General features: G+C 71.0%; 97 protein-coding genes, 1 tRNA gene and 4 pseudogenes (2 of these 102 running past the window's edge). 43 read left to right on the top strand and 59 right to left on the bottom strand.

Going from position 1 to position 114,318, the window contains the following annotated elements:
- From AB0I22_RS06865 to AB0I22_RS06850, 4 genes are all read right to left on the bottom strand, one after another.
- Window positions 1-735, bottom strand: the 5' portion of a protein-coding gene (locus AB0I22_RS06865) for a haloacid dehalogenase-like hydrolase (RefSeq protein ID WP_363129586.1). 552 nt of this gene lie to the left of the window's left edge; only the first 735 of its 1,287 coding nucleotides appear in the window; its start codon is at window positions 733-735; its stop codon lies off the left edge, out of view.
- 79 nt (window positions 736-814) lie between these two features.
- Window positions 815-1,600 (bottom strand): 3-oxoacyl-ACP reductase, encoded by a 786-nt coding sequence (locus AB0I22_RS06860; RefSeq protein ID WP_363129585.1) that lies wholly within the window; start codon window positions 1,598-1,600, stop codon window positions 815-817.
- Window positions 1,601-1,672: 72 nt separating this feature from the next.
- A complete protein-coding gene (locus AB0I22_RS06855) occupies window positions 1,673-3,034 on the bottom strand; it encodes an aldehyde dehydrogenase family protein (protein ID WP_363129584.1) in 1,362 nt (453 codons plus the stop codon).
- A 14-nt stretch (window positions 3,035-3,048) separates the two neighbouring features.
- The gene (locus tag AB0I22_RS06850; protein WP_363129583.1) at window positions 3,049-4,437 is read right to left on the bottom strand and encodes a glutamine synthetase family protein; all 1,389 of its coding nucleotides are present in this window, start codon (window positions 4,435-4,437) and stop codon (window positions 3,049-3,051) included.
- 72 nt (window positions 4,438-4,509) lie between these two features.
- Between AB0I22_RS06850 and AB0I22_RS06845 the strand changes: the two genes are divergently transcribed.
- The 4 genes from AB0I22_RS06845 to AB0I22_RS06830 all read left to right on the top strand — a co-directional run bounded on the left by AB0I22_RS06845 (window position 4,510) and on the right by AB0I22_RS06830 (window position 8,916).
- A complete protein-coding gene (locus AB0I22_RS06845) occupies window positions 4,510-5,229 on the top strand; it encodes an FCD domain-containing protein (protein WP_363129582.1) in 720 nt (239 codons plus the stop codon).
- Between the two features lie 159 nt (window positions 5,230-5,388).
- On the top strand, window positions 5,389-6,891 hold the full coding sequence (eat, locus tag AB0I22_RS06840; RefSeq protein WP_363129581.1) for an ethanolamine permease: 1,503 nt from the start codon (window positions 5,389-5,391) through the stop codon (window positions 6,889-6,891).
- Window positions 6,892-6,915: 24 nt separating this feature from the next.
- Window positions 6,916-7,629 carry a gamma-glutamyl-gamma-aminobutyrate hydrolase family protein gene (locus tag AB0I22_RS06835; RefSeq protein WP_363129580.1) on the top strand — a complete coding sequence of 238 codons (714 nt, stop codon included), beginning with the start codon at window positions 6,916-6,918 and terminating at the stop codon, window positions 7,627-7,629.
- Between the two features lie 243 nt (window positions 7,630-7,872).
- Window positions 7,873-8,916, top strand: a complete 1,044-nt coding sequence (locus tag AB0I22_RS06830) for a methyltransferase (protein ID WP_363129579.1) — start codon at window positions 7,873-7,875, stop codon at window positions 8,914-8,916.
- Here AB0I22_RS06830 and AB0I22_RS06825 read toward each other — a convergent pair.
- Both AB0I22_RS06825 and AB0I22_RS06820 read right to left on the bottom strand, forming a co-directional pair.
- The gene (locus AB0I22_RS06825) at window positions 8,906-9,457 is read right to left on the bottom strand and encodes a hypothetical protein (protein WP_363129784.1); all 552 of its coding nucleotides are present in this window, start codon (window positions 9,455-9,457) and stop codon (window positions 8,906-8,908) included. The two genes, AB0I22_RS06830 and AB0I22_RS06825, sit on opposite strands and share 11 nt — an antisense overlap.
- Window positions 9,458-9,540: 83 nt before the next feature.
- Window positions 9,541-10,440, bottom strand: coding sequence for a LysR family transcriptional regulator (locus AB0I22_RS06820; protein ID WP_363129783.1), 900 nt, complete (start codon window positions 10,438-10,440; stop codon window positions 9,541-9,543).
- Between the two features lie 196 nt (window positions 10,441-10,636).
- Between AB0I22_RS06820 and AB0I22_RS06815 the strand changes: the two genes are divergently transcribed.
- The gene (locus AB0I22_RS06815) at window positions 10,637-11,752 is read left to right on the top strand and encodes a TDT family transporter (protein WP_363129578.1); all 1,116 of its coding nucleotides are present in this window, start codon (window positions 10,637-10,639) and stop codon (window positions 11,750-11,752) included.
- Here AB0I22_RS06815 and AB0I22_RS06810 read toward each other — a convergent pair.
- The 3 genes and pseudogenes from AB0I22_RS06810 to AB0I22_RS06800 form a co-directional block, all read right to left on the bottom strand.
- Window positions 11,721-11,879, bottom strand: a pseudogene (locus AB0I22_RS06810) (helical backbone metal receptor); the annotation flags it as partial. The gene AB0I22_RS06815 and the pseudogene AB0I22_RS06810 overlap by 32 nt on opposite strands.
- A gap of 169 nt (window positions 11,880-12,048) precedes the next feature.
- Window positions 12,049-12,558 carry a GNAT family N-acetyltransferase gene (locus AB0I22_RS06805; RefSeq protein WP_363129577.1) on the bottom strand — a complete coding sequence of 170 codons (510 nt, stop codon included), beginning with the start codon at window positions 12,556-12,558 and terminating at the stop codon, window positions 12,049-12,051.
- Window positions 12,549-13,721 (bottom strand): XRE family transcriptional regulator, encoded by a 1,173-nt coding sequence (locus tag AB0I22_RS06800; RefSeq protein WP_363129576.1) that lies wholly within the window; start codon window positions 13,719-13,721, stop codon window positions 12,549-12,551. The genes AB0I22_RS06805 and AB0I22_RS06800 overlap by 10 nt, the downstream gene beginning before the upstream one ends.
- Before the next feature lie 259 nt (window positions 13,722-13,980).
- On the opposite strand from AB0I22_RS06800, the gene AB0I22_RS06795 reads away from it, so the two are divergent.
- The 3 genes from AB0I22_RS06795 (at window position 13,981) to AB0I22_RS06785 (ending at window position 16,311) form a co-directional block, all read left to right on the top strand.
- A complete protein-coding gene (locus AB0I22_RS06795; RefSeq protein WP_363129575.1) occupies window positions 13,981-14,490 on the top strand; it encodes a DUF6415 family natural product biosynthesis protein in 510 nt (169 codons plus the stop codon).
- A 686-nt stretch (window positions 14,491-15,176) separates the two neighbouring features.
- Window positions 15,177-15,344, top strand: coding sequence for a hypothetical protein (locus AB0I22_RS06790; protein WP_363129574.1), 168 nt, complete (start codon window positions 15,177-15,179; stop codon window positions 15,342-15,344).
- A gap of 94 nt (window positions 15,345-15,438) precedes the next feature.
- Window positions 15,439-16,311, top strand: coding sequence for an HEXXH motif-containing putative peptide modification protein (locus AB0I22_RS06785; RefSeq protein WP_363129782.1), 873 nt, complete (start codon window positions 15,439-15,441; stop codon window positions 16,309-16,311).
- A gap of 10 nt (window positions 16,312-16,321) precedes the next feature.
- Here the strand turns inward: AB0I22_RS06785 and AB0I22_RS06780 are convergent, their stop codons facing one another.
- From AB0I22_RS06780 to AB0I22_RS06755, 6 genes and pseudogenes are all read right to left on the bottom strand, one after another.
- Window positions 16,322-16,990, bottom strand: coding sequence for a pentapeptide repeat-containing protein (locus tag AB0I22_RS06780; RefSeq protein WP_363129573.1), 669 nt, complete (start codon window positions 16,988-16,990; stop codon window positions 16,322-16,324).
- A gap of 595 nt (window positions 16,991-17,585) precedes the next feature.
- Window positions 17,586-18,239: pseudogene (locus AB0I22_RS06775) on the bottom strand (helical backbone metal receptor); the annotation flags it as partial.
- Window positions 18,240-18,331: 92 nt separating this feature from the next.
- Window positions 18,332-18,718, bottom strand: a complete 387-nt coding sequence (locus AB0I22_RS06770; RefSeq protein ID WP_363129572.1) for an IclR family transcriptional regulator C-terminal domain-containing protein — start codon at window positions 18,716-18,718, stop codon at window positions 18,332-18,334.
- Window positions 18,719-18,909: 191 nt separating this feature from the next.
- Window positions 18,910-19,026, bottom strand: a pseudogene (locus AB0I22_RS06765) (IclR family transcriptional regulator); the annotation flags it as partial.
- Window positions 19,027-19,885: 859 nt separating this feature from the next.
- Window positions 19,886-22,513, bottom strand: coding sequence for an ABC transporter permease/substrate binding protein (locus AB0I22_RS06760; RefSeq protein WP_363129571.1), 2,628 nt, complete (start codon window positions 22,511-22,513; stop codon window positions 19,886-19,888).
- A complete protein-coding gene (locus AB0I22_RS06755) occupies window positions 22,506-23,636 on the bottom strand; it encodes a glycine betaine/L-proline ABC transporter ATP-binding protein (protein WP_363129570.1) in 1,131 nt (376 codons plus the stop codon). The genes AB0I22_RS06760 and AB0I22_RS06755 overlap by 8 nt, the downstream gene beginning before the upstream one ends.
- Before the next feature lie 230 nt (window positions 23,637-23,866).
- On the opposite strand from AB0I22_RS06755, the gene AB0I22_RS06750 reads away from it, so the two are divergent.
- Both AB0I22_RS06750 and AB0I22_RS06745 read left to right on the top strand, forming a co-directional pair.
- Window positions 23,867-24,772, top strand: a complete 906-nt coding sequence (locus tag AB0I22_RS06750; RefSeq protein ID WP_363129781.1) for a 5'-3' exonuclease — start codon at window positions 23,867-23,869, stop codon at window positions 24,770-24,772.
- 51 nt (window positions 24,773-24,823) lie between these two features.
- Window positions 24,824-25,675: a siderophore-interacting protein gene (locus tag AB0I22_RS06745; protein ID WP_363129569.1), complete on the top strand. Its 852-nt coding sequence runs from the start codon at window positions 24,824-24,826 to the stop codon at window positions 25,673-25,675.
- A 156-nt stretch (window positions 25,676-25,831) separates the two neighbouring features.
- On the opposite strand, the gene AB0I22_RS06740 is transcribed toward AB0I22_RS06745, so the two are convergent.
- From AB0I22_RS06740 to AB0I22_RS06690, 11 genes are all read right to left on the bottom strand, one after another.
- On the bottom strand, window positions 25,832-28,660 hold the full coding sequence (locus AB0I22_RS06740; RefSeq protein WP_363129568.1) for a DEAD/DEAH box helicase: 2,829 nt from the start codon (window positions 28,658-28,660) through the stop codon (window positions 25,832-25,834).
- A gap of 241 nt (window positions 28,661-28,901) precedes the next feature.
- Window positions 28,902-29,882, bottom strand: coding sequence for a twin-arginine translocase subunit TatC (gene tatC / locus AB0I22_RS06735; protein ID WP_363129567.1), 981 nt, complete (start codon window positions 29,880-29,882; stop codon window positions 28,902-28,904).
- A gap of 65 nt (window positions 29,883-29,947) precedes the next feature.
- The gene (tatA, locus tag AB0I22_RS06730; RefSeq protein WP_363129566.1) at window positions 29,948-30,235 is read right to left on the bottom strand and encodes a Sec-independent protein translocase subunit TatA; all 288 of its coding nucleotides are present in this window, start codon (window positions 30,233-30,235) and stop codon (window positions 29,948-29,950) included.
- 213 nt (window positions 30,236-30,448) lie between these two features.
- Window positions 30,449-30,655, bottom strand: a complete 207-nt coding sequence (locus AB0I22_RS06725; RefSeq protein ID WP_363129565.1) for a hypothetical protein — start codon at window positions 30,653-30,655, stop codon at window positions 30,449-30,451.
- A 48-nt stretch (window positions 30,656-30,703) separates the two neighbouring features.
- Window positions 30,704-30,943 carry a hypothetical protein gene (locus tag AB0I22_RS06720; protein WP_363129564.1) on the bottom strand — a complete coding sequence of 80 codons (240 nt, stop codon included), beginning with the start codon at window positions 30,941-30,943 and terminating at the stop codon, window positions 30,704-30,706.
- 35 nt (window positions 30,944-30,978) lie between these two features.
- Window positions 30,979-31,926 (bottom strand): WYL domain-containing protein, encoded by a 948-nt coding sequence (locus AB0I22_RS06715; RefSeq protein ID WP_363129563.1) that lies wholly within the window; start codon window positions 31,924-31,926, stop codon window positions 30,979-30,981.
- Window positions 31,927-31,943: 17 nt separating this feature from the next.
- Window positions 31,944-32,966: a WYL domain-containing protein gene (locus AB0I22_RS06710; protein WP_363129562.1), complete on the bottom strand. Its 1,023-nt coding sequence runs from the start codon at window positions 32,964-32,966 to the stop codon at window positions 31,944-31,946.
- A gap of 114 nt (window positions 32,967-33,080) precedes the next feature.
- Complete coding sequence (locus AB0I22_RS06705) at window positions 33,081-33,455, bottom strand: FKBP-type peptidyl-prolyl cis-trans isomerase (protein ID WP_363129561.1); 375 nt, start codon at window positions 33,453-33,455, stop codon at window positions 33,081-33,083.
- A gap of 121 nt (window positions 33,456-33,576) precedes the next feature.
- The gene (locus tag AB0I22_RS06700; protein ID WP_363129560.1) at window positions 33,577-34,608 is read right to left on the bottom strand and encodes an FKBP-type peptidyl-prolyl cis-trans isomerase; all 1,032 of its coding nucleotides are present in this window, start codon (window positions 34,606-34,608) and stop codon (window positions 33,577-33,579) included.
- 149 nt (window positions 34,609-34,757) lie between these two features.
- Window positions 34,758-36,119, bottom strand: a complete 1,362-nt coding sequence (gene pafA / locus AB0I22_RS06695; protein WP_363129559.1) for a Pup--protein ligase — start codon at window positions 36,117-36,119, stop codon at window positions 34,758-34,760.
- Window positions 36,120-36,128: 9 nt separating this feature from the next.
- Window positions 36,129-37,388, bottom strand: a complete 1,260-nt coding sequence (locus AB0I22_RS06690; protein WP_363129780.1) for an MFS transporter — start codon at window positions 37,386-37,388, stop codon at window positions 36,129-36,131.
- A 240-nt stretch (window positions 37,389-37,628) separates the two neighbouring features.
- Between AB0I22_RS06690 and AB0I22_RS06685 the strand changes: the two genes are divergently transcribed.
- The gene (locus AB0I22_RS06685; protein ID WP_363129779.1) at window positions 37,629-38,612 is read left to right on the top strand and encodes a LacI family DNA-binding transcriptional regulator; all 984 of its coding nucleotides are present in this window, start codon (window positions 37,629-37,631) and stop codon (window positions 38,610-38,612) included.
- Window positions 38,613-38,724: 112 nt separating this feature from the next.
- Here the strand turns inward: AB0I22_RS06685 and prcA are convergent, their stop codons facing one another.
- From prcA to arc, 6 genes are all read right to left on the bottom strand, one after another.
- A complete protein-coding gene (prcA, locus tag AB0I22_RS06680; protein WP_363129558.1) occupies window positions 38,725-39,480 on the bottom strand; it encodes a proteasome subunit alpha in 756 nt (251 codons plus the stop codon).
- Window positions 39,481-39,558: 78 nt separating this feature from the next.
- Window positions 39,559-40,404: a proteasome subunit beta gene (gene prcB / locus AB0I22_RS06675; RefSeq protein ID WP_363129557.1), complete on the bottom strand. Its 846-nt coding sequence runs from the start codon at window positions 40,402-40,404 to the stop codon at window positions 39,559-39,561.
- Window positions 40,356-40,949 carry an endonuclease VII domain-containing protein gene (locus tag AB0I22_RS06670; protein ID WP_363129556.1) on the bottom strand — a complete coding sequence of 198 codons (594 nt, stop codon included), beginning with the start codon at window positions 40,947-40,949 and terminating at the stop codon, window positions 40,356-40,358. The genes prcB and AB0I22_RS06670 overlap by 49 nt, the downstream gene beginning before the upstream one ends.
- A 39-nt stretch (window positions 40,950-40,988) precedes the next feature.
- A complete protein-coding gene (locus tag AB0I22_RS06665) occupies window positions 40,989-41,207 on the bottom strand; it encodes a ubiquitin-like protein Pup (RefSeq protein WP_030879180.1) in 219 nt (72 codons plus the stop codon).
- Window positions 41,208-41,350: 143 nt separating this feature from the next.
- Complete coding sequence (gene dop / locus AB0I22_RS06660) at window positions 41,351-42,862, bottom strand: depupylase/deamidase Dop (protein ID WP_363129555.1); 1,512 nt, start codon at window positions 42,860-42,862, stop codon at window positions 41,351-41,353.
- A 368-nt stretch (window positions 42,863-43,230) separates the two neighbouring features.
- On the bottom strand, window positions 43,231-44,997 hold the full coding sequence (gene arc / locus AB0I22_RS06655) for a proteasome ATPase (protein WP_363129554.1): 1,767 nt from the start codon (window positions 44,995-44,997) through the stop codon (window positions 43,231-43,233).
- Window positions 44,998-45,251: 254 nt separating this feature from the next.
- Here arc and AB0I22_RS06650 point away from each other — a divergent pair, with 254 nt between their 5' ends.
- Window positions 45,252-45,557, top strand: coding sequence for a ferredoxin (locus AB0I22_RS06650; RefSeq protein WP_363129553.1), 306 nt, complete (start codon window positions 45,252-45,254; stop codon window positions 45,555-45,557).
- 62 nt (window positions 45,558-45,619) lie between these two features.
- Here the strand turns inward: AB0I22_RS06650 and AB0I22_RS06645 are convergent, their stop codons facing one another.
- The 3 genes from AB0I22_RS06645 to AB0I22_RS06635 form a co-directional block, all read right to left on the bottom strand.
- A complete protein-coding gene (locus AB0I22_RS06645; protein ID WP_363129552.1) occupies window positions 45,620-46,216 on the bottom strand; it encodes a hypothetical protein in 597 nt (198 codons plus the stop codon).
- 186 nt (window positions 46,217-46,402) lie between these two features.
- Complete coding sequence (locus AB0I22_RS06640) at window positions 46,403-47,308, bottom strand: tRNA (adenine-N1)-methyltransferase (RefSeq protein WP_363129551.1); 906 nt, start codon at window positions 47,306-47,308, stop codon at window positions 46,403-46,405.
- A 44-nt stretch (window positions 47,309-47,352) separates the two neighbouring features.
- A complete protein-coding gene (locus AB0I22_RS06635; protein ID WP_363129550.1) occupies window positions 47,353-48,612 on the bottom strand; it encodes a site-2 protease family protein in 1,260 nt (419 codons plus the stop codon).
- Between the two features lie 125 nt (window positions 48,613-48,737).
- Here AB0I22_RS06635 and AB0I22_RS06630 point away from each other — a divergent pair, with 125 nt between their 5' ends.
- Window positions 48,738-49,667, top strand: a complete 930-nt coding sequence (locus tag AB0I22_RS06630; RefSeq protein ID WP_363129549.1) for a RecB family exonuclease — start codon at window positions 48,738-48,740, stop codon at window positions 49,665-49,667.
- Window positions 49,668-49,684: 17 nt separating this feature from the next.
- Window positions 49,685-50,356 carry a response regulator transcription factor gene (locus AB0I22_RS06625; protein ID WP_030879167.1) on the top strand — a complete coding sequence of 224 codons (672 nt, stop codon included), beginning with the start codon at window positions 49,685-49,687 and terminating at the stop codon, window positions 50,354-50,356.
- Window positions 50,357-50,471: 115 nt separating this feature from the next.
- Here the strand turns inward: AB0I22_RS06625 and AB0I22_RS06620 are convergent, their stop codons facing one another.
- The 3 genes from AB0I22_RS06620 to metH all read right to left on the bottom strand — a co-directional run bounded on the left by AB0I22_RS06620 (window position 50,472) and on the right by metH (window position 56,932).
- Window positions 50,472-52,073, bottom strand: a complete 1,602-nt coding sequence (locus AB0I22_RS06620; protein WP_363129548.1) for an ABC transporter substrate-binding protein — start codon at window positions 52,071-52,073, stop codon at window positions 50,472-50,474.
- 419 nt (window positions 52,074-52,492) lie between these two features.
- Window positions 52,493-53,194, bottom strand: coding sequence for an HAD family phosphatase (locus tag AB0I22_RS06615; RefSeq protein ID WP_363129547.1), 702 nt, complete (start codon window positions 53,192-53,194; stop codon window positions 52,493-52,495).
- 210 nt (window positions 53,195-53,404) lie between these two features.
- A complete protein-coding gene (metH, locus tag AB0I22_RS06610) occupies window positions 53,405-56,932 on the bottom strand; it encodes a methionine synthase (protein WP_363129546.1) in 3,528 nt (1,175 codons plus the stop codon).
- 250 nt (window positions 56,933-57,182) lie between these two features.
- Here metH and AB0I22_RS06605 point away from each other — a divergent pair, with 250 nt between their 5' ends.
- From AB0I22_RS06605 to AB0I22_RS06575, 7 genes are all read left to right on the top strand, one after another.
- Window positions 57,183-57,947, top strand: a complete 765-nt coding sequence (locus AB0I22_RS06605) for an IclR family transcriptional regulator (protein WP_363129545.1) — start codon at window positions 57,183-57,185, stop codon at window positions 57,945-57,947.
- A gap of 269 nt (window positions 57,948-58,216) precedes the next feature.
- On the top strand, window positions 58,217-59,002 hold the full coding sequence (locus AB0I22_RS06600) for an MIP/aquaporin family protein (RefSeq protein WP_363129544.1): 786 nt from the start codon (window positions 58,217-58,219) through the stop codon (window positions 59,000-59,002).
- Window positions 59,003-59,040: 38 nt separating this feature from the next.
- A complete protein-coding gene (glpK, locus tag AB0I22_RS06595; RefSeq protein ID WP_363129543.1) occupies window positions 59,041-60,567 on the top strand; it encodes a glycerol kinase GlpK in 1,527 nt (508 codons plus the stop codon).
- A gap of 5 nt (window positions 60,568-60,572) precedes the next feature.
- A complete protein-coding gene (locus AB0I22_RS06590) occupies window positions 60,573-62,183 on the top strand; it encodes a glycerol-3-phosphate dehydrogenase/oxidase (protein ID WP_363129542.1) in 1,611 nt (536 codons plus the stop codon).
- A 120-nt stretch (window positions 62,184-62,303) separates the two neighbouring features.
- Entirely contained in the window at window positions 62,304-63,704 is a 1,401-nt protein-coding gene (locus AB0I22_RS06585) for a pyridoxal-phosphate dependent enzyme (protein ID WP_363129541.1), read from the top strand.
- A 283-nt stretch (window positions 63,705-63,987) separates the two neighbouring features.
- Window positions 63,988-64,659 (top strand): FadR/GntR family transcriptional regulator, encoded by a 672-nt coding sequence (locus AB0I22_RS06580; protein ID WP_363129540.1) that lies wholly within the window; start codon window positions 63,988-63,990, stop codon window positions 64,657-64,659.
- Window positions 64,660-64,914: 255 nt separating this feature from the next.
- Window positions 64,915-66,129, top strand: a complete 1,215-nt coding sequence (locus AB0I22_RS06575) for a PAC2 family protein (protein ID WP_363129539.1) — start codon at window positions 64,915-64,917, stop codon at window positions 66,127-66,129.
- A gap of 112 nt (window positions 66,130-66,241) precedes the next feature.
- Here the strand turns inward: AB0I22_RS06575 and mshC are convergent, their stop codons facing one another.
- The 4 genes from mshC to AB0I22_RS06555 form a co-directional block, all read right to left on the bottom strand.
- Window positions 66,242-67,471: a cysteine--1-D-myo-inosityl 2-amino-2-deoxy-alpha-D-glucopyranoside ligase gene (gene mshC / locus AB0I22_RS06570; RefSeq protein WP_363129538.1), complete on the bottom strand. Its 1,230-nt coding sequence runs from the start codon at window positions 67,469-67,471 to the stop codon at window positions 66,242-66,244.
- Between the two features lie 96 nt (window positions 67,472-67,567).
- Entirely contained in the window at window positions 67,568-68,605 is a 1,038-nt protein-coding gene (locus tag AB0I22_RS06565) for an SCO1664 family protein (RefSeq protein ID WP_363129537.1), read from the bottom strand.
- Entirely contained in the window at window positions 68,569-69,159 is a 591-nt protein-coding gene (locus AB0I22_RS06560) for a DUF3090 domain-containing protein (protein ID WP_363129536.1), read from the bottom strand. The genes AB0I22_RS06565 and AB0I22_RS06560 overlap by 37 nt, the downstream gene beginning before the upstream one ends.
- 193 nt (window positions 69,160-69,352) lie before the next feature.
- The gene (locus tag AB0I22_RS06555) at window positions 69,353-70,054 is read right to left on the bottom strand and encodes a histidine phosphatase family protein (protein WP_363129535.1); all 702 of its coding nucleotides are present in this window, start codon (window positions 70,052-70,054) and stop codon (window positions 69,353-69,355) included.
- Between the two features lie 62 nt (window positions 70,055-70,116).
- Between AB0I22_RS06555 and AB0I22_RS06550 the strand changes: the two genes are divergently transcribed.
- Window positions 70,117-71,109 (top strand): magnesium and cobalt transport protein CorA, encoded by a 993-nt coding sequence (locus AB0I22_RS06550; RefSeq protein ID WP_363129534.1) that lies wholly within the window; start codon window positions 70,117-70,119, stop codon window positions 71,107-71,109.
- A 113-nt stretch (window positions 71,110-71,222) separates the two neighbouring features.
- Here AB0I22_RS06550 and AB0I22_RS06545 read toward each other — a convergent pair whose 3' ends face one another.
- A complete protein-coding gene (locus AB0I22_RS06545) occupies window positions 71,223-72,011 on the bottom strand; it encodes a ferritin-like domain-containing protein (protein WP_363129533.1) in 789 nt (262 codons plus the stop codon).
- Window positions 72,012-72,231: 220 nt separating this feature from the next.
- Window positions 72,232-73,281, bottom strand: coding sequence for an LLM class F420-dependent oxidoreductase (locus AB0I22_RS06540; protein ID WP_363129532.1), 1,050 nt, complete (start codon window positions 73,279-73,281; stop codon window positions 72,232-72,234).
- Window positions 73,282-73,408: 127 nt separating this feature from the next.
- On the opposite strand from AB0I22_RS06540, the gene AB0I22_RS06535 reads away from it, so the two are divergent.
- On the top strand, window positions 73,409-74,392 hold the full coding sequence (locus AB0I22_RS06535; RefSeq protein WP_363129531.1) for an aldo/keto reductase: 984 nt from the start codon (window positions 73,409-73,411) through the stop codon (window positions 74,390-74,392).
- Window positions 74,393-74,682: 290 nt separating this feature from the next.
- Entirely contained in the window at window positions 74,683-77,166 is a 2,484-nt protein-coding gene (locus AB0I22_RS06530) for a helix-hairpin-helix domain-containing protein (protein ID WP_363129778.1), read from the top strand.
- A 118-nt stretch (window positions 77,167-77,284) separates the two neighbouring features.
- Here the strand turns inward: AB0I22_RS06530 and AB0I22_RS06525 are convergent, their stop codons facing one another.
- Window positions 77,285-77,980: a hypothetical protein gene (locus tag AB0I22_RS06525; protein WP_363129530.1), complete on the bottom strand. Its 696-nt coding sequence runs from the start codon at window positions 77,978-77,980 to the stop codon at window positions 77,285-77,287.
- Window positions 77,981-78,191: 211 nt separating this feature from the next.
- Here AB0I22_RS06525 and AB0I22_RS06520 point away from each other — a divergent pair, with 211 nt between their 5' ends.
- Entirely contained in the window at window positions 78,192-78,380 is a 189-nt protein-coding gene (locus AB0I22_RS06520) for a DUF5703 family protein (protein WP_363129529.1), read from the top strand.
- Window positions 78,381-78,455: 75 nt separating this feature from the next.
- On the opposite strand, the gene AB0I22_RS06515 is transcribed toward AB0I22_RS06520, so the two are convergent.
- From AB0I22_RS06515 to AB0I22_RS06505, 3 genes are all read right to left on the bottom strand, one after another.
- Window positions 78,456-79,283, bottom strand: coding sequence for a chaplin (locus AB0I22_RS06515; RefSeq protein WP_363129528.1), 828 nt, complete (start codon window positions 79,281-79,283; stop codon window positions 78,456-78,458).
- A gap of 144 nt (window positions 79,284-79,427) precedes the next feature.
- Entirely contained in the window at window positions 79,428-79,661 is a 234-nt protein-coding gene (gene chpH, locus AB0I22_RS06510; RefSeq protein ID WP_363129527.1) for a chaplin ChpH, read from the bottom strand.
- Window positions 79,662-79,835: 174 nt separating this feature from the next.
- The gene (locus AB0I22_RS06505; protein ID WP_363129526.1) at window positions 79,836-81,161 is read right to left on the bottom strand and encodes a M20/M25/M40 family metallo-hydrolase; all 1,326 of its coding nucleotides are present in this window, start codon (window positions 81,159-81,161) and stop codon (window positions 79,836-79,838) included.
- A gap of 244 nt (window positions 81,162-81,405) precedes the next feature.
- Here AB0I22_RS06505 and AB0I22_RS06500 point away from each other — a divergent pair.
- A tRNA-Leu gene (locus tag AB0I22_RS06500) sits at window positions 81,406-81,493 on the top strand.
- 70 nt (window positions 81,494-81,563) lie between these two features.
- On the opposite strand, the gene AB0I22_RS06495 is transcribed toward AB0I22_RS06500, so the two are convergent.
- A complete protein-coding gene (locus tag AB0I22_RS06495) occupies window positions 81,564-82,379 on the bottom strand; it encodes a nucleotidyltransferase domain-containing protein (protein ID WP_363129525.1) in 816 nt (271 codons plus the stop codon).
- Between the two features lie 301 nt (window positions 82,380-82,680).
- On the opposite strand from AB0I22_RS06495, the gene AB0I22_RS06490 reads away from it, so the two are divergent.
- The 3 genes from AB0I22_RS06490 (at window position 82,681) to AB0I22_RS06480 (ending at window position 87,648) form a co-directional block, all read left to right on the top strand.
- Window positions 82,681-84,447: a hypothetical protein gene (locus tag AB0I22_RS06490; RefSeq protein WP_363129524.1), complete on the top strand. Its 1,767-nt coding sequence runs from the start codon at window positions 82,681-82,683 to the stop codon at window positions 84,445-84,447.
- Window positions 84,448-84,820: 373 nt separating this feature from the next.
- Window positions 84,821-86,305, top strand: coding sequence for an alpha-L-fucosidase (locus AB0I22_RS06485; RefSeq protein ID WP_363129523.1), 1,485 nt, complete (start codon window positions 84,821-84,823; stop codon window positions 86,303-86,305).
- A complete protein-coding gene (locus AB0I22_RS06480) occupies window positions 86,302-87,648 on the top strand; it encodes an SGNH/GDSL hydrolase family protein (RefSeq protein WP_363129522.1) in 1,347 nt (448 codons plus the stop codon). Before AB0I22_RS06485 ends, AB0I22_RS06480 begins: the two co-directional genes overlap by 4 nt.
- Window positions 87,649-87,818: 170 nt before the next feature.
- Here the strand turns inward: AB0I22_RS06480 and AB0I22_RS06475 are convergent, their stop codons facing one another.
- Complete coding sequence (locus tag AB0I22_RS06475) at window positions 87,819-89,438, bottom strand: ABC-F family ATP-binding cassette domain-containing protein (protein ID WP_363129521.1); 1,620 nt, start codon at window positions 89,436-89,438, stop codon at window positions 87,819-87,821.
- Between the two features lie 306 nt (window positions 89,439-89,744).
- Here AB0I22_RS06475 and AB0I22_RS06470 point away from each other — a divergent pair, with 306 nt between their 5' ends.
- The 3 genes and pseudogenes from AB0I22_RS06470 to AB0I22_RS06460 all read left to right on the top strand — a co-directional run bounded on the left by AB0I22_RS06470 (window position 89,745) and on the right by AB0I22_RS06460 (window position 91,575).
- Window positions 89,745-90,149: a (2Fe-2S) ferredoxin domain-containing protein gene (locus AB0I22_RS06470; protein ID WP_363129520.1), complete on the top strand. Its 405-nt coding sequence runs from the start codon at window positions 89,745-89,747 to the stop codon at window positions 90,147-90,149.
- A 196-nt stretch (window positions 90,150-90,345) separates the two neighbouring features.
- Window positions 90,346-90,759 (top strand): annotated as a pseudogene (locus AB0I22_RS06465) (ASCH domain-containing protein); the annotation flags it as partial.
- Entirely contained in the window at window positions 90,748-91,575 is an 828-nt protein-coding gene (locus AB0I22_RS06460) for an alpha/beta fold hydrolase (RefSeq protein ID WP_363129777.1), read from the top strand. The pseudogene AB0I22_RS06465 and the gene AB0I22_RS06460, both read left to right, overlap by 12 nt.
- Window positions 91,576-91,675: 100 nt before the next feature.
- Here AB0I22_RS06460 and AB0I22_RS06455 read toward each other — a convergent pair whose 3' ends face one another.
- The 4 genes from AB0I22_RS06455 to AB0I22_RS06440 all read right to left on the bottom strand — a co-directional run bounded on the left by AB0I22_RS06455 (window position 91,676) and on the right by AB0I22_RS06440 (window position 98,578).
- Window positions 91,676-93,703, bottom strand: coding sequence for a primary-amine oxidase (locus AB0I22_RS06455; RefSeq protein ID WP_363129519.1), 2,028 nt, complete (start codon window positions 93,701-93,703; stop codon window positions 91,676-91,678).
- An 85-nt stretch (window positions 93,704-93,788) separates the two neighbouring features.
- Window positions 93,789-95,330, bottom strand: a complete 1,542-nt coding sequence (locus AB0I22_RS06450; RefSeq protein ID WP_363129518.1) for an APC family permease — start codon at window positions 95,328-95,330, stop codon at window positions 93,789-93,791.
- A gap of 109 nt (window positions 95,331-95,439) precedes the next feature.
- Window positions 95,440-96,384, bottom strand: a complete 945-nt coding sequence (locus tag AB0I22_RS06445; RefSeq protein ID WP_363129517.1) for a hypothetical protein — start codon at window positions 96,382-96,384, stop codon at window positions 95,440-95,442.
- 538 nt (window positions 96,385-96,922) lie between these two features.
- The gene (locus tag AB0I22_RS06440; RefSeq protein ID WP_363129516.1) at window positions 96,923-98,578 is read right to left on the bottom strand and encodes an FAD-binding dehydrogenase; all 1,656 of its coding nucleotides are present in this window, start codon (window positions 98,576-98,578) and stop codon (window positions 96,923-96,925) included.
- Between the two features lie 311 nt (window positions 98,579-98,889).
- Between AB0I22_RS06440 and AB0I22_RS06435 the strand changes: the two genes are divergently transcribed.
- The 4 genes from AB0I22_RS06435 to AB0I22_RS06420 all read left to right on the top strand — a co-directional run bounded on the left by AB0I22_RS06435 (window position 98,890) and on the right by AB0I22_RS06420 (window position 101,259).
- Window positions 98,890-99,783: a DMT family transporter gene (locus AB0I22_RS06435; protein ID WP_363129515.1), complete on the top strand. Its 894-nt coding sequence runs from the start codon at window positions 98,890-98,892 to the stop codon at window positions 99,781-99,783.
- Window positions 99,784-99,940: 157 nt separating this feature from the next.
- The gene (locus AB0I22_RS06430; protein WP_363129514.1) at window positions 99,941-100,483 is read left to right on the top strand and encodes an NUDIX domain-containing protein; all 543 of its coding nucleotides are present in this window, start codon (window positions 99,941-99,943) and stop codon (window positions 100,481-100,483) included.
- 9 nt (window positions 100,484-100,492) lie between these two features.
- Window positions 100,493-100,918 (top strand): DUF202 domain-containing protein, encoded by a 426-nt coding sequence (locus AB0I22_RS06425; protein WP_363129513.1) that lies wholly within the window; start codon window positions 100,493-100,495, stop codon window positions 100,916-100,918.
- On the top strand, window positions 100,918-101,259 hold the full coding sequence (locus AB0I22_RS06420) for a DUF202 domain-containing protein (protein WP_363129512.1): 342 nt from the start codon (window positions 100,918-100,920) through the stop codon (window positions 101,257-101,259). Before AB0I22_RS06425 ends, AB0I22_RS06420 begins: the two co-directional genes overlap by 1 nt.
- A gap of 358 nt (window positions 101,260-101,617) precedes the next feature.
- Here the strand turns inward: AB0I22_RS06420 and AB0I22_RS06415 are convergent, their stop codons facing one another.
- Window positions 101,618-102,940 (bottom strand): glucarate dehydratase family protein, encoded by a 1,323-nt coding sequence (locus AB0I22_RS06415; protein ID WP_363129511.1) that lies wholly within the window; start codon window positions 102,938-102,940, stop codon window positions 101,618-101,620.
- A gap of 160 nt (window positions 102,941-103,100) precedes the next feature.
- Here AB0I22_RS06415 and AB0I22_RS06410 point away from each other — a divergent pair, with 160 nt between their 5' ends.
- Both AB0I22_RS06410 and AB0I22_RS06405 read left to right on the top strand, forming a co-directional pair.
- Window positions 103,101-104,123, top strand: a complete 1,023-nt coding sequence (locus tag AB0I22_RS06410) for a phosphotransferase family protein (protein WP_363129510.1) — start codon at window positions 103,101-103,103, stop codon at window positions 104,121-104,123.
- Between the two features lie 7 nt (window positions 104,124-104,130).
- Window positions 104,131-105,345, top strand: coding sequence for an acyl-CoA dehydrogenase family protein (locus AB0I22_RS06405; protein ID WP_363129509.1), 1,215 nt, complete (start codon window positions 104,131-104,133; stop codon window positions 105,343-105,345).
- A 64-nt stretch (window positions 105,346-105,409) separates the two neighbouring features.
- Here the strand turns inward: AB0I22_RS06405 and AB0I22_RS06400 are convergent, their stop codons facing one another.
- The 3 genes from AB0I22_RS06400 to AB0I22_RS06390 all read right to left on the bottom strand — a co-directional run bounded on the left by AB0I22_RS06400 (window position 105,410) and on the right by AB0I22_RS06390 (window position 108,581).
- A complete protein-coding gene (locus AB0I22_RS06400) occupies window positions 105,410-106,009 on the bottom strand; it encodes a TetR/AcrR family transcriptional regulator (protein ID WP_363129508.1) in 600 nt (199 codons plus the stop codon).
- Between the two features lie 84 nt (window positions 106,010-106,093).
- Window positions 106,094-107,743 carry an AMP-binding protein gene (locus AB0I22_RS06395; protein WP_363129507.1) on the bottom strand — a complete coding sequence of 550 codons (1,650 nt, stop codon included), beginning with the start codon at window positions 107,741-107,743 and terminating at the stop codon, window positions 106,094-106,096.
- 25 nt (window positions 107,744-107,768) lie between these two features.
- Entirely contained in the window at window positions 107,769-108,581 is an 813-nt protein-coding gene (locus AB0I22_RS06390; RefSeq protein ID WP_363129506.1) for an SDR family oxidoreductase, read from the bottom strand.
- A 126-nt stretch (window positions 108,582-108,707) separates the two neighbouring features.
- Between AB0I22_RS06390 and AB0I22_RS06385 the strand changes: the two genes are divergently transcribed.
- Both AB0I22_RS06385 and AB0I22_RS06380 read left to right on the top strand, forming a co-directional pair.
- A complete protein-coding gene (locus AB0I22_RS06385) occupies window positions 108,708-110,003 on the top strand; it encodes a DUF1343 domain-containing protein (RefSeq protein ID WP_363129505.1) in 1,296 nt (431 codons plus the stop codon).
- Between the two features lie 87 nt (window positions 110,004-110,090).
- Entirely contained in the window at window positions 110,091-111,629 is a 1,539-nt protein-coding gene (locus tag AB0I22_RS06380; protein WP_363129504.1) for an erythromycin esterase family protein, read from the top strand.
- A gap of 127 nt (window positions 111,630-111,756) precedes the next feature.
- On the opposite strand, the gene AB0I22_RS06375 is transcribed toward AB0I22_RS06380, so the two are convergent.
- A complete protein-coding gene (locus AB0I22_RS06375; RefSeq protein WP_363129503.1) occupies window positions 111,757-112,398 on the bottom strand; it encodes a TetR/AcrR family transcriptional regulator in 642 nt (213 codons plus the stop codon).
- Window positions 112,399-112,503: 105 nt separating this feature from the next.
- Here AB0I22_RS06375 and AB0I22_RS06370 point away from each other — a divergent pair, with 105 nt between their 5' ends.
- The 3 genes from AB0I22_RS06370 to AB0I22_RS06360 all read left to right on the top strand — a co-directional run.
- Entirely contained in the window at window positions 112,504-113,727 is a 1,224-nt protein-coding gene (locus AB0I22_RS06370) for a cytochrome P450 (protein ID WP_363129502.1), read from the top strand.
- 20 nt (window positions 113,728-113,747) lie between these two features.
- Window positions 113,748-113,942, top strand: coding sequence for a ferredoxin (locus tag AB0I22_RS06365; protein WP_363129501.1), 195 nt, complete (start codon window positions 113,748-113,750; stop codon window positions 113,940-113,942).
- A 276-nt stretch (window positions 113,943-114,218) separates the two neighbouring features.
- Window positions 114,219-114,318: the start of an MFS transporter gene (locus AB0I22_RS06360; RefSeq protein ID WP_363129776.1), read on the top strand. The gene runs 1,154 nt beyond the window's last position; the window shows 100 of its 1,254 coding nt (coding positions 1-100); it begins with the start codon at window positions 114,219-114,221; the stop codon falls past the right edge of the window.

The following is a 114,318-nucleotide window of genomic DNA, read 5'->3' as shown; positions in this document are numbered from 1 at the left end:
GAAGCCGGCCGCCTTGAGCGTGCGGATGAGGTCCTTCTGCTGGTCGTAGTAGCGGACGTACCCGGCGATCTTGTGGGTGCCGACGGTCTGCGTGGAGCCGATCGGGGCGGCCAGCGCCTCGGTACGGGCCTGCTTCGCGTACGAGGTCAGCGCGGCGGGGCGCTGCCCGGCGAACAGCTGCGGGACCCAGGCGTACGAGGGCACCGTGCGGCGGTGGTTCCAGTCGCCGGCGAAGGCGGCCTTGCCGCTCATCGTGCGGGACTCGGCGCGGATCTCCATGATCTCGTCCGCGCAGGCGGTGTTCCGCGAGGTGTGCAGCGGCTTCCCGACCGGTACGGACGTGCCGCAGGCTCTGGTGAGATCGCGGGCGGCGCCCGGCGTCATCCACTTGCTGGTGGCCCGCCAGCTCGCCGGCCGCAGGATCTTGTCGTGCTTGAGCGCCCAGGCCAGCGTGGCGTCGGTGACGTCGTTCTTGACGACGGTGTTGTCCCAGTCGAACGCGGCGACCGGCCGCGGCCCGCCGTGGCCGGAACACCGGCCGCGCTCGTCGATCATCCGCTGGAGCTTGTGCCGGTTGTCGCCGAACCACGTGAGGTTCTTGTCCAGCTGCGGGCAGTTCGTGTGCGCCGAACGCGCGGCGGCAGCGTTCTCGGGGGTAGCGGCGGTGGCGGGCACCGCGGCGGCGAGGGCCGAGGCGGCGGCGAGCGAGGCGACGAGAGCGTGCTTGGTGCGCATGCGTCCTCCAAGACGTGGGGGGCCAGGACTGACACCGAAAACCGGCCGAACAGCCGGTTTTCGGTGTTGATCATGGACCTTACATGGGCGTTACATAAGCGCCCGCGATTCCGCCGTCGACGAGGAATTCGGCCGCGTTGACGAAGGAGGAGTCGTCGCTCGCGAGGAAGGCGACGGCGGCCGCGATCTCCTCGGGCTCCGCGAAACGGCCCACCGGGACGTGGACGAGGCGGCGCGCGGCGCGCTCGGGGTCCTTGGCGAACAGTTCCTTCAGCAGCGGCGTGTTGACCGGGCCGGGGCACAGCGCGTTGACCCGGATGCCCTCGCGGGCGAACTGCACGCCGAGCTCGCGGGACATGGACAGCACGCCGCCCTTGGAGGCCGTATAGCTGATCTGCGAGGTGGCGGCGCCCATCACGGCCACGAAGGAGGCCGTGTTGATGATGGAGCCCCTGCCCTGCTCGCGCATATAGGGGAGGGCAGCCTTGCAGCAGAGGTAGACGGAGGTGAGGTTGACCTCCTGGACGCGCTTCCAGGCGTCGAGGCCGGTGGTGAGGATGGAGTCGTCGTCGGGCGGCGAGATGCCCGCGTTGTTGAAGGCGACGTCGACCGAGCCGTACGTGTCGTGGGCGGTCCTGAAGACCGCCTCCACCTGCTCGGGGTCGGTGACGTCGACCTTGACGAAGAGTCCGCCGACCTCCTCGGCCGCCGCCTTGCCGGTGTTCTCGTCGATGTCGGCGACGACGACGTTCGCGCCCTCGGAGGCGAGGCGGCGCGCGGTGGCCAGCCCGATGCCGCTGCCGGCTCCGGTGATGACGGCGGTACGGCCCACCAGGCGGCGGCACACGGGGGTCTGGTCGCTCACTTGCTTTCCTCCATCGTGGTCGGGCGTCACTGCTCGGGCGCCGCTCAGGCACCGGTGTTCAGGCACCGGTGTTCAGGCGTCGGTGTTCAGGAAGACGTTCTTGGTCTCGGTGAAGGCGGCGAGGGCGTCCGGGCCCAGCTCCCGGCCGAGCCCGGACTGCTTGTAGCCGCCGAACGGGGTCGAGTAGCGCACGCTGCTGTGCGAGTTGACGGACAGGTTCCCCGCCTCGACGGCGCGCGAGACGCGCAGCGCGCGGCCCAGGTCGCGGGTCCAGATCGAGCCGGAGAGGCCGTAGTCGGTGGCGTTGGCGATGCGGACGGCGTCGGCCTCGTCCTCGAAGGGGAGGACGACGGCGACGGGCCCGAAGATCTCCTCGGTCGCCGTCCGGTCGCCGGGCGCGGCCTCCAGGACGGTCGCCGGGTACCAGAACCCCTTGCCGTCGGGGGCCTCGCCGCGGATGGCGGCGGGGGCGGACTCGGGTACGTACGCCCGTACGCGCTCCCGGTGCGCGGCGGAGATCAGCGGGCCCATCCGGGTGGCGGGGTCGGCCGGGTCGCCGACGGTGAAGGCGCGGACGGCGGGCTCCAGCAGCTCCATGAAGCGGTCATAGGCGTCGCGCTGGACGAGGATGCGGCTGCGGGCGCAGCAGTCCTGGCCGGTGTTGTCGAGGAAGGAGCCGGGGGCGGCAGCGGCGGCCTGTTCGAGGTCGGCGTCGGCGAAGACGATGTTGGGGCTCTTGCCGCCGAGTTCGAGGGTCACCCGCTTCACCCGTGCGGCGCACTCGGCCATGATCTGCTTGCCGACGGCGGTGGAGCCGGTGAAGACGACCTTGGCGACGCCGGGGTGGCGGACGAGGGCCGCGCCCGCGACGGATCCGGCCCCGGGCAGGACCTGGAAGAGCCCTTCGGGGAGCCCGGCCTCCAGGGCGAGTTCGGCCAGCCGGAGCGCGGTGAGCGGGGTGGTCTCGGCGGGTTTGAGGAGGACGGCGTTGCCCGCGGCGAGCGCGGGGGCGGTGGCCCAGGCGGCGATCGGCATGGGGAAGTTCCACGGGGCGATGACGGCGATGACGCCGAGCGGCTCGTGGAAGGTGACGTTCAGCCCGCCGTCGACGGGGATCTGGGCGCCGATCAGCCGCTCGGCGCCGCCGGCCGCGTAGTCGAGGAGGTCGCGGACGTTGCCGGCCTCCCAGCGGGCGTTGCCGATGGGGTGGCCGGCCTCCTGGACCTCCAGGCGGGTCAGCTCCTCGATGTGCGCGTCGACGGTCGCGGCGAAGCGGCGCAGCTGCCGGGCGCGGTCGCCGGGGGCGAGGGCCGCCCAGGCGCGCTGCGTGCGGTCGGCCCGTACGACGGCGGCTTCGACGTCCTCGGCGGTGGAGGCGAGGACGGTGGCGATGACCTCTTCGGTGGCGGGGTTGAGTACCTGGTGCTCGTGCACGTCGTTCCGTTTCCTCACATGCGCTCGAAGGAGCGGAATCGCTCCCAGTCCGTCACGGCGGTGTCGTAGGCGTCCTGTTCCACGCGCGCCGCGTGGAGGTAGTGCTCGACCACCTCGTCGCCGAAGGCGGCGCGGGCGAGGGGGCTGGCGGACCACAGGTCGGCGGCCTCGCGCAGGGTCACCGGGACGTGTGCGGCGTCGCCCGCGTAGGCGTTGCCGGTGCACGCCTCGGGGAGCTCCAGCTCCGCCTCTATGCCGTGCAGTCCGGCGGCGACCATGCCGGCGACGGCGAGGTAGGGGTTGACGTCGCCGCCGGGCAGCCGGTTCTCGAAGCGGTGGGCGTGGCCGCGGCCGACGACGCGCAGCGCGCAGGAGCGGTTGTCGGGGCCCCAGGCGACGGCGGTCGGGGCGAAGGAGCCGGGGCGGAACCGCTTGTAGGAGTTGATGTTGGGCGCGTACAGCAGGGTGAAGTCGCGCAGGGCGGCGAGCTGTCCGGCGAGGAAGTGCTCCATGGTCCGCGACATGCCGTACGGGCCGTCGTCGCCGGCCATGACGGGCCGCCCGGCCTCGTCGCGGAGCGAGAGGTGGATGTGGCAGGAGTTGCCCTCGCGCTCGTCGTACTTGGCCATGAAGGTGAGCGCCCTGCCCTCTTGGGCTGCGATCTCCTTGGCGCCGGTCTTGTAGACGGAGTGCTGGTCGCAGGTGACGAGGGCCTCGTCGTAGCGGAAGGCGATCTCGTGCTGGCCGAGGTTGCACTCGCCCTTGGCGGACTCGACGGTCATGCCGGCCGCGCCCATCTCGTTGCGGATGCGGCGCAGCAGGGGCTCGACGCGGCCGGTGCCGAGGACGGAGTAGTCGACGTTGTACTGGTTGGCGGGGTGCATGCCGCGGTAGCCGCGGGTCCAGGCGTCCTCGTACGTGTCGTTGAAGACCATGAACTCCAGCTCGGTGCCCGCGTACGCGCTCCAGCCGCTGCCCGTGCGCTCCAGACCCGCCTGGCGGAGGCGGTCGAGCTGGTGGCGGAGGATCTGCCGGGGCGAGGCGGCGACGGGTGAGCCGTCGTGCCAGACGAGGTCGGCGGTGATCAGGGCGGTGGCCGGGTTCCAGGGGGTGCGGCGCAGCGTGGAGACGTCGGGGCGCATCGCGAAGTCGCCGTAGCCGCGGTCCCAGGAGGACATGGCGTAGCCGTCGACGGTGTTCATGTCGGTGTCGACGGCGAGGAGGTAGTTGCAGCCCTCGGTGCCGTGCTCCAGCGCGTCGTCGAGGAAGAAGCGGGCCGCGAACCGCTTGCCCTGGAGCCGTCCTTGCATATCGGTGAAGGCGAGGACGACAGTGTCGATCTCCCCGGCGTCGACGAGCCCGCGCAGCTCGTCGACCGGGAGCGGGGGCGTGCGGTCTGCCACGGGATGGCCTCCTGTCTGCGCAACCGGAGTCATAAGGTAGGCCGGTAGACCATTGGTTGGGAAGGGGGCTCGATGAACGGCGCGGAGGATCGTCTCGCGGCGGTGCTGCGGCCGGTGCGGGCGGGCAGCGGCTTCGAGGAGGCGCTGGAGCAGATACTCCAGGTCGTCCGGCTGGGCCTGGTGCCGCACGGCGAGCGACTGCCTGCCGAACGCGAGCTGGCGGAGCGGCTGCACATCAGCCGGGTGACGCTGCGCGAGGTGCTGAAGGTGCTTCAGGACCAGGGGCTGGTGGAGAGCCGGCGCGGCCGGTACGGCGGCACGTTCGTACGGGCCCGTGCCGAGTCCACCGGCGCGGAGGAGCTGCGGCGGCGGCTGGTGGCGGTGGACGTGGAGGACACGCTGCGCTTCCGGGAGGTGCTGGAGGTGGGCGCGGCCGGGCTGTGCGCGTCCCACGGGCTGGCGCCGGAGCAGGCGGCGCGGCTGCGGGCGGCGCTGGACGCGACGCACGACGCGCCGCTGGCGGACTACCGGCGGCTCGACACGATGCTGCATCTGACGCTGGCGGACGTCTCGGGGTCGGCGACGCTGGCCGCGCAGTACGCGGCGGTGCGGGCGACGGTCAACGACCTGCTGGACTGCATCCCGCTGCTGGTACGGAACTTGGAGCACTCGCAGCGGCAGCACGCCGCGCTGGTGGAGGCGGTGCTGGACGGGGACGCGGACGGCGCGCGCGAGGTGATGCGGGAGCACTGCTGCGGGACGGCGGCGCTGCTGCGGGGGTTTCTCAGCTGAGGGAGCCCGGGTACGTCCCGGAGGATCGCGGGGCCGCTCCCCGGCGGATCGCCCGGCGGATTGCCCGGCGGATTGCCCGGCGCAAGAGGGTTGCTTTCCGGCCGCCACCGCGACAAAGGTATGGGCTCAAACCTTAACCCTCGCAGGCAGGAGCGGTTCATGCCCGATCGGCCCGATCGCACGGAGTCCCCCACCGCACCGCCTGCCGCCCGCTCCCACGGCTCCCCCGCCTCTCCTGCCTCCCCTGCCTCCCCCGACGGCGCGTACTTGGAGAAGCGCGCGCTGCGCCGCGGCAGCGCCGGACCGCTGCTGCTGACCGGCCTCGGCGTGGCCTACGTCGTCTCCGGCGACTACTCGGGCTGGAACTTCGGCCTGGCGCACGGCGGCTTCGGCGGCCTCGCGGTCGCCGCCGTGCTGATGGGCCTGATGTACACCTGCATGGTCTTCTCGCTCGCCGAACTGGCCTCCGTACTGCCCACCGCGGGCGGCGGCTACGGCTTCGCCCGCCGCGCCCTGGGCCCCTGGGGCGGCTTCCTGACCGGCACCGCGATCCTCATCGAGTACGTGCTGGCGCCCGCCGCCATCTCCATCTTCATCGGCGACTACGTGGAGTCCCTGCACCTGTTCGGCCTCACCTCCGGCTGGCCCGTCTACCTCGCCTGCTTCGCCGTCTTCATCGGCATCCACCTGTGGGGCGTCGGCGAGGCGCTGCGCTTCAGCTTCGTCGTCACCGGCATCGCCGTCGCCGCCCTCCTCGTCTTCGCCGTCGGCGCGTTCACCGACTTCGACGCGGGCCGCCTGACCGACATCCCGGTGCACACGGACGCCCTGGGCGCGGGCTCCTGGCTGCCGTTCGGGATTCTGGGCATCTGGTCGGCGTTCCCGTTCGGCATGTGGTTCTTCCTCGGCGTCGAGGGCGTGCCGCTGGCCGCCGAGGAGACGCGGGACCCGGCGCGTACGCTGCCGAAGGCGATGGCCACCTCGATCTGCGTCCTGCTGCTCCTCGCGCTGCTCACCTTCCTCGCCTCGACGGGCGCGGGCGGCGCGAACGCCATGAAGGACGCGGGCAATCCGCTGGTCGCGGCCCTCCAGCCGGACGGCCACGCCACCACCCTGAGCCGCATCGTCAACTACGCGGGACTGGCCGGCCTGGTGGCCTCCTTCTTCTCCCTCATCTACGCCGGCTCGCGCCAGCTCTTCGCGCTCTCACGGGCCGGCTACCTCCCCCGCTTCCTCTCCCTCACCAGCCGCCGCAAGGCCCCCTACCTGGGACTGCTGGTGCCCGGCGTGCTCGGCTTCGCGCTGGCCGCGGCGACCGGGGACGGCGCGCGGATGCTCAACGTCGCGGTGTTCGGGGCCACCATCTCGTACGCGCTGATGTCGCTCTCCCACATCGTGCTGCGCCGCCGCGAGCCGGGGCTGACGCGCCCGTACCGCACGCCCGGCGGCATTCTCACCTCCTCCGCCGCCTTCGTGCTGGCCTGCTCCGCGCTGGCCGCGACGTTCCTGGTGGACAAGGACGCGGCGTTCATCGCGCTGGGGGTGTACGCGGTGGCCCTGTGCTACTTCGCCTTCTACTCCCGGCACCGGCTGGTGGCCTCGGCCCCGGAGGAGGAGTTCGCGGCGCTGGCGGAGGCCGAGGCGGAGCTGGACCGCACGTAATCGCTTGAAGCAGCTTGAGAGCAGATGGAGGACATCGTGACCGGCCCCCTGATCGGCGTCAGCACCTACCTGGAGGACCCCGTGCGCTGGGGCGTGTGGCAGCTCCCGGCGGCGGTACTGCCCGTCGGATACCACCGGCTCGTACAGCGCGCGGGCGGGCTCGCCGCACTGCTGCCCCCGGACGCTCCGGCGGCGGCGGACGCGGTGGTGGCGCGCCTGGACGGCCTGGTGATCTCGGGCGGGCCGGACGTGGACCCGGAGCGCTACGGAGCCGAACGCCGCCCCGAGACCGGGCCGCCCGCGCCGGAACGCGACGCCTGGGAACTCGCCCTCATCGCGGCCGCCCTGGACCGGGGCACACCGCTGCTGGGCATCTGCCGGGGGCTCCAGCTGCTCAATGTGGCGCTGGGCGGCACGCTCGTACAGCATCTGCTCGACGTGGTCGGGCACGGCGGCCACAGCGGGCCGCCCGGAGTCTTCGCCCGGCACGCGGTGAAGCCGGTGCCCGGCACGATGCTCGCGGCGGCCCTGCCGGAGGAGGTGTCGGTGCCGACCTTCCACCACCAGGCGGCGGACCGGCTGGGGGCGGGGCTCGTACCGAGCGCGTACGCGCAGGACGGCACGGTGGAGGCGGTGGAGCTGCCGGGGGCGCGGGGCTTCGCGCTGGCCGTGCAGTGGCATCCGGAGGCGGGGGACGACGTCCGGGTGATGTCGGCGCTGGTGGGGGCGGCCGGGTGAGATCCGTGCCGGTGGCGGCGGCAGGGTGAGATCCGTGCCGGTGGCGGCGGCAGGGTGATGCCGACGCTGGCGGCAGGGGCCCGGATGACGTCCGCGCCGGCGGCGGCGACCGGATAAGTGCCCGCGCTGGTGGCGGCGGCCGAGGGCTGATCCACTGGGGGCATGGAGGCCGTCATATTCCGGCCACCGCCCCCGGGGCCCGATCTCCGGCCCCGGCCCCCGGCCCAGCGCGAGGAGGACGCCATGGAGGAGGACGCCGTGACGGACCCGGGCACCCCCGCCCCGCCCCACCGGCTGATGGACATCGTGTCCGGACTCTGGGCGGCGAAGGCGCTCGCCGTCGCCACCCGGATGGACCTGTTCTCCGACCTGTCCGCCGCCCCCGGCCTCCCGGTCGCCGAGGTGGCCGCCCGGCACGGCATCGCGGAACGCCCCGCGGAACTGCTGCTCACGGCCTGCGCCGGGCTGGGCCTGCTGGTGCGCGAGGACGAGGGCTACGCCAACACACCGGAGGCCGAGACCTATCTGGTGCGGGGCCGCCCGGAGTACTTCGGCGACGCCGTGCTCTCCTTCGACCACCGCTACGCGGGCTGGATGCGGCTGGACGAGGCCGTGGCCGGAAACGTCCCCACCAACTTCGACCCGCGGGCCAAGGAGTCGATGTTCGACGCCCAGGACGCGCTGCTGAAGAAGACCTACTGGTCCTCGATGTACGCCCTGTCGGCCCCGAGCGCCCGAGCCCTCGCCGAGGTCCTGGGCCTCGGCGGGGTACGGCGGCTGCTGGACGTCGGGGGCGGTGCCGCCGCGTACGACATCGAACTCTGCCGCCGCTACCCGGACCTGCGCGCCACCGTCCTCGACCTGCCCTTCGTCTGCGAGCTGACGCGCGAACGGGTCGAAGAGGCCGGCCTCGGCGACCGGATCTCCCTGACACCGGGCGACTTCCTCCGCGACGCCGCCCTGCCCACCGGCCACGACGCGGTCCTGCTGTCCCAGATCATGCACAACTGGGACGAGCCCACCAACCGCGCCATCCTCCACAAGTGCCACGCCGCACTGCCGCCCGGCGGCCTGATCGTCATCAGCGAACTGCTCGTCGACGACACCAAGGACGGCCCCCTGCTCCCGGCCCTCATGAGCCTCCACATGCTCGTGAGCACCTGGGGCCAGAACTACACCCCGAGCGAGTACGAGCGCTGGCTGACCGAAACCGGCTTCACGAACGTACGCACCGTCCGCTTCTCGGCGCCGGGGGCGGACGGTGCGGTGGTGGGGGTCAAGGGGTAGCGGCCCTGCCCAGCGACAGGGCGAAGTCGGCGAGAGCCCCGAAGTCGTCCTCGCACAGCCCGATCCGCGGATTGACGTGGTACAGCAGGCCGGGCGCGTGATGATGGCCGGTCACGTACGCCTGGTCCAGATCACTCTGTTCGTCGTCGACCCAGGCGAAGGGACGGCCTCGGGCGTAGTCCACGAGGGGCGCCGTCTTCCAGTGCACTCCGTCGGGGCGCTCTTGGAACAGGGCAGGGCCGAAGTCGACGAAGGGGAGTTCGGGCAGCCCCAAGGCCGGGGCGATCCACCGGTTGGCATCCGCCATCCATGAGGTGGCCCAGCACAGCTCGTAGTCGAGCCGGAGCAGGGCCGGTCCGTGTTCCGGGTCGAGCCGGACTCGCAGGGGCCGCCAGCGGAGCGAGAGTTCTCGGTGTTCCTCTGGAATCACACTGTCCCGGGGCACTCTGAGCGTGGTGTACCCGTTGGGGCACCACTCCGGCTCGGCCGCGTAGGGGCTGAGCGGCCCGTCCACGTCGAGGAACAGCAGCGGCCGACTCATGGTCTCCCCCGTCATGCTCGATCTTCAGGTTGTGCCGGTGGAAGAGTAACCGCGGCGATCGTGACCGCAAGGGGCCTCACCCCTCACCCGCTCCCCCGCGTCAGCCCCAGCAACTCGCGGGCCGGGCCCGCCGGGCGTTGGCCGGTGGGCCAGACGGCGCGGAGGTCGCGGCCGAGGCGGACTGTGTCGACAGGGATCTTGACGAGGCGGTGGGCGGCGAGTTCCTCGCCGACGGCGAGTTCGCTGAGGACCGAGGGGCCGGCGCCGCTGACGACGGCGGCCTTGGCGGCGGTGGTGGAGGCCAGTTCGAGGAGGGGGGCGGTCAGGCCGCCGTGGTCGGCGAGGGCCGCGTCGAGGACCTGGCGGGTGCCGGAGCCGCGCTCGCGGAGGATCAGGGGGGTGGCGGCGAGTTCGGCCGGGTCGAGTGGGGTGCGTCGGCGGGCCCAGGGGTGGGCGGGGGCGACGACCACGACGAGGTGGTCGTGGCCGATGATGGCGCCGTCGAGGCCGGGGGGCACCCGCAGTCCCTCGACGAAGCCGATGTCGGCCGCGCCGCCGAGGATGCGTTCGGCTACGGCCGCGGAGTTCCCGGCGAAGAGGGAGACGGCGGTGTCCGGGCGGTTGCCGCGCAGCGCGATGAGCCAGCCGGGCAGCAGGTACTCGGCGATGGTCATGCTGGCCGCCACCCGCAGCCGCGAGTCGCGCCGCCCGCGCAGGGCCTGCGCGCCCACGTCGAACGCCTCGGCGGCCTCCACGATGCGCCGTGCCCAGTCCGTGACGAGCGCCCCGGACGGGGTGAGGGTGGAGCCGCGCGGCGAGCGCTCCACGAGGGAGACGCCGAGCATCCGCTCCATGGAGCGGATGCGGCTGCTGGCGGCGGGCTGGGTGATGCCGAGTTCGCGGGCCGCGCGGCCGAGGCTGCCGAGGCGGGCGACCGCGAGGAGCAGTTGCAGCGCGGCGAGGTCGGGCACCCGGTGCGCCAGGCGGCCGGTGTGCGGGGGCGCATCGGCCGCGCCCTGATCCGCGCTCTGAGCGGTGCCCGGAGCCGCGCCCCGCCGCCCCTCCCGGCCCGACTCGGTGTCCGCCTGCTCGCCCTGCCCGTCGCCCATAAAGCCAGCTTATGCCCTCATAGAGACAAGGTCCCTGGTGAGCGGCGGAGGAGCGGAGCATCTTGGTGCCATGACCACCATCGCGCAGCCGCGCTCCCGCCCCCTTTCAGAGAACCGCCCCCGCGGGTCCGTCCGCATGCTCGGACCCAATTGGTACGCGGCCGTCATGGGGACGGCGATCGTCGCGAACGCGGGCGCCGCCCTGCCGGTCCACTTCTGGGGGCTGCGCGCGGCGTACCAGGTCGTCTGGGCGCTGGGCGCGCTGCTGCTGGTCGTGCTGTTCGTGGGGCGCGGCGCGCACTGGGCCCGCCACGCCGACCAGGCGCGCAAGCACCTCCTCGACCCGGCGGTCGCGCCGTTCTACGGCTGTCTGTCGATGGCGATGCTCGCCGTCGGCGCGGGCAGCCTTTCGGTCGGCTCGGACGTCATCGGCGTATCGGCGGGCGTCGCCGTCGACACGGTGCTGTGGATCGCGGGCACCGCCGTCGGGGTCGTCGCCGCGTCCGCCATCCCGTATCTGATGGTGACCCGGCACAAGGTCGACGCGGGCACGGCCTCGCCGGTGTGGATTCTGCCGGTGGTCGCCCCCATGGTGTCCGCGGCCTGCGGCCCGGCCCTGATCGCCCATCTGCCGTCGGGCCAGTGGCGGGAGACGCTGCTGCTGGGCTGCTACGCGATGTTCGGGCTGTCCCTGCTCGCCACCTTCATCATGCTGCCGGTCATCTTCGCCCGCCTCGTGCACCAGGGGCCGCTGCCGTTGGCCCTGACCCCGACGATGTTCCTGGTGCTCGGTCCGCTGGGCCAGTCGACGACGGCGGTCAACAACCTCGCCGACGCGGCGCACGGCGCGATCGACGGCACGTACGCGCACGCCATGATGCCCTTCGCGGTCCTGTACGGCGTGCCGGTGATGGGCTTCGCACTGCTGTGGCTGGCGATCGCCACGGCGACGGTGATCCGCGCCTTCCGGAACGGCATGAAGTTCTCGATGACCTGGTGGGGCTTCACCTTCCCCATCGGCACCTGCGTGACGGGCGCGGCCGGGCTCGCCAAGCACACCGGGCTGCACTTCTACACCTGGCTCGCGGTGGCGCTGTTCATCGTGCTGGTCGTGGCATGGCTGGTCGCCGGGGTGCGGACGCTGCGCGGAGTGCTCAGCGGCGCGCTGCTCGCAGTGCCGCGCTGAGCACGGCGGGCGCCTCGGCCAGCGAGGGCCCGTACCAGGTGAGATGACGACCGCTGACGAGGGCGACGGGCAGAGCCGCGGGGAAGGCTTCGGGCCCGTCGTCCGCCGCGAAGCCGTACGGCTCGTCATGTGAGTCAGCTTCACAAAGGAAGAGCTAAAGCGCGCAAAGGTGCAGGTCAGAGCACCCACCAACAGGACAGGGACACCTTCGGTCATCCCTCAGCACGAATCACACACTCCAACTTGCGTGGACGAATTAACCCCCGACATCGGATGTCGGGGGCAGCGGGGGGCAACTACAGGTCCTTGACCATCACTGCGTACAGGGGCGCGTCTTCAAAGGGCCTCGTTTCCGCGATCTTGCGGTATCCCCAGCCCTCATACAGGGACCCAACCTTGGGGTGAGCCGAGTCCACGAACAGCGTGGCCGCATAAGCTTCCTGGTCCTCAACCAGCGCATCATGGATCTGAGCTGAAGCCCCGGTCTTGCGCCACTTGGGTACGACCATGAGTTCGGACAAGGCAAACACCTGAGTATCCGCCGTCAACCAAGACGGAGCTTCCACACCACGCCACCACCCTCCGGGGCTGAAAAGTGCGCCGTACGCATACCCAACCGGTTCGCCGTCTTCGAAGCCGACGACACAGGCCCACGTGTCTTTGCTGGACCAGGCGTCCACAAACTCAGCAAACCGGCCTCGCGAGTGGAACTCATCAGAGTCACCGGCGTACGCCTCGTCATGGATATCCAGAAGCATGGTCCGGACGTCCCGCGCATCCTTGCTCCCGTAGCGAGTCAGCTCCACTGCCGAGACCTCTCAATCCACCCCACGACTTCGGGGACCCTCGATCCTGACGACACCAAAGTACCCCGTAGCCTCGTCAACATGTCCGTGGTCCGCTTCGACCCTGACCCGGCGGGGAGCAGGTCATATGCATGCAGGCCCGTAGCACAAGCAAGCTCCAACTCCCCTTGGCTTGCCTGAGCCAGCGCCAGATGTGCCGAATACAAAGCCCTGTTACGAAGCATGTCGGGCCGGATGCCTGAGAGCGTGCGGTGGAAGAATGCTTCTGCTCGATCATAAGACCCCAGCGCAGCCCAGATACTTGCGGTCAGCCCATCCACCTCGCTTTCGTCATAGAAACTCAGCCATGCTGAACGGCGCTTGCCTTCCGCTCGCGTGAACGCCTTCTCTGCTGCTGACAACGCTCGCAGTGAATCGCTCCTCTGCGCCATCCTGGCCAGCGCCCGAGCTGTGCGCATGTGCGCCAGAGACGCGTAAAGGGGGTCCCTACGGGCAACGAAAGACGTCTTCATGACCTCCGCCGCTGCCGCCCCTTCAGTAAAATCCTCACGCTGGCAGGCCGTCATGGCGAGATGGTTCCACACGTGGAATTGCGTCTCACTGTCCCCTGAGAGGCCAGCGAGTGTCACCGCGCGGTCCAGGTGAGTGCGCGCCCGCTTAGGGGATTTGGCGTCGATGGCGGCGAAAGCCGCTGAACTTGACGCGTTCGAGGCAAGACAGTGGAGTCGCTTGCGGATACGAGTGGAGGTTGCCCCCATGGATAGGGCAGATTGGACACGAAGCGAGAGTTCAGCAGCCCGGTTCTCTACCGTGCGCATGCCTCCTATATGCCAGTCCTGCTCAAGGATTCGCTCATACTCCGCCTGAAAGCGGTCAGCGTCGCTCATGCCGAGCTTGGCCCCATTCGCCCCTAGAACAGCTATTGCCGTACCGCCGGTAGCGGAGAGAAATTTCCTCCGGGGGATGAATCCCAACTCCTCGGCCGACGCCCCAAGGACCGCTTCAGCGCAAACTCTGATTCGTTCCTGCGGCCAACCCGTTTCGCCGCGGAGCCAGCGCCGAATGTCGCGGTCGGTGAGGCACCCGAGCGAACCGGTCAACACTTCGATCTCCGCGTTGATCAAGCGAGCCAACTCAGCTTGAGAGTGGCCCAGTTCAGCCATACGGGCCGCCAACCTGGTGTTCCCAGTCACACCCCGACAGTAGCGCCGCGCGATCGATCGGCGACAGCCCGAAGGTAAAAATCACCGGGGTCATGCGCCGACGATCCCCTCAGTTCCACCTGTCGCCCAGGTCTCGATGGTCGTTGAGTTGGTGACACCGAACGCACCAACCGGTGAGGGGGCCGCGGACTACTTTCCGCACCGGACCATGAGGTTCCCGGAGCCCGCAGCACCAACCCACCGTACGTAGGAGGGCCGTATGACACAGGACCCGCGCACGATCACAAGATCCCCCGATGTGGATCTCACAGAGATCAAGACGGTCGTCAACCGCGCTCTAGCTGAGCGGCCGGCGCCTCTCGCTTATGAGGTTTTGTTCGAATTGCACCAGGAACTCGTAAGACACATCAGGGTCTTGACCCCTCTGGCCCAGAAGCGCGTAGATGGCCAGTGGCGCGGGTCGGTGGAGTGGTACAACGACCAGACTCGGATGAATAGGATCGCGCACGAACTAGGCGAAGGACTCGGCAACGGCCTGATGTCGGCAGCCAGTCACGTACAGGCCCTCGGATACACCCTCCAGTTCCTCGTCCAGAAGAGCGAAACAGCGGCCCGTGCTACCCAAACCGCGATGGGCAGCACGGTCGTTCCTTGCAGTCACACAAACGGGTGGACCAGAACCGAAGAAGGCGAGCAGCACTGTTCGTCGTGCCGGACGAAGAGGGTCACGGCGTACGACGCGCTACGGGGACCGGCTCCGGAAGAGTGACTACGAGTCGCGCTGTCCCTCACCCCGCTCGCCTGAGTGCTCGTGAATCCAACGGGGCTACAGAGAGGACGCGCAGTGCCCAGCTCCCCTTATTCTCCGGGGTCCGAGGCCGTATTCAAACTTGTCGCAGATGCACTTGCGTGTGCCGAATACAGCGCTAGGTGTGTCTCCGGTGACGAGATCGAATGCGGCGCGGAGTCCGGACCGAATACCTCCCCGGCCACCCTCGCGGAATGGATCGCGCGGTATGCCGAGAAGTCCGGCCACCGCCGTTTCCTCCGCAATCAGGGTGTGTACGTGCTTTGGCCCCCGCCGGCGGGCCACTTGACGATCTTCGGTGACGAGGTCGTGAGACGCGAGGCGCCTGCCGCAGGAGGCGCGGCATGAAGACCAGCGATCGTATCGGCTTCCCCGCCTTCGTAATTCTCACCGTGTCCGCTATCGCGATCGTCATCACGCTCGCAGCCTCGGGCCGACTCTAATCTCCCCCTCGCCATCGGTGGACCCAAGAGGACCTGGTGGCGGGGTGGGCGGGCACCTTCCACCACAAGTGTGATGACGGTGGGTGGAAGGCGCCCGATATACCCCCGCGCCCCAGCGCGTGTGGGGCGACATGCAACACAGAGAAAGGAGCACAGCCAGGACGGGTATGCACGTGAAACGAACGTGACACCGAAGGAGCATTAATGGCCGATTCGCAGAAAGCTCCGGCGGTCACCGATCACATCCTCGGTGAGGTGCTGGACAACGTGAAGCGTGACCCGGTCGAGATCTCGGCCGGCATCGCGGCCCGCGTCCGGGCCGCCTCCGCGGACGGTGCGGAGGTCGTAATGATGGGCGGCTGGACCGACTAGTAGTCGCCCCTCCCCGCGAGTCCAAAACGCTCGGAGCGGTCGTGGGCCGCTCCGAGCGTTCCGCTTCCATCAAAGAGAGGGAACTGTCGTGCACATGCTTTCCGTAGGGCATCTCTACGAGACAACCGCGCGTCTCGCCTATGCCGTCAACGGCGCCTACCCCTCAAGCTCGTTCCGGGTACGACCCGCATACGTGAGGGCGATCAACACACTCAGGCCACCGGAACTACCGGCCGAGCTGGGCGGCATCAAGGTCGGCTACGAAGACAGCCCTTGGGTCGCGCACTGCAAGACGAACGGCATCTTCGCTCACATCGTGGGTCCGGCCACCGCATCGGACGGCCCGACCCGCGAGGAGTGGGACCGACAGATCATCGATGCCTTGGACCTGATCAGGAAAATTCACCCTGGCCTACGTCAGATGGTGGACCTGGTGGTCACCGACATCATCGCGGTCAACTCCGGGGCAGACGGCGGCGGCAGCGCCAACACGATGCCGGGCATCGTCCTGATGAGTCCGGGCGCCGGATGGGGGGTTCTGGACTACGCAATGTGCATCGTCCACGAGGCCCTGCACAGCTCCCTCTTCATCATGGACACGGTGTATGGCATGTTCACCCTGCCTCCGGCGGAGCTGGAGAAGGACGAGCACTGCGCGCTGTCGGCGGTGAAGATTGGGCAGAAGAGGCCGCTTCACGCCGCCTTCCATGCCGCGGCCGTCGCGGTCCCGCTCATGTACATGGAGTACCGCGAGGGCGGTGGCGAGCTGGTTACCCAGTACACGACCTCTCTCCGCGACGCCTGCAAGGACATGCAGACGTCGCGCGGCCTCTTCACCTCGTACGGCCGGCTCCTCCTGGACGAGATGAGTCGGTGGGCCGAAGCCGACCCCATCGACTTCTCTCAGGTAGCCCGCGCCATCACCAGCCGTGAGTTCGCGGGCTATCAACCGGAGGTCGCGGCCTGACGAAGCCGGACTACTCGAAAGCAATGCCCGCTTCACGTGCCAGGCTCAGGGCCAGCTCCATCGCCCCTGGGCCTGCCACTGTTGTCCCCTTGAGATACGCGCCTCCTCCAACGTCGAGGAGTGTGCAGTTCTCCACCCGCATGGAGCCGACCTTCACGTTTCCGAACTGGGCGCCGGTAAGATCGCACCCCACAAACCGAACGTTGTGCATCTCGGTGAACTGGAAGTCGGTGCCCATGAGCCGACAGTCCTCGAAGACCGTCGAGTAGATCTTCATGTGCCGGAACATTCCGGGACTGGCTACACAGCCAGAGAAGGTCACATCTCGGAACATCCCCGACTTCCACGATGAACCGGTAAGCCTGCTGCCGCTAACGGTGCAGCGGATCAGGGACACGTCGCCGGCAGTGACCTGAGAGAAGTCACAGGTCTCGAACCGGCAGTCGCTGAACTGGCTTTGGCGCAGGGAGGAGCCGGTGAAGCGCACGTTCGCGAATCGGCATCCCTCAGCCTCTGCCGCCTCGACATCCAGCCCCACGAGGGCCTGCCCATCGAAGGAGAGGCCCTTGAGGATCGCATCGTCCTCCACCTCGTCTCCCGCCGCCGTCCGCAGAGACGGGGAGACGCGAGGTGCCTCCGGGGACTTGATTCTTCCACCGTGGCGGGCGATTGAAGCCATGCTCGATCCTATCCCGCTGCTGCCTCTGCACAGGGGCGAATGAGGCTCCCGCAGGGATCGAACACCCTTTTCGGCGCGGGCTGCTGGCAACGCAGAAAACCCCCCTCTCTCTGGAGAGGGGGCCTTCGTTTTTGGTGGGTAAATCGCCCTTGTGCTGCTCGACCCACTTCTTCAGGGCTTCGACGGACAGATTCTTCTCGAACGCCTCCGTGATCCACCCCTTGATCCGCCCTTGCGGGCCCACATTGATGGAGTGCTTGAGGGCCCAGGCTCGAACCTCGGCGGCTGACGCCCCGGACACGGCGGAGCGCCTTGGCTTCGCGGCGATACGCTTCGGCTTCGCGGTGGCCGCGGGCGGAAAGTAGTCGGGGACGACCTGAATCCCATGTTCTTCCAGCGCCTCCAGGAGCTTGTCATGGGCAGTCTTCGCCGCCTTGTGCTCCTTGCGGATCTGGCCGATCACCTTCGGATCGGTTACCTCTCCCCGGTACTCATCCTCGCCCACCGTGAGCCGGACTACCTGCACGGCCTCTAATTCATCGTCCGACATGCTCACCCCCAAGTAGTGACCTGACGGCCTGTCATGGCTTAGCTACGGGTCGTCCGGGAGCACCACTAGGTCGAGGGCGGCGGCGCGGAGTTCCTCGATCGGTACGCGCGGGTAGCGCTCGGCGTAGGTCGCGTAGGCGTTGTCGACGCCGAGCCAGGCCAGCAGGTCGCCCGCGAAGGTGTCGCGGCCGAGCACCATCCAGGGCCGCCGCCAGACGGGCACCGCCGCCCGCAGCCGGACGGGCGTACGCACCGGCTCCCGCCCGGTGGCCCCGGGGCGGTCCGAGTCCGGACAGGCGGCCTCGCCGAGGCCCAAGTCCCGCCAGGCGGCCTCGGCGCGGTCCAGCCACCGCGGCCGGGTCAGCCCGCAGCCGTCTGCCAAGACCCGCTCCAGCTCGCTGAACGCCTGCTCCAGCGTGCGTACTTCGGTGACCATGACGCGCAGCCCCGCGGCGCGCAGCGCGGCCAGGTCCGGCTCCCGATTCTCCTCCTCGTTGGCGATGACGAGATCGGGGGCGAGCCGGGCGATCCGGTCGGTGTCGGGGTTCTTGGTGCCGCCGATCCGCGTCACGTCGAGATCGGCGGGGTGGCCGCACCAGTCGGTGGCCCCGACGAGGAGGCCCGGCGCGGTGACGGCCACGGCTTCGGTGAGCGAGGGGACGAGGGACACCACGCGCCGTACGGCAGTGCGACTGGCCATCGCCCCACGGTACGGCCCCGAGCCGTACGGGTCCCCGCGGTAAGACTTCCCCCGCCGTACGAGCCCCGCCCTACAAGGCTCCCGCCGTACGGTCAACGAGTGCGCAACACCGTGCTGATGCTCTGGCCGGCCTGGGCCAGGGGCTCCGCGAGGCGCGCCAGCCGGCCCGCCGAACCGGTCACGGCGCAGACGGACGCCACGACGGTCTCGTCCGCGCCGAACAGCGGGACCGCCGTGCAGAACACGCCCGGCATGATCTCCTCGTGGTCGAAGGCGATGCCCTTGTCCCTGATGGCGGCGGCGGTACGGGCCCAGGAACTCGGCAGCGCTCCCAGCGGCAGGTCGGGCCGGGCGCCGGCCACGAGCACCTTGCCCGCGGCCGTCGCCCACGGGTACATCGCGCCGGTCCGCTGCGGCGCCACCTCGTCGGCCTGGCCCCCGACCCCGGCGACGACCATGGTGCGGCCCTCGCGCAGCACGCACAGGCCCACCGTCGCGCCCGTGGTGTCGGCGAAGTGCCGTACGGGCGGGCCGCGCCGAGCAGGGCGGGGTGCGGCTGCCAGCGTCTGCCCAGGCGGAACATGCGCGAGCCCATGCGGTAGCGGTCGCGGACCCGTTCGACGGCCCCGAGCTCGACGAGCTGCGACAGCAGCCGGTGGGCGGTGGCCTTCGGCAGGCCGCTGTCGGCCGCCAGCCGGGTCAGTCCGGCCTCCCCCGCCCGTTCGACCGCTTCCAGCAGGGAGAACGCGCCTTCCAGAACTCCGCGTCCCCCGACGGTTGTCCTCACGGCCGGCCGCTCCAGTTCGGGGAGGCGGCCGGTGTTGCTGAACGACAAGGTTCTCTCCCCCCGTGCGCGCCCGCCGGCTCGCGGCGGTGGCGCCCGTCACTACCACTCAATTGGCCTCCGGCGGCCGCCGCCAGCCGGAAACCGGCCAATGGCCCGCACGCCGGACCCTCCCGTTCAGGAAGTCGGTCCATCGGTTCCCGATGTCCGTCCGGCGGACGCGGCCCTCGGCGGGCGCGGCGCCGGCCCCGCCCGTCGGCGTGCGGTCACGCTCGTACGAACCGGTCGGGTCCGCCAGCAGTGAAACGGCCCGGAGCTCCTGGATTTCGGTCGCGAAATCGGTGACCGCGGTGGTCGTTCCGCGCTTCCTTCACCGCTTCGTAACCTTCTCCAACTGGGTCGATATTCCGCGAGGCGCTCGCCGCGCACAAGGCCGATTCCGCTGAGCGGACCCTTTACCGACGGAGGGGAATCATTCCGCCGCCGCCTGTCAAGCCACCTTCGCGCATTCATAGTTGAACGTTTACCGGACTCGATCCGCCGCACAGCGCCGCGACGCGACCCACCCTGATCGGCGCAGGCAGCACGCCCGCCCGCCGGACCCGCGCATAGCGCGAAGGACGCCCCTCTCGCCGAGCCGACCCATCCCGAGAAAGCTCCCCCTCCACCGGACCGGCGCGCCCCAGGAAGGCCCCCACCGCCAGGCCGGCGCGTCGCGCGAGGGAATGGAGAGGCATTCGAGAGGAAATCCCGCACCGGCCCGAAAACGCCGCGGCGAAGAGACGAAGAGCCCCGCCCCGGTACGAGACCGGGGCGGGGCTCTTGCGCGCGCCGCTTCGCGGAAGAGCGAGCGGCAATACCGTTACGAGCCGACGGGCGCCAGCTTGTCGACGGTACCGGGGTGGTCGTCCATCCACTTGCGGGCGGACGCCTTCTCGTTGCCCTTGCCGCCCTTTTGGATCTGGTCCTCCAGGGACGCGAGGTCCTTGTCCTCCATGTGGAAGTTCTTCAGCCAGCCGTTGAGCTCCGGGAAGTCCTTGCCGAAGGCCTTCTTGCCGACGACGTGGATCTTCTCGCCCTTGCCCCAGGCGCCCTTCGGGTCCTTGAGCTTCTTCAGGTCGTACTTGTTGTACGCCCAGTGCGGGGACCACAGCGGGACGACGATCGGCTTCTTCTGCGCGATCGAGCGGTCCAGGTCGGCGAGCATCGTGGCCGTCGAGGACGAGACGAGCTTGTAGTCGCTGTCGAGCCCGTAGGCCGGCATGACCTTGTCCTTGAGGATGCCCATCTCACCGGCGCTGGACTCGATGCCGGTGATCTTGCCGCCGAACTCGCTCGCCTTGTCCTTGAGGTCGTCGAGCGTGTTGACGTCCTTCATGTAGGACGGCACGGTCAGCTCCAGCGACGTCGGCCCGTACCAGGCGCCGATGTCCGAGAGTCTGTCTCCGTACTTGTCCATGTACTGCTTGTGCGTGGTCGGCAGCCAGGAGTCGAACTGGACGTCCATCTGCCCCTGCGCCAGGGACGTGTAGAGCGGGCCGGGGTCGAGCTGCTTGACCTTCGGCTTGTAGCCGCGGTCCTCCAGGATGTTCTCCCAGAGGTACGTGGAGGCGATGGCCTCGTCCCACGGGAAGTAGCCCATGTTGACGGCCTTGCCGGCTTCCTTGCCCTTGGCCGTCTGGCCCTTGCCCTTGGGCAGCGGCGCGAGGGTGTCCGCGACCTTCGGGTTCTTCTTGAGCCAGGTACGGACGCCGTCCTGCTCCTTGCCCTTGCCCGCCGACTGGATGGTGTTCTCCAGGCTGGACAGCTGCTTCTCGTCCATCTTGAAGTTCTTCAGCCAGCCCGCGACCGTCGGGTCCTTGGACTCGAAGCCCTTCGCGGCGACGGTGTGCAGCTCGTCGCCCTTGCCCCAGGCGCCCTTCGGGTCCTTGAGCTTCTTCAGGTCGTACTTGCTGTACGCCCAGTGCGGCGACCACAGCGGGACGACGATCGGCTTCTTCGCCGAGATCGAGCGGTCCAGGTCGGCGAGCATCGTCGCGGTCGACGAGGAGACGATCTTGTACTCGCCGTCGAGCCCGTACGCCGGGAAGATCTTGTCCTTGAGCAGGCCCATCTCACCCGCGCTGGACTCGATGCCGGTGATCTTGCCGCCGAACTCGCCGGCCTTGCCCTTGAGGTCATCAAGCGTGTTGATGTCCTTCATGTACGCCGGGACGGTCAGCTCCAGCGACGTCGGCCCGTACCAGGCGCCGAGGTCCGTCATCTGGGAGCCGTACTTGGCCCAGTACGCCTTGTGCGTCGTCGGCAGCCAGGCGTCGGTCTGGAAGTCGATGTCGCCCTTGGCGATGCCGGAGTACAGCGGGCCGGGGTCGAGCTGCTTCACGTTCGGCTTGTAGCCGCGCTGCTCCAGCAGCTCCTTCCACAGGAACGTGGAGGCGATGCCCTCGTCCCACGGGATGTAGCCCATGTTGATCTGCTTGCCGTGGCCCACGTCGGAGGCCGCGGAGGCGCTCGACTTGTCGTCGTTCTGGGCGAGGTTCATGCCGCCCGCTATGAGCGCGAGGACCACGACGCCGACGGTGGCGACCGCCGTGCCGGGCCGGTAGTGCAGGAACTTCGCGCCGCGCATGGCGGCCGCGGCCTTGGCCAGGGCGCGCCGGCCGAGCGGGGAGACCCGCTGGTTGAGCGCGCCGGTCATCCGGTCCAGGTACATGGCGAGGATGACGACGGCCAGGCCGCTCTCCACACCGCCGCCGATGTTGACCTGGGTGACCGCGGCGTAGACCTGCTCGCCGAGGCCGCCCGCGCCGGCCATGCCCGCGATGACGACCATGGACAGCGCCAGCATGATGACCTGGTTGATGCCGGCCATGATGGTGGGCAGGGCCAGCGGCAGCTGGACCCGGATGAGCGTGTCGCGGGGGGTCGTGCCGAACGCCTCGGCGGCCTCCACCAGCTCGCCGTCGACCTGCCGGATGCCGAGTTCGGTCATCCGGACGCCGGGCGGCATCGAGAAGATGATCGTCGCGATCAGACCCGGCATGGGGCCGATCGAGAAGAACATCACGCCGGGGATCAGGTAGACGAAGGCGGGCATCGTCTGCATGAGGTCCAGTACGGGCCGCAGCACACCGCTGACGGTGCGGTTGCGGGCCGACCAGATGCCCAGCGGCACCGCGATCACGATCGTGATGACGGACGCGACGAGCACCAGCGAGAGCGTCGCCATCGCGTCGTCCCACAACTGGAGCGAGTCGATCAGCGCGAAGCCCACGAACGCGAGGACCGCGGGCAACAGGCCGCGCAGCCAGAACGCGATGACCGCGAAGATCCCCGCCATCAGCAGCGGCTCAGGCGCGCCCAGCACCTTGTCGACGCCGTCGTACATCCCCGTCAGCACCTTGCTGACGAAGTCGAACAGCCACTCCATGTGGGTCTGGAGCCACTTGACCGCGTCCTCGACCCAGTCTCCGAAGTTGAATCTAGGCACCGGCGATCACCTTCGCCTTGGCCTCGCCGCTCGGCGGTTCCTGGGCCGGAGCGGTGTGCGGCTGCTCGCCGAGGACCGACAGCAGCCGTTCGCGGGTCACGACGCCCGCGAGCGCGCCGTCGGCGCCCGTGACGGCGACCGCGTCGCCGCTGCTGGAGCAGGGCGTGAACAGCTCGGCTATCGGGGTCTCGGTGGTCACCGTGGCGGGCGCGGCGTCGAGAACGTCCTGATCCGTACGGACCGTGCTGCCGTCTCCGGCGCGGGCGCCCTTGGCGGTGCTCGGCTCGGCCATGATTGAACCGGCGGTGAGCACCCGGGACCGGTCGACGTCCTGGATGAAGGAGGCGACGTAGTCGTTGGCGGGGCGCACCAGGATGTCCTCGGCGGTGCCGTTCTGGACGATCCGGCCGTCGCGCATGACGGCTATTCGGTCGCCCAGGCGCATGGCCTCGTTGAGGTCGTGGGTGATGAAGATGATCGTCTTCTTGAGCCGGGCCTGGAGCTCCAGCAGCTGGTCCTGCATGTCGCGGCGGATCAGCGGGTCGAGCGCGCTGAACGACTCGTCCATCAGGAGCAGGTCGGCGTCGGTGGCGAGCGCGCGGGCCAGGCCCACGCGCTGCTGCATGCCGCCGGACAGCTCGTCGGGCCAGGACTTCTCCCAGCCCTTGAGGCCCGCCAGCTCCAGGGCCTCGACGGCACGGCGGTCCCGCTCCTCGCGCGGGACGCCCTGCACCTCAAGACCGTAGGCCGCGTTCTCCATCACACTGCGGTGCGGGAAGAGCGCGAAGTGCTGGAAGACCATGCTGATCTTCTGCGAGCGCACCTTGCGCAGCTCGCGCGGGGTCAGTTCGGTCAGGTCCTGGCCGTCGAAAAGGACGCGTCCGCTGGTCGGCTCCGAAAGCCCGTTCAGCATGCGCAGCAGCGTGGACTTACCGGACCCGGACAGACCCATGACAACGAAGATGTGGCCGGCCTCGACAGAGAACGAGGCATCGATCACGGCCGCGGTGGTGCCGTCGGAACGCAGCTCTTCGCGGCTGGTGCCGCCTTCGAGCCGTTTCACGGCGGCTTCGGGTCGTCTGCCGAACACTTTGTACAAGTGCTCGGCTTGCAGCCTGGACACATACACCTCTCGAGTTGAACTCAAAACGACCCGCCTCCCCCGTGGGCGGGTCGTGGAGCGGTGCGGATTCGGCCGCGCCTCCGAGCAGCAGTAGTAGTTGAAACTGCTACCGGGTCCGCTCCGATTGCGCGCCTGCCCCCACTTAGGTGAAGCAAACCGGTCCGTGACCCAGTTCACATCTCCTTCACAATCTCCGGATGCGGCATCATCGACGGGTGACGCGACGCCTGATGCTCCTCGACACCGCCTCCCTCTACTACCGCGCCTACTTCGGCGTGCCGGAATCGGTCAAGGCCCCGGACGGCACCCCGGTCAACGCGGTGCGCGGCCTCCTCGACTTCATCGCCCGCCTCGTGCAGGACCACCGGCCGGACGCCCTGGTCGCCTGCATGGACTTCGACTGGCGGCCGCAGTGGCGGGTCGACCTCATCCCCTCCTACAAGGCGCACCGGGTCGCCGAGGAGGTCGCGAGCGGCCCCGACGCCGAGGAGACCCCCGACACGCTGGCCCCGCAGGTGCCGGTGATCGAGGACGTACTGGACGCGGTCGGCATCGCCCGCGTCGGCGCCGAGGGGTACGAGGCCGACGACGTGATCGGCACGCTGACCGCGCGGGCGACGGGGCCGGTCGCGATCGTCACGGGCGACCGGGACCTCTACCAGCTGGTGGACGACCGGCGCGGCATCCGGGTCCTCTACCCGGTGAAGGGCGTGGGCACGCTGCAACTCGTGGACGAGGCGCTGCTGCGGGAGAAGTACGGGGTCAACGGCCCCGGCTACGTCGATCTCGCGCTGCTGCGCGGCGACCCCAGCGACGGGCTGCCGGGGGTGCCCGGCATCGGCGAGAAGACCGCCGCCAAGCTGCTCGCGGCCCATGGCGACCTCGCCGGGATCATGGCCGCGGTCGACGATCCGGCCGCCAAGCTCACCCCCTCGCAGCGCAAGCGGCTCGACGAGGCCCGGCCGTACATCGCGGTCGCGCCCAAGGTGGTGCGGGTCGCCTCGGACGTGCCGCTGCCGGAGTTCGACGCCACGCTGCCGCGCGAGCCGCGCGACCCCGAGGCGCTGGCGGAGCTGACGGCCCGCTGGGGGCTGGGCGGGTCCGCACAGCGCTTGCTCTCCACTCTGCACGGCTGAACTGTTAAGTTAGGTACAACTAACTAACCATTGGCGTGTCAGGGAGTCGACGTGGCAGCAGAACGCCCGGTCCGCAAAAAGCCGCAGCAGAACCACGCACAGGTCATCCGAACCGAACGCCTCACCCCCCACATGGTGCGGGTGGTGCTCGGCGGCGAGGGCCTGGCGGAGTTCAACGCCGGCGAGTACACCGACCACTACATCAAGATCGTGTTCCCGCTCGACGGCGTCGAGTACCCCGAGCCCTTCGACATGGCCCAGATCCGCGCCGACCTGCCGCGCGACCAGTGGCCGGCCGTACGGACGTACACCGTGCGCAGCTGGGACCCGACGGCCCGCGAACTGTCGGTCGACTTCGTCGTCCACGGCGACGAGGGCATCGCGGGCCCCTGGGCCGTACGCGCCCGCCCCGGCGACGGGATCTACTTCATGGGCCCGGGCGGCGCCTACGCCCCCGGCGAGGACGCCGACTGGCACCTGCTCGCGGGTGACGAGAGCGCGCTGCCCGCCATCGCGGCGGCCCTGGAGCGGATGCCCTCGGGCGTGCCCGTACGGGCCTTCATCGAGGTCGCGGACGCCGCGGAGCAGCAGGACCTGAAGCTGCCCGCCAACGCCGAGGTCGTCTGGCTGCACCGGGGCACGGACACCGTCGGCGAGCAGCTCGTCGACGCCGTGCGCGGGCTGGAGTTCCCGGCCGGGAACGTCCAGGCGTTCGTGCACGGCGAGGCGGGTTTCGTGAAGGAGCTGCGGCGCTATCTGCGCGTCGAGCGCGAGGTGCCGCGCGAGCGGCTGTCGATCTCCGGCTACTGGCGGCGGGGCCACGACGAGGACGGCTGGCAGGCGTCCAAGCGCGAGTGGAACCAGCAGGTGGAGGCGGAGCAGGAGACCGCGCCCGCGTCCTGAACAGCGAGCGGTACACCGACGGCGGCAGGCCCTGACCGGGGCCTGCCGCCGTCGTGCGTTTCACGGGACGCGCGGCCGCTACGACCCGCGCCGCCATGACCGTGATCGCAGCGGGGCGCGGCGGACCGCAGCCGCCGGCGCCCGCGGTCGCCGTGGTCAGCCCACCGAGGAGTACGCCACCACGCCCCGCAGCAGCCCGTCGACGGCGCGGCGTGCGTTCCGCGCGACCGTGGTGCCGGGAGGCGCGGCGGCCGCGATCTGGCCGAGGACGTCGATGAGCTGTTTGCACCAGCGAACGAAGTCGCCGGCCGGCATCTCGATCTCGCGCAGGACCTCGTCGAGGCCGTGCCCGGAGGCCCAGCGGTAGGCGGCCCAGGCGAAGCCCAGGTCGGGCTCGCGCTGCCCCACCCCCTCGGCCTGGTTGATCTTGTGCTCCTCCTCCAGGGAGTCGAGCCGCCCCCAGATGCGGACCATCTCTCCCAGGGCGCGCTGCGCGTCGCCGGTGGGGAGCTTCGGCGGCATCGCGTCATCGGCGGCGCGCGCCTCGTACACGAGCGCCGAGGCGCAGGCGGCGAGCTCGGCGGGGCGCAGCCCCTCCCACACGCCGTCGCGCAGGCACTCCGAGGCCAGCAGGTCCAGCTCGCCGTAGAGACGGGAGAGCCGGCGGCCGTCGTCGGTGACCTCGTCGCCGCGCAGATAGCCGAGGTCGGTCAGGAGCGCGCAGATCCGGTCGAAGGTGCGCGCGATGGTGTTCGTACGGCCCTCGATGCGCCGCTCCAGCTGCCGGGTGTCGCGCTTGAGCCGGTCGTAGCGCTCGGCCCAGCGCGCGTGGTCCTCGCGCTCGTCGCAGCCGTGGCACGGGTGGGCGCGGATCGCGGCGCGCAGCCGCAGGATCTCGGTGTCGTCGGCGGCGTCCGCCCGCTTCTTGCGGTGCCGCCCCGGCTCGATGTGCCCGGCCTTGGTGCGCAGCGCGGAGGCGAGGTCACGGCGGGACTGGGGGCTGCGCGGGTTGAAGGACTTGGGGATCCGCATCCGCTCCAGCGCCTCGACCGGCACCGGGAAGTCGATCGCGGCCAGCCGCTTGACCTGCCGCTCCGCGGTGAGGACGAGCGGCCGCGGCCCGTCGTGGTGCTCGAAGCCGCGGTGCCGGTCCGTACGGCCGGCGGCCAGGCCCGGGTCCAGGACCAGCGCGAGGCCCGCGTACTTGCCGGTCGGCACATGGATCACATCGCCCGGCTTGAGCTTCTCCAGCGCCGCCGCCGCGGCGACCCGGCGCTGGGTAGCGCCCTGCTTGGCCAGCTCGGTCTCGCGGTCCTTGAGCTCGCGGCGCAGCCGCATGTACGCGTCGAAGTCGCCCAGGTGACAGGTCATGGAGGCCCGGTAGCCCTCCATGCCTTCCTCGTTCTTCTGCACCTGGCGGGAGATCCCGACGACCGACTTGTCGGCCTGGAACTGCGCGAACGACGTCTCCAGCAGCTCCCGCGAGCGGTGCCGCCCGAACTGCGAGACCAGGTTGACGGCCATGTTGTACGAGGGCTTGAAGGAGGAGCGCAACGGGTACGTGCGCGTGCCGGCCAGCCCCGCGAGGCCGCCCGGGTCCATGGCCCGCTGCCACAGCACGACCGCGTGCCCCTCGACGTCGATGCCGCGCCGCCCGGCGCGGCCCGTCAGCTGGGTGTACTCGCCGGGGGTGATGTCGGCGTGCTGCTCGCCGTTCCACTTGACGAGCTTCTCCAGCACCACCGAACGGGCGGGCATGTTGATGCCGAGCGCGAGCGTCTCGGTGGCGAAGACGGCCTTGACCAGGCCCTTGACGAACAGCTCCTCGACGACCTCCTTGAACGTCGGCAGCATGCCCGCGTGGTGCGCCGCGATGCCCCGCTCCAGGGCCTCCAGCCACTCGAAGTAGCCCAGGACGTGCAGGTCCTCGTCCGGGATGGCGGCGGTGCGCTCCTCCACGATCGAGCGGACCCTGGCCCGCGCCGCGTCGTCGTTGAGCCGGAGCCCCGCGTACAGGCACTGCTGGACGGCGGCCTCGCAGCCCGCGCGGCTGAAGATGAAGGTGATGGCGGGCAGCAGCCCGTCCGCGTCGAGGCGCTCGATGACCTCGGCCCTGCTGGGCGTCCAGATCCGGCTGCGCTGGCGGCGCTCGCGCTCCCGGTCCGCCTCGCGCAGGTTCTTGCCGCGACGGCGGTCGCGGCCGCCGAACGGGCGGCTGTTCTCCATCCTGGCCAGCCGTACGAGGTCGGGGTTGACCTCGCGTCTGCCGCCGCTGCGGCCGCCCCCCGAGGTGTCGCGCTCCTCGAAGAGGTCGTACATCCGGCGGCCGGCCAGCACGTGCTGCCACAGCGGCACGGGCCGGTGCTCGGAGACGATGACCTCGGTGTCGCCGCGCACGGTGTCCAGCCAGTCGCCGAACTCCTCCGCGTTGGAGACGGTCGCCGACAGGGAGACCAGGGTCACCGACTCCGGGAGGTGGATGATGACCTCCTCCCAGACGGCGCCGCGGAAGCGGTCGGAGAGGTAGTGCACCTCGTCCATGACCACATAGCCGAGCCCGATCAGCGACTGGGAGCCCGCGTAGAGCATGTTGCGGAGCACCTCGGTGGTCATGACCACCACCGGCGCCTCGGAGTTGACGCTGTTGTCGCCGGTCAGCAGGCCGACCTTGTCCGCGCCGTAGCGTTTGACGAGGTCGCTGTACTTCTGGTTGGAGAGCGCCTTGATGGGCGTGGTGTAGAAGCATTTCCGGCCCTGCGTGAGGGCCAGGTGGACGGCGAACTCGCCCACGATGGTCTTGCCCGAGCCGGTGGGGGCGGCGACCAGCACGCCGTTACCGGCCTCAAGGGCCTCACAGGCTTCGATCTGGAAGGGGTCCAGCTCGAATTCGTACATCTCGCGGAAGGGCGCGAGTGCGGTGGCCAGGTCGGCGGCGCGCAGCCGGGCAGCGGCGTAGCGCTCAGCTGGGGACATGTCGTCGGTCATCTTGAGTACGAGCCTACCGGCCGCCTCTGACAGTCACGCGATCTTTATCAGGCCCCCGTTCGCCCAGCGGGCCCGCGGACCTCGCCGACGCGGCGGTCCGCGGGCCGTATCGGCGCGACGCGGGCCGTATCAGCGCCGCGGGCCCGTGACAACGCGACGGGCCGCGGGCCGCGCCGCGTGGGCGCCGCACCCGCGGCCCGTAGTGCCGCCGACCGAGACAGGGGCCTCGGGCCCCGCCGGATCAGGTGGCGTCGTCGTATCCGTTCCGCCGCGTCGGCTCGGAGCCCGCGCCGCCGTCGGCGCCGCCCGAGGACTGGCCGGGCAGCGCCTTGCTGGCCCGCACCGGCTCGATCTCGCCGACGTCCAGCGGCGTGAGGTCGAGGTCGGACGCCTCGTCGGGGTCGAGGTCGGCGTCGGGGTTGGCGGCCCGCTTCCGCTTGTCGTTGAAGAGCGCGATGAACACGGCGATGAAGTAGAGCATGACGATCGGGACCGCCAGCATCAGCATCGAGAAGGGGTCCACGCTCGGTGTGGCGACGGCCGCGAAGACCGTGACGCCCATGATCATGCCGCGCCACCAGCCGAGCATCCGGCGGCCGGTGAGAATGCCGCCGAAGTTGAGCATCACCAGCAGCAGCGGCAGCTCGAAGGAGAGGCCGAAGACGACCACCAGGCGGGTGATGAAGTCGATCAGCTCGTCGAGGGGCAGCAGGTTGTCCACGCCCGACGGCGTGAACTCGATGAGGACCGTGGACGCGGCGGGCATGATCTTGTACGCGAAGAAGCCGCCGGCCGCGAAGAGCGGGGCGCCCGCGGCGACGAAGCTCAGGGCGTACTTCTTCTCGGTGCGGTGCAGTCCCGGTGCGAGGAAGGCCCAGAGCTGGTACAGCCAGACCGGGCTCGCCACCACGAGGCCGGACATCAGCGACACCTTGATCATCAGAGAGAACGGGCCCATGAGGCCGGACATCGTGATGTTTCCGCAGGTCTGTCGCTTGTCCTTGGTGGCGAGCTCCGCGAACGAGACCTTGCAGCCGATCGCGTCCTCGATCGGCTGCTTGAAGAGCTCGACGATGTCCTTGTAGTAGAAGGCAGCGACCACCGCGATGACCACGATCGCGAGCACGGCCTTGCCGAGACGGTTCCGCAGCTCGCGCAAGTGCTCCGCGAGCGGCATCCGCCCCTCGGGGTCCTTCTCCTTCTTGCGGGCAGGCTTGAGCAACCCACGTCCCTATCTCGTGCGTCCGGCGGCAGTCCCTGGACGGCCGCCTCGAAGTCGGCCCTCGGTCAGCGCTGCGTCGTGCTGTCGGTCGGCTCGGCCACCGGACGGGCGCCGGTCACGTCGCCGGGAGCGGCCTTGATCGTACGGGGAGGCTGGGCCACGTCGTTCGGCGGGTCGGCCGGAGCGGCCGACTTGTCCTGGCCCTCCGACTTCATGGCCTTGGCCTCGCTCTTGAGAATCCGCGCGGACTTGCCGAGCGAGCGCGCCATGTCCGGCAGCTTCTTCGCGCCGAACAGCAGGATCACGACGACAAGAATGAGGATGATCTCGGGTGCACCGATCCTGCCAAACATAAGCGTTACCTTCTCACCGAGGCGGCATGGAATGGGTCTGTGGGGCCAGTCGGACAGGCGTCCGGCTCCGCCGTGCTGGCAGCGATCGTAACGCGCGGGGGTGAACGCGGGGCAATCCCCGTGCGTACTCCCGATTCCGCTCCCCACCGCGGAATCAGCGCCACCGGCATCCCAGCGTACCGTCCGCACCAGCCGCGCAGCAGAGCGCGACGCTCATTTTGAACGGAGGGTCTGCGATGCCTGCGAGGCGAGCGGGGCGGCCGCGCGTTCGAGGTCCTCGGCGGCTCGGGAGATGCGCCGCGAGGCCGTGTCGACCTGCCGGGCCAGCCGCCGCACCTCGGTGAAGACGCGCATCGCGAGGACGCCGAGCACGGCGATCCCGCAGAAGCCGAGAACGATGGCGATCATGGGCCAGAGCATGGGGAGGAGCCTATCGGGCGCGGGCGGAACGGGCGGTCACACGGGCCCTCACACCGTGGAGTGCAGCCGCAGGGTGCTGACGCCGCCGCCGGTGAGCAGCTCGATGATCCGCTCGCCGGCCGGCTTGCGGACCGCGGAGCCGCAGTCGGGGCAGGTGAAGGAGTAGAAGGTGGTGCGGCGGCTGGCGCCGATCGCCAGGCGCAGCGCCCCGGCGCCCAGCTCGAAACAGCCCCGGCAGTCGGGGCAGGCGGCCCTGAAGAGCACCGCCGCCGTCGTCATCGCCGTCATCACGAACCCTTCTCCGCCGTCTCTCGCCACTCGTGTCACTCGCCGTACGCGGCGAGGGCCTCACGGGCCGCGGCCCGCGCGCTGTCGGCCAGCCCCTGCGGGGAGACGATCCGCCCGTCGCCGCCGAGCCGCAGCGCCAGCCGGCGCAGCGAGGCGGGCTCGGGGGTGCGCAAGGTGATCCGCAGACCGCCGTCGGGCAGCTCCTCCGCGCTGTCGTGCGGGTAGTACTCGGCGACCCAGCGGCCGCCCGGCCCGACCTCCGCGACCACCTCGGGGTCCTCCGCGGCGGGCTGCACCAGCCCTTCGGAGAGGTCGCGCAGCTCGACGGGGGGCGGATCGCTGGGCGCGTCGAGCAGCTTGATCTCGGCGACCCGGTCGAGCCGGAAGGTGCGCCGCGCCTCGGAGAGCCGGCACCACGCCTCCACGTACGTATGGCCGACGGCGAAGAGCCGGATCGGGTCGACCTCGCGCTCGGTGAGCTCGTCGCGGGCGGGCGAGTAGTAACGCAGCCACAGCCGGCGGCGCTCGGCTATGGCCCGGTCGACGTCCGCGAAGACGCCGCCCTCGGACTCGAAGGTGACCGAGAGCCGGGAGCTGGCCCCGGCCGCCTCACCGGCCGCCGCCTCCAGCTTGGCCGTGGCGCGCAGCAGCGCCTGCCGATCGCCCTCGCGCAGACCGGGCAGGGTGGCGACGGCGCGCGCGGCGACCAGCAGCGCGGTCGCCTCGTCGGCCGCGAGGCGCAGCGGCTCGGCCACATCGTCGGGGTTGTGCCACCAGATGCGGTCGCCGTCGGTGTCGATGTCCAGCAGGTCGCCGCCGCGGAAGCTGGTGCCGCACATGGGGAGCACGTCGAGGTCGGAGATCAGCTCGTCCTCGGAGATGCCGAAGGCACGGGCGACGTCCGTGACGCGCGCGCCGGGGCGCTCGCGCAGATAGGTCACCAGCGAGAGCATCCGGCGGGTCTGGTCGATGGCGTTGGCCATGTCGCTGTGTGTACCTCTCAGCCCTTGGCTACGGCGCGCAGCCGCTCGATGACGTCGGCCCGCAGCTCGGCGGGTTCCAGCACGATCACATCGGGGCCGAACTCGACGAGCCAGGCATCCAGTCCATGTCCGTACGGAACCTCCAGCTCGTCCCAGCCGTCTGTCAGGGCGTGGGTGGTGAGGGCCTTGGCACGCAGCGGGTATCCGTGGCCCGCGCGCAGCTTGATGCGGGCGGTCGCCGTGGCGTTCTCGCCGGCCCAGCTCTCCACCGTCTCGCGGACGGTCACGTGATCGGGCACGGGGGCGGTGAAGGCGGCGGCACGGGAGCGGACCTTACCGGTGATGCGCGAGAGCCGGAAGACCCGCTCCGCGCCGCGGTCGCGGTCCCAGCCGGCCAGATACCAGTGGCCGCGGCAGAACTCCAGCGTCCACGGCTCCACATGCCGCTGCTCGGGACGGGCCGCGTTCGATTTGCGGTAGTCGAAGACGACGGGGCGGCGGTCGCGGGCCGCCAGCATCAGGGGCTCGAACGCGGCCTCATGGGCGGCGATCCGCGGTTCGAGGGCGCCCGGGCTCTCGTACGGGTCCGCGTCGGCGAGCGGCATCCCGGCGGCGCGCAGCTTCTGGAGCGCGCCGCTGGCCGCTCCCGCGAGCCGGGCCTGCTGCCAGACCTTCGCGGCGAGACCGAGGGCCGCGGCCTCCGCGGCGTCGAGGGTGATGGCGGGGAGACGGTTGCTGTCGCGGCGGGCGAGATAGCCGGTGTCGCCGTCGAGCATGTCGACGGTCTCGATGATCAGGCCGAGTTCGCGCAGGTCTTCCTTGTCCCGCTCGAACATCCGGTTGAAGGACTCGTCGCCGCCGGACGTGACGGCGCCGGACCGTAGGGCGGCGCCCGTCCCCGCTCCCCCGCCGTTCCCCGGACCGAACGCCTCCAGGTAGGCCTCGATGGAACTCCGCAGCTCCCGCTTGCTGAGCGGGCGGCGGGTCCCCAGCAGGCACAGCGCCAGGTTCATCAGCCGCTCGGCCTTGGCAATCGCCATCGACGCCCTCTCTCGTTGTGCTCCCGACCGCTGACCGTACCGCTCGCGGCACGTGCCGCAAAAGCCGAGGGCCCATGCCGATCGGCATGGGCCCTCGGTCCGCGGTGACGAGGCTCAGACGGAGACCAGGTCGCAGACGAAGATCAGCGTCTCGCCCGGCGCGATCCGGCCACCGCCGGCGCCGCGGTCGCCGTACGCGAGGTGCGCGGGGATCGTCAGCCGACGGCGCCCGCCGACCTTCATGCCCTGCACACCCTGGTCCCAGCCGGGGATGACCTGGCCGGCGCCGAGCTGGAACTGGAGCGGAGTACCGCGGTTCCAGCTCGCGTCGAACTCCTCGCCGGAGGAGAACGAAACGCCGACGTAGTGCACGGAGACGTTGTCCCCGGCCTTGGCGACGGCGCCGTCGCCCTCCCACAGGTCCACGACCTCCAGCTCGGTGGGGGCCGGCCCGTCCGGGAAGTCGATCTCGGGCTTGTCGATGTTCACGAAATTTCTCCTACGGAAGACACGTTCTGTCAGCCGGGCAATTCTGGCAGATCATGGCGCGAAAGCGCTGATCAGACCCCACCGCGGAAACGCGCCGACGCGGACCGCGCCGACGCCCGGCTCACGCCTTGCCGACGATGTCCACGACGAAGACCAGCGCCGCATCCTTGGGGATGCCACTGTCCTTCGGCGGGTTGTCACCGTAGGCGAGCTTCGCAGGCACGACCAGCTCGACCCGGTCGCCCACATGCTTGCCGACCAGGCCCTTGTCCCAGCCCGGCACGACCGAGCCCGTACCGATCTGGAAGGCCGTCGCACCGCCGTGGTCCCAGGACGAGTCGAACTTCTTGCCGCCGTCCCACGTGACACCGGTGTACTGGCCGATGAGCCCGTCACCGGCCTTGACCTCCTCGCCCTTGCCCTTGATCAGCATCTGCTGCTTGAGCTCCGAAGGCGCCTTCTCCCCCTTGGGCACGGTGAAGGTCGCGGCGTCCTGCCCATCGGCCTTCACCTCGGGCATCCCGTCGTCCGGCTTGGCCTGATCGCCCTTTGCCCGACTCTTGAGGTCCACCTTCTGCGCGCCCGCGATGTCGAGGACCCACACCAGACCGTCCTCGGGCTTGAGGACCTCCTTGTTGAGCCCGTCGCCGAGGAGCGCCTTCGCCGTGCCCTCGACCTCGACGCGGCTGCCGGCCTGCTGGCCGACCAGCGCGTTGAAGACCTTCGGCGGCAGCGGCGCCGGCTGCTGCATCTGCGCGGCCTGCTGCGCACCCTGCTCGTTCATCGGCAGAACGATCTGCCGGCGCGGCGCCTTGCTGTCCTGCTGCGGCTGCTGAGCCTGGGTATCCCAGCTGCTGCCCAGGTTCTTGTTGTCCTTCATCGTCTGACCGGCGAAGTCGAACCGCACGAAGCCGTCCTTCTCGACCTTCGCGCCGTCGCCCTTGCTGACGGTCTTCACAACGAGCTTGTCAGCCGGCTTGGCGTCCTTCGGCGCGGAGATCTCGGGCTTGTCCCCGAACTTCCCCGACACCTTGGCCACGGCCTTGCCGTCCGCCGAACCGCCGTCGTCCGAGCCGCACGCCGCGGCGGTCAGCAGCAGTGCGGGGACGGCCAGCGCCACGGCGAAGCGGCGCGTTTTCTTCGTGTGGTTCATCAGTCCAACTCGGGCTAGAGGGGGTGGCGGGACAATGCCCGCCACTCTACGGCCTGCGTCCCCCCTATCAACCCTGCCGGACACGGCTGCGCGCCGGTGTCCGCGACACCGGCGCACAGCCGCCGCACAACCCGTACACAGCTACGGGATCACATCCCGGCGATGAGCTTCTCCACCCGGTCGTCCACCGACCGGAAGGGGTCCTTGCACAGCACCGTGCGCTGCGCCTGGTCGTTGAGCTTGAGATGCACCCAGTCGACCGTGAAGTCGCGGCGCTGCTCCTGCGCACGGCGGATGAAATCGCCGCGCAGCCGCGCGCGAGTCGTCTGCGGAGGCACCGACTTGCCCTCGAAGATCTTCAAGTCGTCGCACACCCGCGCCGCCTGACCGCGCCTCTCCAACAGGTAGTACAGACCGCGGCGGCGGTGGATGTCGTGGTACGCGAGATCTATCTGGGCCACCCGCGGATGCGACATGGTGATGTTGTTCTTGGCGCGGTAGCGCTCGATCAGCTGGTACTTCATGACCCAGTCGATCTCGGTGGAGATCCGGTCCAGATCCTCCTCCTGGATGGCGTCGAGCGTACGGCCCCACAGCTCCAGGACACGCTCGACCGTGCCCGTACGGATCCCGCGGCGCTCGCAGAAGTCGACGGCCTTCTCGTAATACTCGCGCTGCACGTCCAGCGCGGACGCCTCGCGCCCGCTGGCGAGCCGGACCTTGCGCTGCCCCGTGATGTCGTGGCTGACCTCGCGGATGGCCCGGATCGGGTTCTCCAAGGTGAGATCCCGCATCACCGTGCCCGCCTCGATCATGCGCAGCACGAGATCGGTGGCGCCGACCTTGAGGAGCATGGTCGTCTCGGACATGTTGGAGTCGCCGACGATCACATGCAGCCGGCGGTACCGCTCGGCGTCGGCGTGCGGCTCGTCACGGGTGTTGATGATCGGACGCGAACGGGTCGTCGCGGAACTGACGCCCTCCCAGATGTGCTCGGCGCGCTGGCTGACGCAGTAGACCGCGCCACGCGGCGTCTGGAGCACCTTGCCCGCGCCGCACAGCAGCTGCCGGGTGACGAGGAACGGGATGAGGATGTCCGCGAGCCGGGAGAACTCCCCGTGCCGGGCGACCAGATAGTTCTCATGGCAGCCGTAGGAGTTGCCCGCCGAGTCGGTGTTGTTCTTGAAGAGGTAGACGTCGCCCGCGATCCCCTCCTCGTGCAGGCGGCGTTCGGCGTCGACGAGCAGCCCTTCGAGAATGCGCTCGCCCGCCTTGTCATGGGTGACGAGCTCGGTCACGTTGTCGCACTCGGGAGTCGCGTATTCCGGGTGCGAGCCCACATCGAGGTAGAGACGGGCGCCGTTCCGCAGGAAGACATTGCTGCTGCGGCCCCAGGAAACAACTCGGCGGAAGAGGTAGCGCGCCACTTCGTCAGGTGACAGTCGGCGCTGTCCCCTGAACGTGCACGTGACGCCGTACTCGTTCTCCAGCCCGAAAATGCGGCGGTCCATGACTGAACATTACGCCTGATGGCCTGCTCTGAAACCGGGTTCGACAACTGCGTTTCGATCATTTTCCGCCCCCCGTTCAACTACCGGAAGAACATCGACGACCGCCAGGAACCGCCGGGTCACGAGCAGCACGGCCAGCGCCGCACACCCCCCGAACCCCGCGACGGCGAACCCCGCTCCGGCCCCGCCGCGCTCCACCGCGGGCCCCACCACCCCACCGCCGATGGCCGCCCCCACCCCGAAACTGGTGACCAGCCAGGAGAACGCCTCGGTCACGGTCCCTCGCGGCGCGTGCCGGTCCACCACCACGAACGCGCAAGCCAGCGCCGGCGCCAGAAAGACCCCGGCCAGCACCGTCAACGCGGTCATCGCGACAACCCCCGGCACCAGCACGAGCGGCAGATAACCCACGGCAAGCGCGGCCACCAGGAGCCGCAGCCGCCGCTCAGGAGCGCCGGGCCACTGACGGGCCCCATAGACCACACCGCCGACCAGCGCACCCACACCCAGCCCGGACAGCAGATAGCTGGAGACGAGACCGCCGCCGTGGTCCTCCGCGTACGAGACCGCCGCCACCGCTATCGACCCGAGCGCCAGCCCGACGAAGAAGAACGAACCGAGCAGGACGAGAAGACCCGGCGAGCGCAGCGCCCCCAGCCAGTGCGCCTCGCGCGGCGCACTGCGCCAGCCCCGCGACGGCGGAGAGACCACCACGGACAGCGCGCCCGCGATGCCCAGCGCGTTGATGACCAGCAGCGCCGCCGCCGGCGACCAGGCCGCCACCAGGAGCGTCACCAGCAGCGGACCGACGGCGAACATCACCTCCTGCGCGACCGCGTCGAGCGCGTACGCGGCGTGAATACGGTCGTCCCGCTTCAGGACGCTCGGCCACAGCGCGCGCAGCCCGCCTTCGAGCGGCGGCGTGAAGAACCCGGCGAGGAGCATGGCGACGAACGCCAACGGCAGCGGACTCAGCCCGCAGACGGTGAATACGACCACGGAGAGCGCGGAGAGCACCGAGGCCGGCAGCATCACCTTGGGCTGCCCGTAGAGGTCCACGGCCCGGCCGAGCAACGGCTGACCGATCGCGTTGCCCACGCCGTAGACGGCGGTCAGCGCCCCCGCCAGCCCGTAACCGCCGCCTTCCGCACGCGCGAAGAGCACGATCGCGAGCGTCGCGGTCGCGTTGGGGAGCCGCCCCACGAGCGTGCCGCACAGCAGCCGCGCCGCATGCCGCGTCCGAAGCAGATCCCCATAGCCCGCCGCCATCGCCCGCCCCTTCGTACCCCGGGCCACCCCCGAAGTGTTACGTATAATGTGCGGGGCTACACCTATCACGACCGCCGACCCCCGGTCCACCCCGATAGGGTCTCGGACAGACCGGACGGGCAGCGAAGGAGCGGGAACGTGACAGGCGAGGGCGGCGCACCGCGCGAACACGGCGACGGAGCGACGGAACCCGCGGCCACAACCCCCCGGCCCGCCGGCGACCGTACGACCAGCCGCGACGTGGCACGCGCCGCCGGCGTCTCACAAGCCACCGTCTCGCTCGTACTCGGCGACAAATGGCGCGGCCGCGTCTCCGAACGCACAGCCGACTCCGTACGGACAGCGGCCCGCGAACTCGGCTACCGCCCCAACCTCGCGGCCCGCAACCTCCGGCTCGGCCGCACCAGGACCGTCCTGCTCGTCGTCCCCGCGCTCACCAACGAATTCTTCGCCCGCGTCCACGCCGGCGCCGCCCGAGCCGCGAGCGAACACAGCGTCGGCGTACTCCTCTACCCCTCCCCCGACGGCATCGGCCCCGCCCGCGACCCCTTCGACTCGGCACGCGCCGCCGTCGACGGAGTGATCGCCTCCTCCATGGCCGCGGACGCCCTGGCCGCCATCCGAGGCGGCGGACTGCCCCTGGTGATGCTCGACAGCGACCCGCTGCGCTCCGACGCCGCCGCCACCGTCAACCTCGACATCGCCGACGGCATGCGGCGAATGGCACAGCACCTGCTCGCCCTCGGCCACCGCCGGTTCGCGCACATCGCGGCCGGCATCGACTCATGGACCTTCTCGATACGCGCCGAGGCACTCGCCTCGGCCGTACACCAGGTCCCGGGCGCCACCATACGGACCGAGCCCGCGGCGCTCGGCGTAGCGGAAGGACGGCTCGCCGCGGAACGCGCCCTGAGCGGCCCGGGTCCACGGCCGACGGCCCTGGTGTGCGACGACGACCTGCTGGCGGCAGGCGCCTGCAAAGCCGCCCGGCGACTCGGACTGCGCGTCCCGGACGACATCTCGGTGACCGGCTTCGACGACCTCTCGCTGGCGACGGCCCTAGAACCGGAACTGACGACAGTACGGCTGCCCGCCGAAGCCATCGGCGAGGCAGGCATGCGAGCCCTCATCGCCGTCCTCGACGGCCGTACACCCGAACCGACCGAGCTGCTGGGCGAACCGGTCATACGCGACTCCACCGCCCCGCCCCCGGCGGACGCCTGAAAAACGACGTGCCCGTGGCAGGCCATACGGCCCGCCACGGGCACCAGGAACCGAGCGCGTCCCCACCGTCGAACTCCGGCTTATCCCGCCTGGCAGCCCGCCGCTGGTTCGGTTACTCCTCGCTCTCCGAGTCCTCCGCGGAGTCCTCGGACTCCACAGAGGCGGCGTCACCATCCGCCAGCAGCCGGGTCAACTGGCGGCCCAGCAGCCGCTTGAACTTCCGCTGCTGCGGCCGCGTACGATCCAGGATCGCCACTTCCAACTGCTCGGCGGTCAGCGTGCGCTCCCCGCCGTTGTTGTCGCGGGACAGCGACTCCACAGCGAGCTTCAGCGCCTCGCCCAGCGTCATCCCGTCCACATGCCGCTGGTCGAGATAGCTGCTGATCTGGTCGGCGTTGCCGCCGACCGCGACCGAGCCGTGCTCGTCCACGATGGAACCGTCGTGCGGCAGCCGGTAGATCTGATCGTCCTCGGGACCGTCCCCGGCCTCGGCGACGATCAGCTCGACCTCATAGGGCTTCTCGGCCGCGCTGGAGAAAATGGTGCCCAGCGCCTGGGCGTAGACATTGGCGAGACCACGAGCCGTCACATCGTGCCGGTCGTAGGTGTAGCCGCGCAGGTCGGCGTAGCGCACGCCGGCGATCCGCAGATTCTCGAACTCGTTGTACTTGCCGACCGCGGCGAAGGCGATCCGGTCGTAGATCTCGCTGACCTTGTGCAGCGCACGGGACGGGTTCTCGGCGACGAAGACGATGCCGTCGGTGTACTGAAGCACGACGACGCTGCGGCCGCGCGCGATGCCCTTGCGGGCGTACTCGGCGCGGTCGGCCATGGCCTGCTGGGGTGAGACATAGAACGGCGTCGACACCGGCTATCCGTCCCTTTCTGTCAGTGGCTGGGGTACCGCCCAGCGGCGGCTGGGGAACATTCCGGCAGGTCCGCGGGGCTAGAGCAGCTCGGCCCGCGGGCCGTCCGGCTCCTGGAGCCGCTGCTCGTGGATCGCGCGCACAGCCTCGGACGCCTCCCCCTCGGTCAGCCTCCGGAACCCCTCATCGGTGATCACGGTGAGAACAGGGTAGATACGGCGCGCCAGGTCCGGCCCGCCGGTCGCCGAGTCGTCGTCGGCGGCGTCGAACAGCGCCTGGGTGACGAGCGTGATGGCCTGGCTCTCCGTCAGGTTCTCGCGGTAGAGCTTCTTCAGCGCCCCCCGGGCGAACACGGAGCCGGAGCCGATGGCCGCGAAGCCGAACTCCTCCGAGCGCCCGCCGGTGACGTCGTAGGAGAAGATCCGGCCCTTTTCCCTGTTCACGTCCCAGCCCGCGAAGAGCGGCACCACGGCGAGGCCCTGCATGGCCATGCCGAGATTGCTGCGGATCATGGTCGAGAGGCGGTTGGCCTTGCCCTCCAGCGAGAGCGTCGCGCCCTCGACCTTCTCGAAGTGCTCCAGCTCCAGCTGGAAGAGCTTGACCATCTCCACGGCCAGCCCGGCCGTACCGGCGATGCCGACGGCCGAGTACTCGTCGGCCGGGAAGACCTTCTGCACATCGCGCTGCGCGATGATATTGCCCATCGTCGCCCGCCGGTCACCGGCGAGCACCACACCGCCCGAGAACGTCGCACCGACGATCGTGGTGCCGTGCGGCAGCTCTACGGCGCCCTGCACGGACGGCAGCTCCCGGTTGCCCGGCAGCATCTCCGGAGAGTGCTCGGTCAGGAAGTCCATGAACGAGGACGAGCCCGGCGTCAGGAAGGCAGCTGGTAGACGCCCTGAGCTACGAGTGTTGGCTTCCACGCGTTTCCTTCCAGGTATGCGATGGCCCGACGCAAGGTGCCGGGATCGTCTCCCAACTTGCCGATGGCCGAATTGCAGTTGAAGCACAGTACGCCACGGACCCTACCCGTCTGATGGCAGTGATCCACATGCACGGCTGGGGCGTTGAGACAGATCACGCAGATATTCATCTGCGCGGCGATCATCTCGTCGCGCTCGGCTTCGGTAATGCCGTAACTGCGCTTGAGGTGGGCGGCACGTCCCTCAACCGCCCTGCACGCTTTACAGCGGGTAGACAGGCCGTCCGGGGCAGTGCTGTTGCGATGCCATTCGCTATGGGGCTTGATCTCGCCACACCGCCGGCACAGTTTATGACCGTCAGGCACTTTCACCCTCGGCCGGACATTCTTCCCCCGCGCAAGTTGCCGCTCCTGATGGTAGGCCGCCCAGCACTCCCGGCAGTAGGCCTGCAAACCGTCACGGCCGACCCTGTTGGCCGCGAAGGCTGCCCGCGGACGGCATTCCTTGCATCGCGAGCAGCGCTTCTCCCCCTGCGGTTCAGGCACTTCCCCGCACCCCCACCAACCTTCGCTTCAAAGGTGAAATCACTCCCCACCCTTTTGAACGAAGGAACGCACGAAGTCCTCGGCGTTCTCCTCAAGGACATCGTCGATTTCGTCCAGGACGGAGTCCACGTCGTCGCTCAGCTTCTCCTGTCGCTCCTTGAGGTCCTCCGCAGCCTGCGCGTCCTGCGCCTGCTCCTCGACCTCCTCGGTGGAACGCGTCGCCTTCTGCTGTCCGCCGCCGGTGTCCTTGGTCGCCATCTACCTCACCCCGCTCGGTTCGATGCACTTGATCAGACCCTACAAGCAGGGTCCGACATTGGCCCTTTTACTTCCCCAACGTCCGGGAACCACCTCGATGATTCCCATACGCCGGCCTTTTCAGCCCCGGTTCGGTCCCCGGTTCAGCCCCCGGACAGCACCCGGACGAGTTCCTCCGCCGTACGGCACCGGTCCAGGAGCTCCTTGACGTGGTTGCGGGTGCCGCGCAGCGGTTCCAGGGTGGGGACCCGTTGCAGGGAGTCGCGGCCGGGGAGGTCGAAGATGACCGAGTCCCAGGAGGCGGCGGCGACGTCGTCCGCGTACTGCTCCAGGCAGCGGCCGCGGAAGTAGGCGCGGGTGTCCTCCGGCGGCTTCGTGCGGGCCCTCTCGACGTCGCCCTCGTCCAGCAGCCGCTTCATCCGTCCGCGGGCCGCGAGGCGGTTGTAGAGGCCCTTGTCGGGCCGTACGTCCGCGTACTGGAGGTCGACCAGCTGCAGCCGGGCGGCGTCCCAGTCCAGGCCGTCGCGGCGCCGGTAGCCCTCCATCAGCTCACGCTTGGCGACCCAGTCGAGCTCGCCGGCCAGGCTCATCGGGTCGTGCTCCAGCCGGTTCAGCACGTCCTCCCAGCGGGTGAGGACGTCCCTGGTCTGCTCGTCCGCGTCCACGCCGTAGCGGTCCTCGACGTACTTGCGGGCGAGCTCGAAGTACTCCATCTGGAGCTGCACGGCGGTGAGTGTGCGGCCGCTGCGCAGCGTGATCAGGTGCTGGAGGGAGGTGTCGTGGGAGACCTGGTGCAGGGTGCGCACGGGCTGGTCGATGGCGAGGTCCGCGGCGATGAAACCGTCCTCGATCATGGAGAGGACCAGTGCGGTGGTGCCGAGCTTGAGGTAGGTGGAGATCTCGGAGAGGTTGGCGTCGCCGATGATGACGTGCAGTCGGCGGTAGCGCTCGGCGTCGGCGTGCGGCTCGTCGCGGGTGTTGATGATGGGCCGCTTGAGGGTGGTCTCCAGGCCGACCTCGACCTCGAAGTAGTCGGCGCGCTGGCTGAGCTGGAACCCCTGCTCGTGGCCGTCCTGGCCGATGCCGACGCGTCCGGCGCCGGTGACGACCTGGCGTGAGACGAAGAACGGCGTCAGGTGGCGCACGATGTCCGAGAACGGGGTGTCCCGCTTCATCAGGTAGTTCTCGTGCGTGCCGTAGGACGCGCCCTTGTTGTCGGTGTTGTTCTTGTAGAGGTGGATCGGCTGGGCGCCGGGGAGGGCCGCCGCGCGCTCGGCGGCCTCCGCCATGATGCGTTCCCCAGCCTTGTCCCACAGGACGGCGTCGCGGGGGTTGGTGACCTCGGGGGAGCTGTATTCGGGGTGGGCGTGGTCGACGTAGAGCCGCGCGCCGTTGGTGAGGATGACGTTGGCCAGGCCGATGTCCTCGTCGGTCAGCTGGCTGGAGTCGGCGGATTCGCGAGCGAGGTCGAAGCCGCGGGCGTCGCGCAGCGGGTTCTCCTCCTCGAAGTCCCAGCGGGCTCGTCGCGCCCGGTGCATCGCCGCCGCGTAGGCGTTGACGACCTGGGACGAGGTGAGCATGGCATTGGCGTTCGGGTGGCCGGGGACGGAGATCCCGTACTCCGTCTCGATGCCCATTACTCGCCGTACGGTCATGCGGCCCTCCTTGCCCGGCGGCGCCCCCGGATGGGGTAGGCGCTCAAGTACCGCTGCGCTTCCGGTCCGTGTGCGGTCCCGATCCCCCACTGCGCTTCGCGGCGGTACCGCAGAGCCTAGAACGGCTTTGCGGTGGTGGGGAGATCATTACAGTCATTGCTCGGGTCGGGCCCTTCGGCGGGCGTCCGGATTTCGCTGCGGCTGCTTCGTTGACGTTCGGTGCGGTTCGTCGGAGTCGGTTGGATTATGTCGCGGAAACGTGGCTGGGTCCGTCGGTGCCCGTCGGTATGGGTCGGGATTTGGTTGAGGCGAAAAATACGTCCGGCCGCGGACGTCCCGTGCAGGACATCCGCAGCCGGACGGCGGTGTTACAGGTACTGGCCGGTATTGGCCACCGTGTCGATCGAGCGACCGGTGTCCGCGCCCTGCTTTCCGGTGACCAGCGTGCGGATGAAGACGATCCGCTCGCCCTTCTTGCCGGAGATGCGGGCCCAGTCGTCCGGGTTGGTGGTGTTGGGCAGGTCCTCGTTCTCCTTGAACTCGTCGACGCAGGCGGCGAGCAGGTGGGCGACGCGGATGCCCTTCTGGTTGTGGTCGAGGAATGCCTTGATCGCCATTTTCTTGGCCCGGTCCACGATGTTCTGGATCATCGCTCCGGAGTTGAAGTCCTTGAAGTAGAGGACTTCCTTGTCGCCGTTGGCGTACGTGACCTCCAGGAAGCGGTTCTCCTCGGATTCCGCGTACATCTGCTCGACGACCGACTGGATCATGCCGGAGACGGCGGAGGCGCCGGAGCCGCTGTGCTCGGCCAGGTCGTCCGTGTGGATCGGCAGGGTCGGGGTCAGGTACTTCGTGAAGATGTCCTTGGCGGCCTCGGCGTCGGGGCGCTCGATCTTGATCTTCACGTCGAGCCGGCCGGGGCGCAGGATGGCGGGGTCGATCATGTCCTCGCGGTTGGAGGCGCCGATGACGATGACGTTCTCCAGGCCTTCCACGCCGTCGATCTCCGCGAGCAGCTGCGGGACGATGGTGTTCTCCACGTCCGAGCTGACGCCGGAGCCGCGGGTGCGGAAGAGCGATTCCATCTCGTCGAAGAAGATGATGACCGGGGTGCCCTCGCTGGCCTTCTCCCTGGCCCGCTGGAAGACGAGGCGGATGTGCCGCTCGGTTTCGCCGACGTACTTGTTGAGCAGCTCGGGGCCCTTGATGTTGAGGAAGAAGCTCTTCCCGGCGGGCTTGCCGGTGACCTCGGCGACCTTCTTGGCAAGGGAGTTGGCGACGGCTTTGGCGATGAGCGTCTTGCCGCAGCCGGGCGGGCCGTAGAGCAGCACGCCCTTGGGCGGCCGCAGTTCGTGCTCCTTGAAGAGGTCGGGGTAGAGGTAGGGGAGCTCGACCGCGTCGCGGATCAGTTCGATCTGGTTGCCCAGGCCGCCGATCTTCGTGTAGTCGATGTCCGGGACCTCTTCGAGGACGAGTTCCTCGACCTCGCTCTTCGGGATGACTTCGTAGACGTAGCCGGATCGGGGTTCGAGCAGCAGCGCGTCGCCGGGTCGGATGGTGATGTCCAGCAGCGGCTCGGCGAGCCTCACCACCCGCTCCTCGTCGGTGTGCCCGATCACCAGGGCCCGCTCGCCGTCCTCAAGGATCTCCTTGAGGGTGACGATGTCCCCGGCGCTCTCGAACTCCATGGCTTCGACCACGTTGAGCGCCTCGTTGAGCATGACCTCCTGGCCACGCCTCAGCTCTTCGAGTTCGACGCTCGGGCTGACATTCACGCGGAGTTTGCGGCCGCCGGTGAAGATGTCGGCCGTACCGTCCTCGTTCGCCTGCAGGAAGACCCCGAAGCCGGCCGGCGGCTGCGCGAGCCGGTCGACCTCCTCCTTGAGGGCCACGATCTGGTCGCGGGCCTCACGGAGCGTGTTGGCGAGCCGCTCGTTCTGAGCGGACACGCCGGCCAGGTTGGTCTGCAGCTCGACGATCCGCTCTTCGAGAATCCTCGTGTGACGCGGCGAGTCGGCGAGCTTGCGCCGCAGGACGGCGATCTCCTGCTCAAGATAGGCAACCTGACCGGCGGGGTCCTCAGACCCTCGCCCCGGCCGGATGCCGCGGTTGATGTCGTCGTCGTGGGCTGCCACGGTCCTCACCTCCTCCAAGGGGAGCTGGACGCTTCCTGACCCTACCTGGGCCGGTGCAGGTTGAAACCCCTAGATCACAAACCCGGTCGGGGTGTGTCCGATCTTCACCCTTGCGCACGTCCTTACCTGAGGGGAATACCCACCCAACAACATCGGAAAGCGGGCGGTTGTATCGTCGAGTCGGTCAACACCCGTCAGGGCTGGCACGACTTACCGCAAGAATTTGACGCGCGACGCAGGAAACGGCAGGCGAGATGACCGTGCAGGACGAAGGCCGGGAAAGCACCGAGGATCTTGAGGTCTGGATTGATCAGGATCTGTGCACCGGCGATGGGATCTGCGCGCAGTACGCCCCTGAGGTCTTCGAGCTCGACATCGACGGTCTCGCGTATGTCAAGAGCGCGGACGACGAGCTGCTCCAGGACAAGGGGGCCACGACGCCCGTTCCGCTGCCGCTGCTGAACGACGTGCGGGACTCGGCGAAGGAGTGCCCCGGCGACTGCATCCATGTGCGCCGGGTCGCGGACCGGGTCGAGGTTTACGGGCCCGACGCCGACTGAAGTGCGCCGCGAACACGCCGTGTGACCGGCGTACACTCCCTGTGACCGGCCGGTCGCGGCGGTCAGACGCTGCCCGGCGCGGGCAGCGCGGTGAGGGCGAACTTCCCGTCCTTCCACTGCCACTTGACCGCGCGCTGCTTGTCGGGGCAGCAGCGCGGCACGTCGTTCGAGGAGTAGCCGAGCAGGGTCGCCGAGACGGTGGTTCCCGACACGTGGAAGTCCGTGGCGCTCATCCGCTGGGCCGGGTCGAGGAGCGTCGCGGCGACCTTGGGCCGCCCGCCCTCGGCGGCGGGCGGCGTCAGCAGGTACACGCCGCTCGGCGGGGTGCCCGCCTGCGCGTGGCAGCGCACCACGGCGACCGTCTCCGGCCGCCCGTCGCCGTCGAAGTCGGCCGTGCCCTTCTGCACGACGTCCACCGCCGCCCGGCCGCAGTCGAGCGGATACTGCGCCGCGTGCGCGTCGGGCGCTCCGCCGTCGGACGTAGGGGGGTGTGGTGCGGATGTGGTAGCCGTGGCGTCCGCGGGCTGGACGAGGGCCGCGCCGGCGACGACGAGGGCGAGCGCGGCGGCGGTCGCGATCCAGTGCACGGGGCGGGTACGGGCGTGGGAAGGGTCAGTGCCGGGCGCGGGGAAGGGCCCAGTGCCTGCCAGGGGCTGCACGCGGGGTGACTCCTGTGAGAGCTGTGCCGTCGGGGTGTCCAGCATCGTGCCACATGGCGCGGGCCGTGGCAGCACCGGAGTCCGGTGTGGCTGGTGTCCCTTCAACGCACCGGCCCCGCCGCCGAGTTCCGCTGGTGCGGGGTTCGGGCGGCGGGGCCGGTCGTGCGTCTGGCGTGGGGCCGGGGGTCAGCGCTCGGCGGAGCCGCTCTGGCTGCCGGGGCCCGTGTAGTCGTCGCCGTAGGCGCCCTTGGCGGGGCGGCGGCGGCGCAGCGGCGGTTCGACGCCGTCCGCGAGGCGGCGGGCGGTGAGCAGGAAGCCGGTGTGTCCGATCATGCGGTGGTCGGGGCGTACGGCGAGGCCTTCGACGTGCCAGGTGCGGACCATGGTCTCCCAGGCCGAGGGCTCGTTGAAGGTGCCGTGCTCGCGGATGGCCTCGACGGTGCGGGCGAGCTGGGTGGTGGTGGCCACGTAGGCGCAGAGGATGCCGCCGGGTACGAGGGCCTTGGAGACGACCTCCAGGCATTCCCAGGGGGCGAGCATGTCGAGGATGACGCGGTCGACCTCGGTGTCGGACAGGTTGTCCTGGAGGTCGCCGACGGTGAGGGTCCAGGCGGGGTGGGGTGCGCCGAAGTAGCGCTGTACGTTCTGGGTGGCGATCTCGGCGAAGTCGGCCCGGCGCTCGTAGGAGTGCAGCATGCCCTGGTCGCCGATGGCGCGCAGCAGGAAGCTGCTCAGGGAGCCGGAGCCGACGCCTGCCTCGACGACGCGGGCGCCGGGGAAGATGTCGGCCATGGCCAGGATCTGCCCCGCGTCCTTGGGGTAGACCACGGCGGCTCCGCGCGGCATGGACAGGACATAGTCGGGGAGCAGGGGGCGCAGCGCGAGGTAGGCGACGTTTCCCGTGGTTCGGACAACACTGCCCTCGGGAGCACCGATCAGCTCGTCGTGCGGGAAGGCACCCTTGTGGGTGTGGAACTGCTTCCCGGTTTCGAGCGTGAAGGTGTAGTGGCGTCCCTTGGGGTCGGTGAGCTGGACCTGGTCCCCGACCTGGAAGGGGCCGCGACGGCGGGCGGCACCGGTCGGTTCGGACATGTGACCAGCGTACCTGGGGTGGCGGGCGGTGGCGTCCGCGGTCCCTATGGCTGGGGCCGGGCCATGGCGGCGACGAAGGCGCGTTCGACGTCGGAGGTGGCGAGTACGCCGTAGATCTCGCCGGTCTCCTCGATGACCAGGTATTCCGTGGCGGGGGTGGCTCGCAGGGTGTCCAGGAGTTCTTCGCCGGCGAGTTCGGCGGAGAGGCGCATGCCGTCCTTGAGGTCTTGGGCGAGGCCGCTGACGGCGACCCAGGGGCGTCGGTGTTCGGGGATGCCGACGATGGCGGACTCGCGGACGACGGCGGTGGGGGCGCCGTCGGGGTCGACGACGACGAGGGCGCGGGCTCCGGCGTCGTTGGCGCGGCGCAGTGCTTCGGAGAGGGGGGTGGCGGCTTCGACGGGGACGGCGCGCCGGGTGAGGGTGCGGACGGTGAGTTCGGGGAGGCGTTCGCGCAGTCGGGCGACGCGCAGGCTGTTGCCGGCGCCGGTCCAGATGATCGCGGCGAGGATCGCGGCGAGGAGGGCGTCGGTGAGTGAGTCGACGCCGCCGAATCCTTCGGTTTCGTCGCCGAGGCTGCCGGTCTGGGTGAGCAGCGGGAGTCCTACGAGGACGGCGACGGCGAGGCCGCGGCCGACCCAGGCGGCGGCGACGGTGCCGGTCATCGGGTTGCCGGTGATTTTCCAGACGACGGCGCGGAGCATGCGGCCGCCGTCGAGGGGCAGGCCGGGCAGCAGGTTGAAGATCGCGACGATGAGGTTGGAGATCATCAGTCCGGCGAGCAGGACGCCGGGTACGGTGCCGGGTTCGACGGTCTGCATGCCGAGGTAGAAGAGGCCGGCGAGGACGAGGGAGAGGAGGGGGCCGACGAAGGCGAGGACGAATTCGCGGCCGGGTGTCTCGGCGTCCTTCTCGATCTCGGAGACGCCGCCGAAGAACTGGAGCTGGATGCGGCGGACGGGGAGTTTGAAGCGGAGCGCGGCGATGGTGTGGGCGAGCTCGTGGACGAGGACGGAGGCGTAGAAGGCGACGGCGAAGAAGAGGGAGACGAGGTAGCGGGCGCGGCCGAGTTCGGGCAGGACCCGGTCGAGCTGGCCGCCGAAGACCCAGGTGATGAGGGCGGCGACGAGGAACCAGCTGGGGGCGACGTAGACGGGTACGCCGAAGGGGCGGCCCATGAGGATGCCGCCGCCTTGCTCGCGTGGGCGGCGTGGGCGGCGTGGCTCTCGGCCTTCGGGCTTTTGGGGCTCCTCGGCCTGGGGGCCCGCTCCCCCGCCGGACTTGCCCTGCCCGCTGTTCTCCACGGTGTCCCCTCGTCGGCGTTCTGCCCCGCACCCGCGTGGTGCGTTTCCACGATCATGCGGTGTGGGGCGGTCTGCCGTCGATGGTATGCGGATCGTTGTCGGTGGGGGGCCGTAGGGTCTGCGGCATGGGAACGAGCGTCGAGAAGACTCCGCAGGCCCGGCCGAGCGAGGTCCGGGCCGTGTCAGCCGAACGGCCCAGGGCGTTGTCGCCGTCGCGTGCGGGCGATTTCATGCGGTGCCCGTTGCTCTACCGCTTCCGGGTGATCGACAAGTTGCCGGAGAAGCCGAGTGCGGCGGCGACGCGGGGCACGGTGGTGCACGCGGTGCTGGAGCGGCTGTTCGACGCGCCGGCGGTGGAGCGTACGGCCGAGGGCGCGCGGGCGATGGTGCCGGGTGAGTGGGAGAAGCTGCTCGCGAAGCGGCCGGAGCTGGCGGAGCTGTTCGAGGATGATCCTCGGGGCGAGCTGCTGGCGGGGTGGCTGGGCGACGCGGAGCGGCTGGTGGAGCGGTGGTTCACGCTGGAGGACCCGACGCGGCTGGAGCCGGCCGACCGGGAGCTGTATGTGGAGACGGTGCTCGATTCGGGGCTGACGCTGCGGGGTTTCATCGACCGGGTCGATGTGGCGCCCAGTGGCGAGGTGCGGCTTGTGGACTACAAGACGGGCAAGGCTCCGGCCGCGCAGTTCCGGTCGGAGCCGTTGTTCCAGATGAAGTTCTACGCGCTGGTGATGTGGCGGTTGCGGGGTGTGGTGCCGCGCCGGCTTCAGCTGGTCTATCTGGGCAGCGGCGATGTGCTGACGTACGACCCGAGCGAGGCGGATCTGCTGGCGGTGGAGCGCAAGCTGCTCGCCTTGTGGGAGGCGATCGTGCTGGCGACGGAGACGGGTGACTGGCGGCCGCGGCCGAGCAAGCTGTGCGGCTGGTGTGATCACCAGGCCGTGTGTCCGGAGTTCGGCGGTACGCCGCCGCCGTATCCGCTGCCGGTGGGGGGCGGCGGGGAGGCCGGGTCAGTGGCTTCGGGGCAGGTGCCGCAAGGCAGAATGGGGCAGATCTAGCGAAGGAGAGAGTCCCTGTGGCTATCCGCGTCCTGCTGGTCGACGACCAGCCGCTGTTGCGCACCGGTTTCCGGATGATCTTGGAGGCCGAGCAGGATCTCGCGGTCGTCGGCGAGGCCGGCGACGGTCTCCAGGCGCTCGATCAGGTGCGGGCGCTGCAGCCCGATGTGGTGCTGATGGACATCCGGATGCCCCGGATGGACGGGGTGGAGGCGACCCGGCAGATCACCGGGCCGGGCCGGGACGGTCCGGCGAAGGTGCTGGTGCTGACCACTTTCGATCTTGATGAGTATGTGGTGGAGGCGCTGCGTGCGGGGGCGAGCGGTTTTCTGCTGAAGGACGCGCCGGCGGATGAGCTCGTGCAGGCGATCCGGGTGGTGGCGGGCGGTGAGGCGATGCTCGCGCCGAGCATCACGCGGCGGCTGCTGGACAAGTACGCCGGGCATCTGCCGTCCGGTGAGGAGAAGGTCCCGGACACGCTGGACACGCTGACCGAGCGCGAGGTGGAGGTGCTCAAGCTGGTGGCGCGGGGCCTGTCGAACGCGGAGATCGCCGCGGATCTGTTCGTGAGCGAGACGACGGTCAAGACGCATGTGGGGCATGTGCTGACGAAGCTGGGGCTGCGGGACCGGGTGCAGGCCGCGGTGTACGCGTACGAGAGCGGGCTGGTGCGGCCCGGCTCGCAGTAGCGGGTCCGCTCCGCGGTAGCGGGGCTGTTCCACGAGGGCTGGGAAACGGCCGACGGCCCGCTTGGGGAAGCGGGCCGTCGGCCGTTGTGCTGGGGTGCGGCCGGGCCGCGGCGGCTCAGACGCCGTGGCCGAGTTCCCAGGGCTGGATCTGGGAGGAGGAGTTCAGCGCCCACTCGACGCCGGTGATGTTCTCGCGCGCGGCCACGTACTGCTTGCCCTGCCACAGCGGGAGGATCGGCACGTCGTCGGCGACGATGTCCTGGGCCTGCTGGAACAGCGGGGCCGCGGCGTCGCGGCGCGCTTCCTGCCGGGTCTGCGGGATGAGCTTGCTGGTGATCTTCTGGTTCCGGTAGGGGGACTTGAGGAAGTTGCCTTCGCCGAAGAACGGGGCGATGAAGTTGTCGGGGTCCGGGAAGTCGGGGAACCAGCCCATGCCGTACACGCTGTACTCGCCGTTGATGCTCGCGGGGCGGAACTTGGACCACTCGACGCCCTGGATCTTCACGTCGAAGAGTCCGCTGCCGTTGAGCTGGTCCTGGAGCCCCTTGAACTCCTTGGCGGTCGCCTCGCCGTAGTGGTCGGTGGTGTAGGTGAGGGTGAGCGGCACCGGGGTGCTGATGTTCGCGGACTGCAGGATGTTGCGCGCCTTCTCCGTGCTGGGCGTCGTGCCGTACTGGTTGGAGAAGGAGTTCTGGTGGCTGGTGATGCCGCTGGGGACGAGCGAGTACAGCGGCGTGGTCGTGCGGCCGTAGTCGTCGCGGGTCAGCGCCTGCCGGTCGATCACCTGCGCCATCGCCTGGCGCACCGCCTTGTTCTTCACCGACGGGTCGTTGGTGTTGAAGGCCAGGAAGCTGATCTCCTGTCCCGGCGACTCGACGATGTTGATGTCCTTGTTCGTGGAGGTGCGCAGCCGGGTGATCTGTTCGGGTGACATCGAGCGGTTCATGACGTCGATGTCGCCGGCCTTGAGCGCCTTCTCCATCGAGGTGGAGCTCTCGAAGAAGCGCATTTCGGCCTTGTTGTTCTGGAGCTTGAGCCCGCCCTTGTAGTTCGAATTCTTCGAGAAGACGGCCTTGGTGACCCGGCCGTCCGTCTGTTCGGCCTTCATCGTGTACGGGCCGGACCCGACGAGGTCGTAGCCGTCGCGGACCTTCTTGGGGTCGTAGACCTCGCTGTCGACGATGCCGCCGGCCGGGGTGGAGATCTTCTGCGCGAAGGTCGCGTCGGAGGTCTTGAGGTGGAAGACGACTTCCTGCTCGTTGGGCGTCTCCACCCGGTCGACGTTGTCGAACAGCGAGGCCGGGCCGTTCTTGAAGTTGATGTTCCGGACGCGGTCGATGGAGAACTTCACGTCCTTGGCGGTGAGGTCGTGACCGTTGGAGAATTTCAGGCCGTCGCGCAGCGTGCAGCGGAACTGCTCGCTCTTGCGGTCGACGAACCCGCACTTCGAGGCGGCGTCGGGGACCGGGGTGGTGCCGGAGCGCGGCAGTCGCAGCAGCGTCTGGAAGGTGCTGCGCAGCACGGTCAGACCGGCGATGTCGTAGACCTCGGCGGGGTCGAAGGGCGCCGGGGTGTCCTTCGACAGCTCGAACCGGTCCGTGCTGCCGATGACGATGGCACCGCCATCCTTGCCGGCGCCGCCGGACCCGCCACAGGCGACGAGCACAGGGGCCAACAGGCCCACCACGGTCGGCAGCACCAGCGTCTTGCGGTTCATTGTCGGGGCTCTCCCTGCGATCGATCCCGGGACCATACCGACGTCGGGTGCGCTGGCCACAGGGTCAGTGGTGAAGTTCTCGCGAAGACATTAGTGCGCGCGGTCGGCAACTCTGGAACGCGGCTGAGCAGCGGCGATATCACGCCCCGATAACGGGCGGCGATCCACCGATATTCGGACGCCGGAACGATTCGTACGCGAGATGATCAATCGGGACACAAGGGTGCGCGATGACCGGTTTGCGGGGGTGCCGCGACGATCACCGCCCGGCTTGTCGACGCCGTTGTCCGTGATAAACCTCACTCCCCCGAAGAGGTTGCGGCGTCCTGCAATTCGGACGCGGTATTCGTCACGCAAAATAAGCGCCCCTGCGCCGAGCGTTCCCCGGCGCCTTTACCCGTCCCACGCTCAGTGCACGCTCAGTGCATTGCTGTAATCAGCGACCGGAGATAAGTCAGGTCGACTTCCTCCAGCGAACCGACGACGCTGCGCCCGGCCGCCGCGGGGATCGGCGCCAGCGACGGCACCGCCACGACCCGGCACCCGGCCGCCTCCGCCGCCGCCACGCCCGTGGCGGTGTCCTCCACCACGGCGCACCGGGCGGGGTCCACGCCGAGCCGGGCCGCGGCGAGCAGGTAGGGGTCCGGGTGCGGCTTCGTGCGCTCCAGCTCGTCGCCTGCGACGGTCAGCGTGAAGTTCTCCGGGCCGAGGGTGCCGAGCACCCGGTCGATGATCTGCCGGTGCGAGGCGGAGACCAGCGCGGTGGGCACCCGGTGGGCGGCCAGCTCGGTCAGCAGCCGCCGCGCGCCGGGCATCAGCGGCACCCCGCCGACGATCGTCTCGGCGAACCGCGCGTTGAGCAGCACGCTCAGCTCGGCGAGGGCGATCCGCGCGCCGGTGGCCTGGATCAGGTAGGCGGCGCTGCGCGTCATGGGGCCGCCGACGACCACTTCGCGGTACTCGTCGAGGAGCGTGTGCCCGAGCTCCGCGAAGACCGCGACCTCCACGTCCCACCAGAAGCCTTCGGTGTCGACCAGGGTGCCGTCCATGTCGAGCAGCACGGCTTGCAGAGTGGCGTCTTCGGCCGTACGGGTGTCGACGGCGGGGATGCTGCTGGTCATCCGCACACACCTCACAGAAGGGACGAGAAGGCCGGCCGCCGTCCCCGAAGGGAAGGCGACCGGCCTTTACCGGACCGATAAGTGTACGTCGGGTGCTCACGGTGCGCGGTGAATCGTTCCGGCGGGCGGTACCGGGCCCCTGGGCGGGGGTCGGCGCGCGGTTCACGGCCCGGGGGCCCGTGGCCGCTCCGGCGCGGGCCCCCGGCGGCGTCAGCGGGCGTTGAAGTACTTCGCCTGGGGGTGGTGGATGACGATCGCGTCCGTGGACTGCTCGGGGTGGAGCTGGAACTCCTCCGAGAGCTCCACGCCGATCCGCTCGGGCTCCAGGAGCGCGGCGATCTTCGCCCGGTCCTCCAGGTCGGGGCAGGCCCCGTAGCCCAGCGAGAAGCGCGCGCCGCGGTACTTGAGCGCGAACATGTCCTCGACGTCGGCGGGGTCCTCGCCCGCGAAGCCGAGCTCGGCCCGTACCCGCGCGTGCCAGTACTCGGCGAGGGCCTCGGCCAGCTGCACGGACAGGCCGTGCAGCTCCAGGTAGTCGCGGTAGGAGTCGGAGCCGAAGAGCTCGGCGGTGGCCTCGCCGATCCGCGAACCGACGGTGACGACCTGGAAGCCCACCACGTCCGTCTCCCCCGACTCCTGCGGCCGGAAGAAGTCCGCCAGGCAGAGGCGGCGGCCGCGGCGCTGGCGCGGGAAGGTGAAGCGGGTCCGCTCGGAACCGTCCTCGTGCAGCACGATCAGGTCGTCGCCCTTGGCGACGCACGGGAAGTAGCCGTAGACCACGGCGGCTTCCAGGAGGTTGTCGGTGTGCAGCTTGTCCAGCCAGCCGCGCAGCCGGGGCCGGCCCTCGCTCTCCACCAGTTCCTCGTAGCTGGGCCCGTCGCCCGTACGGGCCTGCTTGAGGCCCCACTGGCCCTTGAAGAGGGCGCCCTCGTCCAGCCAGGACGCGTAGTCCTTGAGGCCGATGCCCTTGATCACCCGTGTGCCCCAGAAGGGCGGGGCGGGGATGGGGTTGTCGGTCGCGGTGTCGGAGCGTACGGGCCCCTCGTCCGTCTCCTCGGCCTCCGGGAGGGGCGTCTCGCGCTTGGGGACGCGGCGCTGCTTGAGCTCGGGGAGGGTGGCGCCGGGGACGCCGCGCTTGACGGCGATGAGGGCGTCCATCAGCCGCAGCCCCTCGAAGGCGTCGCGTGCGTAGCGCACCTCGCCCTCGTAGATCTCGTGCAGGTCCTGCTCCACGTAGGCGCGGGTCAGCGCGGCGCCGCCGAGGATGACGGGGAAGTCGGCGGCCATGTTGCGCTGGTTGAGCTCCTCCAGGTTCTCCTTCATGATCACCGTGGACTTGACCAGGAGCCCGGACATGCCGATCACGTCGGCCCGGTGCTCTTCGGCGGCCTCCAGGATCGCGGAGACGGGCTGTTTGATGCCGAGGTTGACGACGTTGTAGCCGTTGTTGGACAGGATGATGTCGACGAGGTTCTTGCCGATGTCGTGGACGTCGCCGCGGACGGTGGCCAGCACGATCGTGCCCTTGCCGTCGTCGTCGGACTTCTCCATGTGCGGTTCGAGGTGGGCGACCGCCGTCTTCATCACCTCGGCGGACTGGAGGACGAACGGCAGCTGCATCTGGCCGGAGCCGAACAGCTCGCCGACGACCTTCATCCCGGCCAGCAGCGTGTCGTTGACGATCTCCAGCGCCGGGCGGTCGACGAGCGCCTCGTCGAGGTCGGCGGCCAGCCCGTTCTTCTCGCCGTCGATGATGCGGCGCTGGAGCCGCTCGTCCAGCGGCAGCGCGAGCAGCTCCTCGGCCTTGCCGGCCTTCATCGACTTGGTGTCGACGCCGTCGAAGAGCTCCAGGAACCGCTGGAGGGGGTCGTAGCCGGGCTCGTCGCCCTGTGCGGGGCGCCGCCGGTCGTAGATCAGGTCGAGGGCCACCTCGCGCTGCTCGTCCTCCAGCCGGGCGATCGGCAGGATCTTCGAGGCGTGCACGATCGCCGAGTCCAGGCCGGCCTTTACGCACTCGTCGAGGAAGACGGAGTTGAGCACCATGCGGGCGGCCGGGTTGAGGCCGAAGGAGATGTTGGACAGGCCGAGCGTGGTCTGCACGTCGGGGTGGCGGCGCTTGAGCTCCCGGATCGCCTCGATGGTGGCGATGCCGTCCTTGCGGGACTCCTCCTGGCCGGTGCAGATGGTGAAGGTCAGGCAGTCGATGAGGATGTCCGGCTCCAGGATTCCCCAGTTGCCGGTGAGGTCCGCGATGAGCCGCTCCGCGACGGCGACCTTCTCCTCGGGGGTGCGCGCCTGACCCTTCTCGTCGATGGTCAGCGCGATGAGGGCGGCGCCGTGCTCCGCCGCCAGCGTGGTGACGCGGGCGAAACGCGACTCGGGGCCGTCGCCGTCCTCGTAGTTGACGGAGTTGATGACGGCCCGGCCGCCCAGCTTCTCCAGTCCCGCCTGGAGCACCGCGGGCTCCGTGGAGTCCAGCACGATGGGCAGGGTGGAGGCGGTGGCGAACCGGCCGGCGATCTCCGCCATGTCGGCCGCGCCGTCCCGGCCCACGTAGTCCACGCAGAGGTCGAGCAGGTGCGCGCCCTCGCGGATCTGGTCGCGGGCCATCTCCACGCAGTCGTCCCAGCGCTCGGCCAGCATGGCCTCGCGGAACTTCTTCGAGCCGTTGGCGTTGGTGCGCTCGCCGATCGCGAGGTAGGCGGTGTCCTGGCGGAACGGGACGGTCTGGTAGAGGGAGGCCGCGCCCGGTTCGGGGCGCGGGCTGCGGGCGGTGGGCTCCATGCCCCGTACCCGCTCGACGACCTGCCGCAGGTGTTCGGGGGTGGTGCCGCAGCAGCCGCCGATCAGCGACAGCCCGTACTCGCGGACGAAGGTCTCGTGCGCGTCGGCCAGCTCGCCCGGGGAGAGCGGGTAGTGCGCGCCGTCCTTGCCGAGCACCGGCAGGCCGGCGTTGGGCATGGCGGAGACGCGGGTGCGGGCGTGCCGGGAGAGGTAGCGCAGGTGCTCGCTCATCTCGGCGGGGCCGGTGGCGCAGTTCAGGCCGATCATGTCGATGCCGAGCGGTTCCAGCGCGGTCAGGGCCGCGCCGATCTCGGAGCCGAGCAGCATGGTGCCGGTGGTCTCGACGGTCACCTGGACGAGCAGCGGGAGGTCCGCGCCGGTGGCCGCGAGCGCCCGGCGGGCGCCGATCACCGAGGACTTGGTCTGGAGCAGGTCCTGGGTGGTCTCCACCAGGATGGCGTCGGCGCCGCCCGCGATCAGGCCCTCGACGTTCTGCTGGTAGGCGTCGCGCAGCGCCGGGTACGGGGCGTGGCCGAGGGTCGGCAGTTTGGTGCCGGGGCCCACGGAGCCGAGCACCCAGCGCGGGCGGCCGTCGGCGGCGAACTCGTCGGCGACCTCGCGGGCGATGCGCGCGCCGGCCTCGGAGAGTTCGAAGACGCGCTCGGGGATGTCGTACTCGCCGAGGGCGGCGAGGTTGGCGCCGAAGGTGTTGGTCTCGACGCAGTCCACGCCGACGGCGAAGTACTCCTGGTGGACCGAGCGGACGATGTCCGGGCGGGTGATGTTCAGGATCTCGTTGCAGCCTTCGAGGTCCTGGAAGTCCGCCAGGCTCGGGTCCTGCGCCTGGAGCATCGTGCCCATCGCCCCGTCCGCCACCACCACTCGCGAGGCGAGCGCCTCACGGAGTTCGGCTGCTCGGGCTGCGCTTGCGGAGGATGGCGATTTCACGGCCATGGAACTGCTCCCAGGGTTGCGACGGCTGTCGGCTTTGCGCCTTCCGGTGGGTGGCGCACCCGGCCAGGGTAGCGGGCAGCACAAGGGGCGGTACGGACGTCCCACGAGGCGGACGGTCTCCGGGCGGGCGGCTGTACCGCGGCTCGATGAAGACTGGTCCGGCACTGAACGGGCTCGTACGGGTACCGCGGGGTCGGCATCGACCGATAGTGTTCAGCATTGTCGAACGGCTTGTGGAGGAGGTTGCGCGGTGGCTCGGACCATCCAGTCGCTGGAACGGGCAGCGGCGATGCTGCGGCTGCTGGCCGGCGGCGAGCGGCGCCTGGGCCTGTCCGACGTGGCCTCCTCGCTGGGGCTCGCGAAGGGCACCGCCCACGGCATTCTGCGCACCCTCCAGCAGGAGGGCTTCGTCGAGCAGGATCCCGCCTCGGGCCGCTACCAGCTGGGCGCGGAGCTGCTGCGGCTGGGCAACAGCTTCCTCGACGTGCACGAGCTGCGCGCCCGCGCCCTGGTGTGGGCGGACGACCTGGCGCGCTCCAGCGGCGAGAGCGTCTATCTGGGCGTGCTGCATCAGCAGGGCGTGCTGGTCATCCACCATGTCTTCCGGCCCGACGACAGCCGCCAGGTGCTGGAGGTGGGCGCGATGCAGCCGCTGCACAGCACCGCGCTGGGCAAGGTGGTCTCCGCGTACGACCCGGTGGCGCACAGCGAGGCGATCGAGGCCGAGCGCGAGGCGTTCACCTCGCGGACCGTGACCGGCCTGGCCGACTTCGAAAGTGTGCTGGACCTCACCCGGGCCCGTGGCTGGGCCTCGGATGTGGAGGAGACGTGGGACGGCGTCGCGTCGGTCGCCGCCCCCATCCACGACCGGCGGCGGATGCCGGTGGGCGCGGTCGGGATCACCGGCGCGGTGGAGCGGGTGTGCGAGGGCGGCGAGCTGCGTGCGCAGCTGGTCGCGGCCGTGCGGGACTGCGCCCGTGCTGTCTCTCGCGACCTCGGCGCGGGCCGTTTCTGACGCTTTCGACACTCTTCGGGTCGCTCGTCCGACCGAAAAGTTACGCCTACATGGCCGAGAGTTTTCGGTCACATGACTCTTGACGGGCACTTAGCAGTGGACAAAACTGCCGTTCGTCGGTCGGCATTGTCGAACACCTGACGACAATATTCGCTATGGTGGACATTGCCGCGGGCCGACCCGCCCTCACCGAGGGCGCGGACCACCGGAGGGACCCGGGGTACGGCGTTTCTCGGTGTCCATCTGGACGAAGGACAAAGGAGTCACTGGTGTCCAGCTCCGATATCTTCACTGGCGAGACCATCGGCACCGCCGTACTGGTTCTGCTCGGCGGCGGCGTCTGCGCCGCTGTCACCCTCAAGCGCTCGAAGGCCTTCCAGGCCGGCTGGGTCGCGGTCGCCTTCGGTTGGGGCTTCGCCGTCCTGACCGGCGCGTACATCGCCCAGCGGTCCGGCGCCCACCTCAACCCGGCCGTCACGGTCGGCCTGGCCATCGAGGGCACGACCAAGTGGAGCGACGTACCGCTCTACTTCGGCTCCCAGATTCTCGGCGCCATGATCGGCGCGGTGCTGATGTGGATCACGTACTACGGCCTCTTCAAGGCCCACCTCACCGACCCCGAGGTGCTGGCCGAGCACAACGGCCAGGAGGGCATGGTCGACAAGTCGACCGCCCCCAAGGCCGGCCCGGTGCTCGGGATCTTCTCCACCGGCCCCGAGGTCCGCAACGTGGTGCAGAACGTCGCCACCGAGATCATCGCCACTACCGTGCTCGTCCTCGCGATCCTCACCCAGGGCCTCACCAAGGGCCTGGGCGTCTCCGGAACCGGCGTGCTCATGACGGCTCTCGTCGTGACCAGCATCGGCCTCTCGCTGGGTGGCCCGACCGGCTACGCCATCAACCCGGTACGTGACCTCGGTCCCCGCATCGTGCACGCTCTGCTGCCGCTGCCCAACAAGGGCGGCTCCGATTGGGGCTACGCCTGGATCCCCGTCGTCGGCCCGCTGCTCGGCGGCGCCCTCGCCGGCGGCATCTACCAGCTCGCCTTCGCCTGAGCCCCCCGCCGAGACCACAGAACTTCCAGGAGCACACCGTGACCGACGCACACACCACCGGCCCGTTCATCGCCGCGATCGACCAGGGCACCACCTCCAGCCGCTGCATCGTCTTCGACCGCGACGGCCGCATCGTCGCCGTCGAGCAGAAGGAACACGAGCAGATCTTCCCGAAGCCGGGCTGGGTCGAACACGACGCCACCGAGATCTGGGCCAACGTCCAGCACGTGGTGGCCGGCGCCGTCGAGAAGGCGGGCATCACCGCCTCCGACGTCAAGGCCATCGGCATCACCAACCAGCGCGAGACCACGCTGATGTGGGACAAGGCCACCGGCGAGCCCGTGCACAACGCCATCGTCTGGCAGGACACCCGCACCGACGCGCTCTGCAAGGAGCTCGGCCGCAACGTCGGCCAGGACCGCTTCCGCCGGGAGACCGGCCTCCCACTGGCCAGCTACTTCGCCGGCCCCAAGATCCGCTGGATGCTCGACAACGTCGAGGGCCTGCGCGAGCGCGCCGAGCGCGGCGAGATCCTCTTCGGCACCATGGACTCCTGGGTCATCTGGAACCTCACCGGCGGCACCGACGGCGGCGTGCACGTCACCGACGTCACCAACGCCTCCCGCACCATGCTGATGAACCTGCGCGGCCTGGAGTGGGACTCCAAGATCCTCACCTCCATGCAGATCCCGGCCGAGGTGCTGCCGAAGATCCGCTCCTCCGCCGAGGTCTACGGCACCGCCAAGGGCGGCGCGCTGGACGGCGTGCCGGTGGCCTCCGCGCTCGGCGACCAGCAGGCGGCCCTGTTCGGCCAGACCTGCTTCTCCGAGGGCGAGGCCAAGTCCACCTACGGCACCGGCACCTTCATGCTGATGAACACCGGCGAGGAGCCCGTCAACTCCTACAACGGGCTGCTGACGACCGTCGGCTACCGCATCGGCACCGAGAAGCCGGTCTACGCCCTCGAAGGCTCGATCGCCGTCACCGGCTCGCTGGTGCAGTGGATGCGCGACCAGATGGGCCTGATCAAGAGCGCGGCCGAGATCGAGACGCTCGCCAGCTCGGTCGAGGACAACGGCGGCGCGTACTTCGTGCCCGCCTTCTCCGGCCTCTTCGCCCCCTACTGGCGCTCCGACGCGCGCGGCGTCATCGCCGGCCTGACCCGCTACGTCACCAAGGCGCACATCGCCCGTGCCGTGCTTGAGGCCACCGCCTGGCAGACCCGCGAGATCACCGACGCCATGACCAAGGACTCCGGCGTCGAGCTGACCTCGCTCAAGGTCGACGGCGGCATGACCTCCAACAACCTGCTGATGCAGACCCTCTCGGACTTCCTGGACGCCCCCGTGGTGCGCCCGATGGTCGCCGAGACCACCTGCCTCGGCGCGGCCTACGCCGCCGGCCTGGCCGTCGGCTTCTGGCCGGACACCGCCGCCCTGCGCGCCAACTGGCGCCGGGCCGCCGAATGGACCCCCCGGATGGACGCGGCCACGCGTGACCGCGAGTACAAGAACTGGCTCAAGGCCGTCGAGCGGACCATGGGCTGGATCGAGGACGAGGAGTAATCAACATGAGCACCCTGCAGAGCGTCCCGGCCCTCGGGACGCACCCGGCTGCCGGTTCGAACCCGAGCCGCGCCGAGACCCGGGAACAGCTGAACAAGGCTACGTACGACCTCCTGGTGATCGGCGGCGGCATTCTGGGCATCACCGTTGCCTGGCACGCCGCGCAGTCCGGACTGCGGGTGGCCATGGTGGACGCCGGCGACTTCGCCGGCGCCACCTCCTCCGCCTCCTCCAAGCTGCTCCACGGCGGCCTGCGCTACCTCCAGACCGGCGCCGTCAAGCTCGTCGCCGAGAACCACTTCGAGCGCCGCGCCGTCTCCCACGACGTCGCCCCGCACCTGTCCAACCCGCTCACCTTCTACCTGCCCGTCTACAAGGGCGGCCCGCACGGCGCGGCCAAGCTCGGCGCGGGCGTCTTCGCGTACTCCGCGCTGTCCGCGTTCCGCGACGGCGTCGGCCACGTCATCAGCGCCGACAAGGCCGCGCGGGACGTGCCGGAGCTGCGGACCGACAACCTCAAGGCGGTCGCGGTCTACGGCGACGGCCAGATGAACGACGCCCGTATGGCGCTGATGACCGTACGGGCCGCGGTCGAGGCCGGCGCGACGGTCCTGAACCACGCCGAGGTCACCGGCCTGCGCTTCACGCACGGCAAGGTCACCGGCGCGGAGCTCAAGGACGGCGTGGACGGCGCCGAGTTCGGCGTCGACGCCCGCCTGGTGCTCAACGCCACCGGCCCCTGGGTGGACCACCTCCGCGCGATGGAGGACAAGAACGCGGCCCCCAGCATCCGCCTCTCCAAGGGCGCGCACCTGGTCCTCAAGCGCACCTCCCCCTGGAACGCGGCGCTGGCGACCCCGATCGACAAGTACCGCATCACCTTCGCCCTCCCCTGGGAGGACATGCTCCTGCTCGGCACCACCGACGAGGAGTACGAGGGCGACCCGCGGGACGTCGCCGTCAACGACAAGGACATATCGCAGATCCTCGACGAGGCCGCGTTCTCCGTCCGGGACCAGCAGCTCTCCCGCGACCTGATCACGTACTCCTTCGCCGGTCTGCGGGTGCTGCCGGGCGGCCCCGGCGACACCTCCAAGGCCAAGCGCGAGACGGTCGTCACCGAGGGCAGCGGCGGCATGCTGTCGGTCGCCGGCGGCAAGTGGACCACCTTCCGGCACATCGGCCGCACCGTGATGAACAAGCTCGCGCAGCTTCCGGGCCACCCGCTCGGCAGCGACATGGAGCCCATCTCGCAGCTGCCCAAGCACATGCCGCTGCCCGGCATCGCCAACCCGGACGCGGTCACCCACCGGCTGCTGGTCGACGGCGGATCGAACGGCGTCCGGATGGCCCCGGAGACCGCGCGCCACCTGGCCACGCACTACGGCTCGCTGTCCTTCGAGATCGCCCGCATGGCGAACGAGAACCCGGAGCTGGCCGAGCGCATCCACCCCGACGCCCCCGAGATCTGGGCGCAGGCCGTCTACGCCCGCGACCACGAGTGGGCCGAGACCGAGGACGACGTGCTGCGCCGCCGCACGACCCTGACGATCCGCGGCCTGGCCACGGACGACGTCCGCGCCAAGGTCAAGGACCTGCTGGGCAAGAAGGGCTGACACACCGACAGCCGTCGAGGGGAGGGTCGTCCGGTACGGGCGGCCCTCCCCTTCCGCGTACGGATGCGCCGGTACGGACGGCCCTCCCCCGCCGCGTACGGATGCGCCTACGATCCGGGCATGGACGTGTACGCATCTCTGGTCGACGCGGTCGGCGGCACCCCCCTGGTCCGGCTCAACCGTGTGACCGGCGCCCTGACCGCCCCCGTCTTCGCGAAACTCGAATACGTCAACCCCGGCGGCAGCGTGAAGGACCGCGCCGCCGTGGCGATGGTCGACGCCGCCGAGGAGGCCGGACTGCTGCGCCCCGGCGGCACCGTCGTCGAGGGCACCTCCGGCAACACCGGAGCGGGGCTGGCCATGGTCGCCGCCCAGCGCGGCTACCGATGCGTCTTCGCGATCCCCGACAAGAGCAGCGGCGAGAAGATCGCGCTGCTGCGGGCGTACGGCGCCGAGGTCGTCGTCTGCCCGAGCGGGGTGCCGCGCGAGCACCCGGACCACGTCCACGAGACGGCCGCGCGCATCGCCGCCGAGACCCCCGGCGCCTGGCACGCCGACCAGTACGACAACCCGGCCAACCCGCTGGCCCACTACCGCGGCACGGGCCCGGAGATCTGGCGGCAGACCGAGGGGCGCGTCACGCACCTGGTGGCCGGGGTGGGCACCGGCGGCACGATCACCGGGACCGGCGAGTACCTGAAGGAGGTCAGCGACGGCCGGGTCACGGTCGTCGGCGCGGACCCCGAGGCGTCCGTCTACTCGGGCGGCGACGGACGCCCGTACTTCGTGGAGAGCATCGGCCACTTCGTGCACCCCGAGACGGTGGAGGACCTGTGGCCGTCCTCCTACCACCCGCCGGTCGTCGACCGGTTCGAGACGATCCCCGACCGGGAGTCGCTGCTGACGGCGCGTCGGCTGGCGCGCGAGGAGGGGCTGCTGGCCGGCGGCTCGGCGGGGACAGCGGTGGCCGCCGCGCTGCGGATCGCGGCCGGGCTCGGCCCGGACGACCTCGTCGTGGTGCTGCTGCCGGACTCGGGCCGCAACTACCTCTCCAAGGTGCACGACGACGGCTGGCTGCGGCGCTGGGGGTTCCTGGACTCGGACGGCGCGCTGCCCTCGGTGGGCGACGCGCGGATCACGGCCGTGGGCCCGCACGTACGCCCCACCGACACCGTCGAGGAGTCGCTGGCCACGGCACGGAAGGCAGGGCTGCTGGACGGCGACACGGTGCTGGTGACCACGGTCGCGCTCCGCCCGGACCGGCCCGTGATGGCGCCCGAGGTGATCGGCGCGGTCTCGGCGGAGCGGCTGCGCGCGGCGGTGGAGTCGGGGACGGCGCGCGGGGGCGACCCGGTGGCGTCCCACGCGGCGCCCGCGCTGCCGCTCGTGGGGCGCGGCGAGTCCGCGGCGGCGGCGCTGGCCGCGCTGGAGGAGCAGGCCGCCGAGGCCGCGGTGGTGCTGCTCGACGGCAAGGTGCACGGTGTCGTCGGCCGCTCCGCGCTGCGTACGGCCATGGGGTGAGGGTTGTCCCTGGGGGTCGTTGTGTGCGGCGGTACGGGCAGTGGTGCGGCCGTACCGGGCGGCGGACGGGCACGGACCGTACGGTTTTCGGCCACGCCGGTGGCCCGGACGGCGCCCCGGTCGCCGACTCCCCCGGAGCACGGCCGAGGTGTGAACCAAGGGAACCGAGGGCACGTCAGGTCCATAATGGGGCCAGACATCGGATGTATCGACGTGGCGGCCGAGGCGGTACGGAAGCGGTGCCGCGTCGAGTCCGGGCGGGTCCGACGCGGGGAGGGTCAAGATGGCGGTCACTGACGAGGCGATCGAGAAGATCAAGGGGATGATCGTCTCCGGGGCGCTGCGGCCGGGCGACCGGCTGCCCAAGGAGAGCGAGCTCGCGGCGGAGCTGGGCCTGTCGCGCAACTCGCTGCGCGAGGCCGTACGGGCGCTCTCGCTCATCCGCATCCTGGACGTACGCCAGGGCGACGGCACGTACGTCACGAGCCTCGATCCGCAGCTGTTGCTGGAGGCGCTGAGCTTCGTCGTCGACTTCCACCGGGACGACACGGTGCTGGAGTTCCTGGCGGTCCGCCGCATCCTGGAGCCGGCGGCCACGGCGATGGCCTGCGCGCACATCAGCGACGCCACCCTGGACGCGCTCAGCGCCCAGCTGGAGAAGCTGGGGCCGCAGCCCTCGGTGGAGCAGCTGGTCGCCTGCGACCTGGAGTTCCACCGAGGCATCGTCCAGTCCTCCGGAAACTCCGTGCTGTGCTCGCTGCTGGACGGGCTCTCCGGGCCGACCACGCGCGCGCGGGTGTGGCGCGGCCTGACCCAGGAGGACGCCGTGAGCCGCACCCTGCACGAGCACCGGGCGATCGTGGGCGCGCTGCGGGACCGCGACGCTGAGGCGGCCCGGTCCTGGGCGACGGTGCACATCGCGAGCGTGGAGCAGTGGCTGCGCTCGACCCTGTAGCGGCTGTTCAGGAGCTGTTCAGCGGCCGTGCGGACGTCGGACGTTTCGGACGCCGGTCCGCCCAGGAACACGACGGTTGTGGCCCGAGTGAAGTTGGCCGGGAGAGGGCTGGGGACACCTCGGATGAATGGGTACTCGTCCGTGCACAGGGGCTGCGGTGAGGGGCCCTGGAAGCCGTAGGCTTGGGGCGCACGCATTGGAACTGCAAACCGGTGGCGGCACGAGCCGTCCGCCCCGGTCGGAAGGAGGCGCTGGGTGATCGAGCTTGAGGGGGTTCCCGAGCTGATCGACCCGGTCATGATCTGTGCCTTCGAAGGGTGGAACGACGCCGGCGACGCCGCCTCCTCCGCGGTCGGGCACCTGGACCGGGAGTGGAAGGGCGAGGTCTTCGCGGCGCTCGACGCCGAGGACTACTACGACTTCCAGGTCAACCGGCCCACCGTGTGGCTGGACGGCGGGGTCCGCAAGGTCACCTGGCCGACGACCCGGCTCTCCGTGGTCCGCACCGGCGGCGCGAAGCCGCGCGACCTCGTGCTGGTGCGCGGCATCGAGCCGAGCATGCGCTGGCGCTCGTACTGCAACGAGATCCTGGGCTTCGCGCACGAGCTGGGCGTCGAGATGGTGGTGGTGCTGGGCGCGCTGCTCGGCGACACCCCGCACACCCGGCCGGTGCCGGTCAGCGGCGTGACCTCCGACGCGGACCTGGCGCGCACGATGGATCTGGAGGAGACCCGGTACGAGGGTCCGACCGGCATCGTGGGCATCCTCCAGGAAGCGTGCGCGCACGCGGGCGTGCCGGCGGTGAGCCTGTGGGCGGCGGTGCCGCACTACGTGTCGCAGCCGCCGAACCCGAAGGCCACCCTGGCCCTGCTCAACCGCCTCGAAGACCTCATCGACCTGCGCGTACCGCTCGGCGAGCTGGCGGAGGACGCCCGCGCCTGGCAGCTGGGCGTGGATCAACTGGCGGCGGAGGACAGCGAGGTCGCGGAGTACGTGCAGTCGCTGGAGGAGGCGCGCGACACGGCCGAGCTGCCGGAGGCGTCCGGCGAGGCCATCGCCCGCGAGTTCGAGCGCTATCTGCGCCGGCGCGACGGCCAGCCGGGACCGGGACAGCCGGGCGGGCACGCCACGGAGGGCGGGGTCGCGGACGGCCGCGACGGATCGTATCTCCGTGACACGTCCAGCGGCCGTACGCGCCCGAGGAAGCCGACTGCGAAGGACGATCCGCCGGGGCTGAGGCCCGGCCCGGAGTCCGGTTCCGGCTGTGACCGGGACCGGGGCCCGGACGCCAAGGGCGGCTCTGAGGCAAAGGATGACTCTGACGCCAAGAGCGGTCCGGACGCCGAGGATGACTCTGACGTCCAGGGCGGCGCCGACGCCGAGGGCGGCCCGGCTTCCGAAGGCCCGGACGACCGGGCCGAGAAGGACGACGGGGACGACGGGGCCGGGAAGAAGGACGGCGAGGGCTGAAAGGCCCGCTCGCGGGCCGGGTCGGGGCCGAAAAGGCCTACGCCATACGGACAGAACGGATAGAGGGGCGCTTCCCGCAACGGGAAGCGCCCCTTCCTATGCCCCGTTCCCGTCAGAGTGCCACGCCGAGCAGCGCGTCGACGGCGCGGGAGACCACGCCGGGCGCGCCCTCGTCGGCGCCGCCGCCGGCGGTCTGTGCGGCGGCCCAGCGGTCCACCGCGGCGAGCGCGGCCGGCGCGTCGAGGTCGTCCGCGAGCGCCTCGCGGATCTCCTCGACGAGCGCGTCGGCCGAGGGCCCGTCGGGGCGCGACACGGCGGCGCGCCAGCGGTCGAGCCGCTCCACGGCCTCGGCCAGGACGCCGTCCGTCCACTCCCAGTCCGCGCGGTAGTGGTGGGCGAGGAGGGCGAGCCGGATGGCGACGGGGTCCACGCCGTCCCGGCGCAGCTGGGAGACGAAGACGAGGTTGCCCTTGGACTTGGACATCTTCTCGCCGTTCAGGCCGACCATGCCGGCGTGCACGTACGCCTTGGCGAAGGGGTACTCGCCGGTCAGCGCCTGGGCGTGGGAGGCGCCCATCTCGTGGTGCGGGAAGGCGAGGTCGGAGCCGCCGCCCTGCACGTCGAAGCCCATGCCGAGGTGGTCGAGGGCGATGGCCACACACTCGATGTGCCAGCCGGGGCGGCCCTGGCCGAGCGAGGCGCCGTCCCAGCTGGGCTCGCCCTCGCGGGCGGCCATCCACAGCATCGGGTCGAGCGGGTTCTTCTTGCCGGGCCGCTCGGGGTCGCCGCCGCGCTCGGCGGAGAGCAGCCGCATGGCCTCGGCGTCGAGCCCGGAGACGCCGCCGAAGTGCGGGTCGGACTCCACGGAGAAGTAGACGTCGCCGTCGAGTTCGTAGGCGGCGCCGATGTCGCGCAGCCGTTCGACGAGGGGGACGATGCCGGGTATGGATTCGACGGCGCCGACGTAGTGCTGGGGCGGGAGCATGCGCAGTGCGGTCATGTCCTCGCGGAACAGGGCCGTCTCGCGCTCGGCGAGGGCTGTCCAGTCCTGCCCGTCGCGTACGGCCCGCTCCAGCAGCGGGTCGTCGACGTCGGTGACGTTCTGGACGTACTGAACCTGCCGCTTGGTGTCGAGCCACACGCGCTGCACGAGGTCGAACGCGTTGTAGGTCGCCGCGTGCCCCATATGGGTGGCGTCGTAGGGCGTGATGCCGCAGACGTAGATACGGGCGACGGGACCGGGGGCGAGGGAGACTCGGCCGCCGGTCGCGGTGTCGTGGATTCGGAGGTCGCGGCCACTGCCAGGCAGGGCGGGCACCTCAGAAGCGGGCCAGGCATACATGTCTTGAGCGTAACCGGATGCAGTGTCCGTATACGAACCGGATAGCGGTCGTTGGCTGGTAAGGCGGTCTTGCGCGACCCCCGGCAACGTGCTGGGTCAGACCGGTGGCCAGGGGATCGCGGGCCACTCCCCGCTGGGCACGGGGTGCCGCCCGGTCCGCAGAAGATCGGCGACACGGCCCCTGAGGGCCTCGATTTCGACGGCGGTGATCAACTCGGCCAGTCGGGCGACGAGCGGCCCGCCGACGGCCAGGTCGGCCGAAAGCCGCCGCAGCGCGTCCAGCGCGTCCGCCGGCAGCGGCTCGCCCGCCCAGCCCCACAGCAGGGTGCGCAGCTTGTCGTCCGCGTTGAAGGTCACTCCGTGGTCGATGGCGTAAAAGTGACCATCGGAGGCGGGCAGGAGATGGCCGCCCTTGCGGTCGCCGTTGTTGATCACGGCGTCGAGCACGGCCAGCCTGCGCAGCCGTACGTCGTCCGCGTGCACCAGCAGCGCGGTGCGGCCCTCGCCGACCTCGGCGAAGCCGATGGCCTTCCAGCCGGGGCCGGGCTCCTCGCCCTCGATCAGCGCCAGCAGCCCGGCGGCGCCGCCGAGCGCGACCTCGTCGGAGAGGTCACCGTTTCGGGGACGGCCGCCGTTTCCGGGGCGGTCGGCGGCTTCGGAGCAGTGGCCGTTCTCGGAGCGTTCGCCGTCTTCGACAGGACCGCCGTCCCCAACCCGATCGGCGTCCTCAGCCCGACCGCCGTCCTCAGCCCGATCGGCGTCAGCGTCGGCGCCGCCCTCACCATCACCCGCGCCATCGGCCGTCGGCTCCACCCACAGCTGGCACATGCCCTGCCCGTACGGCCCGTCGCGCAGCACGGTCTGCGGGATCAGGCTCCAGCCCATGGCCTCGGACAGCTCGTACGAGGCCACCTCGCGCTGCGCGAGGGTGCCGTCGGGGAAGTCCCACAGCGGCCGCTCCCCCGCCACCGGCTTGTACACGCACGCCGCGCTGTGGCCCTCGTACGCGACCGTGCAGTACAGCACCGCGTTGGAGGCTTCACGCACCCTCCCGTGCACCGTCAGCTCGCCGAGCGTCAGCAGCTCGGGCGGCGGCGTCACGCCCCGCGGCGATATCCGTTCTGGCGCGGGCATACGTGTCCCTCCGGGTCGAGCGGCAGACTGCACAGCGGGCACGGCGGGCGGCCGGCGTTGACGAGTTCCAGGGCGCGCTTGGCGAATTCGCGGGCCATCAGCCCGGTGAGCCGTACGCGGAGCATCGGCGGACCGTTCGCCTCGTCCTGGAGCAGCCGCTCCTCGGCCTCGGCGAGGTCCTCCTCGGAGTCGGCGTCGAGCTCGACGAGGGCCTGCGCCTCGACCACCATGCGCTGTTCCTCGCCGTCCCAGGCCAGGGCCATGGTGCCGACCCGGAACTCCTCCTCGACGGGGGTCTCCAGGGGCGCGGTGTCGGCGACCTCGGCGGGGGCGACGGCCGGCACGGGGGCGTTGCCGCCGGTGCGGCGCACCACCTCGTCGAGGAGTTCGTCGATGCGCTCGGCGAGCGCTTCGACCTGCGTCTTCTCCAGCGCGACGCTGGTCGTCCGGCCGGCCGCGGTGGCTTGCAGGAAGAAGGCACGGCGGCCAGGCAGCCCGACCGTACCGGCGACGAAGCGGTCCGGCGGGTCGTAGAGGAACACCTGACGGGACAACGTCCTGCTCCATTTGTCATCGACTGCGAAAAATATGCGAAATACGAAATATACGGATTACAGAATTACGGCCGGCGGACCGGCCGCGGTGGTGCTCAACCGCGCGGTGCCGCCCCTGCCGCCGGTCCGGCGGACGCACCGGCTCGGCGACCGAGCGGGCCGCACCGCGCCACCACCCTACTGCGCGCGTCGATCACGGCGCTCCGGAGCCACCGCCCACCGCCGCGTCACCCGCTTCGCCGCCTTCCGCGGCGGGGCCCTCGGGCGGCAGCAGACCGCCGAAGTCTCCGGTGTCGCCGAGCCGCAGCAGGAACGGGCGCAGCCGGGTGTACCGGATCGCGGTCACCGAGCAGGGGTCGACGGCGATGCGCTGGAACAGGTCGAGGTGCATGCCGAGGGCGTCGGCGACGAGCGCCTTGACGATGTCGCCGTGCGTGCACATGAGGTAGACGGCGTCGGCGCCGTGCTCGTCCTCGATCCGCTGGTTCCACTCCCGGACCGCGTTCACCGCGCGCACCTGCATCTCCCGTATGGACTCGCCGCCGGGGAAGGCGGCGGCCGACGGGTGCTGCTGGACGACGGTCATCAGCGGTTCGTCGAAGAGCTCGGCGAGTTTGCGCCCGGACCAGTCGCCATAATCGCACTCGCCGATCCGGTCGTCGGTATGCAGAGCGAGGTCGGGCCGGTCGGCGAGGAGCGGGGCGAGGGTCTCCTGGCAGCGCTGGAGGGGACTGGTGACGGCGGCGGCGAGCGGCAGCCGCGCCAGGCGGGCCGGGAGCCCGGCCGCCTGCGCCGCGCCGCGCTCGTCGAGGGCGATGCCGGGGGTCCAGCCCGCGAGCACTCCCCCGGTGTTGGCGGTGGACCGGCCGTGCCGGACAAGGATCAACGTGGGCATGGCGCCACCCTACGACTCGCCTTTGCCCATGCCTGGTGTACATCCCAGTGGGGGGCGGAAGAATGCTCTCCGTGATCGTGGACTGCGCCATTTACCGCGACGGGCGCCGCACCGACGGCCCCGCCGACTTCTCGGACGCGCTGGACGAGGCGCGCGCCGAGGGGCATTCCTTCCTGTGGATCGGGCTGCACGAGCCCACCGAAAGCGAATTCGCGCTCGTGACCAGCGAGTTCGGTCTGCACCCGCTGGCCGTGGAGGACGCGCTCGCCGCCCACCAGCGGCCCAAGCTGGAGGTCTACGACGACTCGCTCTTCCTGGTGCTCAAGCCGGTCGAGTACGACGAGGACGCCGATACGGTCGCCACGGGCGAGCTGATGGTCTTCGTCGGCGACTCCTTCGTGGTCACGGTCCGGCACGGCCGGGGCAGCCCGCTCACCCAGGTGCGGCACCGGCTGGAGGCGGACCCCAAGGTGCTCCAGCACGGGCCCACGGCGGTCATGTACGCGGTGAGCGACGCGGTCGTCGACACCTATATCGACGTGGCGGCGGAACTGCAGGTGGACCTGGAGGAGTTGGAGGCCGAGGTGTTCGCCCCGGCCGGCGGGGACACCAAGCGCATGGCGGGCCGGATCTACGCCTTCAAGCGCCAGGTCGTGGAGTTCCGCCGGGCCACCGGCCCGCTCGCGGAGCCGATGTCCCGGCTTGCGAGCGCCGGACTGCCGTACGTGCACGCAGCGTCGCAGCCGTTCTTCCGCGACGTCAGCGACCATCTGACGCGCGCGAACGACTATGTGGAGGGGCTGGACCGGCTGCTGTCCGACATCCTCTCCGCGCATCTCGCGCAGACGGGGGTGCGGCAGAACGACGACATGCGGAAGATCTCCGCGTGGGCGGCGATGGCGGCGGTCCCGACGATGGTCGCGGGGATATACGGCATGAACTTCGAGCACATGCCGGAACTGGCGTATTCGTGGAGCTATCCGGCGGTGATCCTGTTCATGGCGGGGCTCGTCTTCTGGCTGCACCGCATGTTCAAGCGCAGGGGCTGGCTGTAGGGGGCGGTCGCCACCGGTACGTACGGGCGCCTGCGAGCGTACGGGCACCACCGGGCGTAGGGGCGCCACCGGACGTACGGGCCGCCTACGGGCGTACGGGCGGGTGCTCGGCCTCAGGCGAGCCCGACGGCGCGGGGCGCGGGCCCGCCGAGGGCGTCGCGGCGCTCGGGCATCCGCAGGTCGACCATCCGCCACCAGCCGCCGGCCCGCTCGTACGCGTACACGGCGCGGATGGCTCCGGCGATCACCGCGGCCTTGGCGCGCGGCCAGCCCAGGATGCGGCCCATGCGGTCCATGACGGCGAGCGATACGTCCCGGTAGACGGCGATCTCGGCGAGGGCGCTGCGGCGCAGGGCCGCCTGGATCCGCCGGCCGTGCCCGAGGGCGGCGAGGCGGAGGAGTTCCTCGTGGCAGTAGGCGAGGTGGTTCTCCTCGTCGCGGCAGATCACCCGGATCGCCCGGCCGATCTGCGGGTGCTCGCCGAAGTGCCCGGTCAGCATGGACATCTGGCCGGCGGCGCGCTGTTCGGTGACCCGACTGTGCGTGAGGTAGGTGATGATGTCCCGCTCGCTGAGGGCTTCGGCGGCGCGCAGCCGGTCGTGGGCGAGGCCGATGCCGCGGCGTTCGAGGAGCATCGTGTAGTCGGTGCTCGGCGGGGTCTCGACCGGTTCCAGAGCGCGGTTGCGCAGCAGGGCGAGGAAGATACGGCCGTGCTTGTCCTCGTCCGCGCCGTGCCGCGCGATCTTCGGTGCGAGGTCGCGCATGCCGTCGGGGACGAGGGCCGCGATCCGGCCGTTCTCCCAGCCGCCCTGGCTCTCGCCGCCGGCCGCGATGGAGCAGAACAGTTGGAACGCCTCATCGCTGTCGAGAATCTCCTGGAACAAGCCCTTGGCCGAAAGCACCGCTGCCACCTCCGAGCGCGAAGACCGCCGAAGGAAAGTCAAACGCCGCCGGGGAGGCCGGGCAACAGGAGGTCAGGCCGAATGGCGGAAGCCGGGGCGCCCGCGGCGCGTAACCGCCGAGGCGGTCGGGGCGTTGTGCTCGGTGACGGCCGTGGCGGGGAAGACCCCCGAGCCCCCACCACGGCCGTGGACTTCCCCCGGCGCTTCCGCCTCGTACGCGTCAGGCGAGCCCGGCCCGCTCCAGGGCGTCGACGCCGGCCCGCAGCCCCGCGATCCGCTCGTCGAGCGCGAAGCCGGCGGGGGCCAGCGACAGGGTGGTGACCCCGGCCTCGGCGTACGCCTGCATGCGCTCGGCGATCCGCTCCACGGGGCCGAGCAGCGCGGTGGAGTCGATCAGCTCGCGCGGGACCGCGGCGGCGGCGCCGTCCTTGTCCCCGGCGAGGTACTTCTCCTGGATCTCGGCGGCCTCCTTGCCGTACCCCATGCGCTGCGCGAGCTTGTTGTAGAAGTTCTGCTTGGCGCTGCCCATGCCGCCGACGTAGAGGGCGGTGTACGGGCGGAAGAGGTCGGCGAGCGCGTTCACGTCGTCGCCGACGGCCATGGGGACGGTGGGTACGAGGTCGAAGCCGTCGAGGTCCTTGCCGGCCTTGGCGCGGCCGGCGCGGAGCGCGCCGAGCGTGGTCTCCTCGGCGTGTTCGGGCGAGAAGAAGACGAGCAGCGCGCCGTCGGCGATCTCGCCGGTCTGCTCCAGGTTCTTCGGGCCGATGGCGGCGATGTAGAGCGGGATGTGCTCGCGTACCGGGTGCACGGTGAGCTTGATCGGCTTGCCGGGGCCGCCGGGGAGCGGCAGCGTCCAGTGCTCGCCCTCGTGGCTGAGCCGCTCGCGGGACATGGCCTTGCGGATGATCTCGACGTATTCGCGGGTGCGGGCGAGCGGCTTGTCGAACTTGACGCCGTACCAGCCCTCGGAGACCTGCGGCCCGGAGACGCCGAGGCCGAGCCGGAACCGGCCGCCGGAGAGCGAGTCGAGGGTGGCGGCGGTCATCGCCGTCATCGAGGGGGTACGGGCGGGGATCTGGAAGATGGCGGAGCCGACGTCGATCCGCTCGGTCTGCGCGGCCACCCAGGAGAGCACGGTGGCGGCGTCCGATCCGTACGCCTCGGCGGCCCAGCAGACCGCGTAGCCGAGGCGGTCCGCCTCGCGGGCGACCGCGAGATTGTCCGAGTCCATCCCGGCTCCCCAGTAGCCGAGGTTGATGCCAAGCCGCATACCGCTCCCCTTACTCATCAGTAACGTCCCTGTAGCGGGGACTCTAGCGCGCGGACCTCGGATACGTCAGTGTCGAGTTATCCACAGGCGGCCACGGAAAGTGCCCTGCCCACTAATCTGAGCGCTCATGGAGCAAAGGCATCTCGGCCGCACGGGACTGCGCGTATCCCGGATCGGGCTCGGCACGCTCACCTGGGGCCGGGACACCGGCGAGCACGACGCCGCGGATCAGATCAAGGCGTTCTGGGAAGCGGGCGGCACCCTGATCGACACCGCCGATGTGTACGCGGACGGCGGCGCGGAGTATCTGCTCGGACAGCTGATGGAGGGGCTGGTGCCGCGCCGCGACCTGGTCATCGCGACGAAGGCGGGCAGCGTCCCCGATCCGGACCGGCGCTTCGACGGTTCGCGCGGACATCTGCTCTCCGCCCTCGACGCGTCGCTGGAGCGGCTGGGCACCGACCATGTCGATCTTTGGCAGGTGCACGCCTTCGACCCGGCGACGCCACTGGACGAGACGCTGCAGGCGCTGGACATCGCGGTCAGCAGCGGGCGGGCGCGGTACGCAGGGGTGTCCAACTTCTCCGGCTGGCAGCTGGCCAAGGCCGCCACCTGGCAGTTGGGGGCGCCCGGCGTGCGTACCCGGCTGGCCAGTACGCAGATGGAGTACTCCCTGCTCCAGCGCGGCATCGAGCGCGAGGTGCTGCCCGCGGCGCTGGACCTGGGGGTGGGCCTGCTGCCGTCCTCGCCGCTCGGCCGGGGTGTGCTCACCGGCAAGTACCGGCACGCCACGCCGGCGGACTCGCGCGGCGCGTCCGAGGCGCTGGCCCCCTTCGTGGCCCCCTACCTGGACGAGGCGGCGGGACACATCGTCGACGCCGTCGCCACCGCCGCGGACGGCCTGGCCACGACGTCCCTCCAGGTGGCGCTGGCCTGGGTGCGGGACCGCCCCGGTGTGGCCGCCCCCATCGTCGGCGCGCGCAACGCGAAACAGCTCAGAGCCGCGTTGTCAGTGGAGGCCCTTACGCTTCCTGACGAGATCTGCCAGGCGCTCGACGACGTGTCGGCGCCCGTGCACCGCTATCCCGACCAGGACTGGAGCACGCTGTGAACACGGACCGCCTCGCCCCCGAGGCCGCCGAGCCCCCCGAGGCCCCAGCGCCCACACCAGCAGGCACCACCCCGGACACGCCCGCACCGGCGGACGGGGGCCAGGCGGAGGTCACGCCGGGAGACGACGGGGCGGAGGCGCCTACGGGCTCCGGGGGCCCGGCGGCGTCCGGTCCGGCCGAGGACGCGCCGGGAGCGGCCGCGCGGGGCGGCGACGAGCACGATTCTCCGGCCCCGGCCGGGGACACGTCGGAGGCTCCCGAGCCGAATTCCGACGATGCGGGAGGGCCTGTGCCGGAGGGCGACGATGCGGGAGGGCCCGTACCGGACGGCGGGGCGCCCGGGGCATCCGCGCCGAGCGGTGGCGCGCCGGGGGACTCCGCGCGAGATGCCGGCGTAACGGGGGCGGTCGCGCCGAACGTCGCGCGGCAGGATTCGCCGGCCCGAGCCGAGGCCACGACCACGACCACGCCGGGTGCACCCGCCCCGGATGCCGACGCACCGGGCGTCGGGGATCTCGGAGCGTCCGCACCGAGCAGTGGGGTTCCGGGGGCGGCCGACGACGGCGCGGTGGAGTCCGTGGAGGCTGCGGGCAACAGCTCGGCGGCCGAACCGGAAGCACCGGAAGCCGGGGCGGGGGCAGGCGCGTCCGTACCGCGCCCGACCGCGCGCGAGCAGGACGACGCTTCCGGCGGCGCCGGGGGCGGGCAGCCCGGGCGGTCCGCTGCCGCTGAGGCATTGGCCGCGGCCGTGCGGGCCGTCGAGAGCGGGGAACGGTCGGCCGCGTCGTTCTTCAGCACACCGAACCGGCCGAAACCGGCACCGGCCGCGACACCCCCGTCCGCCCCCTCCGCCCCCGTGCCCTCACCGGCGGCCCGGCCCTCCGCCGTGCCGGAGCGCGACGCCGCCCGCACGGCCCCGCCCGCGCCCCCGCACCGGCCGGTGCCGGCCGCCGGCCTCGACGGGGTCCGGCAGGTGCTCGCGGCGGGCGGGGCGCCCGAGCAGCTGGCCGAGAAGGCCGTGGACGCTCTTGGCGAGCGCGCCGCCGAGGCGCTGCACGAGGACCCGTGGCAGCTGCTCGCGGTGGCCGGCGTACGGCCCGAGCAGGCGGACGGATTCGCGCGCGCCCTCCTCGGAGGCGAGTGCGGACCCGGCGACGAGCGGCGCGCCCAGGCGCTCGTCGCATGGCTGCTGGAGCGCGCCGCGCTCGAAGGGCACGCCGTGCTGGAGTCGTCGGCGCTGCGGGCGGCGCTCGCCCAGCAGTCCGTACCGGACCCGGACGAGGCACTTCAGACCGCCATCGCCGACGGCGCGGTGCTCGTCTTCCAGGAGGCGATCGAAACGCCGGGGGCCGGAGCCGGGCGCGCGGCGGCCGGCGGTGACGAGGACGCGGAGGTGCCGGTCCGCGTGCTGCTGGGGCTGGACCGCTACGCCATGGCCGAGGAGAGCCTCGCCGACGGCCTGGCCCGGCTCATCAACGCCCTGTCGACGGACGACGGCGCCGGCATGGCCCCCGAGGCGTGGGAGCGGGCGGCGGCCGGTGCGCCGTCCCCCTCGGCGGCCGAGCTGATCCGGGCCGCGGCCGGCAACGGCCTGGTGGCCCACACCGGCGGCGAAGCCGCCCGCGCCGAGCCCGCCGCCCTGGTCGCCGCCGCGCGCGCCGGGGGGCTGCGCGCGTACGCGGCCACGCACAGCGAGGACGGCAGGCAGCGGACGGCCGCCCTCATCGGCCCGCCCCCGACCGGCCAGGACCCGACCGACGAAGGCCCGCTCGCCCCAGGCCCGACCAGCCAAGGACCGCCCGACCAGGCCCCATACGACCCTGCGGTCACCGTTTCAGGGCTGCTCGCCGGCGTCGAAGGCCCCGGGCGCGACGCGGACGGCGCTCTCGCCCTCGATCTCCTCGTCGTGCTGGACGCACCGCAACTCGACGTGGAGACCGCGGCGATGCTCGTGGAGTCGCTGGCGGACGGCGCCCGGCTGATCCTCAGCGGCGACGCCGGAACGCTCTGGTCGGCAGGGCCCGGCCGGGTGTTCGCGGATGTCGCGGCGGCCCGCGTCTGCCCCGCGGTCGTCTCACGCACCCCGGACCCGGGCCCGATCGGCGAGCTGGTCTCGGGGATCGGCGTCGGCGAACTGAACCAGGTCGAGGCGCCCGGCAAGGAGGTCGTCATCGTCCCGGTGCGGGACGCGGGAGAGGCGGTGCACCGCACGGTGCAGCTGGTCGCCGACTCCGTCCCGCGCGCGATCGGCGTCCCCTCGGACCGTACGCAGGTGATCACGCCCGGCCATGGCGGGTCGGCCGGTACGCGCGCGCTCAACGCGGCGCTCAAGGAGCGGCTGAACCCGGGGCCGGGCCGGTTCGGCGGGTTCGACCCGGGCGACCGGGTCGCGTACGTACCGGCGCCGGGCCGGATGACGGCCGGCACCGTGGTCTCGGCGGACGCCGAGGGGCTGCGCCTGGAGTGCGCGGGCGCGCCCGTCCTCGTACCGCGCGAACGGGTGGCCGAGACGGTGCGGCACGGCTGGGCCGTGACCGCGCACCAGGCGGCGGGCATCCGCTGGCCCGCCGCCGTGGTGGTGCTGCCGGGCGACGCCGCCGCGGCGCTGAACCGCGCCTGGGTCTACACCGCGTTCAGCCGCGCCGAGCGGCATCTGTCCGTGGTGCACGGCGTGGACCAGGCGCTGCCCCGCGCCATCGCCGAGGTGCCGGCGAAGCCGCGTACCACCCGGCTGCGGTCGCTGCTCCAGGCTCAGGGCAGGCCCGAGGAGTGATCCGGGGGCCGGGCGACCGAGCGGTGGCCCGGCCGTCCGCTCGGTCCGCGGACTGAAGTCCGGGGTCTGGAGGCCGGGGTCTGGAGGCCAGGGTCTGGAGGCCGGAGTCCGGCCGGGGTCAGTGCTCCGGCCTGAGCGGCTCCAGGTCGTCCTCCTCGTCGCCGATGTCCTCCACGTCGTCGTCGAACTCCTCGTCGAAGACCGAGCTGACGTCGAAGCGGCACACCACCCGCTGTGGATCCGTCTGATCGAACGGCGCGGTCAGCCACTCCCCCGGCTCGGTCAGTTCGTCGAGAGCCGCGACCCAGAGCGTGGAGTCGCCCTCCTCCAGGCCGAACTCCTTGTGCCGGGAGGCGATCTCGTCCGGTTCGTACTCGCCGAAGAGCACTCCGAGCGCGGCGTGCACGCTGCTGCCGACGATGCCCGCGGCCCCGCCCGCCGTGCCGTTCCCGGTGTCGACGTCCGGGTCGAGGTCGGCCACCCGCTGCGCCTGGGCGAGGAGGCGCTGCGGCTCGGCCACCGCGTAGTCGCGGCGGATCAGCACGCTCAGCGCGCTGGGCTCCTCGGGCCCCGCGTACGCGGGCAGCGACTCGTCGCCGGGGATCTCGAAGGGCGTTACCTCGTCGTAGACGTCGTAGAGCAGCTCGTCGTACGTCTCAGCGGCCGCGGCCAGTTCGTTGAACGCGGCGTAGACGTCCGGGTCGTCCTCCCCCGACCGGCGTTCGACGGCGTCGAGGTGACGATCCAGCGCGGCTTTGACCGCCTCGGCGGCGGCACGTACCTCGGCAGCGGTTGGCTGCGCAGCATCAGACATAGTGCAGACGCTATCCGCACCTGGGCTGTTCACGCGCAGTAGATGCGATGCCAAGACGCGAATATCCCGACACGGCCCAGCACTTGACCACGACTGGGTGGCCAAATGTCCACAATCCTTCACATTTCGCACGTCGGCCGCCGCGCGGCGCGGTGCGACGCGGTGTGGCGCAGGGTGCCGAAATCGGCTGGCACCGAGCACAATAGTGGCGATGCCGGAATACGAATTCTGCGACGTGTACATGCCACGCGGGGTCTCCCGCAAGGCGGCCACGCGCCTGCTGACCGACCATGCCGAGTACGGACACTGGGAGTTGGACCGACTTCGACTCAATCCCGACGGCAGCCGCAAGGTGCGGTTGCGGCGGCGGATCATCCGCCAGCTGCACGCCACATGGTGAGTGAGCGTGAAACGGGCCCCGCACCGGCGGGGCCCGCTCCGCTTCGCCCCGGCCGCTGCCGGAGCCCCGATCCGCTCAGTGCCGCGCCGCACGGGAGCGGCGGTAGAGCACCGCGCCGCCCAGCAGCAGCCCGGCGCCGACCGGAATGACCGTGCCCAGCTGACCCGCGCCGGTCTCGGCGAGCTCCTCGACGCCCACGGTGTGCGGGGACGGCGCGACGTCGTGCACCCGCGACATCCCGGACCCCTGCTCTCCCGGATTCGGGTTGGGTTTGGGGTTGGTGTTCGGGTTGGGCGGGATCGCACGGCCGGTCGGCGGCGTGTGCGACGAGTGCCCTGGCTCCTGGGGGTGGTGACCGGGGTGGTGACCGGGGTTGTGGGGGTGGCCCGGCTGGTTCGGATGGTGCGGCTGCCCCGGGTGCTGGGGCTCGGGCGGCACGGTGGGCCGATGGCCGGGCCCCTCCGGATTGGCGCAGTCGTTGCCGGTGGTCGAGTTGCCGAGGCCGACCACGTTGGCGGTGTTGCCGCAGGCGTTGACCGGCACGTCGATCGGCACCTGGAGTCCGTTGCCCGACCCGATCCCGGGCGAGTGGTGGTTGCCGCCGTGCGCGACGGCCCCGCCGTGGCCGCCCGGCTTCCCGCCATGACCATGGTGGTGGCCGGAACCGTTGGCGCACTTGTTCCCCGTGGTGGGGTTGAGCAGCCCGATCACGCTCACTGTGTTGCCGCACGCGTTCACCGGCACGTGCAGCGGAACCTGCACCGAATTGCCGGACAGCACGCCCGGCGATTGCGAGGCACCGCCTCGCGCCCCCGAGTCCGCGTTCGCGTAGCCGCCGGTGGCGGCGAGTACGCCGCTCGCGGCCGCCACGGTGATCAGGCCTTTTCTCGCGACCTGTCGCATAGCTTCGTTCCCCTGACTTCTGCTCTGCCTTACGAAACGCGAGGGGGCTCGCCGCCCACTCGCCGGATGCCCAGCGGCCCCGGAGCGCAGGACACGCACTCCGGGGCCATCCGGGATCACACCCTCACGGGTTGTGGCACAACGTCAGGAGTTGACGCAGGTGTTGCCGAAGCTGGGGTTCAGCAGCCCGACCACGGAGATCGCGTTGCCACACACGTTCACCGGAACGTGGATCGGCACCTGGACGACGTTGCCCGACAGCACGCCGGGGCTGCCGACAGCAGCTCCCTGGGCGCCCGAGTCGGCAACCGCCAGACCCGCGCCGGCGAGCACCAGACCACCAGTGACAGCCGCAGCGGCGACGATCTTCTTGATCATTATTCCTCCTTGTTGGCAATGCGGTCCAAGCCGCGGACCGCACAACCTGTAACGAGGAGGAGGGAATCGAGCTACGAACCTACAGCGGCATTCACTCTTTTCGGTGAAGGTCGCACTCAAGGGCGACTATCGGATTCTCGTACCGCTGCTGCGCGGTATCGCCGCTGATCCCGGTCAGCACTGATCCAGGAAACGGTCCAGCACCCGCACTCCGAACTTCAGGCCGTCGACCGGCACCCGCTCGTCCACGCCGTGGAACATCCCGGCGAAGTCCAGCTCCGGCGGCAGCTTCAGCGGCGCGAACCCGAAGCCGCGGATACCCAGATCGTCGAAGGACTTGGCGTCCGTACCGGCCGAGAGCATGTACGGCACGGCACGCGCGATCGGGTCCTCCGCCTGCAGCGCCGACTGCATCGCGTCGACCAGCGCCCCGTCGAAGGTCGTCTCCAGCGCCTTGTCCGCGTGCACGTCCTCGCGCCGCACCCGCGGCCCGAGAATCCGGTCGAGATCGGCGAGGAACTCCCCCTCGTACCCCGGCAGGAAACGCCCGTCGACGTGCGCGGTGGCCTGCCCCGGAATCACGTTGACCTTGTAGCCGGCGCCGAGCTGGGTCGGGTTGGCCGTGTTCTTCATCGACGCGCCGATGAGCTTGGCGATGCCGCCCAGCTTGGCGAGCGTCTCGTCCATGTTCTCGGGGTCGAGCTCGGTGCCGAGCGCGTCCCCGAGCTCGTCGAGGAACGCCCGCAGCGTCTTGGTCACCCGCACCGGGAACTCGTGCCGCCCCAACCGCCCGACGGCCTCGGACAGTTCGGTGATGGCGTTGTCCTTGTGGATCATCGAACCGTGGCCGGCGGAGCCGTCCACGGTCAGCTTCATCCAGTGCATGCCCTTCTGCGCCGTCTCGATCAGATACAGCCGCAGCTGCTCGTTGACCGTGAACGAGAACCCGCCGACCTCGCTGATCGCCTCGTTCACCCCCTCGAAGAGCCCCGGGTGCTTGTCGACGAGATACCGCGCGCCGTACGTGCCGCCTGCCTCCTCATCGGCGACGAAGGCCAGCACGATGTCGCGCGGAGGCTTGCGGCCGGAGCGCAGCCGGTCCCGTACGACCGCGAGGGTCATCGCGTCCATGTCCTTCATGTCGACCGCGCCGCGGCCCCAGACGCACCCGTCGGCGATCTCGCCGGAGAACGGGTCGTGCGTCCAGTCGGCGGCGTTGGCCGGCACGACATCGGTGTGACCGTGGATGAGGAGGCCCGGCCGGGACCGGTCCTCGCCCTCGATCCGCGCGACGGTGGACGCCCGGCCCTGGTGGGACTCGAAGATCTGCGGCTCCAGCCCGACCTCGGCGAGCTTCTCGGCCACGTACTCCGCCGCGACCCGCTCGCCGGGCCCGGAGTGGTCCCCGTAGTTGCTGGTGTCGATCCGGATCAGATCCCGGCAGAGGTCGACGACCTCGTCCTCGCCCGATCCCGTACGCGCCGGGTTCGCCTCGCTCACGCTGCCTCCTCATCGTTCGTTCCTCGGACCGCTCGGCCATGGACCGCCCCGATACGGACGTCCGTACGCGAGGGCCCACCGCCATCCTCCACCCCACGCCGCCGCAGCCCAAGGCCGCAATGCCCCCGAAACACACAGGCCACGGACCCGCCCCGGCCCACCCCGGGCAGGTGATCGAGCACCCCCGAAGGTTTGCTATTGTTTTCCATGTCGGAACGGCCACGGGCCAGCCGACAGACACCTTGTCCGGGTGGCGGAATGGCAGACGCGCTAGCTTGAGGTGCTAGTGCCCTTTATCGGGCGTGGGGGTTCAAGTCCCCCCTCGGACACCAGCTTGAAACCCCTGTTGATCAGGGGTTTTCTGCGTTTCTGGGCTCTTCCTCCGCCTGGAGAATGCGCCTGTCAGGGACGCGGGGCCTTCTCGCCGTGAACGGCCGTGTATTCAGCGGCGAGCCAGGGGCCCAGGTCGTCGATGAGCATCCCGAGCACGGCCGGGTCGGGTGAGGGCACTCGGCCGATGGACGCTGCGGTGCGCATCCGCTCAGCGCGCTCGGGATAGTAGCGGCCGAAGAGTTCGGCGGACTGGTCGAGGTCGCTGGTCCAGCCGCCCCATCGAGGCATGATCAGAGTGAATCCGGTACGCACGGTGCGGCGGCCGACGAGGCGGCTGAGGCGTCGGCGATCGGCTTCCGTGGCGGCTTGGGCGGCTGCGGCGGCTTTGGCGCGCCAGTGTGGGAGGACGCGGGCGAGGTCGCCGTTGGTTTCGCGTGCGAGTAGGGATGTGGGGCGGTATCGGGGCAGTTGTGCTGCGAGGTCGGGGCCGAGCAGCGGGGTGCAGAGGCAGGCGAGGAAGAATCCGGCATCGTGACGTTCGAGCTCGCTGAGCAGATTCCCCACGCTCGCCAGCAGGATTCCGACGCCCTCGATCTGGGGGAAGTCCCGGTCGAGCGCGGCCCCGATCGCTTTGGCGTCGGCGTGGTCGGCTTCGGTGGGCTCGTCGTGGAGGGCGATTTGGAGGTCGAGGTCGGAGACTCCGGGGGTGGCGGTGCCGCGGGGGATGCTGCCGTAGAGGTAGGCGCTGTGCAGGCGCGTTGAGCCGAACGTCTCGGCGATATGGGAGCGCGCGGCGTCGACCACGGGGATGAATGCCGGCTGCACCCGGTCCAGGGCGCCTTCGCGTGCGATCGTTCCGTCGTGGTCCAGGCCTCGTACGTCCATTGGGTCACTGTGCCTTGTGCTGTCGCGTGCCGCCGAGCGGTTTTCCGGAGGCCGCCAGGGGGCGGTGACGCTGAGACCTGCCTTGTGCTCCAACCCGAGGTTGGTTCGTCGGCTCGGGGAACTTAAGACTCGCCTCCACCGTGGGTTATGTATGTGAACTCGCTGTTACCGGGCACCCTCGCGCCTTTGATCCGATGTTTGTGGCGTCGGAAGGCTTCCGGTACCGGCGAGTCGGCTGCACTATGCAGGGTGGGTTCAAGTAGGGGAACCAGTAGCACATACGTGACTGGAGGCTGGGCGTATGACCGTAGCCACTACCCGACGCACCGTGCTGACCGCCGCGGCGGGGGCGGGGGCGCTGCTGGCCGTGGGGGGCTCGCCTGTCGAGGCCGCTGAGGGCGTCGTGGGGCGTCGTCGCGGGCGGCGGTTGCCGTTTCTGTTCGACATGGTGCATGCCAACCCCGGTGAGCCGATGACGGTCTCGCGCTACAACGACCCGGCCACCCTGGCCTCGTACGACTACAACGGGCAGGTCATCAACGAATTCCGGCCGCCGCACACGGCGATCACCTTCGAGACCGTCGACGAGCGGATCTTTCCGGCCGGTTCGGCGGGCCGCGCGTGGGTCGAGGACAACGCGCGGCGCGTTCAGGAGCACGTCAGCCGTGCTCATGCGGCCGGCATCGGGTCGTACTTCTTCACCGACATCATCGTGTTGCCCAAGCGGCTGGTGGAGTTGTACGGGAAGGACGTGCTGGACGAGAAGGGGCGGATCAGCCTGCACCGGCCGAAGACCGTCGAGATCCACCGGCTGATGCTGCGCGAGGTCTTCGCCCGTTTTCCCGGCATCGACGGGTTGGTCATACGTACCGGCGAGACATACCTCCAGAACGTCCCTTTTCACACCGGCAACAACCCCATCACCGAAGGGCAGTCCAGCCACGAACTGCTGATCAATCTATTGCGCGAGGAGGTGTGCGTACGGGCCGGGAAGCAGCTCTTCTACCGGACCTGGGCGACCGGCAACGACAAGTTCCGGGAAGATCCGACCTATTACCGTGCCGTCACCGACCGGATCGAACCCCACGAGCGGCTGCTGTTCTCCATCAAGCACACGGCCAGCGACTTCTGGCGGACCATTCCCTTCAACCGGACCCTGGGCGTCGGGCGGCACCGGCAGATCGTCGAGGTGGAGTGCGCGCGGGAGTACGAGGCCAAGGGGGCCTGCCCCGACTATGTGGGCGACGGCGTCATCAACGGCTTCGAGGAGTACGCCACCGGGGCCGGCCCCCGCGGGCTCGCCGACCTCGCCGCGAACCCGCTGCTGGCGGGGGTGTGGACCTGGTCCCGCGGCGGCGGCTGGCGCGGTCCGTACATCTCGAACGAGCTGTGGTGCGACCTCAACATGTGGGTGCTGGCCCACTGGGCGCGGGACACCGGGCGGGGGGAGGCCGGAGCCTTCGCGGCGTACGCGCGGCGGATCGGGCTGCGCGGCGACGCGGCCATCCGCTTTCGGCGGCTGGCCCTGCTCTCGGCTGCCGGGACGCTCCGCGGGCACTACAGCGCCCGTACCCCCGTGCCCAATATGACGTGGACCCGCGATCAGTACCTCGGGGGGTCGGACAAGGATCTCGCCGGGCATTTCAAGGCGCTGGTCGGGGGCGGGCTGGTGGAGACGGCGCTTGCGGAGAAGGCGCATGCGGCCCGTATCTGGCGGGAGATCGTCGAACTGGCCGACTGGTTGCCGTTGCGGGATCGGGAAGATCGGGCGTACGTGCGGGTCTCCGCTCGTTATGGCCTCTGCCTCTATTCGGTTATCCATCATGGGTGGCAGGTGATGTTGCGGGGCTTCGCCGGGGAGCGGAGCCGGGTGATGGGCAGTCATATGCGGGCCTATGACGCGGCTTGGCGGGAGTGGGGGCGGCTTGCTGATCGCCATGCGTCTTGCGCTTCGCTTTATCAGCCTCTTGGGTTCGGCAAGAAGGATGCCGATGGGGTTTACGGGGCTGATCCTGATCATGGGATGGGGCCGTCCGTGGATCGGTACCGAGGGGTGCTGGCTCGGTGACGGTGGCTCTGCCCGGGCTTTTCTTTCCCCACCCCGCCCCTTCCCGTAACCGGGGCGCCGCCCCTGGACCCCGGTCCTCAATCGCCGGACGGGCTGAGTGGGATGGAACCTTGGCTTCGCCGAAGCCTTTGCCCTCAAACGCCGGGCGGGCTGGGTGAGGCGGGACCTTGGCGGCGCTGAAACCCCTGCCCTCAAACGCCGGGCGGGCTGGGCCTCAAACGTCTTATGCGCTGGTGGGGCGGAACCTTGGGGCCGCTGAATCCCTGTCCTCAACGCCGGACTGGCTGAGTGAGGGCTCGTCGAGCGGGCTTAATTGGCCCGGGTGTCTGGGCTCCAGCTGCTGATCGTACTTCGACAATCGGAGGTACAACCTGTGCACAGATACGGAATTCCTCGGAGAGCTCTGCTGGCGTCTGCTGCCGGTGTCGGGGCGGCTGTCGCGTTGGGTGGGGTGTCCTCGCCTGCTTTCGCGGGGGATCGACGGCATCGCCGGCCCTACGAGCCCACGCCCGAGTCGCTGGCGCGGCATCCGGCCGCCCGGTGGTTTCGGGAGGGGAAGTTCGGGATCTTCATTCACTGGGGGGCTTACGCGGTTCCGCATTGGGGGGACGATGCGTGGAGTTCCGAGTGGTATCTCTATGCCATGAACGCCTACGCCAAGGGGGGTGTGTATGAGCATCACCGGGCTACGTACGGGCAGGATTTCCCCTATGACGCGTTCCTCTCGCGGTTTCGCGCCGAGCGGTTCGACCCGCATTCCTGGGTGCGGCTGTTCGAGCGGGCGGGGGCGCGGTATTTCGTGCTCACATCCAAGCATCACGACGGGTTCCAGCTCTTCCCCAATTCCGCTTCCAACCGCAACTCGGCGCTGATCGGGCCCCGGCGCGATCTGGTCGGGGAGCTGTTCCGGGCGGCGCGGGGGACGGGGCTGAAGCGGGGGCTGTATTACTCGCTCGGTGAGTTCTACAACCCGGCGCTGGGCACGGCTCCGATCAATCCGTATACGCGCGAGCCGGTTCCGTACACCGGGTACAAGCCGGTGAGCGACTACGTCGAGGAGTACGAGCACGTCCACTTGCGGACACTCATCAGCCGCTATGACCCCGACATTCTGTGGGGCGACGGGCACGGGAGCCACAACTTCGCGGGCGGTGCGGGGCATATCTTCCGGCCGGAGCGGTGGGACTGGCGCAGCGACGAGATCCTCGCGGATTACTACAACCACGCCGAGGAACGGGCCCGGCCGAAGGAGGTGATGGTCAACGACCGGTTCATCGCCTCGCACGCCGACTACACGGGGATCGAGGGCGACAAGCCGTCGTACGCGCTGCGGGCCGCGCCCTGGGAGGCGTGTCTGACCATGAGTCGGTCGTGGGGGTACATGGACCCGACGTACAAGATCAAGTCCAGTGAGAAGCTGGTCCAGTTGCTCGTCGACATCGTCTCCAAGAACGGCAATCTGCTGCTCAACATCGGTCCGCGGGCCGACGGCACCATTCCCGACTGGCAACGTGAGCGGCTGCTGGCGATCGGTGAGTGGCTCGACGTCAACGGACGGGCTATATACGAGTCCCGGCCCTGGCGGCGGGCGGAGGACGGGCCGCTGCGCTACACCGTCGGCGACGACGGCCGCTTCAACATCATCACGCTGACCAGGCCGGGCCCGCGGCTGACCGTCCCCGCCGATCTGCCGGTGCGCGACGGCGACCGCATCCGGCTGCTCGGCCACCCGGCGCACCGGCTCCGCTGGTCGCGCACCGCGGACGGGATCGAGATCGTGCTGCCCGCCGCCAGGCCACATGGACCGGACGAGGTGTATCCGATGGTGTTCTCCGTCTCGAACGGCGGCCGCTCATGATCGCCGCGTCCCGCGAACGCCGCCTCTCTGTACGGGCGTTGGTCGCCGTCGTCACCACGCTGCTGCTCGCCGCAGCCCTCGCGCACGGGCTCCCCGCCGCATCCGCCACCGCCGCTGAGAACGCCCGTTCCGCCACAGACCGGTCTGCCGAAGCCCGTTCCGCCACAGCCCGTTCCCAGCGCTGGGTAGGCGGCTGGGGTACCGCCATGACTCCCCCGGGCCTCTCCGGCTACTCGGCGACCGGCTTCGCCGACCGTACGCTCCGCATGGTGGAGCGGCTGACCGCGGGCGGGAGCGCGGTGCGGCTCCGGCTGTCCAACGCGTACGGGACCTCGCCGCTCGACCTCGGCGCGGTGACCGTCGCCCGGCGGGCGAAGGGCGCGGCCGTCGAGCCCGGCAGCAGCCGCACGGTCCGCTTCGGCGGGCAGCGCTCCACGACGGTCCCGGCCGGGGCCGAGGCCGTCAGCGACCCCGTCCCCCTTTCCACGAAGGCCGATACGGACCTGGTCGTCAGCGTCCACCTGCCGACCGCCACGGGCCCGACCACCTGGCACCCGTGGGCCAAGCAGACCAACTACCTCTCCGGGACTGGGGCCGGGGACCACACCGGGGATGTGTCCGGGGCGGCGTTCGGGGAGAAGACGACCTCCTGGTTCTTCCTGGACGGCGTGGACGTTCTCGCGCACCGCGCCAAGGGCACGGTGGTGGCGTTCGGCGACTCCATCACCGAGGGCGGGGTCACCGCGAACGACAGCAACCGGCGCTGGACCGACGAGCTGGGCCGCCGACTCGCCGCGCGCCCCGGCGGGCAGCGGCTCTCCGTCGTCAACAAGGGAATCGGCGGCAACCGCGTGCTCACCGATGCCGGAACGCAGGGGCAGGGCAACCGCAACCTCGGAAACAGCGCCGAGTCCCGGTTCGCCCGTGACGCGCTGGAGCAGACGCGGGTCAGCGACATCATCGTGCTGGAGGGCACCAACGACCTCGGCAGCGACGCCGGAGTACACCCCGGCACCCCGCTCACCGCGGACCAGCTCATCGCCGGGCTGGGCCGGCTGGCGCAGCGCGCGCACGCCGCCGGACTGCGCGTCCACGGCGGGACCATCACGCCCAACGGGAAGCTGACCGCGCGCGGGGAGCGGATGCGCGAGGACGTCAACCGCTGGATTCGCACCAGCGGCGCGTTCGACACCGTCGTCGACTTCGACGCGGCGCTGCGGGACCCGGCCGACCCGCACCGCATGCTCCCCGCGTACGACGGCGGCGACACCGTGCACCCCAATGACGCGGGGCTGCGGGTGATGGCGCGCACCGTCGATCTTTCGGCGCTGGGTCGCGGCTGACAACGGCCCGCGGCCGACGGCCGACGGCGTTCAGCCCCGACCTCGTCGCAGGCCCGACCTTGTTGCAGGCCCGACCGCCGTACGGGCCGGAGCGCGCGCCCCGGCCCGTACGGCACGTCATCCCGGCCTGTACGTCACCTCGCCCCAGCCGTACCCCACGCGGTCCCCGCTCAGGCGCCAGCCGCCTCCGGCGCGGCGTCCGGGTCGAGGACGACCTCGCGCGTGATGCCGATCTCCTTCAGGAACGGCCGGTCGTGGCTGGCGACGATCAGCGCCCCCTCGTACGACTCCAGCGCGCTGACGAGCTGCCGGACGCTCGCCATGTCCAGGTTGTTGGTCGGCTCGTCGAGCAGGAGGAGCTGTGGGGCGGGTTCGGCCAGCATCAGGGCGGCCAGCGTCGCCCGGAAGCGTTCGCCGCCGGAGAGGGTGCCCGCCCGCTGGTCCGCGCGGGCGCCCTTGAAGAGGAAGTGGGCGAGGCGGGCGCGGACGCGGTTGTTGGTGGCGCCGGGCGCGAAGCGGGCCACGTTCTCGGCGACGGTCAGGTCGTCGTCGAGGACGTCGAGCCGCTGCGGCAGGTAGCGCAGCGGTACGTGCGTACGCACCTCGCCCGACACCGCCGGGATCTGACCGGTGACGGTGCGCAGCAGCGTGGTCTTTCCGGCGCCGTTGGAGCCGAGGAGCGCGATCCTTTCGGGGCCGCGGATGTCCAGGTGGGCGCGGGCTCCGTTGCGTACCTCCAGTGAGTCGAGGGTCAGGACGCCGCGGCCGGGCGGCACGGCGGTGTAGGGCAGTTCGACGCGGATCTCGTCGTCGTCGCGGACGGCTTCGACGGCCTCGTCGAGGCGGTCCCTGGCCTCCTTGAGTTTCTCGGTGTGCATGATGCGGTGCTTGCCCGCGGAGACCTGGGCCTCGCGCTTGCGCTCGTTCATGACGACCTTCGGTTCGCGCTTGTTCTCGTTCATCTTCTTGCCGTAGCGGACCCGGCGGGCCAGCTTGACGTGGGCGTCGGTCAGTTCCCGCCGCTGCCGCTTCACGTCGGCCTCGGCGACGCGCACCATGCGCTCGGCGGCCTCCTGCTCGGCCGCCAGCGCCTGCTCGTAAGCGGAGAGGTTGCCGCCGTACCAGTGGACCTCGCCGCCGCGCAGGTCGGCGATCCGGTCGACCAGTTCGAGCAGTTCGCGGTCGTGGCTGACCACCACCATGACGCCGGACCAGGCGGTGACGGCGTCGTACAGGTGCTGCCGGGCGCGCAGGTCGAGGTTGTTGGTGGGCTCGTCGAGGAGCAGCACGTCGGGGCGGCTGATCAGCAGGGCCGCGAGCCGCAGCAGCACGGACTCGCCGCCGGAGAGCACGCCGGTGGTGCGGTCGAGGCCGATGCCGTCCAGGCCGAGCCGGTCGAGTGCGGCGCGGGCGCGTTCCTCGACGTCCCAGTCGTCGCCGACGGCGGTGAAGTGCTCCTCGCTCGCGTCGCCGTTCTCGATGGCGTGCAGCGCGGCGCGGGTCTTGTCGATGCCGAGGGCCTCGTCGACGCGGAGCGTGGTGTCGAGGGTGAGGTTCTGCGGCAGGTAGCCGATCCGCCCGGTGACGCGCACGGTTCCGGCGCTCGGGGTCAGTTCCCCGGCGATCAGCTTCAACAGGGTCGACTTCCCTGCCCCGTTGAGGCCGATGAGTCCGGTGCGGCCGGGGCCGACGGCGAGCTGGAAGTCTTCCAGTACGGGCGTGCCGTCGGGCCAGGCGAAGTCGAGTCCGGTGCAGGTGACGGACGCCGCCGAAGGGGGCGTATGAGACATAAGGGGTCTCCGTGGTGCTCAAGAAGGAAAGGGATGGGCACAACACGTGGAGACACCACGAGGGTGGTGGAGGCGGCTCTGTGCCGAGGTCGCACGCACACGTCCGCGCGCCGGGAGGCGCGATCGGTCGCGGTGTCTCATGACCTCAGTAGAGCAACGGCCTTCTCCCATCAACGGCGACAACGTCCGGCACTGGCAGAACGTCCGGCACTGACGGTAAGAGAGCGGGCGCGCGCCCCGCAAGGGGTTTTTCGCGTGCGGCGCACACCCCGATCATGCGGCCCGCCGGTGCGTATCATCTGCGGGATGACCTCGAACAACGCGCGCCGCTCGGCGCCCGCCGCGGGATCGTGCCGGATCACGGTGTGCCGCGGCTGCTGCTGCGGCGACCCGCGCAAGGTGCCCGGCGTCGACCACGCGGGGCAGCTGGCCCGGCTGCGCGCGGCGCTCGACGGAGCGGCGCCCGTACGGGCCTCGGAGTGCCTGGACGTCTGCGAACAGGCCAACGTCATGGTGGTGCAGCCCTCGCCCGCGGGGCGGGCCGCGGGCGGCCGGCCGGTCTGGCTGGGGCTGGTCAACGACGACGGGGCGCTCGCGGACATCGCGGCGTGGGTACGGGCCGGGGGGCCGGGGGTCGCGGAGCCGCCGGGGGTGCTCGATCTGTACGGGTTCACGGTCTCGCGGCGGGTCGGCAAAGCGCTGGAGGACTGACCGGCGGCCGGCAGGCGAGGCGCCGGAGGACTGACCGGCGGCCGGCAGAGTGCTGGGGAGAGGGGGCCACGCCGTGTCCTCGGCTGTCGTGGATCGTCGTGGGAAGGGAGCGCGGTACGGGAGCGGGCACACCCCACCACGTCCTTCGACCGACCGCGCGGCTCTGGGCGTGGTCGACTCTGCGTAGGGTTCCCCCATGACGATGTTTGACGAGCTGCCCCCCTTCGAGCTGGCGTTTCCGGGGCCCCTGCGCGACCAGTTGGTCGCGGCCGTGCTCCGCGGCGCGAAGACCTCGACCACCGGCCTGGTGCGGGAGTACGAGCTCGCCGGCGATCCGCTGCCCGTCGTAGGAGAGCGGTCCGCCGTGATCGACTCGGCCGGGCTGCCGGTCGCGGTGATAGAGGTGACCGAGGTACGCGTCGTACCACTGGGCGAGATCGACGAGGCGCACGTGCGCGACGAGGGCGAGGGCCATGAGACCGTCGCCGCGTGGCGTGCGGACCATGAGGGCTTCTGGCACAGCCCGCAGCTGCGGGAGGCGCTCGGCGACCCGCACTTCACCGTGGAGGACGGTACGCCGGTGGTCGCGTGCCGGTTCATGGTCGTCGAGTGCGGGCGGGTGCCGGTCGAGAACGGCGAGTTGTACTACGAGGCCGCGGGCAGCGGCCCGGCGCTGGTGCTGCTGCACGGCGGGATGCTCGATCTGGGCATGTGGGACGAGCAGTTCACCCGGCTCGCGCGGTCGGGGCGGCGCGTCATCCGCTACGACACCCGGGGGCACGGCCGCTCCTCGGTGAGCGACGGCGACTGGTCCGACCACGACGACCTGTACGCGCTCCTGGACCAGCTGCGCGTCGTACGGGCCACCCTCGTCGGGCACTCCTCGGGCGCCCGGATCGCGGTGGACACGGCGATCGCGCACCCCGGCGTCGTGGCGGCGCTGGTGCTCCTCGCACCGGGGCTCAGCGGCAGCGAGGTCACCGACCCCTACATCCAGGAGCACCTCCAGGGGCAGGAGAAGTGCTTCGGAGCGCCGGACGGCGCGGAGCGCTTCGTCGAGCACTACCTGCGGATGTGGGTGGACGGCCCGTACCGCGAACCGGAGTCGGTGGACCCGGTGTTGCGCGAACGGATATGGGCCTCGGCCACCGCGAACGTGACGGCCAACGTCGCCACCCCGACCCTGGGCCGGGCGATCGAGGCCCAGGCCCTGGAGCGGCTGCACGAGATCCAGGTGCCGACGGTGGCCCTGGTCGGCGAGTTGGACAGCGGCGACATCGCGGGCAACCTCGCGGACATCGTCTCGGTCGTGCCCGGCGCGCGGGCCGTGGTGGTGCCGGACGCCGGGCATCTGGTGAACCTGGAGGGGCGGGCGTCCTTCGAGCAGTCGCTCGACGCGTTCCTGCGGGCGCACCCCTGGGTGTAGCCGGACGCCCATGTCAGTCGGCGGGGCAGTGGCCTGGTTAAGCCGGACGCCCCCGTCAGTCGGCTTGGCAGTGGCAGTGGCCCGGTGCGCCCGGCCCCCGTCAGTCGGCGTGGCAGTGGCCGCCCCCGCTCTCCCTCGGCAGGTCGAGGGCGGGGTTGCGGTCGAAGAACCCGGTGGGCCGCAGGGTGAACCCGCTCTGGTCCACGGGCATGACCGGCCACTCCTCGGGCCGGGGCAGATGGGTGGGGCCGAAGGTGTGCCAGAGGGTGAGTTCGGTGTTCTCCAGCGACTCGTCGCCGACGGCCCAGGCCGGCAGCCCCGCGCCGCCGGGGTGCTGGTTGGGGTGGTCGCCCGCCGGATAGCGGCGGTCCGTACGGTGCCGGGTGACCCACAGGTGCTTCGTCCCGTACGCCATGCGCCGGGCGACGGCGGAGCCGGGCCGCGCGAGGAGCACCGGTCCGGGCTGCGGCACGAGGGTGTACGCGACGGGGCGGCCCATGCGGTTGAGCGAGCCCGGGTTGGTGATCTGCCAGCGCCTGCCGAGCGCGGGGTCCGCGAGCCGCCCGCCGTCCCCGGCGGCGGCGATCGGGGTCGTACGGGCGGTGAAGGCGTTGCCCGCCGGGTTGTCGGGGCCCGCCGGCACCGGCACGACGTCGACCTCCTCGACGGTGTTGGCGGGTCCGTCGACGGCGGCGTCGAGCCGTACGCAGAACAGGTGCTGGTGGTACGGGGCCAGCAGGCCCGGCGCGACCTCGATGCCGTGCGGCGAGCCCGCGCCGGGCTCGACGGCCGCGGTCTGCACGATGCCGGTGGATTTGGCCTCGAAGCCGATGGAGCCGTCCTGGTGGAAGTACCAGTAGAAGCCGTAGTCGTAGTTGCCGACGGTCGCGATGAAGGAGACCACGAGGCGGCGGGCGCGGCGGCTCTCGACGGCGTCGCCGTTGAAGCTGTCGGTGTGCTTCCAGAGCAGCCCGAAGTCCTCTTCGTGCACGCAGACGGCGTTCGGCAGGGTCCGCGGCGCGCCGAGGTCGTCGGCGAGCACGGCGTCGAGGTAGCGGATCTCGCCGAGGCAGTCGCAGCCGAGGCGCAGCGCGTTGGCGCTCCGGCCCAGCGAGTACTCCCCCGAGTCGAGGAACGCCACCCAGTTGCGGCCCTCCTCCGCCTCCCCGTACGCGACGGCCATCTCGGCGAGCGAGGCGCGGTGCAGCACGGACCGCTCGCGGTCGCCGTCGCGGTACGCGATCCGGTGCAGGACCAGGCCTTCGCGGGCGTTGAAGTCGACGTGGAAGGACCAGTTCTGCCAGCTGAGCCGGTGGCCGTCGAGGGTGAACGAGGGGCCCTCGGGCTGGGTGATCTCCAGTGGGCGCAGGCCGGTGCGGGCGGGCCCGGTGAACTCGGCCTCGTAGCGCCCGCATTCGGCCGGAACGGGCACCGGTCCGGTGTCGGTGAGCCGCACGACGCGCCGCTCCACGACGTCCACGTCGGCGACCAGGCCGCCCACCGGATGCGCCCACGCGCTGTCGTCCGGCGTGCAGCGCAGCCAGGTCAGCGAGCGCATCAGACGGCGGCCGGGCCGCCCGTCCTCGACGAGGGCGCCGGCGGACAGCGGCGCGCAGATCGCCAGTTCCAGCGCGTCCGGCGCGGTGACGCCGCGTTCGGCCATCGCCTTGCGCCAGCCGGGGTCGGCCTTGACGACCTCGTCGACGATTCCGTACTCCTCGACGGTGACGGCCGCCTGGCCCTCCGTGGCCGCGTCCAGCTCGCGGTAGGAGAGGAGCGCCCCGGCGGTGACGTCGACGACGGCCTCGGCGCTCACGCCGGTCGCGGAGTCCAGGAGTGAGATCCGCAGCCGGCGGGTGACCGGGTCGCCCGCGCGGTGCGCCGCGGCCGTCCGCCGATCGGGCTCGTCGAGCAGGACGAGGGGGAAGCGGGTGGCGGCCCCGGCCTTGCCGGCCTCGCCGAGCACGCGCCGGGCGGCGGTGATCTCCTCGGCCGTGAGCGGATCGAGCGGGTGCGGGGCGGCCGGGGGCTGGTCGGCTGGGCGCGGAGTGGCCTGGGACGGGGCGAGCGGCTGCGGGTCGAGCGGATTCTGGGCGGCCGCCGCGGGGTCCGGGTGACGCCACGTCATGGGAGCTCCTTCGGTTCGTCCTGACGGCTTGGGAGGTGGTGCGGCTGGGCCGGGGGCAGGTCGGGTTCACCGGGCCCCACCCGATTCACTTGAAGGCGGTTCTCGCGTGCTTCGGAGCGTCGGCCGCCTTCTCCAATTGGAACGCCTCGTTGCCCAGTCCGATACGGGCGTGCAGCGCTGGGCGTACGGACTTCAGTACGAGCCCGTAGACGATCCCGGCGACCGCGGCGGCCCCGATGATGCCCGGCAGCATCCAGCTCAGCGCCGAGCCGGGGTTGGCGCCCAGCAGGACGCCGAAGTCCTTGACCGTGAAGGCGGCGATGATCAGCAGTGCGAGGGCCGCGACGGCGGAGGCCAGCAGCCGCCACGCCTGGGCGCGGCCCGCGCCGCGCCGTACGAAGAAGGCGATGACGGCGACCGACGCGGTGGCCATCAGCACGATGATGCCGAGCGCGCCGATGTTGCCCATCCAGGTGAAGAGGTGCAGTACGGGCGCGGTGGGGTCGCCGATCGGGTGGCCGTCGGTGACCGCGAAGAGCACCACGACGACCAGCGCCACCGCGCTCTGGAGCAGCGAGCCGTAGGCGGGGGCGCCGCTGGAGGCGGCGGTGCGGCCGAGGGCGGCGGGCAGCAGTCCTTCGCGGCCCATGGCGAAGGCGTAGCGGGCGACGACGTTGTGGAAGCTGAGCATCGCGGCGAACATGCCGGTGACGTAGAAGACGTGCATGACGTCGGTGAAGGCGGGGCCGTAGCGGGCCTCGGTGAGCAGGAAGAGCAGGTTGGGCCCTTCCTTCTGGGCGGTGCCGACGATCGCGGAGGGGCCGGCGGCGACCGTCAGCGCCCAGGAGCTGACGACGAAGAAGAGGGCGACGAAGCCGACGGCGAGGAACATGACCCGGGCGACGAGGACGTTGGGCCGGCTGGTCTCCTCGGCGTAGACGGGGGCCTGTTCGAAGCCGACGAAGGCGGCGATGCAGAAGCAGAGCGCGGTGCCGAGTCCGGCGCCGCTGAGGGTGGCGGGGTCGAAGGCGTGCAGCGAGACCCCTTCGCCGCCCGGCCGGGCGAAGCCGGCGATGTCGAAGGCGATGACCATCGCGCACTCGACGAGGAGCAGCACGCCGAGCACCTTGGCGTTGAGGTCGATCTTCAGCCAGCCGAGCACGGCGACGATCACGACGGCGCCGAGGGACGGTATCCACCAGGCGAGGGTCGTATCGAAGTGGCGGGCGGCGAGGTTGGAGACCTCGTAGCCGAAGATGCCGAAGACGCCGACCTGGAGGGCGCTGTAGGCGACCAGGGCCACCAGGGAGGCGGCGGTGCCGGCGGTGCCGCCGAGGCCGCGGGCGATGTAGGCGTAGAACGCGCCGGCGTTGTGGACGTGGCGGCTCATCTCGGCGTAGCCGAAGCCGAAGAGCGCGAGCACGACGCCGAGGATGACGAACAGCAGCGGCTGTCCGATCATGCCCATGACACCGAAGGTGGTGGGCATGACCCCGGCCACCACCATCAGCGGCGCGCTGGCCGCGAGTACCGACAGCAGCAGGCCCGGCATGCCCAGCCGGTCGGCGCGGAGCCGTCTGCCCTGCCCTTTGAACGTGCTGATCTCTTGCGCCGTGCCCGTAGCCATCGCGGGATGGTCCTTCCATGGGGAATTCGGGGAGCTGTCGCCGAGTCACGCTGTCACTGGGTCATGTTGTCGCTGGGTCACGTTGTCACTGAGCCGTGCTGGCGCTGGGTCACACAGAGCCGAGCGCGCTGTCGCGCGCGGCGCGGAACACCTTCTTCGGGTCTCGGTCGGGGTAGGACCACGGGGCGCGGGTGGCGTGCGGTCCGATGCGGGTGAAGAGCGCGGCGGCCTCGGCCATCCGGCCCTCCAGGAATTTGGCGTGCGCCAGGAAGTTGAGGTCCACCTTGCGCCTCGGGTGTTCCTCGGCGTCCCATTCGAGCCACCAGTCGAAGGCGGACTTCATGACCTGCCGGGCGCGGCGGGTGGTCCAGTGGCCGCTGCGGGCGGGGTCGCGGGGCTCCAGTCCGGCGCGGGCCAGCACGCGGTAGCGCTCGGCGTGGGCCACGACCGGCAGGACGGCCAGGGGCGAGTCGGCGGGGGCCTGTTCGGCGGCCCAGGAGGCGAAGTCGTAGACCTCGTGCAACGGGTCGTCCCGGCCGCCGCGCTGTTCGGCGAGGCAGGCCGCCATCAGGTGGTGCGCGTGGTGGTGGTCCCGGTGCCGGGCCCGTACCTGGTCGAAGGCGCGTACGCACTCGTCCCCCGGGCCGGTGCGGTGGGCGAGGATCTGCAGCGCCAGCCAGGGCGAGGGGTCGGCGGGGTCCATCCGGGCGGCGCTCAGGCACGCCTCGCGGGCCCGCTCGGGTCCGCCCCTGCCGCGCGCGGCCCGGAAGACGGCGGCGCAGGCGAGCAGCGCCGCGGCGTCCACGCTGTCCGGCTCGGCCAGCTGCCACTCGTGCGCCCAGGTCTGGCTGGTCTTCCCCGCGCCGAGGACGACGAGCCGGTGGCCGCGGCGGTCCCAGTCCCGCCCGGTGCGGGCGAGCAGGTCGCGGGCCTCGGGCCAGCGGCCGCGGGCGAGGGCGTCGCGGGCCGCGGCGAGGGGGGCGTCGTCGAGCGCCGGGTCGAACTCGGGACCGTCCTTGTTCCGCGGCCGGCCCAAGGGCCGTGGAGGGGTCATCGGCGGACTTCCTCCATGGCGCACGTCCCCTCCGGGCGCGGGGTCAGCGCGTCCGCCTACAGATACGGACTCACACGTACGGACTCGCGGATACGGAATCGGCTGTCGCGGGCTCGCGGACACGGATCGGCTATTGCGGGCTCGCTGTTACGGATGGCTGCTACGGACTCGCTGTCGCGGACTCACGAACGCGGGTTCGGGGATACGGATTCACGGCACGGATTCACGGACACGGATTCACGGATGATTCACGGATACGGACTCGCGTGATCACGCACAGCAAACCGGTCCCCACGGGTCTGCGTCAAGAGCGGTCGCGGGACTGAACTTTCCCCAACTCCGGGGATAATCAGCAGAGTTGATCAACAAGGCCGTGTCATTCGAGCTCTACGGGGGTACGGGCGCAAGCCGCCCCGCCGCGCGGCCCCCGAAGCGGCCCCGCCGTACGGACACGCTGCCCCGCCGCACGGGCGGATTGCCCTCCCGGACAGGCCCGCGCGGCCTCGCCGTACGGCCCTGCGCTGCCCGCCCGGCCGCCTCAGCCGACGGCCTTCGCCGCCGCCCGCCCCGCCGTACGCCCGGAGAAGAGGCAGCCGCCGAGGAATGTGCCCTCCAGCGAGCGGTAGCCGTGCATCCCCCCGCCGCCGAACCCCGCGGCCTCGCCCGCCGCGTACACGCCGGGCAGCGCCTCCCCGCCCTCGGTCAGCACCCGCGAGGAGAGGTCGGTCTCCAGGCCGCCGAGCGTCTTGCGGGTCAGGATGCTCAGCCGCACGGCGATCAGCGGACCGGCGTCGGGGTCGAGGAGGCGGTGCGGCGCGGCGGTGCGGATCAGCCGGTCGCCGAGGTAGCGGCGTGCCCCGCGCACGGCCGTCACCTGGAGGTCCTTGGTGAACGGGTTGGTCATCTCGCGGTCCCGCGCGACGATCTCGTCGCGCAGTTCCTCCTCGACGATGAGCGGCTCCTTGGTCAGCTCGTTCATGCCCCGCACCAGCGCGCCCAGATCGCGCTCCACGACGAAGTCCGCGCCGTGGTCCATGAACGCCTTGACGGGGGCCGGCACCGCGGTGCGGGCCCGTTCGAGCACGCCGCGGACGCTCTTGCCGGTCAGGTCCGGGTTCTGCTCGGAGCCCGAGAGGGCGAACTCCTTGCCGATGATGCGCTGGTCGAGCACGAACCACGTGTAGTCGTAGCCGGTCTCCATGATGTGTTCGAGGGTGCCGAGCGTGTCGAAGCCCGGGAAGAGCGGCACCGGCAGCCGCCGGCCTATCGCGTCCAGCCACAGCGAGGAGGGGCCGGGCAGGATGCGGATGCCGTGCCGGGCCCAGATCGGGTGCCAGTTCTCGATGCCCTCGGTGTAGTGCCACATGCGGTCGGGGTTGATGATCCGGCCCCCGGCCCGTTCGGTGATGCCGAGCATCGCGCCGTCCACGTGCGCCGGCACCCCGCTGAGCATCCGGGCGGGCGGCGGACCGAGCCGTTCGGGCCAGTTCGCCCGTACGAGGTCGTGGTTGCCGCCGATGCCGCCCGAGGTGACGATCACGGCCTGGGCGCGCAGCTCGAAGGAGCCGGTCACCTCGCGGCTGCTGGCCGTGCCGCGCGCCGCCGTGCTCGGCTGGAGGACCTCGCCGCAGACGGTGTCGACGGCGCCCGCGCTGCGGGTCAGGGTGGTGACGCGGTGCCGGAAGCGCAGGTCGACCAGGCCGCAGGCGGCCGCGGCCCGGACCCGCCGTTCGAACGGGGCGACGAGTCCGGGGCCGGTGCCCCAGGTGATGTGGAACCGCGGCACGGAGTTGCCGTGCCCGGTGGCGGCGTACCCGCCGCGCTCGGCCCAGCCGACGACGGGGAAGAAGCGCACCCCCCGCTCGTGCAGCCAGGCCCGCTTCTCGCCGGCCGCGAAGTCGACGTACGCCTCGGCCCAGCGGCGCGGCCAGTGGTCCTCCGGCCGGTCGAAGCCCGCGGCGCCCAGCCAGTCCTGCCAGGCCAGCTCGTGGCTGTCGCGGACCCGCAGCCGGCGCTGCTCGGGCGAGTCGACGAGGAAGAGGCCGCCGAAGGAGAAGTGCGCCTGACCGCCGATGGACCGCTCGGGCTCCTGGTCGAGCAGGATGACCCGGCGGCCGGCCGCGGCGAGTTCGGCGGTGGCGGCGAGCCCGGCCAGGCCGGCCCCGATCACGATCACGTCTGCGTCGTAGGCCATGGTGCGTCCGTCCTGCTCGGCTGGGTCGCTGCGCTGCGGCTGGTCGCTTTGATCCTCGGATCGCGCGGGCCGATGCGTCAACTGTTCGGTACCGGTGCGTGCCGCCGCGCGCCGCCCCCGTACGCCGCGTCCGTCACCCGTTCGCGGCGGTCCCGCCCGCCGCCGCCCGGGGTGCGCCCCGGCTGCCGCTGCCGCCGCCGCGCGCGAATGGCAGACTGCGAATCCGGGTACTCGGCCGCCGCACCGCCCCCGACGGCGGCTAAGGTCTTCTGCCAAGTCCTCCACACCCGGCCGGTCTTGAGGTACGCGACGTGACTGTCCTCGTCTTCGTCTACGCCGTGGGAGCAGCGTGCTGCCTGGGCGTCGGCTTCGTCCTCCAGCAGAACGCGGCGCAGCGGGCCCCGATGAGCGACTTCCTCTCCCCGCGGCTGCTGCTCGACCTGATCCGGATGCCGCGCTGGGTGGCGGGCATCGCGCTGATGGCGGCCGGCATGGTGCTCGGCGCGCTGGCGCTGGGCTGGGGCGAGGTCTCGCTGGTGGAGCCGCTGCTGGCGACGAACCTGCTGTTCGCGATGGCCCTGTCCAGACGGCAGACGCGGCAGCCGCTCGGCTGGACGGGCTGGGGCGGGCTGTGGCTGCTGGCGGGCGGCGTGACGGCGTTCATCGTGGCGGGGCAGCCGCGCGGCGGCGACACCGTCGCGTCCCCGCTGCGCCACTGGCTGATCATCGGCCTGATGCTGGGGTGCGCGCTGCTGATGACGCTGACCGCGAAGCGGGTGCGGATGAGCGCCGAGGCGGTGCTGCTGGCGGTGGCGGCGGGCCTGCTGTACGGGCTCCAGGACGCGCTGACCCGCGTCAGCAGCGAGCGGCTGTCGGACGGCGGCTGGGCGGCGCTGGTCACTGGGTGGCAGCCGTACGGCGTACTGCTCCTCGGCATCACCAGCCTGGTGCTGGTGCAGAGCGCCTTCGAGACGGCCCCGCTGCGGATGTCCCTGCCCGCCCTGACCGCCGCCCAGCCGCTGGCGGGCATCGTCTGCGGGGTCGGGTTCCTGGGTGACCGGCTGCGGATGACGGCGGGCGCACTGGCCTGGGAGGCCGCGGGGATCGCGGCGATCGTCGTCGGGATCGTGCTGATCGGCCGCCATCCGGCGATGCCGGCGGGGACCTCGGAGGCCGGGCGGGTACGGGACCTTCAGCCGCGCTGACGGGCGGCTGCGGGGGCCGGATGCGTGTCCGGACCGGGGCGTACGGGCGTACGGGCGTACGGGCTTACGGGCTTACGGACCGAAGCGGTCCGCGGTACGGGGCCGGCCCGGCGGTGGCCGCCGTGGCGCCGCGCGGTGTGGATGATGTGATGGGCGCATGGCTGATACATCCGAGGAGCCGCCGCTCTCGGCGGACGAAGTCCTGGACATCGTGGACGAGCGCGACGAGGTGGTCGGGCAGGCGCGGCGCGAGGAAGCGTACGCGCGGGGGCTGCGGCACCGGTGCGCCTTCATTCTCGTGCGGGACGGCGAGGGCCGGATCTTCGTGCACCGTCGCACCGCGCGGAAGCTGGTCTTCCCCTCGCACTACGACATGTTCGTGGGCGGGGTCGTCGGGGCGGGCGAGACGTACGACGAGGCGGCGCTGCGCGAGGCGGAGGAGGAGCTGGGCGTGCGCGGGCTGGCGGCGCCGCTGCCGCGGCTGAAGTTCCTGTACACGTCGGCCGACTCCGGCCAGAGCTGGTGGTCGTGGGTCTACGAGGTGCGCTGCGACCTCCCGGTCGATCCGCAGGCCGAGGAGATCGCCTGGCACGCCTTCCTCACCGAGGAGGAGCTGGACGAACGGCTCGCCGAATGGGACTGGACGCCGGACGGGCTGGACGCGTACCGGCGACTGCGGCTGCTGCTCGACGGCAAGTAGGGTCGCACCATGATCGATCGCGACCGGCCCGCCACCAGGGGCTTCGCGTCCGCCGCCACGAGCGTGCGGCTGTGGTTCGCGCCCCGGCGCATCCACGAGGAGGGCACGACCCCCGACTACCGCTTCACGCTCGCCAACGAGCGCACCTTCCTGGCCTGGCTGCGCACCTCGCTGGCGATGGTGGGCGGCGGCTTCGCGGTCGATCAGTTCCTGCCGCACATATCCCGGCCGCTGCGGATCTCGCTGGCGCTGGTGCTGCTGGTGGGCGGCGCGCTGTGCGCGGTGCGGGCGGTGAACCAGTGGGTGCGCTGCGAGCGGGCGATGCGGCGCGGCGAGGATCTGCCGATCAGCCGGTTCCCGACGGTGCTGGGGCTGCTGCTGGCGGTGCTCTCGGTGGCGCTGGTGCTCGTGGTCGCCTTCGGCTGGGCGGGCTGATGCCGCCGCCGACGGCGCCGGGCGGGGCCGGGGCCGGGGCACAGCGGGACCCGGGGCTCCAGCCGGAGCGGACGCGGATGGCGTGGCGGCGTACGACGCTGTCCTGCGCCGTGGCCGGGGTGCTCGCCGTCCGGCAGGCGCTGCGCAGCGGCCCGGACCCGCTCGCCGTGCTGGCCGTGGCGCTGATCGCGCTGGCCTTCCTGGCCTTTCTGGGCGCGGCCAACCGCCGCATCCAGTCCTTGGACGCGCCGCGGCCGCCCGCCCTGTCCCCGCGGGCGGCCGCGGCCGCCGCCGGATGCACGATCGCGCTGGCGGCGCTGGGGGTGGCGGTACTGCGCTGAGGCCCCGGCGGCCCGGAGGTCACCGGCGGGGCGCCGTCGGAGTGGCCCACCCGGGCTCTGCGCTGAGGCCCCGGCAATCCGGACGGAGGTCACCAGCGGGGCATCGCCGGAGCGGCCCGTTCCGGCTGCGCGCTGAGCCCCGGCGGCCCGGAGGTCACCGGCGGGGCACCATCGGAGCGGCCCATCCGGCCCTGCGCTGAGGCCCCGGCAATCCGGCCCGAGGTCACCAGCGCGGCACCGTCGGACCGGCCCATCCGGCTCTGCGCTGAGGCCCCGGCAGCCAGGAGGCCACCAGCGCGGCACCACCAGAGCGGCCCATCCGGGCTCTGCGCTGAGGCCCCGGCAGCCCAGACGGAGGTCACCAGCGCGGCACCGCCGGAGTGACCCATCCCGGCTCGGCCACCCGCATCGCCGCCGCGTCGTCGCGTTCGCGCATGGTGCCGTCGTCGTCGAGCCAGCGGCGGTGGAGGGCGGCGAGGGCGGGGCGGTCGAGTTCGACGCCGAGGCCGGGGGCGTCGGGGACGGTCAGGCAGCCGTCCTCGAAGGCGTGGCGGCGGGTGATGACGTCCTCGGTCTGCCAGGGGTAGTGGCTGTCGCAGGCGTAGTCGAGGTTGGGCACGGTGGCGGCGACGTGCGTCATGGCGGCGAGGCTGATGCCCAGGTGGGTGTTGGAGTGCATGGACAGGCCGACGCCGAAGGTGCGGCAGATCGCGGCGAGTTCGCGGGTGTTGCGCAGCCCGCCCCAGTAGTGGTGGTCGGAGAGGACGACCTGGACGGCGTCGCGGGCGAACGCCTCGCGTATCTCGGGGAAGGTCGTCACGCACATGTTGGTGGCGAGCGGCAGCCCGGCCCCGGCCGCCACCTCGGCCATCCGGTCGGCGCCGCTGGCGGGGTCCTCCAGGTATTCGAGTACGTCCCCCAGTTCGCGGGCCACGCGCAGGGAGGTCTCGACCGACCAGGCTCCGTTGGGGTCGAGGCGCAGGGGCTGTCCGGGGAAGGCGGCGGCGAGGGCCCGTACGGCGGCGATCTCCTCGTCCGGCGGGAAGACGCCGCCCTTGAGCTTGAAGGAGCGGAAGCCGTACGCGTCGGCGAACCGCCGCGCCTGGGCGACGATCTGCGGCGGGTCGAGGGCGGCGCCCCAGTCGTCCTTGGGCGCGTCGGGGGCGGGGTGGGCGGCCCAGCGGTAGAAGAGGTACGCGCTGTACTCGACGCGGTCGCGGACCTTGCCGCCGAGGAGGGTGTGCACGGGCAGGCCGAGGGTCTTGCCGAGCGCGTCGAGGCAGGCCACCTCGAAGCCGGAGACCACGGAGAGGCGGAGTTTGGCGGCGCTGCGCACGCCGCGCAGGCCGCCGGCGTCGGTCCCCTCGTCGATGCCCCCGCCCGCCGCCCCGGAGAGCCCCTCCCCCGCCGCCGCGCATTCCGCCGCTTCGGCCAGCGAGAAGAGCCTGTTCATGTCCGTGACCGGGTGACCGATCAGGGACTCGGCGAGCGGGCGGGCGAGCGCGAGGTAGTCGCCGTCCCCGTACGTCTCCCCCACCCCGCTCACACCGCCGCGCGTGACGACTTCGACGATGAGGCGTGGGGTGTACGGCTGGTGGACGCCCTGGGTGTTGAGCAAGGGCGGGTCGGCTATCAGGATCGGGGTGAGGTGAACCTCTGCGATCGTCAGCGACGTATCCATACGTGAACCATATTCAGGGACGCGTTCAGTGCGCTAGATCTCATCACGAGATCACTGGACGACATACCGACTGGTCGGCATCATGTTCCGCGTACGCACGCACCGATCGCTTCCACCGCCTCACACCCGCCCGCCTACGTCCAACACCGAGGAGCACGCGATGAGCAAGGGCAACCCGCCGGGGCTCGACCTGGAGCGGCTGAGCGCGCACCTGGACCGCGAACACCCCGGACTCGCGACGGCGCCGCTCACCGCCGAGTTGATCGAAGGGGGCCGCTCCAACCTCACATACGCGGTCACCGACGGCGCCTCCCGCTGGGTGGTGCGCCGCCCCCCGCTCGGCCATGTCCTCGCCACCGCCCACGACATGGGGCGCGAGTACCGGGTGATCAGCGCGCTGCGCGAGACGGCCGTGCCGGTGCCCGGGACGCTGCTGTTCTGCGAGGACGAGTCCGTCATCGGAGCGCCCTTCTACGTCATGGAGTTCATGGACGGCACGCCGTACCGCAGCGCCGAACAGCTCGCGGCCATCGGCCCCCGGCGCACCCGTGACGTGGTCCTCGGCCTCACCGACACGCTCGTACGGCTGCACTCCGTCGAACCGGCCGCGGTCGGGCTGGCGGACTTCGGGCGGCCCGACGGCTTCCTGGAGCGGCAGCTCCGCCGCTGGGGCAAGCAGCTGGAGGCGTCCCGCAACCGCGAGCTGCCCGGCATCGACGAGCTGCACCAGGCGCTCGCGACGAAGCTGCCCCGCTCCCCCGAGCCGGCCGTCGTGCACGGCGACTACCGCCTCGACAACGTCCTGGTCACCGCCGACGACCGCATCAACGCGATCCTGGACTGGGAGATGTCCACGCTCGGCGACCCGCTCACCGACCTCGGCCTGCTGATGATGTACAGCGAGCAGGAGGCCGTCGAGGGCTCGCCCGTGGCCACCACGCGCGGCGCGCCCGGCCACCCCGAGCCCGCCGAGATCGCGGAGCGCTACGCCGCCGGCTCCGGCCGCGACGTGAGCGCCCTGCCCTGGTACACGGCCTTCGCCTACTTCAAGCTCGCCGTGATCCTCGAAGGCATCCACTACCGCTACACGCTCGGCCAGACCGTCGGCGCGGGCTTCGAGAGCATCGGCGCCCTGGTCCCGGTCTTCATCGACAACGGACTCACCACCCTTCAGGAGGGCTGAGCACACCATGGACTTCGCATTCGACGCCCGTACCGAGGAGCTGCGCGAGAAGCTCCTCGCCTTCATGGACGAGCGGATCCACCCCGCCGAGCCGGTCGCGGCCGAGCAGCGGGCGAAACTGGCCTCTCCCTGGGACACCCCGGCGATCGTCGGGGAGCTCAAGGCCGAGGCGCGCGAGCGGGGCCTGTGGAACCTGTTCCTGCCGGACGAGGAGTACGGCGCCGGGCTGACCAACCTCCAGTACGCGCCGCTCGCCGAGATCACCGGCCGCAGCCCGCACCTCGCGCCCACCGCCCTCAACTGCGCCGCCCCCGACACCGGGAACATGGAGGTGCTCGCCCAGTTCGGCAGCGCCGAGCAGCGGAAGCGGTGGCTGGAGCCGCTGCTCGCCGGGGAAATCCGGTCCGCCTTCGCGATGACCGAGCCCGAGGTCGCCTCGTCCGACGCCACCAACATCGAGACGCGGATCGAGCGCGACGGCGACGACTACGTCATCACCGGCCGCAAGTGGTACATCTCCGGGGCCATGAACCCCGACTGCCGGATCTTCATCGTCATGGGCAAGACCGACCCGGACGGCGCGGACCCCCGCCGCCAGCAGTCCATGGTCCTGGTCCCCCGCGACACCCCCGGCGTCGAGGTCCGCCGCGCCATGCGGGTCTACGGCTACGAGGACCACTCGCACGGCGGCCACGCCGAAGTCGTCTTCGACGGCGCGCGGGTGCCCGCGAGCAATCTGATCGGCGAGGAGGGCGGCGGCTTCGCCATCGCCCAGGCCCGCCTGGGCCCCGGCCGCATCCACCACTGCATGCGGCTGATCGGAATGGCCGAGCGGACCATCGAGCTGATGTGCCGGCGCGCCGTGGACCGTACGGCCTTCGGCAAGCCGCTCGCCCGGCAGGGCGTCGTCCAGGAGTGGATCGCGGACGCGCGGGTGGCGGTGGAGCAGCTGCGGCTGCTGGTGCTCAAGACCGCGTGGCTGATGGACACCGTCGGCAACCGCGGCGCGCACACCGAGATCCAAGCCATCAAGATCGCGACGCCGCGCACGGTCGTGGACATCATCGACCGGGCCGTGCAGCTGTACGGGGCCGGCGGCGTCAGCCAGGACTTCCCGCTGGCGGAGCTGTGGGCGGGCGCGCGCACCCTGCGGCTCGCGGACGGCCCGGACGAGGTCCACCAGCGCTCGCTGGCGCGGCGGGAGCTGAAGAAGTACCTCTGACACCGCGACGTACGGAGGGGCCGCCGGTCACCGGCGGCCCCTCCGTATGCGTGGACGGCTACGGCTACGGCTGCACGCGCAGCGCCCTCAGCAGGAGGTCGGCGAGGTGGTCCGCCACCTCGCGCGGCGTGAGCGGGCCCTGCGGGCGGTACCAGGCGCTGAGGTGGTGGATGGACCCGAAGTGGTAGTCCACCACCAGGTCGGCGGGGGTCTCCCGGCTGAAGACGCCGGCCTCCTGGCCCTCCTCGATCAGGGCGCGGAACCGTTCGTGGTAGCGCCGCCGCTCGGCCCGTACCTGCTTGTGCTTCTCGGGGCTGAGCTGATGCATCGAGCGGAAGAAGATGGTGGCGTCGTCGAGGTTGTCGATGGTGGTGACGACGACGTCGGCGGCGGCCTCGCGCAGCCGCCGCTCCACGGGCTCGGCGGAGCCGGCAATGGCGTCCAGCCGCTCCTGCTGGAGGCGGAGCAGCCGCGCGTACACCTCGTGCAGCAGATCGTCCTTCGAGCCGAAGTAGTGGTAGAGCGCGCCCTTGGTCACGCCCGCGGCCTCGACGATCTCCTGTACGGAGGTGCGGTCGTACCCCTGGTCGGCGAAGAGGCGGGTGGCGGCGGCCAGCAGCCGCTGCGGTACGGGCTTCGCGTCGCCCTCCGTCGTTCTGGCCATCGCCATCGCCGCCTTCCCCTGTGCTGTGCTGTTCTGTGTCGCATTTACGCTTTGTCGCGTCTGTAAAGGTTCGCGCCTCGGTCGCTACGCGCGGGCGCGCAGTTCCCGCCGCAGGATCTTCCCACTCGTCGTCTTGGGGAGGTCCGGCAGGATCTCCACTTCTCGCGGGTATTTGAACGCGGCCAGGCGCTCCTTGCAGTACGCGACGAGGTCGGCGCCCTCGGCGGGGGCGTCCGGCCGCAGGCTCACATACGCCTTGACCGACTCGCCGCGGTAGCTGTCGGGCACCCCAACGACGGCCGCCTCGCGCACGGCCGGGTGGGTGTACAGGACGTCCTCGACCTCCCGCGGCCAGACCTTGAAGCCGGACGCGTTGATCATGTCCTTCTTGCGGTCGACGACGTAGAGCCAGCCGGTCGGGTCCATGAAGCCGATGTCCCCGGTGCGCAGCTCACCGCCGGGAAAGGCCGCTTCGGTCTCCTCGGGGCGCCGCCAGTAGCCGGGTACGACCTGGGGGCCGCGCACCGCGATCTCGCCGTGTTCGCCGAAGGGCACGTCGCCGCCCTTCTCGTCGATGATCCGCACCACGGTGTCGGGTCCGGGCACGCCGACCGCGAGGGTGCCGGAGGCCGGGTCCACGGGGGCCTCCAGGCCGGGCGGGACGCTGGCGCAGGGGGCGGTGCACTCGGTGAGGCCGTAGCCGTTGTTGAGGTAGATGCCCGAGGCGGCGCGGAACTTCTCGGTGAGCGCGGGCGGCAGGGGCGCGCCGCCGGAGGAGATCGAGTGGAAGGACGCGAAGTGGTCCCGCGTGAACTGGGGCTGGGCCAGCAGCGCCATGAAGGCGGTGGAGGGGCCGACGGTGAAGGCGGGGCGGTGTTCGAGGAAGGCGTCGAGGACGACGCCGGGCTCGAAGCGGTATGTCAGGGCCAGCGTCCCGGCGTTCAGCAGGCAGGCCGAGAGCTCGTTGACCATGCCGGTGATGTGGAAGAGCGGCGCGAGGGCGAAGTAGGTGGCGCCCTCGGGGACGCCGGAGCCGGTGCGCTGGCGCTCGGCGTTGAAGGTGATGTTGCCGTGGGTGTTCATGGCGCCCTTGGGCGCGCCGCTGGTGCCCGAGGTGTAGCTGATGAGGGCGGTGTCGTCCGGGGTGAGGCCGGGGTCGGCGGGGCGGTGCGCGCCGGAGCGGGCGACGGCGCACAGGTCGTCGGCGTCGGACGCGCGGGCGGCGCGCTCCCCGCGCAGCACCCGCGTGTCGTCGCGGCTCTGGAAGTCGAGGGCGCAGGCGGTGAGGGCGATACGGACCGGGGAGTCGGCGGCCGCGTCCCGCAGGTATTCCGCCCAGGCGTGGTCGGCGCAGATCAGCGCGGTGACCTCGGCGTCGCGCAGGACGTGGCCGACCTCGCCCGCCTTGTACATGGGGTTGACGGGGACGGCGACGCCGCCCGCCTTCCAGACGCCGAGGAGCGCGATCACGAAGTGCGGGGTGTTCTGGAGCATGAGCACGGCGCGGTCGCCGCGCCGGAAGCCGCGCTCCACGAGGTGGGCGGCCACCGCGTCGGAGAGCCGGCCGGTCTCCGCGTAGGTCAGCCGGCCGTCGAAGTAGGCGAGCGCGGTGCGGTCGGGGACGCGGCGGGCCGCGGCCTCGAACGCGTGCAGGACGCTGGGCGGCGGGGAGGCGGGGGCGCGCTGCTCGGCGTTGAGGTGGGCGAGCCAGGGCTTGTCCTGGTACGTGGTCATGGGTACGGCCCTTCTTCGCGCGCGGTTACTCGCCGGTCCCGGTCGTGGCCTGTGTCGTCGCAGCCGATGGGGCGGCCTGCTCGATCCGTTCGAGCTTCTGCTGGAGGTGGTTCATGCCGCTCAGCCAGCGGTCCGGGTCCGAGGCCCGCGCCGTGTAATAGTCGGCGACCTCGGGGTGCGGCAGGACCAGGAACCGGCCGGTGGCCATGGACTCGAAGAGCGCGTCCGCGACCCGTGCGGGCTCGATGGCGGTGGGGCGCAGCACCAGGTCCCCGGCGGCCCCGGTCACCCCGAGCATGTCCGTGCGCACGCCCTGCGGGCAGATCGCGTGGACGTCTATGCCGCGGTGCCGGTAGGTGGCGGAGAGCCATTCGGCGAAGGCGAGGGCCGCGTGCTTGGAGACGCTGTACGGGGCCGAGCCGACCATGGTGAGCAGTCCGGCGGCGGAGACGGTGGAGACGAACCGGCCGCTGCCGCGCTCCAGCCACTCGGGGAGCAGGTCGCGGGCGGCCCGTACGTGCGCCATCACATTGACGTCCCAGGCGGTCGACCAGATCTCCTCGCTGGCCTCGGGGCCGCCGGCGGGGGCGACCCCGGCGTTGGCGCAGAAGACGTCGACGCGTCCGCCGAGCGCCTCGCGCGCCGCGCCGACGATGCCCGAGGCGTCGCCGGCCACGGGGGTCGCGCCGATCTCCTCGGCGACGGCGGCGGCCTTGGCGGCGTCGAGGTCGTTGACCACGACGCGGGCGCCCTCCCCGGCGAATCTGCGGGCCAGGGCCGCGCCGATGCCGCCGCCCGCTCCGGTGACCACTACTGCCGCGTCCCGCACGGTCTCCACGTTCGCGTCTCCCTCGACTCGACTGCTCCGGCAGACTAACCAGTCGGTATGTAGAAGCGGAAGGGGGCGGCGCGGGCTCGGCGGGATCGTTCCGCCGAGGCTTAGAGGGCGTTAGCGTGCCTGGGCATGGACCTGTCGAGAAGAACGTCGAGAAGAACACTGCTCGCCGCCGCCGGAGCCGCGGGGACGGTCGCGGCCACCGCTTCCGCGGCCCGCGCCGGGGCCCGTACGCACGGTCGGGACGGCCACGGCCACGGCGGGGCCCGGGTGCGTACGGGCTTCGACCGGCTGGCCGCCGACGGCTACGCCCCGCTCGCCGGCCGCCGCGTCGGCGTCGTCACCAACCCGACCGGCGTCACCGCCGACGTGCGGCACATCGTGGACGTCATGCACGCGGACGACCGCGTGGACGTCGTCGCCGTCTTCGGCCCCGAGCACGGCTTCCGGGGCACCGCGCAGGCGGGCGGTTCGGAGGGCGGCGGCAAGGACCCGGCGACCGGGCTGCCCGTCCACGACACGTACGGCAAGAGCGGCAAGGCGCTCGCCGGCATCTTCACCGCGTCGGGCGTGGACACCGTCGTCTTCGACATCCAGGACGTCGGCGCCCGCTTCTACACGTACATCTGGACGCTGTACGACTGCATGGTCGCGGCGGCCCTCGCGGGCAAGCGGTTCCTGGTGCTGGACCGGCCCAACCCGCTGACCGGGCTCGCGGCGCGGGGGCCGGTGCTGGAGCGGTCGCAGGCGTCGGGGGTCGGGCGGGAGCCGATCGCGCAGGCGCACGGCATGACGGTGGCGGAGCTGGCGCGGCTGTTCAACGGCGAGTTCGTGGCGCGGGCGGCGGGCCGCCCGGTGGAGCTGGAGACGGTCTGGATGTCGGGGTGGCGGCGCGCGGACTTCTTCGACGCGACGGGGCTCCCCTGGGTGCCGCCGAGCCCGAACATGCCGACGCCGCGGACGGCGCTCGCCTACCCCGGTACCTGCCTGTTCGAGGGCACCAACCTGTCCGAGGGGCGGGGCACGACGCGGCCGTTCGAGCTGCTGGGCGCGGAGGGGATCGACCGCCGGTGGGCGGAGCGCGCCAACGCGCTGGAGCTGCCGGGCGTGCGGTTCCGGGAGGCGTACTTCGCGCCGGTGTTCTCCAAGTTCCAGGGGAAGACGGTGGGCGGCGTCCAGCTGCACGTCCACGACCCCCGCGCCTTCGACCCGGTCCTCACCGGCATCGCGCTGCTGGTCACCGCGAAGCAGGTGTGGCGCGGCTTCGCGTGGCGCCCCGACCACTGGATCGACAAGCTCACGGGGTCGTCGCGGGTCCGCACGATGATCGACGCGGGGGCGTCGGCGGACGAGGTGGCGGCCGACTGGCAGGGCGGGCTGGCGGCGTTCCGGAAGACGCGGGAGCGGTATCTGCGCTATCGCTGAGACGACGGAAGGGTAGGGCGGGGTCTACCTCCGAACTGCTGCCAGCCGGATGGCAGTTGGTGCGTACGGATCTGAACCATGGCCCGTATGACAGCCACCCGACGCATGACCTCCGACCGGCGGCAGAGACGAATACGGCACCGGCCCGCCCTGCTCGTAGCGCTCCTGCTGTGCCTGGGCGCGACGACGCTCGCCCAGCCCGCGGCCCAGGCGCGGCAGCGCGCCGACGAGCCCGTACGAGCCGGTGGCCCCATACGAGGCGGTGACCCTGTACGAGCCGGTGATCCCGCACGAGGCGGTGATCCCGTACGAGCCGGGGCCGGCGCCCCCGTACGGGCGGCCGGAGCCGGCGGCTCCGTACGGGCCAGGGCCGAGGACCCCGTACCGGCGCTCACGCGCGCGGCGCACTCCCTGCGGACGACCGAACCGGCGGGCGGCACGCGGGATCTGCGGGCGTTCGGCCGCATGGTCGGTGACGCGAAGGTGGTCGGGGTCGGCGAGGCCACGCACGGCTCGCACGAGTTCATCGCCGACAAGGACCGCCTCTTCCGCTATCTCGTCGAGCGGAAAGGGTTCACCACCTTCGCCCTGGAGGTGGACTGGAGCGCCGGGCTGCGGATCAACGACTATGTGCTGCACGGGAAGGGGAACGCCCGGCAGATCATGAAGGAGGAGTTCCAGAACTCCTACCGGTTCTGGAACAACCAGGAGTACCTGGACCTCATCGAGTGGATGCGCGCCTACAACACGCACCACGCGCGGAAGGTCCAGTTCATGGGCGACGACGTCGGCTACGCGGGGCCGGAGCTCTTCGACCGGGTGACGGACTACGCGGCCCGGCACGCCCCCGCCCTGCTGCCGCGCCTCACCGCCCTCTACCGCGGGCAGCGCCCCACGCCCGGCAGCAGCGTGGACAGCTGGATGGCCGGGTACATGAGGAAGCCCCTGGCCGAGCGGCGGGACCTGGCCGCGCGGGCCGGGCAGGCCCTCGATCTGCTCCGGCGGCAGCGGCCGGGCGCGGACCGCTCGGAGTTCGCCTGGACGGTGCGGCACGCGCGGGCGATCTCGCAGGTCGCCTCCCTCTACGCGTACGACCTCTACACAGCGGCGGGCAACAGCGCGGCCATGCGCTTCCGCGACGAGGCGATGGCCGCCAACACGGCGTGGTGGCAGCGGCGGACCGGCCACAAGATGCTGCTGTCCGCGCACAACACGCACGTCGCGTACGTGAGCGACGACCCGGCGAACTACCCCAAGGTGCAAGGCGCGTTCCTGCGGGACCGGCTCGGCGACGACTACCTCAGCGCCCGGCTCACCTTCGACGCGGGCTCGTTCAACGCGACCGCCGCGAGCGGCACGGGGACGGCCGTCTACACGGTCGGTCCGGCGGAGCGCGGCAGCAACGAGTACACCCTGGACCAGGTCCCCTTCCGCGACTACTTCCTGGACATGCGCACCGCGCCGGCCGCCGCCCGCGCCTGGCTCGGCGAGGCCCGGCCGACCCGCAACATCGGCACGGCGTACCCCGACACGCCGCGGATGACGGCGCTGGGGAGCTCGTGCGATCTGCTGATCCACCTGCACCGCGTCACGGCGTCCCGGCTGTTCGACGACCGCCGCCGATGAGGCGCGGGCGGAGGGCCGGCGACCCCGTACGCCGCGCCTTCGCTCAAAGGCTCGTACGAGCACGAGGCCCCACCCGGGTACGGACGTCAGCGGGTCCGGCCCACTCCAGTGACGGCTCAGCGATGCCTCAGTGGCGGCGCGGGGCCGGGCTGAGGATGAGCGGCAGGTACACCTCGTCGACGATGTCCGTGATGATCTCGTCCTCAAGGGGCGAGCCGAACAGCAGGAACTCGTTGCGCAGCAGGTCGGTGGCGACCGTGACCCGCCGGGTGTCCAGGACCCAGGACTCGACCTCGCCGTTCGCCACCGCCCGTTCCAGGACGGCCCTGATCACCGCCGGGCCGGCGGGATGCACCCGTTCCCGGATGAGCTTGGCGAACGCGGGCTCGCGCGCCGCCTCGGCCAGCAGGCCGCGCATGACGCCGCCGAACGGGGTGGACATCTTCGCGGCCATCTGCCGCAGCGCGGCGATCACGTCCGTGCGCAGCGAGCCGGTGTCCGGGACGGGCATCTCGGAGATGCCGAACTTCTGCACCGCGTCCATGACCAGCTCGGGGCGGCCGGGCCAGCGGCGGTAGAGGGCGGCCTTGCTCGTACGGGCGCGGGCGGCGACCCGCTCCATCGTCATCCCGGCGTAGCCGGCCTCGACCAGCTCCTCCAACGTCGCCGTCAAAATGGCGTGTTCCAGTTCCTGACCGCGTCGGCGGGGGCCTTTGCGGTGGTCAGGGGCCGGTTCCGCGGCCGGATCGGCGTTGGGTGACAGCGTCATTCCACAGAGTTTACTCAGGGGTCATTGCGTTCTCTAACTGGGCGACCTAGCCTCTCACTTAGAGAACTGGTCGTTCTTTATGCGTCAGGGACTTCGAGGAGATCGATGACTGAGACGACTACCGCTCCCATCCACCAAGAAGACGCACCAGCCTTCCCGAGCAACCGCACCTGCCCCTATCAACTGCCCAAGGAGTACACCGAGTTAAGGGACTCGGGTGACGCGCTCCGCAAGGTGACCCTCTTCGACGGCCGCCAGGCGTGGGTGGTGACCAAGCACGAGACGGCCCGGAAGCTGCTCGCCGACCCCCGCATCTCGTCCAACCGGCAGGATGACAACTTCCCCGCCACTTCCCCGCGGTTCGCCGCGTTCCGTACCTCGCCGCAGGCGTTCATCGGCCTGGACCCGCCGGAGCACGGGCCGAAGCGGCGGATGATGATCAGCGAGTTCACGCTCAAGCGCATCAAGGGCATGCGCCCGGACATCGAGCAGATCGTCAACGGCTTCATCGACGACATGCTCGCCGCGGGTCCGACGGCCGACCTGGTCAAGCAGTTCGCGCTGCCGGTGCCGTCCCTGGTGATCTGCCGGCTGCTGGGCGTGCCCTACGCCGACCACGACTTCTTCCAGAGCGCCTCCCAGCGCATGATCCAGGGGGAGGACGCGGACGCCGCGCTCGCCGCGCGCCGGGAGCTCGCGGACTATCTGGGCGAGCTGGTCGACAAGTTCGTGGCCGAGCCCGGTGCCGGGCTGCTCAGCAACCTGGCCAACGAACAGTTGTCGAAGGGCGACGTCGACCGCGACGGCCTGGTCTCGGACGCGATCCTGCTGCTTGTCGCGGGCCACGAGACGACCGCCTCGATGACCTCGCTGAGCGTGATCACCCTGCTGGAACACCCGGACCAGCACGCCGCGCTGCGCGAGGACCCGAGCCTGATCCCGGGCGCCGTCGAGGAACTGCTGCGCTATCTGGCCATCGCCGACATCGCGGGCGGCCGCGTGGCGACGGCCGACATCGAGATCGACGGGCAGCTGATCCGCGCCGACGAGGGCGTGATCATCTCCAACGCGATAGCCAACCGCGACGGTTCGGTCTTCGAGGCCCCGGACGACTTCGACGTGCGCCGCCCGGCCCGGCACCACATCGCCTTCGGCTACGGCGTCCACCAGTGCCTGGGCCAGAACCTGGCCCGCCTGGAGCTCGAAATCATCCTCACGGCCCTCTTCGACCGCATCCCGACGCTGCGGCTGGCGGTTCCGGTGGAGGCGCTGACTCTCCGTCCGGGACATACGATCCAGGGCGTCAACGAACTGCCGGTCACCTGGTGACCGCAGCGAAAGGAGTGACCATGCGAGTGACCGCCGACCGGGACGTCTGCGTCGGCGCCGGACTGTGCGCCCTGACCGCCCCGACCGTCTTCGACCAGGACGACGACGGGCTCGTGGACGTGCTCAAGAAGGAGCCGGAGGGCGCGGCCGAGCTGTCCGCCGCCCGCCAGGCGGGCAACATCTGCCCGTCCGGCGCCGTGCGCATCGCCGAGTAGTCCGTTCCGAGGGGCCGGCCCACCCCCGGGGCCGGCCCGTCCGGAGGACGGGGGGCGTGTCCACGCACCGCCCGGCCCGTCTCAACGGACAAGACGCCGCGGGGCGAGTATTGACGCGGACACGGCGCTGACGTGAGAGTTCCGGTCGTGCTCAACGATGCGACGCCGGCGACGGCGGAAGAGAAAAGCGACGGCCGTCCCGGCGCGGGCCCGGCGGACGCGACAGGCTCGGGCGCCCCGGCAACGGGTCCGGAGCACCCCGAGAGTCCGGAGAGCCTGCGCCGGGTGGCCGTGGCCAGTTTCATCGGCACGGCCATCGAGTTCTACGACTTCTACATCTACGGCACCGCCGCCGCCCTCGTGCTGAACGACGCGT

Source organism: Streptomyces sp. NPDC050610 (assembly GCF_040654875.1).
Lineage (GTDB): Bacteria > Actinomycetota > Actinomycetes > Streptomycetales > Streptomycetaceae > Streptomyces.
This window is presented reverse-complemented; position numbering and strand designations above follow the sequence as displayed.

Bases quoted from the DNA above. Each gene is read 5' to 3' on its own strand.
- AB0I22_RS06845 (WP_363129582.1), top strand. From the start codon at position 4,510: ATGAACGGCGCGGAGGATCGTCTCGCGGCGGTGCTGCGGCCGGTGCGG.
- eat (WP_363129581.1), top strand. From the start codon at position 5,389: ATGCCCGATCGGCCCGATCGCACGGAGTCCCCCACCGCACCGCCTGCC.
- AB0I22_RS06835 (WP_363129580.1), top strand. From the start codon at position 6,916: ATGGAGGACATCGTGACCGGCCCCCTGATCGGCGTCAGCACCTACCTG.
- AB0I22_RS06830 (WP_363129579.1), top strand. From the start codon at position 7,873: ATGGAGGAGGACGCCGTGACGGACCCGGGCACCCCCGCCCCGCCCCAC.
- AB0I22_RS06825 (WP_363129784.1), bottom strand. From the start codon at position 9,457: ATGAGTCGGCCGCTGCTGTTCCTCGACGTGGACGGGCCGCTCAGCCCC.
- AB0I22_RS06815 (WP_363129578.1), top strand. From the start codon at position 10,637: ATGACCACCATCGCGCAGCCGCGCTCCCGCCCCCTTTCAGAGAACCGC.
- AB0I22_RS06800 (WP_363129576.1), bottom strand. From the start codon at position 13,721: ATGGCTGAACTGGGCCACTCTCAAGCTGAGTTGGCTCGCTTGATCAAC.
- AB0I22_RS06795 (WP_363129575.1), top strand. From the start codon at position 13,981: ATGACACAGGACCCGCGCACGATCACAAGATCCCCCGATGTGGATCTC.
- AB0I22_RS06790 (WP_363129574.1), top strand. From the start codon at position 15,177: ATGGCCGATTCGCAGAAAGCTCCGGCGGTCACCGATCACATCCTCGGT.
- AB0I22_RS06785 (WP_363129782.1), top strand. From the start codon at position 15,439: ATGCTTTCCGTAGGGCATCTCTACGAGACAACCGCGCGTCTCGCCTAT.
- AB0I22_RS06780 (WP_363129573.1), bottom strand. From the start codon at position 16,990: ATGGCTTCAATCGCCCGCCACGGTGGAAGAATCAAGTCCCCGGAGGCA.
- AB0I22_RS06750 (WP_363129781.1), top strand. From the start codon at position 23,867: ATGCTCCTCGACACCGCCTCCCTCTACTACCGCGCCTACTTCGGCGTG.
- AB0I22_RS06740 (WP_363129568.1), bottom strand. From the start codon at position 28,660: ATGACCGACGACATGTCCCCAGCTGAGCGCTACGCCGCTGCCCGGCTG.
- tatA (WP_363129566.1), bottom strand. From the start codon at position 30,235: ATGTTTGGCAGGATCGGTGCACCCGAGATCATCCTCATTCTTGTCGTC.
- AB0I22_RS06725 (WP_363129565.1), bottom strand. From the start codon at position 30,655: ATGCTCTGGCCCATGATCGCCATCGTTCTCGGCTTCTGCGGGATCGCC.
- AB0I22_RS06720 (WP_363129564.1), bottom strand. From the start codon at position 30,943: ATGACGGCGATGACGACGGCGGCGGTGCTCTTCAGGGCCGCCTGCCCC.
- AB0I22_RS06715 (WP_363129563.1), bottom strand. From the start codon at position 31,926: ATGGCCAACGCCATCGACCAGACCCGCCGGATGCTCTCGCTGGTGACC.
- AB0I22_RS06710 (WP_363129562.1), bottom strand. From the start codon at position 32,966: ATGGCGATTGCCAAGGCCGAGCGGCTGATGAACCTGGCGCTGTGCCTG.
- AB0I22_RS06700 (WP_363129560.1), bottom strand. From the start codon at position 34,608: ATGAACCACACGAAGAAAACGCGCCGCTTCGCCGTGGCGCTGGCCGTC.
- pafA (WP_363129559.1), bottom strand. From the start codon at position 36,119: ATGGACCGCCGCATTTTCGGGCTGGAGAACGAGTACGGCGTCACGTGC.
- AB0I22_RS06690 (WP_363129780.1), bottom strand. From the start codon at position 37,388: ATGGCGGCGGGCTATGGGGATCTGCTTCGGACGCGGCATGCGGCGCGG.
- AB0I22_RS06665 (WP_030879180.1), bottom strand. From the start codon at position 41,207: ATGGCGACCAAGGACACCGGCGGCGGACAGCAGAAGGCGACGCGTTCC.
- dop (WP_363129555.1), bottom strand. From the start codon at position 42,862: ATGACCGTACGGCGAGTAATGGGCATCGAGACGGAGTACGGGATCTCC.
- AB0I22_RS06650 (WP_363129553.1), top strand. From the start codon at position 45,252: ATGACCGTGCAGGACGAAGGCCGGGAAAGCACCGAGGATCTTGAGGTC.
- AB0I22_RS06640 (WP_363129551.1), bottom strand. From the start codon at position 47,308: ATGTCCGAACCGACCGGTGCCGCCCGCCGTCGCGGCCCCTTCCAGGTC.
- AB0I22_RS06630 (WP_363129549.1), top strand. From the start codon at position 48,738: ATGGGAACGAGCGTCGAGAAGACTCCGCAGGCCCGGCCGAGCGAGGTC.
- AB0I22_RS06620 (WP_363129548.1), bottom strand. From the start codon at position 52,073: ATGAACCGCAAGACGCTGGTGCTGCCGACCGTGGTGGGCCTGTTGGCC.
- AB0I22_RS06615 (WP_363129547.1), bottom strand. From the start codon at position 53,194: ATGACCAGCAGCATCCCCGCCGTCGACACCCGTACGGCCGAAGACGCC.
- metH (WP_363129546.1), bottom strand. From the start codon at position 56,932: ATGGCCGTGAAATCGCCATCCTCCGCAAGCGCAGCCCGAGCAGCCGAA.
- AB0I22_RS06590 (WP_363129542.1), top strand. From the start codon at position 60,573: ATGAGCACCCTGCAGAGCGTCCCGGCCCTCGGGACGCACCCGGCTGCC.
- AB0I22_RS06585 (WP_363129541.1), top strand. From the start codon at position 62,304: ATGGACGTGTACGCATCTCTGGTCGACGCGGTCGGCGGCACCCCCCTG.
- AB0I22_RS06580 (WP_363129540.1), top strand. From the start codon at position 63,988: ATGGCGGTCACTGACGAGGCGATCGAGAAGATCAAGGGGATGATCGTC.
- mshC (WP_363129538.1), bottom strand. From the start codon at position 67,471: ATGTATGCCTGGCCCGCTTCTGAGGTGCCCGCCCTGCCTGGCAGTGGC.
- AB0I22_RS06565 (WP_363129537.1), bottom strand. From the start codon at position 68,605: ATGCCCGCGCCAGAACGGATATCGCCGCGGGGCGTGACGCCGCCGCCC.
- AB0I22_RS06555 (WP_363129535.1), bottom strand. From the start codon at position 70,054: ATGCCCACGTTGATCCTTGTCCGGCACGGCCGGTCCACCGCCAACACC.
- AB0I22_RS06550 (WP_363129534.1), top strand. From the start codon at position 70,117: ATGCTCTCCGTGATCGTGGACTGCGCCATTTACCGCGACGGGCGCCGC.
- AB0I22_RS06540 (WP_363129532.1), bottom strand. From the start codon at position 73,281: ATGCGGCTTGGCATCAACCTCGGCTACTGGGGAGCCGGGATGGACTCG.
- AB0I22_RS06535 (WP_363129531.1), top strand. From the start codon at position 73,409: ATGGAGCAAAGGCATCTCGGCCGCACGGGACTGCGCGTATCCCGGATC.
- AB0I22_RS06525 (WP_363129530.1), bottom strand. From the start codon at position 77,980: ATGTCTGATGCTGCGCAGCCAACCGCTGCCGAGGTACGTGCCGCCGCC.
- AB0I22_RS06520 (WP_363129529.1), top strand. From the start codon at position 78,192: ATGCCGGAATACGAATTCTGCGACGTGTACATGCCACGCGGGGTCTCC.
- AB0I22_RS06515 (WP_363129528.1), bottom strand. From the start codon at position 79,283: ATGCGACAGGTCGCGAGAAAAGGCCTGATCACCGTGGCGGCCGCGAGC.
- chpH (WP_363129527.1), bottom strand. From the start codon at position 79,661: ATGATCAAGAAGATCGTCGCCGCTGCGGCTGTCACTGGTGGTCTGGTG.
- AB0I22_RS06495 (WP_363129525.1), bottom strand. From the start codon at position 82,379: ATGGACGTACGAGGCCTGGACCACGACGGAACGATCGCACGCGAAGGC.
- AB0I22_RS06490 (WP_363129524.1), top strand. From the start codon at position 82,681: ATGACCGTAGCCACTACCCGACGCACCGTGCTGACCGCCGCGGCGGGG.
- AB0I22_RS06480 (WP_363129522.1), top strand. From the start codon at position 86,302: ATGATCGCCGCGTCCCGCGAACGCCGCCTCTCTGTACGGGCGTTGGTC.
- AB0I22_RS06475 (WP_363129521.1), bottom strand. From the start codon at position 89,438: ATGTCTCATACGCCCCCTTCGGCGGCGTCCGTCACCTGCACCGGACTC.
- AB0I22_RS06470 (WP_363129520.1), top strand. From the start codon at position 89,745: ATGACCTCGAACAACGCGCGCCGCTCGGCGCCCGCCGCGGGATCGTGC.
- AB0I22_RS06460 (WP_363129777.1), top strand. From the start codon at position 90,748: ATGGTCGTCGAGTGCGGGCGGGTGCCGGTCGAGAACGGCGAGTTGTAC.
- AB0I22_RS06455 (WP_363129519.1), bottom strand. From the start codon at position 93,703: ATGACGTGGCGTCACCCGGACCCCGCGGCGGCCGCCCAGAATCCGCTC.
- AB0I22_RS06450 (WP_363129518.1), bottom strand. From the start codon at position 95,330: ATGGCTACGGGCACGGCGCAAGAGATCAGCACGTTCAAAGGGCAGGGC.
- AB0I22_RS06445 (WP_363129517.1), bottom strand. From the start codon at position 96,384: ATGACCCCTCCACGGCCCTTGGGCCGGCCGCGGAACAAGGACGGTCCC.
- AB0I22_RS06440 (WP_363129516.1), bottom strand. From the start codon at position 98,578: ATGGCCTACGACGCAGACGTGATCGTGATCGGGGCCGGCCTGGCCGGG.
- AB0I22_RS06430 (WP_363129514.1), top strand. From the start codon at position 99,941: ATGGCTGATACATCCGAGGAGCCGCCGCTCTCGGCGGACGAAGTCCTG.
- AB0I22_RS06425 (WP_363129513.1), top strand. From the start codon at position 100,493: ATGATCGATCGCGACCGGCCCGCCACCAGGGGCTTCGCGTCCGCCGCC.
- AB0I22_RS06420 (WP_363129512.1), top strand. From the start codon at position 100,918: ATGCCGCCGCCGACGGCGCCGGGCGGGGCCGGGGCCGGGGCACAGCGG.
- AB0I22_RS06415 (WP_363129511.1), bottom strand. From the start codon at position 102,940: ATGGATACGTCGCTGACGATCGCAGAGGTTCACCTCACCCCGATCCTG.
- AB0I22_RS06410 (WP_363129510.1), top strand. From the start codon at position 103,101: ATGAGCAAGGGCAACCCGCCGGGGCTCGACCTGGAGCGGCTGAGCGCG.
- AB0I22_RS06405 (WP_363129509.1), top strand. From the start codon at position 104,131: ATGGACTTCGCATTCGACGCCCGTACCGAGGAGCTGCGCGAGAAGCTC.
- AB0I22_RS06400 (WP_363129508.1), bottom strand. From the start codon at position 106,009: ATGGCCAGAACGACGGAGGGCGACGCGAAGCCCGTACCGCAGCGGCTG.
- AB0I22_RS06395 (WP_363129507.1), bottom strand. From the start codon at position 107,743: ATGACCACGTACCAGGACAAGCCCTGGCTCGCCCACCTCAACGCCGAG.
- AB0I22_RS06385 (WP_363129505.1), top strand. From the start codon at position 108,708: ATGGACCTGTCGAGAAGAACGTCGAGAAGAACACTGCTCGCCGCCGCC.
- AB0I22_RS06380 (WP_363129504.1), top strand. From the start codon at position 110,091: ATGACAGCCACCCGACGCATGACCTCCGACCGGCGGCAGAGACGAATA.
- AB0I22_RS06375 (WP_363129503.1), bottom strand. From the start codon at position 112,398: ATGACGCTGTCACCCAACGCCGATCCGGCCGCGGAACCGGCCCCTGAC.
- AB0I22_RS06370 (WP_363129502.1), top strand. From the start codon at position 112,504: ATGACTGAGACGACTACCGCTCCCATCCACCAAGAAGACGCACCAGCC.
- AB0I22_RS06365 (WP_363129501.1), top strand. From the start codon at position 113,748: ATGCGAGTGACCGCCGACCGGGACGTCTGCGTCGGCGCCGGACTGTGC.